This is a genomic window from Arthrobacter cheniae (assembly GCF_003602275.1).
GTDB lineage: Bacteria > Actinomycetota > Actinomycetes > Actinomycetales > Micrococcaceae > Arthrobacter_D > Arthrobacter_D cheniae.
In genome coordinates, this window is sequence record NZ_QZVT01000003.1 from 113,908 (window position 1) to 229,250 (window position 115,343).

At 68.7% G+C, this 115,343-nt stretch carries 90 protein-coding genes, 2 tRNA genes and 1 riboswitch (2 of these 93 only partly in view); of the genes, 24 read left to right on the forward strand and 68 right to left on the reverse strand.

The annotated features are described in order from the left end of the window. Positions 1-1,020, forward strand: partial view of a sodium/solute symporter gene (locus D6T63_RS06235; protein WP_120148450.1) — the 3' portion only. It extends 447 nt beyond the left edge of the window; only the last 1,020 of its 1,467 coding nucleotides appear in the window; its start codon lies off the left edge, out of view; the stop codon is at positions 1,018-1,020. Positions 1,021-1,069: 49 nt separating this feature from the next. Here the strand turns inward: D6T63_RS06235 and D6T63_RS06240 are convergent, their stop codons facing one another. The 6 genes from D6T63_RS06240 to rpsB all read right to left on the reverse strand — a co-directional run bounded on the left by D6T63_RS06240 (position 1,070) and on the right by rpsB (position 6,259). After that, the gene (locus D6T63_RS06240; RefSeq protein WP_120148155.1) at positions 1,070-1,648 is read right to left on the reverse strand and encodes a DivIVA domain-containing protein; all 579 of its coding nucleotides are present in this window, start codon (positions 1,646-1,648) and stop codon (positions 1,070-1,072) included. 79 nt (positions 1,649-1,727) lie between these two features. Further along, a complete protein-coding gene (locus tag D6T63_RS06245; protein ID WP_120148156.1) occupies positions 1,728-2,747 on the reverse strand; it encodes a phosphatidate cytidylyltransferase in 1,020 nt (339 codons plus the stop codon). Next, entirely contained in the window at positions 2,747-3,304 is a 558-nt protein-coding gene (gene frr / locus D6T63_RS06250) for a ribosome recycling factor (protein ID WP_120148157.1), read from the reverse strand. The genes D6T63_RS06245 and frr overlap by 1 nt, the downstream gene beginning before the upstream one ends. 119 nt (positions 3,305-3,423) lie before the next feature. Next, entirely contained in the window at positions 3,424-4,164 is a 741-nt protein-coding gene (pyrH, locus tag D6T63_RS06255; RefSeq protein ID WP_120148158.1) for a UMP kinase, read from the reverse strand. A 175-nt stretch (positions 4,165-4,339) separates the two neighbouring features. Continuing rightward, positions 4,340-5,176 (reverse strand): translation elongation factor Ts, encoded by an 837-nt coding sequence (gene tsf / locus D6T63_RS06260; RefSeq protein ID WP_120148159.1) that lies wholly within the window; start codon positions 5,174-5,176, stop codon positions 4,340-4,342. 135 nt (positions 5,177-5,311) lie between these two features. Next, positions 5,312-6,259: a 30S ribosomal protein S2 gene (rpsB, locus tag D6T63_RS06265; protein ID WP_120148160.1), complete on the reverse strand. Its 948-nt coding sequence runs from the start codon at positions 6,257-6,259 to the stop codon at positions 5,312-5,314. 387 nt (positions 6,260-6,646) lie between these two features. Here rpsB and D6T63_RS06270 point away from each other — a divergent pair, with 387 nt between their 5' ends. Beyond that, on the forward strand, positions 6,647-7,288 hold the full coding sequence (locus D6T63_RS06270; RefSeq protein WP_235830582.1) for a M23 family metallopeptidase: 642 nt from the start codon (positions 6,647-6,649) through the stop codon (positions 7,286-7,288). A 163-nt stretch (positions 7,289-7,451) separates the two neighbouring features. Here the strand turns inward: D6T63_RS06270 and D6T63_RS06275 are convergent, their stop codons facing one another. From D6T63_RS06275 to D6T63_RS06305, 7 genes are all read right to left on the reverse strand, one after another. Then, a complete protein-coding gene (locus tag D6T63_RS06275) occupies positions 7,452-8,642 on the reverse strand; it encodes an acyl-CoA dehydrogenase family protein (RefSeq protein WP_120148161.1) in 1,191 nt (396 codons plus the stop codon). A gap of 233 nt (positions 8,643-8,875) precedes the next feature. Continuing rightward, positions 8,876-8,949 (reverse strand) — tRNA-Ile (locus tag D6T63_RS06280). A 106-nt stretch (positions 8,950-9,055) separates the two neighbouring features. After that, a complete protein-coding gene (locus tag D6T63_RS06285) occupies positions 9,056-10,279 on the reverse strand; it encodes a glycosyltransferase (RefSeq protein WP_120148162.1) in 1,224 nt (407 codons plus the stop codon). A gap of 49 nt (positions 10,280-10,328) precedes the next feature. Next, a complete protein-coding gene (locus D6T63_RS06290; protein WP_120148163.1) occupies positions 10,329-11,204 on the reverse strand; it encodes a DMT family transporter in 876 nt (291 codons plus the stop codon). After that, on the reverse strand, positions 11,192-11,815 hold the full coding sequence (locus D6T63_RS06295) for a CDP-alcohol phosphatidyltransferase family protein (protein WP_182976897.1): 624 nt from the start codon (positions 11,813-11,815) through the stop codon (positions 11,192-11,194). Before D6T63_RS06295 ends, D6T63_RS06290 begins: the two co-directional genes overlap by 13 nt. A gap of 143 nt (positions 11,816-11,958) precedes the next feature. Then, positions 11,959-12,783, reverse strand: coding sequence for a phage holin family protein (locus tag D6T63_RS06300; RefSeq protein WP_182976898.1), 825 nt, complete (start codon positions 12,781-12,783; stop codon positions 11,959-11,961). A gap of 140 nt (positions 12,784-12,923) precedes the next feature. Next, the gene (locus D6T63_RS06305; protein ID WP_120148166.1) at positions 12,924-14,357 is read right to left on the reverse strand and encodes a sugar porter family MFS transporter; all 1,434 of its coding nucleotides are present in this window, start codon (positions 14,355-14,357) and stop codon (positions 12,924-12,926) included. Between the two features lie 297 nt (positions 14,358-14,654). On the opposite strand from D6T63_RS06305, the gene D6T63_RS06310 reads away from it, so the two are divergent. After that, a complete protein-coding gene (locus tag D6T63_RS06310; protein WP_235830583.1) occupies positions 14,655-15,884 on the forward strand; it encodes a multidrug effflux MFS transporter in 1,230 nt (409 codons plus the stop codon). Positions 15,885-15,905: 21 nt separating this feature from the next. Here the strand turns inward: D6T63_RS06310 and D6T63_RS06315 are convergent, their stop codons facing one another. From D6T63_RS06315 to D6T63_RS06340, 6 genes are all read right to left on the reverse strand, one after another. Next, the gene (locus D6T63_RS06315) at positions 15,906-17,411 is read right to left on the reverse strand and encodes an SDR family oxidoreductase (RefSeq protein ID WP_120148167.1); all 1,506 of its coding nucleotides are present in this window, start codon (positions 17,409-17,411) and stop codon (positions 15,906-15,908) included. Positions 17,412-17,604: 193 nt separating this feature from the next. Then, a tRNA-Asn gene (locus D6T63_RS06320) sits at positions 17,605-17,677 on the reverse strand. Between the two features lie 54 nt (positions 17,678-17,731). Further along, positions 17,732-19,750, reverse strand: coding sequence for a DNA primase (gene dnaG, locus D6T63_RS06325; protein WP_120148168.1), 2,019 nt, complete (start codon positions 19,748-19,750; stop codon positions 17,732-17,734). Between the two features lie 43 nt (positions 19,751-19,793). Then, positions 19,794-21,077, reverse strand: a complete 1,284-nt coding sequence (locus D6T63_RS06330; protein WP_120148169.1) for a deoxyguanosinetriphosphate triphosphohydrolase — start codon at positions 21,075-21,077, stop codon at positions 19,794-19,796. A 106-nt stretch (positions 21,078-21,183) separates the two neighbouring features. Continuing rightward, complete coding sequence (dusB, locus tag D6T63_RS06335; protein WP_235830621.1) at positions 21,184-22,314, reverse strand: tRNA dihydrouridine synthase DusB; 1,131 nt, start codon at positions 22,312-22,314, stop codon at positions 21,184-21,186. Between the two features lie 215 nt (positions 22,315-22,529). Continuing rightward, positions 22,530-23,924, reverse strand: coding sequence for a YibE/F family protein (locus D6T63_RS06340; RefSeq protein WP_235830584.1), 1,395 nt, complete (start codon positions 23,922-23,924; stop codon positions 22,530-22,532). A 236-nt stretch (positions 23,925-24,160) separates the two neighbouring features. Between D6T63_RS06340 and D6T63_RS06345 the strand changes: the two genes are divergently transcribed. Next, positions 24,161-24,895, forward strand: a complete 735-nt coding sequence (locus D6T63_RS06345; protein ID WP_235830585.1) for an alpha/beta hydrolase — start codon at positions 24,161-24,163, stop codon at positions 24,893-24,895. A gap of 211 nt (positions 24,896-25,106) precedes the next feature. Then, positions 25,107-25,922: a lysophospholipid acyltransferase family protein gene (locus D6T63_RS06350; RefSeq protein ID WP_120148171.1), complete on the forward strand. Its 816-nt coding sequence runs from the start codon at positions 25,107-25,109 to the stop codon at positions 25,920-25,922. Between the two features lie 70 nt (positions 25,923-25,992). Here D6T63_RS06350 and D6T63_RS06355 read toward each other — a convergent pair whose 3' ends face one another. The 3 genes from D6T63_RS06355 to D6T63_RS06365 form a co-directional block, all read right to left on the reverse strand. Further along, positions 25,993-26,904, reverse strand: coding sequence for a GNAT family N-acetyltransferase (locus tag D6T63_RS06355; protein WP_120148172.1), 912 nt, complete (start codon positions 26,902-26,904; stop codon positions 25,993-25,995). Then, on the reverse strand, positions 26,904-28,292 hold the full coding sequence (locus D6T63_RS06360) for a glycine--tRNA ligase (protein ID WP_120148173.1): 1,389 nt from the start codon (positions 28,290-28,292) through the stop codon (positions 26,904-26,906). Before D6T63_RS06360 ends, D6T63_RS06355 begins: the two co-directional genes overlap by 1 nt. A gap of 167 nt (positions 28,293-28,459) precedes the next feature. After that, on the reverse strand, positions 28,460-29,428 hold the full coding sequence (locus D6T63_RS06365; protein ID WP_120148174.1) for a DMT family transporter: 969 nt from the start codon (positions 29,426-29,428) through the stop codon (positions 28,460-28,462). Between the two features lie 41 nt (positions 29,429-29,469). Between D6T63_RS06365 and D6T63_RS06370 the strand changes: the two genes are divergently transcribed. Next, the gene (locus tag D6T63_RS06370; RefSeq protein ID WP_120148175.1) at positions 29,470-29,700 is read left to right on the forward strand and encodes an RNA-binding S4 domain-containing protein; all 231 of its coding nucleotides are present in this window, start codon (positions 29,470-29,472) and stop codon (positions 29,698-29,700) included. Between the two features lie 70 nt (positions 29,701-29,770). Here D6T63_RS06370 and D6T63_RS06375 read toward each other — a convergent pair whose 3' ends face one another. Then, complete coding sequence (locus tag D6T63_RS06375) at positions 29,771-30,451, reverse strand: alpha/beta hydrolase (RefSeq protein ID WP_120148176.1); 681 nt, start codon at positions 30,449-30,451, stop codon at positions 29,771-29,773. A 145-nt stretch (positions 30,452-30,596) separates the two neighbouring features. On the opposite strand from D6T63_RS06375, the gene D6T63_RS06380 reads away from it, so the two are divergent. Then, entirely contained in the window at positions 30,597-31,415 is an 819-nt protein-coding gene (locus tag D6T63_RS06380; RefSeq protein ID WP_120148455.1) for an SGNH/GDSL hydrolase family protein, read from the forward strand. Between the two features lie 33 nt (positions 31,416-31,448). Here the strand turns inward: D6T63_RS06380 and D6T63_RS06385 are convergent, their stop codons facing one another. From D6T63_RS06385 to D6T63_RS06395, 3 genes are all read right to left on the reverse strand, one after another. Then, positions 31,449-31,691, reverse strand: coding sequence for a hypothetical protein (locus D6T63_RS06385; protein WP_120148177.1), 243 nt, complete (start codon positions 31,689-31,691; stop codon positions 31,449-31,451). A gap of 126 nt (positions 31,692-31,817) precedes the next feature. Further along, positions 31,818-32,957 (reverse strand): homoserine O-acetyltransferase MetX, encoded by a 1,140-nt coding sequence (metX, locus tag D6T63_RS06390; RefSeq protein ID WP_120148178.1) that lies wholly within the window; start codon positions 32,955-32,957, stop codon positions 31,818-31,820. Positions 32,958-32,963: 6 nt separating this feature from the next. Next, positions 32,964-34,280, reverse strand: a complete 1,317-nt coding sequence (locus tag D6T63_RS06395; RefSeq protein WP_120148179.1) for a bifunctional o-acetylhomoserine/o-acetylserine sulfhydrylase — start codon at positions 34,278-34,280, stop codon at positions 32,964-32,966. A gap of 79 nt (positions 34,281-34,359) precedes the next feature. Beyond that, positions 34,360-34,476: riboswitch (SAM riboswitch) on the reverse strand. A 167-nt stretch (positions 34,477-34,643) separates the two neighbouring features. Between D6T63_RS06395 and D6T63_RS06400 the strand changes: the two genes are divergently transcribed. Further along, positions 34,644-35,285 (forward strand): VOC family protein, encoded by a 642-nt coding sequence (locus D6T63_RS06400; protein ID WP_120148180.1) that lies wholly within the window; start codon positions 34,644-34,646, stop codon positions 35,283-35,285. Between the two features lie 69 nt (positions 35,286-35,354). Here the strand turns inward: D6T63_RS06400 and D6T63_RS06405 are convergent, their stop codons facing one another. The 7 genes from D6T63_RS06405 to D6T63_RS06435 all read right to left on the reverse strand — a co-directional run bounded on the left by D6T63_RS06405 (position 35,355) and on the right by D6T63_RS06435 (position 42,934). Next, the gene (locus D6T63_RS06405) at positions 35,355-35,642 is read right to left on the reverse strand and encodes a DUF1540 domain-containing protein (RefSeq protein WP_120148181.1); all 288 of its coding nucleotides are present in this window, start codon (positions 35,640-35,642) and stop codon (positions 35,355-35,357) included. 142 nt (positions 35,643-35,784) lie between these two features. Next, positions 35,785-36,594, reverse strand: a complete 810-nt coding sequence (locus D6T63_RS06410) for a CPBP family intramembrane glutamic endopeptidase (RefSeq protein ID WP_120148182.1) — start codon at positions 36,592-36,594, stop codon at positions 35,785-35,787. Positions 36,595-36,654: 60 nt separating this feature from the next. Next, positions 36,655-37,851, reverse strand: a complete 1,197-nt coding sequence (hutI, locus tag D6T63_RS06415; RefSeq protein ID WP_120148183.1) for an imidazolonepropionase — start codon at positions 37,849-37,851, stop codon at positions 36,655-36,657. Next, on the reverse strand, positions 37,851-39,299 hold the full coding sequence (locus D6T63_RS06420) for a formimidoylglutamate deiminase (RefSeq protein WP_120148184.1): 1,449 nt from the start codon (positions 39,297-39,299) through the stop codon (positions 37,851-37,853). Before D6T63_RS06420 ends, hutI begins: the two co-directional genes overlap by 1 nt. Next, complete coding sequence (locus tag D6T63_RS06425) at positions 39,296-40,513, reverse strand: allantoate amidohydrolase (RefSeq protein WP_120148185.1); 1,218 nt, start codon at positions 40,511-40,513, stop codon at positions 39,296-39,298. The genes D6T63_RS06420 and D6T63_RS06425 overlap by 4 nt, the downstream gene beginning before the upstream one ends. A 37-nt stretch (positions 40,514-40,550) precedes the next feature. Beyond that, on the reverse strand, positions 40,551-42,212 hold the full coding sequence (gene hutU, locus D6T63_RS06430; RefSeq protein WP_120148186.1) for a urocanate hydratase: 1,662 nt from the start codon (positions 42,210-42,212) through the stop codon (positions 40,551-40,553). Next, positions 42,209-42,934 (reverse strand): IclR family transcriptional regulator, encoded by a 726-nt coding sequence (locus tag D6T63_RS06435; protein ID WP_120148187.1) that lies wholly within the window; start codon positions 42,932-42,934, stop codon positions 42,209-42,211. The genes hutU and D6T63_RS06435 overlap by 4 nt, the downstream gene beginning before the upstream one ends. 100 nt (positions 42,935-43,034) lie before the next feature. Between D6T63_RS06435 and hutH the strand changes: the two genes are divergently transcribed. After that, positions 43,035-44,654 (forward strand): histidine ammonia-lyase, encoded by a 1,620-nt coding sequence (gene hutH, locus D6T63_RS06440; RefSeq protein ID WP_235830586.1) that lies wholly within the window; start codon positions 43,035-43,037, stop codon positions 44,652-44,654. Positions 44,655-44,702: 48 nt separating this feature from the next. Then, positions 44,703-45,548, forward strand: coding sequence for a siderophore-interacting protein (locus D6T63_RS06445; protein WP_120148189.1), 846 nt, complete (start codon positions 44,703-44,705; stop codon positions 45,546-45,548). A gap of 14 nt (positions 45,549-45,562) precedes the next feature. On the opposite strand, the gene D6T63_RS06450 is transcribed toward D6T63_RS06445, so the two are convergent. From D6T63_RS06450 to D6T63_RS06525, 16 genes are all read right to left on the reverse strand, one after another. Beyond that, a complete protein-coding gene (locus tag D6T63_RS06450) occupies positions 45,563-46,756 on the reverse strand; it encodes a cation:proton antiporter (protein ID WP_120148190.1) in 1,194 nt (397 codons plus the stop codon). Positions 46,757-46,763: 7 nt separating this feature from the next. Next, entirely contained in the window at positions 46,764-47,246 is a 483-nt protein-coding gene (locus tag D6T63_RS06455; RefSeq protein WP_120148191.1) for a cation:proton antiporter regulatory subunit, read from the reverse strand. A gap of 24 nt (positions 47,247-47,270) precedes the next feature. Further along, on the reverse strand, positions 47,271-48,245 hold the full coding sequence (locus tag D6T63_RS06460; protein ID WP_120148192.1) for a cation diffusion facilitator family transporter: 975 nt from the start codon (positions 48,243-48,245) through the stop codon (positions 47,271-47,273). Between the two features lie 159 nt (positions 48,246-48,404). Next, on the reverse strand, positions 48,405-49,502 hold the full coding sequence (locus D6T63_RS06465; RefSeq protein ID WP_120148193.1) for an NAD(P)/FAD-dependent oxidoreductase: 1,098 nt from the start codon (positions 49,500-49,502) through the stop codon (positions 48,405-48,407). A 57-nt stretch (positions 49,503-49,559) separates the two neighbouring features. After that, positions 49,560-50,810: a glycine C-acetyltransferase gene (locus tag D6T63_RS06470; RefSeq protein ID WP_120148194.1), complete on the reverse strand. Its 1,251-nt coding sequence runs from the start codon at positions 50,808-50,810 to the stop codon at positions 49,560-49,562. Between the two features lie 14 nt (positions 50,811-50,824). Then, the gene (gene tdh / locus D6T63_RS06475) at positions 50,825-51,868 is read right to left on the reverse strand and encodes an L-threonine 3-dehydrogenase (RefSeq protein ID WP_120148195.1); all 1,044 of its coding nucleotides are present in this window, start codon (positions 51,866-51,868) and stop codon (positions 50,825-50,827) included. 95 nt (positions 51,869-51,963) lie between these two features. Next, the gene (locus D6T63_RS06480) at positions 51,964-52,881 is read right to left on the reverse strand and encodes an aminoglycoside phosphotransferase family protein (RefSeq protein WP_120148196.1); all 918 of its coding nucleotides are present in this window, start codon (positions 52,879-52,881) and stop codon (positions 51,964-51,966) included. A gap of 28 nt (positions 52,882-52,909) precedes the next feature. Next, on the reverse strand, positions 52,910-54,424 hold the full coding sequence (gene gatB / locus D6T63_RS06485) for an Asp-tRNA(Asn)/Glu-tRNA(Gln) amidotransferase subunit GatB (protein ID WP_120148197.1): 1,515 nt from the start codon (positions 54,422-54,424) through the stop codon (positions 52,910-52,912). Continuing rightward, positions 54,424-55,929 (reverse strand): Asp-tRNA(Asn)/Glu-tRNA(Gln) amidotransferase subunit GatA, encoded by a 1,506-nt coding sequence (gene gatA / locus D6T63_RS06490; RefSeq protein WP_120148198.1) that lies wholly within the window; start codon positions 55,927-55,929, stop codon positions 54,424-54,426. The genes gatB and gatA overlap by 1 nt, the downstream gene beginning before the upstream one ends. A 3-nt stretch (positions 55,930-55,932) precedes the next feature. Continuing rightward, positions 55,933-56,229 carry an Asp-tRNA(Asn)/Glu-tRNA(Gln) amidotransferase subunit GatC gene (gene gatC / locus D6T63_RS06495; RefSeq protein ID WP_120148199.1) on the reverse strand — a complete coding sequence of 99 codons (297 nt, stop codon included), beginning with the start codon at positions 56,227-56,229 and terminating at the stop codon, positions 55,933-55,935. A gap of 126 nt (positions 56,230-56,355) precedes the next feature. Further along, on the reverse strand, positions 56,356-56,862 hold the full coding sequence (locus D6T63_RS06500; RefSeq protein WP_120148200.1) for a GNAT family N-acetyltransferase: 507 nt from the start codon (positions 56,860-56,862) through the stop codon (positions 56,356-56,358). Positions 56,863-56,974: 112 nt separating this feature from the next. Next, the gene (locus D6T63_RS06505; RefSeq protein ID WP_120148201.1) at positions 56,975-57,442 is read right to left on the reverse strand and encodes a DUF2087 domain-containing protein; all 468 of its coding nucleotides are present in this window, start codon (positions 57,440-57,442) and stop codon (positions 56,975-56,977) included. Continuing rightward, positions 57,439-58,320, reverse strand: coding sequence for an inositol monophosphatase family protein (locus D6T63_RS06510; RefSeq protein ID WP_235830587.1), 882 nt, complete (start codon positions 58,318-58,320; stop codon positions 57,439-57,441). The genes D6T63_RS06505 and D6T63_RS06510 overlap by 4 nt, the downstream gene beginning before the upstream one ends. Beyond that, entirely contained in the window at positions 58,317-60,638 is a 2,322-nt protein-coding gene (gene ligA / locus D6T63_RS06515; RefSeq protein WP_235830588.1) for an NAD-dependent DNA ligase LigA, read from the reverse strand. Before ligA ends, D6T63_RS06510 begins: the two co-directional genes overlap by 4 nt. 132 nt (positions 60,639-60,770) lie before the next feature. Next, complete coding sequence (locus D6T63_RS06520) at positions 60,771-61,076, reverse strand: pore-forming ESAT-6 family protein (RefSeq protein WP_120148204.1); 306 nt, start codon at positions 61,074-61,076, stop codon at positions 60,771-60,773. 99 nt (positions 61,077-61,175) lie between these two features. Beyond that, entirely contained in the window at positions 61,176-61,496 is a 321-nt protein-coding gene (locus D6T63_RS06525; RefSeq protein WP_220725885.1) for a hypothetical protein, read from the reverse strand. Between the two features lie 255 nt (positions 61,497-61,751). Between D6T63_RS06525 and D6T63_RS19155 the strand changes: the two genes are divergently transcribed. Genes D6T63_RS19155 through eccCa form a run of 4 tightly spaced genes read left to right on the forward strand, consistent with a single transcriptional unit; the run spans position 61,752 to position 68,401 of the window. Beyond that, entirely contained in the window at positions 61,752-62,084 is a 333-nt protein-coding gene (locus D6T63_RS19155; RefSeq protein ID WP_182976900.1) for a hypothetical protein, read from the forward strand. 4 nt (positions 62,085-62,088) lie between these two features. Continuing rightward, positions 62,089-63,417: a type VII secretion integral membrane protein EccD gene (gene eccD / locus D6T63_RS06535; RefSeq protein ID WP_120148206.1), complete on the forward strand. Its 1,329-nt coding sequence runs from the start codon at positions 62,089-62,091 to the stop codon at positions 63,415-63,417. 5 nt (positions 63,418-63,422) lie between these two features. Beyond that, entirely contained in the window at positions 63,423-64,379 is a 957-nt protein-coding gene (locus tag D6T63_RS06540; RefSeq protein WP_147394308.1) for a nucleotide-binding protein, read from the forward strand. Next, entirely contained in the window at positions 64,376-68,401 is a 4,026-nt protein-coding gene (gene eccCa / locus D6T63_RS06545; RefSeq protein ID WP_120148208.1) for a type VII secretion protein EccCa, read from the forward strand. Before D6T63_RS06540 ends, eccCa begins: the two co-directional genes overlap by 4 nt. A gap of 183 nt (positions 68,402-68,584) precedes the next feature. Here the strand turns inward: eccCa and D6T63_RS06550 are convergent, their stop codons facing one another. From D6T63_RS06550 to D6T63_RS06615, 14 genes are all read right to left on the reverse strand, one after another. Continuing rightward, on the reverse strand, positions 68,585-69,640 hold the full coding sequence (locus tag D6T63_RS06550) for an RDD family protein (RefSeq protein ID WP_182976901.1): 1,056 nt from the start codon (positions 69,638-69,640) through the stop codon (positions 68,585-68,587). 122 nt (positions 69,641-69,762) lie between these two features. Next, complete coding sequence (locus tag D6T63_RS06555; RefSeq protein ID WP_120148210.1) at positions 69,763-70,470, reverse strand: hypothetical protein; 708 nt, start codon at positions 70,468-70,470, stop codon at positions 69,763-69,765. A gap of 16 nt (positions 70,471-70,486) precedes the next feature. Next, a complete protein-coding gene (locus D6T63_RS06560; RefSeq protein ID WP_120148211.1) occupies positions 70,487-72,139 on the reverse strand; it encodes a serine/threonine-protein kinase in 1,653 nt (550 codons plus the stop codon). Continuing rightward, positions 72,136-74,241: an FHA domain-containing protein gene (locus tag D6T63_RS06565; RefSeq protein ID WP_120148212.1), complete on the reverse strand. Its 2,106-nt coding sequence runs from the start codon at positions 74,239-74,241 to the stop codon at positions 72,136-72,138. Before D6T63_RS06565 ends, D6T63_RS06560 begins: the two co-directional genes overlap by 4 nt. Continuing rightward, entirely contained in the window at positions 74,238-75,164 is a 927-nt protein-coding gene (locus D6T63_RS06570) for a PP2C family protein-serine/threonine phosphatase (RefSeq protein WP_120148213.1), read from the reverse strand. The genes D6T63_RS06565 and D6T63_RS06570 overlap by 4 nt, the downstream gene beginning before the upstream one ends. Before the next feature lie 203 nt (positions 75,165-75,367). Next, on the reverse strand, positions 75,368-77,809 hold the full coding sequence (locus D6T63_RS06575; protein ID WP_235830589.1) for a transglutaminase family protein: 2,442 nt from the start codon (positions 77,807-77,809) through the stop codon (positions 75,368-75,370). Then, positions 77,806-79,179, reverse strand: coding sequence for a DUF58 domain-containing protein (locus D6T63_RS06580; protein ID WP_120148214.1), 1,374 nt, complete (start codon positions 79,177-79,179; stop codon positions 77,806-77,808). The genes D6T63_RS06575 and D6T63_RS06580 overlap by 4 nt, the downstream gene beginning before the upstream one ends. A 29-nt stretch (positions 79,180-79,208) precedes the next feature. Then, positions 79,209-80,180: an AAA family ATPase gene (locus tag D6T63_RS06585; protein ID WP_120148215.1), complete on the reverse strand. Its 972-nt coding sequence runs from the start codon at positions 80,178-80,180 to the stop codon at positions 79,209-79,211. An 86-nt stretch (positions 80,181-80,266) separates the two neighbouring features. Beyond that, positions 80,267-86,389: an Ig-like domain-containing protein gene (locus D6T63_RS06590; RefSeq protein WP_120148216.1), complete on the reverse strand. Its 6,123-nt coding sequence runs from the start codon at positions 86,387-86,389 to the stop codon at positions 80,267-80,269. A gap of 111 nt (positions 86,390-86,500) precedes the next feature. Further along, complete coding sequence (locus tag D6T63_RS06595) at positions 86,501-92,617, reverse strand: Ig-like domain-containing protein (RefSeq protein WP_120148217.1); 6,117 nt, start codon at positions 92,615-92,617, stop codon at positions 86,501-86,503. Positions 92,618-92,792: 175 nt separating this feature from the next. Beyond that, the gene (locus D6T63_RS06600) at positions 92,793-94,058 is read right to left on the reverse strand and encodes an adenylate/guanylate cyclase domain-containing protein (protein WP_407923712.1); all 1,266 of its coding nucleotides are present in this window, start codon (positions 94,056-94,058) and stop codon (positions 92,793-92,795) included. Continuing rightward, positions 94,055-94,678, reverse strand: coding sequence for a PH domain-containing protein (locus D6T63_RS06605; protein WP_120148218.1), 624 nt, complete (start codon positions 94,676-94,678; stop codon positions 94,055-94,057). Before D6T63_RS06605 ends, D6T63_RS06600 begins: the two co-directional genes overlap by 4 nt. Before the next feature lie 3 nt (positions 94,679-94,681). Further along, positions 94,682-95,563 carry a biotin--[acetyl-CoA-carboxylase] ligase gene (locus tag D6T63_RS06610; RefSeq protein WP_120148219.1) on the reverse strand — a complete coding sequence of 294 codons (882 nt, stop codon included), beginning with the start codon at positions 95,561-95,563 and terminating at the stop codon, positions 94,682-94,684. Between the two features lie 47 nt (positions 95,564-95,610). Further along, positions 95,611-96,492, reverse strand: coding sequence for an SDR family oxidoreductase (locus tag D6T63_RS06615; protein ID WP_120148220.1), 882 nt, complete (start codon positions 96,490-96,492; stop codon positions 95,611-95,613). Between the two features lie 247 nt (positions 96,493-96,739). On the opposite strand from D6T63_RS06615, the gene D6T63_RS06620 reads away from it, so the two are divergent. Together D6T63_RS06620 and D6T63_RS06625 are read left to right on the forward strand one after the other, a co-directional pair. Further along, the gene (locus tag D6T63_RS06620) at positions 96,740-98,323 is read left to right on the forward strand and encodes an acyl-CoA carboxylase subunit beta (RefSeq protein WP_120148458.1); all 1,584 of its coding nucleotides are present in this window, start codon (positions 96,740-96,742) and stop codon (positions 98,321-98,323) included. Beyond that, on the forward strand, positions 98,320-98,589 hold the full coding sequence (locus D6T63_RS06625; RefSeq protein ID WP_120148221.1) for an acyl-CoA carboxylase subunit epsilon: 270 nt from the start codon (positions 98,320-98,322) through the stop codon (positions 98,587-98,589). Before D6T63_RS06620 ends, D6T63_RS06625 begins: the two co-directional genes overlap by 4 nt. Positions 98,590-98,665: 76 nt before the next feature. On the opposite strand, the gene D6T63_RS06630 is transcribed toward D6T63_RS06625, so the two are convergent. After that, entirely contained in the window at positions 98,666-99,076 is a 411-nt protein-coding gene (locus D6T63_RS06630; RefSeq protein ID WP_120148222.1) for a hotdog fold thioesterase, read from the reverse strand. A 197-nt stretch (positions 99,077-99,273) separates the two neighbouring features. On the opposite strand from D6T63_RS06630, the gene D6T63_RS06635 reads away from it, so the two are divergent. The 5 genes from D6T63_RS06635 (at position 99,274) to D6T63_RS06655 (ending at position 107,025) form a co-directional block, all read left to right on the forward strand. Continuing rightward, positions 99,274-100,983, forward strand: coding sequence for a DUF885 domain-containing protein (locus tag D6T63_RS06635; protein WP_235830590.1), 1,710 nt, complete (start codon positions 99,274-99,276; stop codon positions 100,981-100,983). Positions 100,984-102,257: 1,274 nt separating this feature from the next. Then, positions 102,258-103,619: a dicarboxylate/amino acid:cation symporter gene (locus D6T63_RS06640; RefSeq protein WP_182976926.1), complete on the forward strand. Its 1,362-nt coding sequence runs from the start codon at positions 102,258-102,260 to the stop codon at positions 103,617-103,619. Between the two features lie 179 nt (positions 103,620-103,798). Further along, a complete protein-coding gene (locus D6T63_RS06645; protein ID WP_120148224.1) occupies positions 103,799-104,362 on the forward strand; it encodes an AMIN-like domain-containing (lipo)protein in 564 nt (187 codons plus the stop codon). Between the two features lie 80 nt (positions 104,363-104,442). Next, the gene (locus D6T63_RS06650; protein ID WP_120148225.1) at positions 104,443-105,075 is read left to right on the forward strand and encodes a Maf family protein; all 633 of its coding nucleotides are present in this window, start codon (positions 104,443-104,445) and stop codon (positions 105,073-105,075) included. A 108-nt stretch (positions 105,076-105,183) separates the two neighbouring features. Further along, positions 105,184-107,025 (forward strand): acetyl/propionyl/methylcrotonyl-CoA carboxylase subunit alpha, encoded by a 1,842-nt coding sequence (locus tag D6T63_RS06655; protein ID WP_120148226.1) that lies wholly within the window; start codon positions 105,184-105,186, stop codon positions 107,023-107,025. Positions 107,026-107,094: 69 nt separating this feature from the next. Here the strand turns inward: D6T63_RS06655 and D6T63_RS06660 are convergent, their stop codons facing one another. The 4 genes from D6T63_RS06660 to D6T63_RS06675 all read right to left on the reverse strand — a co-directional run bounded on the left by D6T63_RS06660 (position 107,095) and on the right by D6T63_RS06675 (position 112,416). After that, entirely contained in the window at positions 107,095-107,844 is a 750-nt protein-coding gene (locus D6T63_RS06660; protein ID WP_120148227.1) for a hypothetical protein, read from the reverse strand. Further along, positions 107,841-109,268, reverse strand: coding sequence for a serine/threonine-protein kinase (locus D6T63_RS06665; RefSeq protein ID WP_182976902.1), 1,428 nt, complete (start codon positions 109,266-109,268; stop codon positions 107,841-107,843). Before D6T63_RS06665 ends, D6T63_RS06660 begins: the two co-directional genes overlap by 4 nt. A gap of 157 nt (positions 109,269-109,425) precedes the next feature. Continuing rightward, positions 109,426-110,838, reverse strand: a complete 1,413-nt coding sequence (locus D6T63_RS06670) for an MFS transporter (protein WP_120148229.1) — start codon at positions 110,836-110,838, stop codon at positions 109,426-109,428. 177 nt (positions 110,839-111,015) lie between these two features. Beyond that, complete coding sequence (locus D6T63_RS06675; protein WP_120148230.1) at positions 111,016-112,416, reverse strand: NAD(P)H-quinone dehydrogenase; 1,401 nt, start codon at positions 112,414-112,416, stop codon at positions 111,016-111,018. A 110-nt stretch (positions 112,417-112,526) separates the two neighbouring features. On the opposite strand from D6T63_RS06675, the gene D6T63_RS06680 reads away from it, so the two are divergent. From D6T63_RS06680 to deoC, 3 genes are all read left to right on the forward strand, one after another. Continuing rightward, on the forward strand, positions 112,527-113,327 hold the full coding sequence (locus D6T63_RS06680) for a purine-nucleoside phosphorylase (RefSeq protein WP_120148231.1): 801 nt from the start codon (positions 112,527-112,529) through the stop codon (positions 113,325-113,327). Positions 113,328-113,424: 97 nt separating this feature from the next. After that, positions 113,425-115,170, forward strand: coding sequence for a phospho-sugar mutase (locus D6T63_RS06685; protein WP_120148232.1), 1,746 nt, complete (start codon positions 113,425-113,427; stop codon positions 115,168-115,170). Between the two features lie 124 nt (positions 115,171-115,294). Further along, positions 115,295-115,343 carry the start of a deoxyribose-phosphate aldolase gene (gene deoC, locus D6T63_RS06690; protein ID WP_235830591.1) on the forward strand. It continues 632 nt past the right edge of the window, so 49 of the gene's 681 nt are visible here — the first part of the coding sequence; its start codon is at positions 115,295-115,297; its stop codon lies beyond the right edge, outside the window.

The window sequence follows — 115,343 nt, forward strand, 5'->3', positions numbered from 1 at the left end:
CTGCCGTCATGGGTGGGGCCGCTCGCCGTCGTCGTCGTCGTATCCCTCAGCGTCGTCACCGGCGGGATGCGCTCGATCACCTTCGTGCAGGCCTTCCAGTACTGGCTCAAGCTGACGGCCCTCGCGGTCCCCGTGGCGTTCATCCTGTTCCGCCTTGGCGCGGACGGGCGGGAGATCACCGCAGGAGGGAGTGCCTTCACGGCGGATCTCAACACGACGGCGGACGCGTCCCTCTACGGCACCATCTCGCTCGTCATCGCACTCCTCTTCGGGACACTCGGCCTGCCGCACGTGCTCGTGCGCTTCTACACGAATCCCGATGGCGCCTCTGCGCGCCAGACCACCCTGATCGTCCTCGGCCTGCTCTCCGTCTTCTACCTGTTCCCCACCGTCTACGGGGTCCTCGGCCGCATCCACACTCCCGAACTCGCGGCGGAGGGAGCTGCGGACGCCACGGTCCTGCTGCTGCCCGGGCGCATTTTCGACGGCGCCACAGGGGACGTCCTGTCCGCGCTGGTGACGGCGGGGGCCTTCGCGGCGTTCCTCTCGACGACCAGCGGCCTCGTGGTGTCCCTGGCCGGCGTGGTGAGCCAGGAGTTCTTCCAGGGCAGCGTGACCGGCTTCCGGCGCGCGGCTCTCCTGTCCGCGCTCGTGCCGCTCATCATCGCCCTGCTGACGGACAGCCTCGCCCTGGCAGGCAGCGTCGGATCAGTGTTCGCCTTCACCGCCTCCACCATCTGCCCGCTGTTGCTGCTGGGGATCTGGTGGCGGGGACTGACGGACGCCGGCGCCGTAGCAGGGATGCTCGTCGGCGCAGTGCTGTGCGGTGGGGCGATCGCCGCCACGGCGCTGCTGGGGCCCTTGGCCGGTGACCCCTCGGTATGGCTGGCACAGCCCGCGCTCTGGACGGTCCCGGCAGCCTTCGCCACGATGGTCCTCGTGTCCCGGGCGACAGCGGGGCGGCGGCCCGCCTCGGCGTCGCGCGTCCTGGCCAGGCTCCACACGCCCGAGGCGCGCTAGGTGTGCCGGTACCCGCCGGATCACCTGCCCGGCGGGTGGAGCGGGTGCGTCAGTCGATTCCCGCCATGAGTTCGACGACGCGGTCGAGGAACACATCCACCTGGTTCTCCTCATATCCGTCGGCGCCCCGGGCCTCCCGGAACACTGCACGGCGCACGACGTCGACACTCATGGGCACGTCGTCCTCGAGGTACTGGAGGAGCTCGTCGCAGAGGCGGTCGACGTCCTCGATGGCGTAGCTGGAACTCTTCTCCTTCGCGGGGCGTCGGAAACGCTCCCCCGCCGGCCGGTGGAGACGCCGGCGAAGGACGGCAGCGGTCCTGCCGATCTGCCGCAGCCACGCGTCCTCGCCCTTGGTGCTGATGAGGAGGTCCCGCTCCCGCTGCGCGAAGACATCCTCCAGCCGGTCCAGGGCGGCGTCGACGGCCTGCGGCTCATAGCCTCCCTTGGCGGGGTCGAACGCCATCGCGCGGACCTCGTTGCTGGAGATGGCCTCGCTGTCCGGGTCCTCCGCGTTGTAGTAGCCGCGGGCCTTCGTCAGGAATCGGTCCACCTGGCGCGTGTTGTAGCCGAACTCACGGCGTCCTACGCGGGCAAAGGGAGAACTGCCCGGGCGAGCCTCGTCCATCGTGTGAAGTCCTTCTACTGAAACCCTCGTGAGACCGTGCGGGAGCCGGTGGCTCCGGAATGTGTCCGCTGACCTGCGGTTACAGCAATCCCGGTACCAATGTAGCGGACAGCAGGTATGCCATCGGGGAGGCGAAGACGATCGAATCGAGGCGGTCCATGACACCGCCGTGGCCCGGGAGGAGTGTGCCCATGTCCTTCACCCCGAGCTCGCGCTTGATCATCGATTCGGCGAGGTCCCCGGCCGTGGCCGCGGCGACGATGGCCACGGCGAGGACCAGACCGATCCAGAGCGGCTGATTGAGGAGGAAGACGGCGCAGAGCCCACCGACGATCAACGCGCCGCCGATCGAACCACCGAAGCCCTCCCAGGACTTCTTGGGGCTGATCTTCGGGGCCATGGCGTGCTTGCCGAAGAACGCACCGATCAGGTAGCCGAAGGTGTCGTTCGCGACGACGAGCAGCAGCAGCGTGGCAATGACGAGGAACCCGCCCTCCGCGCGCATGAGCAGCATCGCGAAACTCAGCATGAAGGGTACCCAGAGCACCGCGAAGGTGCCGGCCATGAGGCTCTTCGCGGCGTGCGGCGCAGGGTCCAGCGAGCGCCAGAGGAAGAGCGCCAGTACGGCGAAGACGGCTCCGACGGCCATACCCTCGGCTCCGCCGAAGTAGGCGGAGAACGGGAGCACCAGGGTCCCGGCCAGCGCAGGCACGAGCGGAACGTGGATGCGACGGATCTCGAGTGCACGGCTGATCTCCCAGACGCCGACCGCGGCGAACAGGGTGACGATGCCGACGAAGACGACCGGGAAGAACAGCAGACCCACAAGGACGGGGATCAGGAGGCCGGCGCCGACCCCGATCGCGGCCGGCAGGTTACGCCCGGCGCGCGAGGGAACGCCCGGCTCCCTGATAGGCCGTCGCCGACGGAGCAGCCCGCGACTCGACGGCCCGGCGGTGACCGTCTTCCGGGAAGCGGGTGCGGGTACGTCCTGTTGCGCCGGTGCGGTATCGGCCGCGACACCGCTGCCGTTCTCTGTCCCGACGGCGGGTCCGGGTTCTCGCCGGGGACCCGCACCGGGAGGATCGAGGTCTGCCATCAGACCTCGAGCAGCTCGGTTTCCTTGCGCTTCAGGAGTTCGTCGACGAGGTCCACGCGGGACTTCGTCAGGGCGTCGAGTTCCTTCTCGGCGCGCGAGCCCTCGTCCTCACCGGCGTCGCCGTCCTTGACGGCCTTGTCGATACCATCCTTGGCCTTGCGCCGGACGTTGCGGATGGAGATCTTGGCATCCTCCGCCTTGGTCTTCACCAGCTTCACGTATTCCTTGCGACGCTCCTGCGTCAGCTCGGGCAGGACCACCCTGATCACGTTGCCGTCGTTGGAGGGGTTGGCGCCGAGATCGGAATCGCGGAGCGCCTTCTCGATGTCGTTCAGCACACTGCGGTCGAAAGGGGTGATGAGCAGCGTGCGGGCTTCGGGGTTCTGGAAGGACGCCAGCTGCTGCAGCGGGGTGGGTGCGCCGTAGTACATCACCACCACCTTCGAGAACATCGCGGCGTTGGCACGGCCGGTGCGGACCGTCGCGAAATCGTCCTTTGCAACCTCCACGGCCTTATCCATCTTGTCGGTGGCTTCCAGCAAGGTCTCTTCGATCACAATGTCTCCTTCGCTCTGCAGTCGGCTGCCCGGCAACCGTTCCAGTGGTCAATCCTAGTTCAAGGGCGTGCGGCGGCCCGGCGGACCCGGGGCATCGTTGCCCTGCCCGTCCGAACCAGCTAGGTGGTGACGACCGTGCCCAGCTTCTCGCCGCGGATAGCCCGCGTGACATTGCCCTCGCCCTCCATGCCGAACACCACCATGGTCAGGTTGTTGTCCTTGCACATGGTCATGGCTGTCTGGTCCATCACGCGGATATCACGGCGCAGCGCCTCGTCATAGGACAGCGTCTCGAGCTTCTCCGCCGTCGGGTCCTTGTTCGGGTCCGATGTGTATACGCCGTCGACGCCGCTCTTGGCCATGAGGACCTCGTCCGCGTGTACCTCGAGCGCGCGCTGGGCGGCGACGGTGTCGGTCGAGAAGTAGGGCAGGCCCGCTCCCGCGCCGAAGATGACCACGCGCCCCTTCTCGAGGTGGCGGATGGCTCGCCGCGGGATGTAGGCCTCGGCTACCTGCCCCATGGTGATCGCGCTCTGCACACGGGTTTCGACGCCGGCCTGCTCGAGGAAGTCCTGGAGCGCGAGGCAGTTCATGACGGTGCCGAGCATGCCCATGTAGTCGGCGCGGGACCGGTCCATGCCGCTCTGCGATAGTTCGGCCCCACGGAAGAAGTTGCCGCCGCCAACGACGACCGCCACTTCGACCTCGCCGACCGTGGCAGCGATCTGCCGCGCCACGGAGCGGACGGTCTCGGGGTCGACACCCAGCTTGCCGCCGCCGAAGACCTCGCCTGAAAGCTTGAGGAGTACTCGGCGCCGGCCCTCGGTACCACCCGTCGGAGCGGTGGAAGTGGTGTCCATAAAGTGCCTCCCGGCGTAGAGCTGCGGGCCGTTCCTGGTCGGACGGCCGATGATGCGGGGGTTGGGATGTTGCCGGACCCGTTACAGGATACGGGGCGCCTCCCAGACGCAGGAAAGGGCGGCCGCCCCGATGGCGGCCGCCCTTCACCTTCGTGCTGTGGCCCTGGCCTCGGGCCTAGGCTCCGACGCGGAAGCGGGCGAAGGCAGTGGCCTTCACGTTCGCTTCGGTGAGTACCGCGGCGACGGACTTCTTCGCGTCCTTCGCGAAGGCCTGGTCGACCAGGACACCTTCCTTGAAGAACCCGGTGAGGCGTCCCTCGACGATCTTCGCGAGCGCCTGCTCGGGCTTGCCCTCGGCGCGTGCGGTCTCGTCGGCGATGCGGCGCTCGGACTCGACGAGCTCGGCGGGAACCTCGTCGCGCGTCAGGTAGGTCGGCGAGTACGCCGCGATGTGCACGGCGACGTCGTGCGCGGTCTGTACTGCTGCGTCGCCCGAACCCTCGACGGCGAAGAGCACGCCGACCTGGGCGGGGAGGTCCTTGGACGTCTTGTGCAGGTAGGCGTCGACGATCTCGCCCTCGACGCGGGCGATGCGGCGGACGTCCACCTTTTCGCCGAGCAGTGCGCCTGCCTCGATGACGTGCTCGGACACGGGCTTGCCCTCGAGCTCGAAGGCCAGCAGGGTCTCGACGTCCGTGGCACCGGACTCGATGGCGGCAGCGAGTACCTTGTTCGAGAAGTCGACGAAGGGAGCAGCCTTGGCGACGAAATCGGTCTCGCAGTTCACCTCTACCAGGACGCCGACGTTGCCGTCGACCCGAGCGGCGACGAGGCCCTCGGCGGTGGAGCGGCCTTCACGCTTCGTCGCGCCCTTGAGGCCCTTGATGCGGATCAGTTCCAGGGCCTTGTCGGCGTCGCCATCGGCTTCGTCGAGGGCCTTCTTGACGTCCATCATGCCGGCGCCGGTGCGCTCGCGCAGGGCCTTGATGTCAGCGGCAGTGAAATTTGCCATATGAACTCCTAAGTTGATGTGGATCCAGGAAGAGCTTCCGCGGGCGCTGCCCGCGGTGCAGGCGTCACGCGGTGAACACCTGCCGAACATGCGGAAAGGGGCGCGGTTTAACCCGCACCCCTTACGCAACGGGAACTACTTGGCGTCGGTAGCGGGTGCTTCCGGCACAGGAACTTCCTCGGCAGGAACCTCGGCTGCTGCAGGGGCCTCGGCGGCGAGCGCCTCTGCCTCGGCGGGAGCCTGGTCTGCAGCGGGAGACTCGGAGGTCGCCGGAGCGGAAGCCTCTGCTGCGTCCGGGGCGGCTACCTCGGCGGTGTTGCCCTCGAGGAGTTCGCGCTCCCACTCGGCCATCGGCTCGTCCGCAACCGCGGAATCGTTGTTGCCCGAGCGGTTGTGGCGGGCGATGAGGCCCTCGGCCACGGCGTCCGCGATGACGCGGGTGAGAAGATTGACGGCGCGGATGGCGTCGTCGTTACCCGGGATGGGGAAGTCGACCTCGTCGGGATCGCAGTTGGTGTCGAGGATCGCGACGACGGGGATGTTCAGCTTCTTCGCCTCGTCGATGGCGAGGTGTTCCTTCTTCGTGTCGACGACCCACACGACCGAGGGAGCCTTGGTCAGGTTGCGGATGCCACCGAGGTTGGTCTGCAGCTTGGTGAGCTCACGCTTCATGAGCAGGAGCTCTTTCTTCGTGTGGCCCGAGCCGGCGACGTCGTCGAAGTCGATCTCTTCGAGTTCCTTCATACGCTGGATGCGCTTGGAGACCGTCTGGAAGTTGGTGAGCATGCCGCCGAGCCAGCGCTGGTTCACGAAGGGCTGGCCGACGCGGTTCGCCTGATCGGCGATCGCTTCCTGTGCCTGCTTCTTCGTGCCGACGAAGAGGACGGTTCCGCCGTGGGCGACGGTGGCCTTGACGAACTCGTACGCACGGTCGATATAGCCCAGCGACTGCTGGAGATCGATGATGTAGATGCCGTTGCGCTCGGTGAAGATGAAGCGCTTCATCTTCGGGTTCCAACGGCGGGTCTGGTGACCGAAGTGGACGCCGCTGTCGAGCAGCTGGCGCATGGTTACGACTGGCATGTCATGCCTTTCTTCAGCAGGGCTCAGGCGCAGTGCGCCGCCTCTGCTTGTTGACGGTTGTCTCAGTGATGGCCGGGGTGGCCGTCACATCCTGGCACCTGGTCGTCATGGACACGCCCTCCCCTACCGGACATCGCCGGACCGCAGGGTGGGCATTCCGGGGCTCTTCGAGAGCACCGGATCGCAGGCACGCGTAGTCAGCCTCACCATTCCACGTTCCATCGAAGCCGTAGGCACGAGGAGGTGGAAGCAGCGGACTGCTTACTCAAGTGTACTACAGCGGCAGGAAGGCAGGAGGCGGACGACCCCGAGGTGAACCGCTCGAACGTTGTCCACATAGGCTCCCGGACGCGCCGTTCGTCCCAGCTGACCGGTCAGTGTTCTTCCATGACAGACCGCCGTCCTACCCTTGGCTCCGCGATTCGAACCCACCGATCCATCGCTCGATCCCGAGTCCGGACGGTGGTCGCCCTGGTCGTCATCACGGGGTCCGGGGCCGGCGCCACGGGCGAACCGGCGACGGCGGGCCAGGTCATGCCGCACGGCAGAGTCGGCCCGGACGCGAGCGACCCCCGCTCCCCGTCGGACTTCGTCCCGGAATGGTCGTGGCCGCTGCCTCCCACCCCGGCCGTCCTGCGGTTCTTCGAAAGGCCTCCGCAGAAGTGGAAGCCCGGCCACCGGGGCGTCGATCTGTCGACCGGCGGGCACGCAGTACCGATGACGAGTCCGGCGGATGGAACGGTCTCCTTCGCCGGGACGGTCGTGGATCGCGGCGTGCTCTCGATCGACCACGGTGGCGGCAGGGTCAGCAGCTTCGAGCCCGTCAGCACGGAACTGGTGAAGGGGCAGCCTGTCGTCAGGGGAGAGACCGTCGCGACGGTCGCTGTTGCCGCAGTGCGGGGTACGTCGCGGAGTCACTGCGGAGGGATCTGTCTTCACTGGGGTGTCCGTGTCGATGGCGAGTACGTGGACCCGCTCTCCTTCGTGACGGATCGCCGTCCCTCTGTGCTCCTGCCGCTCCGCCCATGATGGGTTACGGCACGGAGGCGACGGATCAGGCGGGCAGGGCACCGGACGAGGGAAGGTTCGGACGAGGAAGGACCGGACGACGATTCGTCCGGCCCTTCCTTGCCTCTGCGTGCTGGTGGAGCCTGCCAGCCTCGGTCCGCCATCGTCTGGGTCGGATCGGGTCCTAGACGAACGCGGCAATCCCGGTGATCGACCTGCCGACGACAAGCGTGTTGATCTCCTGCGTGCCCTCATAGGAGTAGATGGCCTCCGCGTCGGAAAAAATCTTAGCCATCTCGTAGTCCGTGACGATGCCGTTGCCGCCGAAGATGTTCCGTCCGGCCGCGACACTCTCGCGCATGCGGGCGGTGGTGAAGGCCTTGGCCAGGGCGGACTGCTCGTCCTTCGCCTTCCCGGCGTCCTCGAGTTGCGAGAGGCGGACCATCATGCCCATCGAGCTCATGGCGTTACCGAGGATCTGCACGAGCTGCTGCTGGACCAGCTGGAAACTCGCGATGGGACGGCCGAATTGCTCGCGCTCCACGGCGTAGCGCCGGGCGACGTCGAATGTGGCGAGCTGCTGGCCAACGGCCTGCCAGCCGACGGCCAGCCGTGTCACCTTGAGGACCTTGTTGGTGTCCCTGAAACTGTTGGCGCCCTTGAGATGGAAGTCGTCCGAGATGACGACGTTGTCCAGCACGATGTCGGCGTTCTCGACCATCCGCAGGGCGATCTTGTTCTCGATCTTCGTCGATGAGAACCCCGGCGTCCGGGTGTCGACCATGAAGCCCTTGACCTGGTTGTCCTCGACGTCGCGGGCATAGATGACGACCCAGTCGGAGAAGGTCGCGTTACCGATCCACCGCTTGGCGCCGTTCAGTGTCCAGGAGTTCCCATCCCGGCGCGCCGTCGTCCGCGTTCCGCCGGCGACGTCGGAACCGCCGAGCGGCTCCGTCAGCCCGAAAGCGCCGATCTTCTTCAGGGCATAGATGTCGGGGAGCCACTCCTCCTGCTGCTCCTTGGAAGCAAGGGCCTCGATGGAACCGGTGAACAGCCCGTCATGGACACCCAGGAAGGTTGCGAACGACGTGTCCGCCCTCGTGAACTCGGCATGGGTGATGCCGGCGAAGAGGTTGGAGTAGCCCTGGCGGTACACCGGGCTCACGGGATCCAGCTCGGCGATCTTGGGGATGAGCTGCTGGGGGAAGGAGCCCTGGTTCCACCACTCGACGGCGTTGGGCCGGATCTCGCGAGCGAGCCAGGCACGGATCTCCCCCAGGCGTGATCGCTCCTTGCTCGTCAGCAACTCCTCGAAGGCGTAGAAGTCACCGTCCGCGTAGGGCAGGTTGTTGACATCGATCGGCGTTCTGCTCATGGGAACTACCTCACTCCGGTCCTCGGCGACCGGCACTCTCACTCGACCAGGTGAACTACGCGATGGGCGCGTGATGCACCCGAATGTCATGTTACCCGTCAGTAACTTAGGGCGCCAGTGGCTCATCAGGGGTGCGGTCGATCGGAAGAAGCGGAGCTGGTGCTGTCAGGGGAAAATCGGATGCGCCACCCCGATGGAGTGACGCATCCGTACCGGTTGTTGCCGGCTGCGAGTAGGGCTGCTGGGGCTTGAACCCAGGACAAACGGATTATGAGTCCGCTGCTCTAACCAGCTGAGCTACAGCCCCGAGGAGCGAGGAGCACCTCTCGCGTCGGCGCCGGGAGCAGTATCCGGCGCTGGACGCAGGTCCTATTGTAAGCAGACGCCGATGACAGGACCGGCGAAGCTCCGTGTCAGGACGTCGACGACGCCTGCTGCACCTCATGCGGACGATCCGCGGACAACGTCCCGTAGTACAGACCCTCGAAGGTTTCGAGGGTCGTGGTGATGTCGTGCTTCATCACCATCTTCCGACTGGCGGCCCCCATCCTGAGCTGGTCCTCGCGCGACATGCCGAGAATCTGGGCGATTCGGTGACTCAGCTCGTTCGAATCACCGGGCGTGAACAGGTAGCCGTTGTCGCCGTCGGTGACGAGGTGTGGGAGCGCCATCGCGTTGGCGAGCAGCACGGGCGTCGACGCCGACATCGCCTCGAGCGTCACCAGGGACTGCAGTTCGGCCGTTCCCGGCTGGCAGAACAGGGACGCGCGGATGTAGCTCAGTCGCAGTTCGTCGTCGTCGATCAGGCCGCGGAAGGTCACGCGGTCGCTGATACCGAGGCGCGCAGCCTGGGCCTGCAGGGCGGATTTGACCTCGCCGCCCCCTACGATCTCAAGCCGCACGCGGAGGTGGTCCGGCGTCTTCGCCACGGCATCGATCAGCACATCGACGTGTTTTTCCTCGGCGAGTCGACCCACGAAGAGGACCGTCGGATCCTCGTTGGGCTCGATGGTCTCCCCCGGCTGCACCTCGTAGCCGGCCGAGTCGATACCGTTGGAGACTGCCAGTACCTCACGCAGGAAGGCGTGGTCATGCATGGCCTTGGCGGCGAGCGGCGTCGGGGTGGTGACGGCGGCCGCCTTACCCATCACCTTGCCCATGTCCTTCCAGGAGTTCTTGGCGACGACTTTTTTCAACCACGCGGGGAACGGCAGGAACGGGTTCAGGTTCTCCGGCATGAAGTGGTTGGTGGCAACCACGCGGATGCCACGCCTGACCGCTTCGTAGAGCGTGTATTCGCCCACCATGTAGTGGCACTGGATGTGGACGACGTCGGGCTGGACCTGATCGAACAGCCTGCTGATATCGCGCCGGATCTCCCACGGGTAGCAGATCCGCCAGTAGTCGTGCGTCGGCACGCTGTGCGAGCGGAGGCGGTGGACGGCCCACTCGCCGCCGGGTTCCGTGTAGCTCCTGCCGTTGGACACGCCCGGAGCGAGGACGTGCACTGAATGGCCGCGGCCCGTCATTCCCTTGGCGAGCCGGTATCCGAACTGCGCTGCACCGTTCACGTTGGGCGGATAGGTGTCCGCGGCGATCAGGATGGTCAGGGGCTTGTAATCAGCCGGGTAACTCACGCGTAAATCCCCTACGTCGGTGTGCTGGTCGGAACTGCCGGGGCTCGGCTCAGCGCTGCCGCTTCACCACGTCGGGATGATGACGGGACAGGGCAACGACCCCAACAATAGCAATGAGGGCTGCAGAGCCCATGCCCAGCGCCGTCACCGTGCGCACATCCGGCTGCAGCTCGTCCAGGATGGTGATGCCGACCGCGATGCCGATGATCGGGTCGATGACCGTGAGGCCGGCGATCACGAGATCGGGTGGCCCGGTCGCGTAGGCGCTCTGGACGAACCAGGAGCCGAGGGCCGCGGCCGCAACGAGTGCCACCAGGGTCAGCAAGGGCACATTCAGCAGGAAGCGACCGTTCGGGTCGAGAAGGTGGCCGGCCACGATCTTGGTCAGGACGGCGACGAAACCGAACAGCACGCCTGCCCCCAGGATGTAGGCGAAGGCGTTGAGTCGATGCCGTCCGAACACGGCGAGGGCTCCGAAGACGACGACGGCGGCGCCGAGCAGGAGCACGACCGATAACTCCTGCGCCGAATCGACAGCATGATTCTCGCGCGTGACATTGACGGCGAGAAGCACGAACAGGGCGCTTCCGGTCACGCAGGCGGTGATCGCCGCGACGGTAGGACGGTTGATGCGGATTCCCTGGTCGCGCGAGTTGACGATGGTGGTGATCACCAGGGCGATCGCGCCGATCGGCTGGACGACGGTCAGACTCGCGAGCGCAAGCGCGACGACGTTCAGGGCTGTCCCTGCACCCAGGAGAATGAGCCCGAAGAGCCATCGCGGGCTGGTGAGGAGCCGGGTGAGACCGGAGGAGCTCAGCGCCAGGCCGCCCGTGTTCGCCCGGACGGCACTACCCTGCCGTTGAGCTCCGAAGGCGAGGAAGACGGCGCCCAGCAGCGCCAGCCCGATGGCTAGGAGGGGCACGTCTGCTGGTCGGCCCTCTCCAGCCGGTACTTGCGATGCGCTGCGGTGAAGTAGGCGTAGAAGGCGATCAGGTGCAGGACGCAGCCTGCAGCGAGCAGGGCCTGGGCGACGATCAGGAGCCACTGCTGCCCGAACCCCTCGACGCGATGGAGCAGGAGCAGCGGCGCACCGACGAGCAGGAGCGTCGTCCGGACCTTACCTACCGTGACGACCTCCAGGTGAAGAGGGCCGCGGAAGAGGATGAGCGCGTTGATGATGATGATCGCGTCCGGGATGACGATCGTCCAGACGAGCCACGCCGGCGCTATGCCGGCGACCACGAAGGTCACCGCTACCACCATGAGGGCTGTGCGGTCGGCCACCGGGTCGAGCCATTTCCCCACCACCGAGACCTGGTTGAGCCGCCGGGCGACATACCCGTCCACCCAGTCCGTGCTTCCCATGATCACGAGGGCGATGACCGCCGCCCCGTATCGCTGCTGGGTGATGAGCCAGACGAACAGCGGGACGATGAGGAAGCGGATGACCGTGATGAGGTTGGGCAGGGTCCACGGCGTCGCGAGTTCGGCGCCCTCGCTGCCGGGCTGCGCGCCAGCCCCGATCAATTTCATCACCCGTGCCTCCCCACCCCATTATGCAGGCAGGCGGCCCGTCACCCGTGACTCCCGCTGCAGGGCGCGAGTCGATTCACGGGCGAGGGGCCGCCTCGCGGTTATGCGTCTGTGGTGCGGGTGGAACGCCGGCACAGCCGGGATTACTTGCTGAGGAGCCTGCGCAGCATGACGAGCATCGCGACGACGGAACCGGCGAGGACGCTCAGCGGCTTCCAGCGGTCAGCGAGGCTGGTGTTGTGTGGGACGTCGCGACGGACTGCGACGGCAGCAACGTTGTCGCGGCTCCTGTCTCCACTCGTCGAACCGGTCTTCGTTCCGCCCTGCTGCGAACGGTGCTTGGCGCCGTTGAGGCGGGCCTTGACGTCGACGCGTGCCCCGAGCGAATCCCTCGCGTCGGCGATGTGGGTCCGGCGTTCGCCCGAACGGCCTCGCAGTTCCTCGTACGAGGGCGTGGGTACCTTCGGCTTCGCGTCCTTGTCGTCGTCCTTGCGGTCCTTGTCGTTTTTGTCGTCCTTGGGCTTCTTGATATCGAGCGTGGCGGGATCGAAGCTGCGGCCTTCCTTGAGGACGCCGAGATCGTAGCGCAGACCCCGGATCGCGTCCTCAGGCACCAGCGGGAGTTGCTTCTTGAGCCGCGAGACTCCGATCAGAGCGAGTATGCCGCCGATGACGAGGAAGAGGACGGAGACCAGAAGTGCAGCCAACCAGGCCGGCATGATCTCGGCGAGGCCCATGACGGCGGCCACGACGAGAGCGACGGCGAAGAACAGGACGAAGATGAGGGCCACGACGAGGAACGCGGCGGCGATGCCGGCCTTGATCCCCTTCTGCTTCATCTGCTGGACCGCGATCGAGAACTCGTCGTTGATCTGCCGAGGCGTCAGCCGGGCCAGTAGCTTGATGAGCCCAAACAGCGAGACCGAGCCTGAGATCCGCTTCCCGCGCGTACTAGCCGAGCTGTTCATAGGCCCTGCCTCCATTCGTCTATATCTTGCTGGACATTCGCTGAACCAAAATTACCATCGGGCGGGCGAGCCGGTTCCGCTTGGTGGTCTTCGCTTCGAAAGACCCCGCACCCGACCTTCGATGAGGTAGTGCGCCGTCCTCACACCGAGCTGAGCTCCGCATTGTCCTCGAGGTCCTTGCCCGCGAACTCGGGGAGGTGGGAGCGGACGAAGACGAAGGACAGGACGGCGAAGATCGTGAACGCGGCGTACATGATCCACAGTCCGAGATTCTCGCTGACCCAGGGGAAGGTCAGCGTGACGATGAAGTTGAAGACCCAGTTGACCATCGTGGCGACACCCAGTGCGATCGACCGGATGCGGTTCGGGAACATCTCGCCGAGGGTGACCCACATGACCGGCCCCCAGGTGGCGGCGAAGAAGATCACGAAGAGGTTCGCCCCGACGAGGGCGATGGGTCCCCAAACACCGGGCAGCGTGAGCTCCTCGCCGGTTCCCTCCGCCTGCAGGAAGGCGAGCGTCGCGGCGAGCAGGCCGACGGACATACCGACGGAACCGATCAGGAGCAGTTTCCGACGCCCCACCCGGTCGACGAAGAAGATGGCGACGAAGGTCATCGCGACGTTGATGACCGAGGTGATGACCGACGTGGTGAACGAATCGCTCTCGCTGAATCCGACCGACTTCCACAGCGTCGTCGAGTAGTAGAAGATCGCGTTGATCCCGACCAGCTGCTGAAGCGCGGCGATGGCCATGCCGACCCACAGGATGGGCTGCAGGCCGAACGCAGGTCCCCGCAGATCGCGGTAGCCCGCCCGGTCCTCGCGCTCGAAACTGTCGCGGATCGAACGGATCTTGCCCGCGGTGTCCCGGACACCGGAGACCCTCGAGAGCACGCGTCCTGCCTCCTCATCCCTGCCGGCCCGGATCAGGAACTGCGGCGATTCGGGGATGATGAGTGCCAGCACGCCGTACACGATGGCCGGAACCACACCGACGAGAAGCATCCAGCGCCACGCCGTCAGACCCCACCAGAGCTCTTCACCGGCACCACCGGCGGCGTTTGCAAGAGAGGCGTCGGACAGCAGTGCTGCAAAGATGCCGACGGTGATCGCCAGCTGCTGCACGGAAGCCAGGGCGCCGCGCCACTTCGACGGTGCGATCTCCGCGATATAGCCGGGCACGATCACCGAGGCGATGCCGATGGCGAGCCCACCGATGAGGCGCCACGCCATGAGGTCCCACTCGGAGAAGGCATAGGCCGAGCCGGCAGAATTGACGGCGAACAGGATCGCGGCGGCGACCATGACCTTCTTGCGTCCCCAGCGGTCGGCGAGGCCACCGGCGAACCAGGCTCCCGCCGCGCATCCGAGGAGGGTGATCGCGACCGTGAAGCCGAGGACGCTCGAACTCAGTCCGAAATCGGCCTGGATCGAGTCGACTGCCCCGTTGATGACGGCGGTATCGAACCCGAACAGGAGCCCTCCGACGGCGGCGGCGACCGTGATCCCGATGACTCTCGCGAGATGCTTGGATGACTGCTCTGTTACCGGGCCGGCGTCGTGCTCGCTCATGTTTCCGTTCTTCCTGCTCGTTCGGTGTCTGCTCACCCTACGTCAATTGAAAGCATGCTTAGTGAAGGGGGGTGGCGCTACCGTCTCATCCCCGGGGCTCAGTCAGGGTTGACGCGGGTCTTAGGATGGGAGGGTTATTGATTCGCCCCAGCAACCAGTTTGCCGTCCTCCCGACGGCCGGTTGCGAGCCGCTCCGCCGTCGTCGCCGGGCCGCCGCTGCAGTCGATGCACCCCCGCTTCGCGTGTCCGTTCCATCTCCTCCCCACCGGCAGTACGACAGTTCCGTTAGGCAGCATCTTGAGCACGATCACCCACCCAGGCGACACCCTCTCCCGGCGCGAGAAGATCATCTACGTCTTCATCCTCGGGACACTGACGGCACTCGGTCCGTTCACGATCGACCTCTACCTTCCGGCCTTCCCTGCGCTGCAGTCGGATCTCGCCGTGACGGAGGCCGCGGTGCAGCTGACGCTGACGGGCACGATCATCGGCTTTGCGGGCGGTCAACTGCTCGTGGGGCCGCTCAGCGACAAGATCGGACGGCGCCTGCCACTCATCATGGCGACGACCCTGCACGTCGGCGCTTCGATCGGCGCGGCGTCGTCGGAGGACATCAACATGCTGATGCTCTTCCGGGTCCTCCAGGGCATCGGTGCAGCGGGCGGCGGCGTGGTCGCGATGGCCATGGTGCGCGATCTCTTCGGCGGCTACACGCTCGTGCGCATGCTGTCCTATATGGCGCTCGTCAACGGGATGGCACCCATCTTCGCGCCGGTGATCGGCTCGCAGCTGCTGCTGTTGTTCCCGTGGCCCGGCATCTTCTGGTTCCTCGCGTGCTACGGCGTTCTGGTGATCATCGCGGTGTCGATGTTCATCATCGAGACCCTGCCGAAGGAGAACCGCCGCCAGTCGGGGCTCACGGTGATCCAGCGGTATCGTGCAGTGCTGAGCGACCGCATCTTCATCGGCATCCTACTGGTCGGTGGCATGAACTTCTCAGGGTTGTTCTCGTACCTCTCCGCCTCGCCGTTCCTCTTCCAGGGGCCCTACGGACTCAACGAGCAGCAGTACGGCCTGCTGTTCGCGATCAACTCGCTCGGCATCGTGTCCGGCGTCCAGATCAGCTCGAGGGTCCTGAGGCGGGTCGGGCCGCAGTGGGTCATCGCGGCCGCGACAGTGGTCCAGCTCACCATGGCCCTGCTCATCTTCGCCTTCGACCAGCTGGGATTCGGGTTCTGGGGCACGGCCCTGCCGCTGTGGTTCTACATCATGGCTTCGGGTTTCATCTTCCCCTGCGTGCAGGTCCTCGCACTCATCAACAACGGGGCACAGGCCGGCACGGCAGCCTCGCTGCTCGGAGCGGTGACCTTCGGGACAGCGGGTGTCGTGTCTCCGCTGGTGGGCCTGCTCGGTGAGGGCATCGAGTCGGCGACGCCGATGGCGCTGGTGATGTCGGCGTGCATCGCCCTTGCCGTGGTGTTCATGTGGACGGTCGTCAGGCCCCGGACGGTGCCGGCCCTGCAGTAGCCGCGGCCCTGCCCTCCGGACTCAGGCGGCAGCGGACTCCGCTTCCGCGGGCAGTGCCTCCGCGGTCTTCGCGATGTTGCGCGCCATGGACTTGAAAATGAAGCCGTGGAATGGGAGTACCGCGAGCCAGTAGAGCCTTCCGGAGAGTCCCTGGGGGAAGAACACGGCGCGCTGGTAGTAGGAGCTGCCGGAGCCGTCAGGCTTCACCGAGAATTCGAGCCAGGCACGGCCGGGCACCTTCATCTCCGCGCGCAGCCTCAGGCGCTCACCGCGCACGAGTTCCTCGACGCGCCAGAAGTCGAGCGCCTCCCCCGTGAGCAGTTCCTTGGCGTCACGACGTCCGCGGCGCAGGCCCACTCCCCCGGCGAGCTTGTCCATCCAGCCACGGGCTGCCCAGCCGACCGGCCAGGAGTACCAGCCGTTCTCACCGCCGATGCCCTCGACGACGCTCCACAGCTTCTCGGTCGACGCCGTGGAGCTATAGGTCTGGACGTCCGTGAAGACCGTGTGCCCCGCCCACTGGGGATCGGATGGCAGCGGGTCGGCCTCGCTGTCGATCTGCGAGGCGCCAGCCCAGCTCGTCTCCACCTCTCCGCCGCGCATCCTGCCGAGCGCCAGGTCGACGGACCGGCGGTAACCGGTCAGCCCGCCCTCGGGCACGGCGATGTGCTGATCGATGTCATTTTCGGCCGTGACGGCGTCGTGCTGCAGGGACTCGATCAACGGCATGGCCATGGCCCTCGGGATCGGCGTGACCAGGTTCACCCAATGACCGGCGAGACGCGGGGTGAGAACCGGCAGGGCCAGGATCTTGCGCCGCGGCAGGCCGGCAGCCTCGGCGTACTGATTCATCATCTCGGCGTAGGTCAGGACCTCGCGCGAGCCGATGTCGAACGTCCGGTTCAGGGTGCCGGGGAGGTCGAGCGCGCTGACGAGGTAGTGGATGACATCGCGCACCGCGATGGGTTCGATATGGTTCAGGACCCACTTCGGCGCGGGCATCACGGGCAGGACGTCGGAGAGGTGGCGGATCATTTCGAAGGAAGCGGAACCCGAACCGATGACGACGCCGGCCTGGAAGGCGATGGTCGGTGTCCCGGACTCCAGGAGGATCTTCCCCACCTGGGTTCGGGAGCGCATGTGGGTGGACAGCTCGACCCCCTCGGGGTGAAGCCCGCCGAGGTACACGATCCGTCGGACTCCGGCGGCGGTCGCCGCTTCCGAGACGACGGTCGCGATCGAAGCTTCACGCTTGTCGAAGTCCTTGCCCGAGCCCATCGAGTGGACGAGGTAGTAGAGCGTGTCGACGCCCTGGCTGACCTTGTGCATGGTGTCGCTGTCCTGGAGATCCCCCTGCACGATATCGACCGAGCCCGCCCAGGGGACGTCCTTCAGCTTCTGCGGGGAACGGACGATCACACGGACCCTGCGGCCACCCGCTACGAGCTTCGTGACCAGTCGACCGCCGATATATCCCGTCGCTCCGGTGACCAGGATGAGCTTGCCGTCCGTGCCGTCAGTGTCCATATCCACAGCCTACGCCCGCCTTCTGACACCTTTTCCGGGTAACTCCGCCGGGCGGGCCCGTGAAGGTTCAATCTGCGCCGGGCCAGGGCCAGGTCGTCGTCCAGCGGGTGGCCGCGCCGAGGCAGGCGACTCCGGGCACCTGGGCAAAAAGAATGCCCCTGACCGGTGTTTCCACTGGTCAGGGGCATATCTGCTCCTCCGACTGGACTTGAACCAGTAACCCTTCGATTAACAGTCGAATGCTCTGCCAATTGAGCTACGGAGGAATGCGCAGGCACAACTCTACATAGGTTCCGGAGCTAAGTGAAATTGGCTGAGGCTCAGTCCTCGCGGAGCAGCCGACGCTGCATCTCCAGCTCCATCAGGTCGCGTTGGAGCTGGTTGTAGAGCGCCGGATCAGCGGCCGGATCCATGCGTTGGAGTTGCCCGAGCTTCTCCGCCTTCTGCTGCGTGATCCTCAGCTCGGTGAGGCGGTTCAGGATGTCCCTGCCGTACACCACCATCGCGTCGGCGTCCTTCGCCGGCAGTGGTCGGACGGCCAGCTCGCTGACCAGGGGACGGAGGACGTCCGGGACGCCCTCTCGCACCGACTCCACCCACCGCGACAACTCGGTGCCCGCCGCTCCGGCCGCGATCACGGCTGAGTGCAGCGCCTCGTAGACGGGGATGCTGAAGCGGGACGTCGAGAAGCTCTCCCATTGGATCGCGGTGAGGATGGTGGGCTGCTGCAGCACGACCTCGAGAGCCTCTCGCTCCATGCGCGCGATCGGATCGCGGGGATTCGGGCGCTCGTAGAACGGCTCCTCCGGTGAACCGCTGCCGGACTCCCCCTGGCCCACGGGAGTGCCTGCCTGCTGGCCCTGCTGGCTCGACGGAGCCTGCCCGCCCTGCCGACCAGAGTGACCCTGCTGGCTGGAGTGACCCTGCTGGCTGGAGTGGCTTTGCTGGCCCTGCTGGCCCTGCTGCCGGTTCCCGGAGGTCGAGGCACCCGTGTCCCGGCGGACCGCCGATGCTACGGCGCGTGCCACCTGGTCCTCCCCGACGTACTGCATGCCGAGCCAGCGGGACAGCTCGCGGGTGTAGGTGGACCGGAGCGAGACGTCCCGGATGTGGGCGACGATCGGCGCCGCGTGACGCAGTGCCTTGACCTGCCCCTCCCCCGAGGAGAGGTCGAAGTTGTCGAAGGAGGCCTTGATGGCGAACTCGAACAGCGGACGGCGGTCGGCGATGAGCGACCGGACGGCGTCGTCCCCCCGGGTCTGCCGCAGCTCGCACGGATCGGCACCGGACGCCTCCACGGCGACGTAGGTCTGCGCGTTGAAGCGCTGGTCCTCCTCGAACGCGCGGAGGGCTGCCTTCTGGCCCGCGGCATCACCGTCGAACGTGAAGATCATCTCGCCGCCAGTACCGTCATCGGACAGGAGCCTGCGCGCGATCTTGATGTGGTCGGTCCCGAACGCCGTTCCGCAGGTCGCGACGGCGGTGCCGACACCGGCCAGGTGGCACGCCATGACATCGGTGTACCCCTCGACGACGACGAGCTGGCGGTTCTTCGCGATCTCCCGCTTGGCGAGGTCAATGCCGTACAGCACCTGGGACTTCTTGTAGAGAGAGGTCTCGGGGGTGTTGAGGTATTTCGGCCCCTGGTCGTCCTCGTAGAGCTTCCGCGCCCCGAAACCCACGGTGTCTCCGGTTATGTCGCGGATCGGCCAGATGAGTCGCCCGCGGAAGCGGTCGTAGAACCGACCCGCAGTGCTGGAGGACTCGCTGAACATGCCCGTCAGCCTCAGCTCGTCGAGCGTGAACCCCCGACCCGTCAGGTGGGTCAGCAGCGTGTCCCAGCCCTGGGGCGCGTAGCCGACCCCGAAGTGCGCTGCGGCGTCCCGGTCGAAGCCACGCTCCTGCAGGAACTGTCGGGCCGTCGCGGCTCCCTGCGTGAGGAGCTGGTCGCGGAAGAACTCGGCCGCGATCTTGTGGGCGTCCAGGAGGCGCTGCCGCTTCCCCACGTCCTCGCGGCGGGGACCGGTGCCGCCGTCCTCGTAGTGCAGCTCGAAACCGATACGGGCCGCGAGCTTCTCCACGGTCTCACTGAAGGAGGTATGGTCCTGCTTCTGCACGAAGGAGATGACGTCGCCGCCTTCGCCGCACCCGAAGCAGTGGTAGGAGCCCATCTGCGGGCGCACATGGAACGATGGCGACCGTTCGTCGTGGAAAGGGCAGAGCCCCTTCCACGAACCGATTCCCGCCGACTTCAGCGTCACGTACGCCTCGACGACTTCCTTGATATCCGTTCGCTGGCGAACCTCATCGATGTCTTCGCGTTTGATGAGTCCGGCCATGGAACCCAGTTTATGCCTGCCCCACCGACACTCGGACCCGCTCCTACCAGAGTGCGGGAACGGGCCCGACGATCCGCTCGTGGAGGCTGAGCGCGGACACGTCCGTGAGTGACGCCACCTGGTCGACGACCACGCGCAGGCGGGCGTCGTCGTCCGGGGCCTCACGCCAGTCGGCGGCGAACATCGGTTCGAGGTAGCGGTCGCCGTCGGCCTGGATCTGCGCGACGAGGGAGGCGAGGATTTCACGCTGCCGCTCGTAGAGGGGCTGGCGGTGGTCCGTCGTCATCACGTATGTGGTGGCGAGTCCCTTCATGACGGCGATTTCCATGATGGTCTCCTCGGGCACCACCATCTCCGCGTTGTAGCGCGTCAGCGGGTCAGGTCCGTAGATGGAGCGCGTTGACTGCATGGCACTGAGGCAGAAACGGCCGATCAGCTGGCTCGTCATGTTCTTGAGGGCCGCCATGGACCGCCGCGTCCCGTCCGCTTCCCGGACCCACACCGGAGTCTTCTCGAGGCGGACCAGGGCGGCGTCGACGGCGGCGGGGTCGCTCCCCGGGAGGTACCACTGCTGCGTGTAGCCCACCACGCGGGCGCGGGCGTCGGCGCTGTCCATCCATTTCAGCTGCAGGTGCCCGGCGACGATCGCGTCCTCGACGTCGTGCACCGAGTACGAGATGTCATCGGCGAGGTCCATGACCTGTGCCTCGAGGCACGACCGGCCCTCCGGGGCGCCGTCGCGCAGCCAGTCGAAGACGGGGCGATCGTCGTCGTACGCGCCGAACTTCGTGGTGCGCTGGCCGCTGATGACGGGGGCCGACGCCGCGGTCCAGGGGTACTTGCACGCGGCATCGAGGCTCGCGCGGGTGAGGTTGAGGCCGGCCGGACCGCCGTCTGCTGCCAGGACCTTGGGCTCGAGCCGGGTGAGGAGGCGGAGCGTCTGGGCGTTGCCCTCGAAACCCCCGATGCCGTGCGCGATGTCGTGGAGCGCGGTTTCTCCGTTGTGGCCGAAAGGCGGGTGCCCGAGATCGTGCGCCAGGCAGGCCGTATCGACGATGTCCGGATCGCAGCCGAGGGTCCGGCCGAGCTCCCGACCCACCTGCGCCACCTCGAGCGAGTGGGTGAGGCGCGTGCGGACGAAGTCGTCCGTGTCAGGCGCTACGACCTGTGTTTTCGCACCGAGACGGCGAAGCGCGGAGGAGTGCAGCACGCGGGCGCGGTCCCGCTCGAAGTCGGTGCGGTGGGAGCTCTTCGGCGGTTCCTCGACCCATCGCTCGGTGTCCGCGGCGCTGTACCCGGTGGTGGCGGACAGTTCGGGGAAGCTCATGATGCCTTTCTAGCGGAGTGAGGCAGGTGAACCCGGCCGGTACCTACTCCTGTGGAGGAGAGCTGAAGCGGGCTGGGCAGCGCCCGGACCTGGTCCGTTGCGGTGGTCAGCCGCCGGATACGTCCACCTCGGCAGCGGCGATGTCCGCCTGCTGCGCCTCGTTGAGGACACGACCGTCCAGCCAGTGCTCGGGGAGGGCGGTCTTCTTCGGCGAGCCTGCGCGGCCACGCGGACCCTCGGCGTCCTGGCCCGGATACGGCGAGTCCTTGTCGAGTTCGTCGAGGAGGCCGCGCAGCACCTCGAGGGTCGGGACGGTGGCCAGCTTGGCGCGCAGTTCGCCACCGACGACATAGCCCTTGAAGTACCAGGCCATGTGCTTGCGGATGTCGCGCAGCCCCATCATCTCGCTGCCGAACGTCTCGACGAGGAGTTCCGCGTGCCGGTAGACCGTCTCGGCGACCTGGCCGAGGCCGGGCTGGTACCTCGTCGGGCTGCCTTCGAACGCATTCATGAGGTCGCCGAAGAGCCAGGGGCGCCCCTGGCAACCGCGGCCGATGACGACGCCGTCGACCCCCGTCTGCCGCACCATGCGCACGGCGTCCTCGGCGCTCCAGATGTCTCCGTTGCCGAGCACGGGGATGTCCGGGAGGGCCTCCCGGAGTTCGGCGATGGCGTTCCAGTCCGCCTTGCCCGAGTAGAACTGTGACGCGGTCCGCCCATGGAGCGCGACGGCGGCGACCCCGCTGTCCCGGGCGATCTTGCCGGCCTCGCGGAATGTGAGGTGGTCCTCGTCGATGCCCTTGCGCATCTTGATGGTCAGGGGAACGTTCCCCCTCGAGGCCTCGCGCACTGCGGTCTGGACGATGCCCGTGAAGAGGTCGAGCTTCCAGGGCAGGGCCGCTCCCCCACCCTTGCGGGTGACCTTGGGCACCGGGCAACCGAAGTTCAGGTCGATGTGGTCCGCGCGGTCCTCCTCGATGAGCAGGCGCACCGCGGCACCGACGGTCCTGGGGTCGACGCCGTACAGCTGTACGGAGCGGACCTTCTCGTCGCCGTCGTGCGAGATGATGCGCATCGACTCGGGGCTGCGCTCCACGAGAGCGCGGGAGGTGACCATCTCAGATACGTACAGCCCGCCGCCGTACTCACGGCACAGCCTGCGGAAGGCCTTGTTGGTGATGCCGGCCATCGGCGCCAGGATCACGGGCGTGTTCACGGTGATGTTGCCGAGCGTCAGCGGCGGGAGGTCGAGCCTGAGGGCGCTGCCCCCCTGTGCGGGCGGGGCGGCATGGGCGTCCCCGGCAGTTCCGTCGCCGGGAGCACCGATCGGGGCAGGGAGGGTCGATACTGCAGTCACCCCTCCATTGTCGCAAGAGCGAGCAAATCCGGGGGTATCGCCTGCTACCGGCCTGAGCTTCCGCTTCGCGGCCGCAGCCTTGCGCCAGGCGCTCGTCACGCGTCCTCCCCCTCGGCGCGCCGGGCACGCCGATCCCCGAGGGCGACGAGCCGCTGACCGGGTGCGAGGGTCCCCGCTCCCTCGGAGGCCAGGACAGCCGGCGTCGCTCCTTCGTCCGGCTGGTGGGCGTGCGTGGTGTCGACGTGTCCTCCACCCGTGGTCTTCGGTCCGACGGCCTTGACCACGAGTACCGCGATCAGCGTGGTGAGCGGTATGGCCAGCACGAGGCCGATCGACCCGACCAGTGTCCGCACCACCTCCTCTGCGAGCTCGCCGCTGGTGAGGGTCTCGATCAGGGCGCGGTCGTAGAGGGAGACGAGGATCAGCACCGGCAGGGCGGCTCCGGCATAGGCGAACGCGATGGTGTAGACCGTCGACGCGATGTGGTCGCGGCCGATCCTCATCGCGGACGCGAAGAGCCGCCTCCCTGATGTGTTGGGCGCGAGCTCGTACAGTTCCCAGACCGACGACGACTGCGTGATGGTCACGTCGTTGAGGACGCCGAGGCCGGAGATGATGAGGCCGCACAGGATGATCGAGGAGATGGACAGCTCGTCCGAGGCATTCACGAGCGCATAGGCATTCTCGTCCCCCACACCCGTCAGGTGCGCGGTGTCGGTCGCCCACGCCGCGAGGACCGCCGTCACGCCGAGCCCGAACACCGTTCCGAGCAGCGCCGTGGACGTCCGCGCGGAGAAGCCGTGGGCGAAGTAGAGGACGCCGTACATGATCACCACGGAACCCACGAGACCGAGGAGCAGTGGCGGTGCGCCCTCCACGAGACCGGGCAGGATGAACTGTGCCAGGATCACCAGTGCACCCACCAGGCCGATCATGGCGCGCAGACCGCGCCAGCGCGCCACGGCGATGACGACGACGGCGTACACGACCGCCAGCGCGACGATGGGGACGGACCGCACGAAGTCCACAAAGACGTACGGCGCCGCCCCGCCCTGGATGACGTTGGCGAGGTTGAGGTAGCGGATCTCGTCGCCGGGCTCGACGGCGTTCGTCGTCGCGAGTTCGGGGGTGACCTCGACGGCGATCACCTCACCACCGAGCGCAGGCTGCGTGTAGGCGATTGTGCAGGTCAGGGCCGTGCCGCCGGCGTCGACGGTGGGTTGCGAGGACGGGCAGTCGGCTTCGCCGACCTCGCGCACGGTGCCGCTATCGAAGCTGACGCCGTCCGCCGTCGCATAGGGGTTGGCGACCGCGAGGGAACTGCGGTCCCCGCTCGGCCAGAGCAGCACCATGGCGATGAGGGTCACCACGCCGAGGGGCACGAGGATGGCCGAGAGCAGGAGTGTCGCCCGGCGCCGCGTGGCAATCGCTGATGCGGACGGCCCCGAACTCCCGGTAGCGCTCGTGGCGTGCAGGTGGCTGTGGCCCAAGGATTTCCTCCGGGTGGTCGGTGTCGGCTGGTCGATGCATCATGGTTGCGCAGGGGCCGGGACGGCGTGACCGCGCTCCGGGCACCTCACGGATTCTACGCAGGACACCGGGTGGGCCCGTGTATTGAGCCATCAGGACCAAGCCCGCTCGGCGGGCACCGCACGAACCGCAACCATCATCAGGACGGAGCATCATCAGGATGAAGCAGGCCCGCCGGGGCGGAAAGGGACGATTCGTGGCAGCACAGGCAGGACTCCCCGCGAGGGATGGGGGACCCGTCATCAGCATCAGCGGGGCGACCTCCGGTGTGCGCGGCATCGCCCTCGTCCTGCATGGCGGACGGGCGACCAGCTTCGACGCCGTGCAGCCCCATCATCTGAGCCCGTTGCGCATGCGACCCTTCGCCGCACGCCTCGCCGCGGACGGCGGGAAGCACGGCCTCGCGGTCTGGACGCTCCGCAACAGGGTGCGTGGGTGGAACGGGGCGGACCAGTCCGCACTGCGGGACGCACGGTGGGCCCTCGCGCGCATCGCCGCGGAGCATCCGGGGCTCCCTGTCTATCTCCTCGGCCACTCCATGGGCGGGCGGACCGCGCTCTCCGCCGCCGGTTCCACCCAGGTCCGCGCCGTCGCGGCCCTCGCACCGTGGCTCGAGCCGTCGAGTCCGGTGGAGCCGGTCCGGGGGCGCAGCATGCTCATCATGCACGGGGACGCGGACCGATGGACCAGTCCGACGGCGTCGCTCGCCTTCGCGGGCCGTGCCCAGGGCGTCGCGCGGGACGTCCACTACGTGCGCATGCTCGGGGCGGGACACTTCATGGTCCGCACCCTGCCCGTCTGGCACGGCATGAGCACCTCCTTCCTCCTCCGCCACTTCGCTGCTGACACCGGTGCCGCCGTCGATCCCGGCGTGATCGACCGCTCGGCGTCGCTGTACCGTGCCGCCGACCCGCTCGGAGTGACAGCCTGATCCCGCGGCGCGGTGCTGGTGCACCGGAGGGCGGCGCGACGGGCGCGCACAGCAACCTCCAGGTCCGCCGTTCGGTGCCAGGCGCGTGCCAGCGGGACGGGAAACTCCTGACCGGGAGGCGTAGGTCCAGCCGCGCGGGGTACAAAGGGTATATGGAGAGCAGAAGCGGGTTCTTCCCGCTCCCACCGCAGGCCGGAAGAGAGCGTTGAGCATGGGATGGAAGCCGCGGCAGAGCGACCGCATGTACCGCTTCGTGGTGTACGCGGGCAAGGCCGTCTTCGCGGCTCTCCGCCTGCCGGTCAAGGTCACCGGCACGGAGAACCTGCCCGCGTCGGACCCGCTGAACGGCCGCTCACGACGCGCGGTGCCGGGCCACGGTGCGGTGGTCGCGATCACCCACTTCGGGTACCTCGACTTCGCGTTCGCGGAGCTGGTCCTCTGGAACCACGCGCGCATCCAGGCCAGGTACATGATCTCGAAGCGGGCGGCGGACAACCGGTTCGTCAGCCCGTTCATCTTCGGACTCGGTCACGTCGTCACGGACCGCTCGGCCGGTGCGGCGGCGTACGACGACGCCCTGGCGAAGCTGCGCGCCGGTGAGTACGTCGCGATCCTGCCGGAAGCGGGAGTGTCCCGCAGCTACACCGTCCGCACGCTCAAGACCGGGGCGGTCCGGCTGGCAGCAGAGGCCGGCGTACCGGTGATCCCGATCAGCGTCTGGGGCGCGCACCGGCTGCTGACCCGGGGCCACGGATTCTCCATCAAGCGCGCCTGGAAGGCACCGATCCGGCTCCACATCAACCCGGCGATCCACCACTCCCCCGGCCTCGATGTGACCGAGGAGACCGAAAAGCTTCGGCGGGAACTGCAGGACGGCATCGAGGTGTGCATCGCCGATTTCCCCGTGACACCGGAACCCGGCGCGTGGTGGATGCCGGCGCACTTCGGCGGCGGCGCGATGACCGACGCCGAGCGCGACGCCGCGGACGTCGCCGACAGGAACGCGGGGCGGTACAGCCGGGGCTGACAGGCCACCGGAATGCACAGGGCCGCCCGTTCCTTCCGGAAGGGGCGGCCCTGTGGGTATCCGGCGACCGTCAGTCGGTCGCGACGACGAGCGTTTCCGGTCCTGCGAGGTACGCGGCACCGGTCGCCAGCAGGGGCTCGACGACGGCGACGAGCGCCTCCATCGAGTCATCCACCTCGAGCTGGACCGGGAACTGGTGCACGAGCATCGCAATCATCGTGGCGACGGCCGCCTGCTGCTCCCGTGGTGCGAGCGAGGTGTCATAGCCCACCAGGACATCGGCCGGGTCATCGGTGCGGGCCTGCGTGTAGCTGACGGCGAAGGCTGCGATGGCACCGCCGTCGGCCTTCGGCCGGTCGCGCAGGACGATCGCCCCGCCGGCACCGCTCGCATCACCGAGGAACAGCTGCTGGGCACGTCCCAGGCTGATGTCCGCACGGTCCCAGGCATGGACGGACTCGTAGAAGGCCGCGAGCGCACGCGTCAGTTCCACGGAGCCGGTAGCGGACTCCTCGAGCTGCGGCCCCGACGCGTCGTCGAAGGCCGGCGCGGCGATGGCACCCGGCTGCACGACGACGAGCCGCGAGCGCTGAAGCACCCCGAAACCGGTGGCCTCGGCGAACGCGGCCCCCGTGGACCCGGGCGTCACTTTCGACCGCAGGGCGGTGATGCCCGACGGCGAGGCAGCGGCCTCGTGCTGGAGCATCGTGAGGAGAGTCGAACCGACGCCCGCGCGCCGATGGTCCTCCGCGACCTCGACGTAGCACCAGAGCCGGTCCGGATGGAGCGCGGCGCCGTAGACGCAGCCAGCCGCGACCGGGATGCCCTGGTCCACCACCGTGATGCAGCGGTTCCAGGGACTGTCGGACGGCATACGGAAGGATCCACGGAACTGCTCCGACGCAGCCGACTCCGGTCCACCCCAGAGCTGGATGAGCTCGAGGTCGTCACCCTCCTGCCAGGCGCGGTATTCGAGGGCCATCAGGCTCCGATCAGGCGCGCGGCGAGGTATCCCTGCACCTGGTCCAGGGATACGCGCTCCTGCGCCATGCTGTCCCGCTCGCGGATGGTCACGGCCTGGTCCTCAAGGGTGTCGAAGTCCACGGTGATGCAGAACGGGGTGCCGATCTCGTCCTGGCGGCGGTAGCGCCGACCGATGGCTCCGGCGTCGTCGAACTCGATGTTCCAGCCCGTGCGAAGCTGTGCCGCGAGGTCCTTCGCCTTCGGTGAGAGGTCCTCGTTGCGGCTCAGCGGCAGCACCGCCGCCTTGACGGGGGCGAGCCGCGGGTCGAGCTTGAGCACTGTGCGCTTGTCCACGCCACCCTTGGCGTTCGGGGCCTCGTCCTCGGTGTACGCATCGACGAGGAACGCCATGAAGGAACGGGTCAGACCGGCTGCGGGTTCGATCACGTACGGGGTGTAGCGCTCGTTGGTGGCCTGGTTGAAGTAGCCGAGGTCGGTGCCCGAGTGCTTGGAGTGCGTGCTGAGGTCGAAGTCGGTGCGGTTGGCCACGCCTTCGAGCTCGCCCCACTCCGAACCCTGGAATCCGAAGCGGTACTCGATATCCGTGGTGCCCTTGGAATAGTGGCTCAGCTTCTCGAGGGGGTGCTCGAAGAGGCGCAGGTTGTCCGGGTCGATGCCGAGGCCCGTGTACCAGGCGAAGCGCTGGTCGATCCAGTACTTGTGCCATTCCTCGTCCGTGCCGGGTTCGACGAAGAACTCCATCTCCATCTGCTCGAACTCGCGCGTGCGGAAGATGAAGTTGCCCGGCGTGATCTCGTTGCGGAAACTCTTGCCGATCTGGCCGATACCGAACGGCGGCTTCTTCCGCGCCGTCGTCAGGACGTTGTTGAAGTTCACGAAGATTCCCTGGGCGGTCTCGGGCCGCAGGTAGTGCATGCCCTCCTCCGAAGCCACCGGGCCGAGGAAGGTCTTGAGCAGTCCCGAGAACTCCTGCGGCTCGGTCCACTGGCCCTTGGTGCCGCAGTTGGCGCAGGTGACGTCCTTCAGGCCGTTCTCCGGCGCGCGGCCCTTCTTCTCCTCGTACTCCTCCTCGAGGTGGTCGGCGCGGTACCGCTTGTGGCAGGAGAGGCACTCCACCAGGGGATCGCTGAACACGTCGACGTGCCCGGAGGCCTCCCAGACCTGGCGGGGCAGGATCACGGCGGAATCGAGCCCGACGACGTCCTCGCGGCCGCGGACCATGGTCTGCCACCACTGCCGCTTGATGTTCTCCTTCAATTCGGCCCCGAGGGGTCCGTAATCCCAGGCCGAGCGGGAACCGCCGTAGATCTCCCCCGACTGGAAGACGAAGCCGCGCCGCTTGGCGAGCGAGATGATCGGGTCGAGTGCTGACTTGGCTGCTGCCATGGGATTCTTCTCCAGTTCTGTGCAGGCCGCTGGGTGCGGTCAGAAGGTGGGGGTCGCGTGGAACAGGGCCCGTCAGGACCCCCGGAGGGGCCGACGAGTACCCGGCAAGCCTACCGGGTTCGGCTGGAACGGCACCGGGGCAGGTGCTCGCCGTCCGCAGGGGCGACCTACTGCCGGGGCCGCATCTGCCGGGGCCACGGCAGGGTGGTGAGGATGATGGCGCCGAGGGTCAACAGGGTCCCGGCGACCGTCGCGAAGACCACGGTGGTACCGGGAGCCGGGACGACGAGGTCGAGCAGGAGGGAGCCGACGAGTTGGCCGCCGATCATGCAGAGCCCCGTGAGCAGCACTCCGAGGCTCCGCACGAGGAGTGCGCCGAGCGCGATGAAGATGCAGCCCATGGGTCCGCCGAGGTAGTACCACCAGTCCGACGGCAGGGGGTTGCCGGGTCCGGCGATCGCGAGCTTGATCAGCCAGGCCGCCAGCAGGACCACGGTCCCGGCGATGAAGTTCATGAGGGTCGCGGCGAGCGGCGTGCCGTAGTGCAGGGACGCCGTGCCGTTCATGGCCTGCTGGAAGCTCAGCAGGACACCTCCGGCGACGGGCAGCAGGACGGGCAGGAGCCAGGCCGATGCCTCCCCCGCGGCACCGAACCTGGGCGAGACGGCCCAGACGACGGACAGGACCGTCAGGACGACGCCGATCACCCGCATGGCGGTCACCGCGCGCTTTCCCCCCGGGCCGATGCCCGCCCGGTCCACGAGGAGCCCGCTGAGGGACTGACCCATCACGGCGGCCACCGTGAACAGGGCGACGCCGATGAGACCGATGGTCAGCGACTGCGCGAACACGAAGAACGCGCCGATCGCGCCGGCCGCCACGTAGTAGGGCGGGAAGCGGCGCTCGCGCACGGAGGGGATGATCTGGAGCGCACCGGCCCGCGCACCCGGCAACGCCAGCGTGATGGCGATCATCACGATCAGGCCCGTACTGAAGCTGATCAGGGCGGCGGCGATGCCGTCCTCGAGCACGGTACCCAGCGCGCCGTTGATCCTGCCCTGGATGGGGATGGCGAGACCTGCCCCGAGGGCAAGGGGGAAACCGACAGCTGGGGACAACGCGGGCGCATCAGACACCCGTACAGCCTAGTCCGGGCCCATCCGGCATGATGGAACGCATGACCGACGACTCCCCCATCGCAGAACTACCCATCCGGGACGACATGATCCGCCTGGGGCAGCTGCTGAAGCTCGCCTCCCTCGCCGAGGACGGCGTCGAGGCGAAGACCCTGATCGACAACGGCCTCGTGCAGGTCAACGGCGAGATCGAGGAGCGCCGCGGCCGCCAGCTCCATCCGGGTGACACCGTGAGCGTCAACGGCCAGGCGGTGCGGATCACCCGCGGCTGAAGCTTCCCGGGCCCGACCGACAGGTCAGGGTTCGGCATGCCGAACGCCCGACGCGCCCCGTCGGCGCTGCTCAGCGTGGGTTGAGCACCGTCATGGTCAGGAATTCGCGGACGTGCGAGAGTTCCTGCAGGTTGATGCTGTGGAGCATGTTCGGATAGAGGATCTTGGTGAGTCTGGTGTTCTGCGTGAGCCAGGCGTGGGTGAACCCGATCATCTCGGGGGTGATGACCTGATCCTCCTGGTCCCGCCCCCAGAAGAACCGGGCGGGTGCCGCGGCGGCGTCGTCGTCCCGGAAGAAGCTGTGGCCCTCCGACGGCACCGCGAAACCGGACAGCCCGACGACGCAGGCGAAGTCCGCGGGACGATGTCGCAGGAGCGAGGTCGCCACTGCCATGCCCTGCGAGAAACCGAGGATGCTGACGCTGGAGTGCGCCTCCCGCACCGTGTCCAGCCAAGCCGACACAGCGCTGACGCTCTCGACCACGCGCTCCACCGAGTAGTCGTCCTCGCGTGACAGGGGAAACCAGGAGAACCCCTGTCCCACCGCCAGGGGCGCGCGGACGGACACCACCGTGAACTCGGAGGGCAGGTGGTCCGTCAGGCCCATGAGGTCCTCCTCGTTGGCCATGTACCCGTGGAACAGGACCAGCAGGGGCGTGCCTGCGCGCTCGGACTCGGGCTTCGACCAGAGGACCACCGGGTCCCAGGACAGGGCGGAGGGCACAGCTGTGCCGTGGGCAGATTCAGTCATCCCCCTATCCTGTCACGGGAGAATCGGCACATGCGTGACCGGGGGTTGGCCTGCCGGCGAGGACAGCGGGGAGAATGGTGCGGTGAGCCCCCGAAATGCCGGTATGCCCTCCCCGAGCGGTGCCGAAGCTATCCTGAACGGTCCGATGATCGACCCGACCCTCAATCCCGAGCCCCATCCCTGGCACCGGTTCGTCGCCCTCGGGGACTCCTTCACCGAGGGCATCGGAGACCCGAATCCGGAGAGCATCGGCGGCAATCGCGGCTGGGCGGACAGGGTGGCGGAGGAACTGACGCGTGGCCGCGCCGACTTCGCCTATGCCAACCTGGCGGTACGCGGGCGCCTGCTGCAGCAGGTCATCGACCAGCAGGTCGAGCCTGCCCTCGCCCTGCGCCCCGACCTCGTCAGTATCTCTGCCGGCGGCAACGACCTCCTCCGTCCCGGCGGCGACCCGGATCTCCTCGCGGAGAAGCTCGACGGCGTCGTCGCGACGCTGGCAGGATCCGGCGCCACGGTGGTCCTGTTCACCGGCCCGGACGTCCGCGAGACCGTCCTCGGCAGCATCCGCTCGAAGACCGCGATCTACAACGAGAACCTGCGGACCATCGCTGCACGCCAGGAGGCGGTCATCGCCGACATGTGGGCGCTGCGGCAACTGCTGAACCCGCAGATGTGGTCCTCGGACCGGCTGCACTTCTCGCCGCTCGGACATCACACCATCGCGGCGATGGTCCTCGACACCCTCGCCGTCCGTCACACGCTCGAACCCCTGCAGCCGAAGGATCTTCCCGCGAGGACCTGGCGCGCGGCACGCGCCGAGGACCTCGTGTGGGCGCGTGACTACTTCGTCCCGTGGGTACTGCGCCGCCTGCGCCACCAGTCATCGGGCGACGGCATCACCGCAAAGCGCCTGCAGGCGGCGCCGATCTTCGGGCCGGGCATGCCACCGGGCGCAGCGGACTGACGAAACGCCGTCGAACCGGTCGGCGAGCGCGGCTCAACTCTCGAGCGAGACCTCGCCGTTGGCCACGGCATCCGCGCAGGCGCTGAGGTCCGGCCCGGGCTTGAAATCGACGAATTGCGGCTGCAGCTTCTGGAAGAGGAACTCGTAGACCTCGTCGCGGGACTTCCCGTCCATCGTCTCCACGGCTTCCTTCACGGCGCCCTGCAGCGCGCGGTCGGAGTCCAGCAGGATCTTGTCGCGTGCTTCCTGGTTCCAGCCGATGGTGCTCAGGTCCATGAACAGCTCCTCTTCGTCTTCCGTCGATGAGTCCAAGGCGATGACCTCGGACGCGCCCGCGCGAAATCGGTAAGCAGGCTTAGCTCCAGACTAGGTGCCCGCAGGACGAAACCCAACCGGTACCTGCTACGACGAGAAGAAGGCCGTCCTGAGCTGATCGTCGAGCTGGTGGATCTGGGTCAGGAACGCGTCATGACCCACGGGCGAGGTGATCAGGTGGAGGGGGACGTTCCCCGGCAGCCCTTCCGCGAGCCGACGGGACTGCACCGGGAAATACAGCCGGTCCGTGTCGACGGCGGCGATGAAGAACTCCGACGTCGCCGCTCCCAGGGCGTCGTCCAGGCTCCCCCGGTCCCGGGCGGCGTCATGGCTCATCAGCGCCTCGGTCAGGATGACATAGCTGTTGGCATCGAATCGGTCCACCAGTTTCTCGGCCTGGTGGTCGAGGTAACTCTCCACCTGGTAGCGGCCGCGGTGGGAGGGCAGGACGGCCCCGAAGGGCTGCTCGGCGTCCTGCTCCGCCCGACCGAAGCGTGCCTCGAGCTCCCGTTCGGAGCGGTAGGTGATGTGCGCGATGCGGCGGGCCAACCCGAGGCCCGCTTCCGGAAGCGGGCCGTCGTAGTAGTCGCCGCCGCGATAGGCGGGATCGAGCCGGATGGCCTGAAGCTGCGCCTGGGCGAACGCTATCTGTTCGGCCGACGAGGCGGCAGTGCAGGCGATGACGGCGCACCGCTCCACGCGGTCCGGATACATCAGGGCCCATTCGAGCGCGCGTGCGCCGCCCATCGATCCACCGAGCACCGAGTGCCAGCGCTCGATACCGAGCAGGTCGGCGAGCAGGGCCTCGGCGCGGACGGAGTCGCGGATGGTGACAAAGGGGAAACGTGATCCCCAGGGAGCGCCGTCGGGGGCGAGGCTGGCCGGCCCCGTCGAGCCGTAGCAGCCTCCCACCATATTGATGGACACCACGAAGAAGCGGTCCGTGTCCACGGTCCGTCCTGGACCGACCAGCGAGTCCCACCAGCCCTCCTCCTCCGATGCCCCCCGCGCGACGTGCGAACTGCCGGTGAGGGCATGCTGCACCAGCACGGCGTTCGAGGCATCCCGGTCCAGCTCGCCCCACGTCTCGAAGGCGAGCTGCACGTCCGGCAGCTCACCCCCGGTCTCGAGGAACAGCGGACCGATGGGGGCGACGCGCAGGAGCCCGTCCCCCGAGGGGCCGGCGTCGTTCCCCGGGTAGAGCGGAGCAGGAGGGTAGGTGGTCACGGAAGGTTAGGCTCCCTTGGCGGCGCGGAAGCCCGCGTCCAGGTCGGCGAGGATGTCGGTGATGTTCTCGAGTCCCACCGACAGCCGGACGAGGCCCGGACGCACGCCGGCGGTGAACTGCGCCTCGGCGCCGAGCTGACTGTGGGTCGTCGAGGCCGGATGGATGACGAGCGAGCGGACATCGCCCACGTTCGCCACGTGGGAGTGCAGTTCGAGGCCGTCCACGAACCGCTTGCCCGCCTCTACTCCACCGACGATGTCGAAGCTGACGATCGCGCCCGTGCCGTTCGGGCCGTACTTGCGCCCCCGCTCGTACCAGGGGCTCGAGGCGAGTCCGGCGTAGGAGACGCGTTCGACGTCGTCGTGCCCTTCGAGCCATTCGGCCACGGCCTGGGCGTTCTGCACGTGACGCTCCACCCGGAGGCTGAGCGTCTCCAGTCCCTGCGCGATCAGGAAGGCGTTGAACGGGGACACCGAGGCGCCGAGGTCGCGCAGCAGCTGCACGCGTGCCTTGAGGATGTAGGCGAGGTTGGCACCCAGGGGGCTGCCGACGCCCAGGTCGCGCGCATAGACGAGCCCGTGGTAGCTCTCGTCCGGCGTGTTCAGGCCGGGGAAGCGCTCGGGGTACTGCGCGAAGTCGAAGTTGCCCGAATCGACGATCACGCCGGCGATCGCGGTGCCGTGCCCGCCGAGGTACTTCGTGGCGGAGTGCACCACGATGTCCGCGCCCCATTCGATCGGCCGGATCAGGTACGGGGTGGACAGTGTGTTGTCCACGATCAGGGGCAGGCCGTGCTCGTGGGCGACGGCACTGATGCCCTCGAGGTCCAGGACGTCCTGCCGGGGATTGGAGACGACCTCGCCGAAGAAGAGCTTGGTGTTCGGCCGCACGGCCGCCCTCCACTGCTCGAGGTCATCCGGATCCTCCACGAACGTGGTCTCGATCCCGAACTTCTTCAGCGTGTGCTTGAAGAGGTTGTACGTGCCGCCGTACAGGCTGGGGCTGGCGACGACGTGATCGCCCGCCTCGGCGATGTTCAGGATCGCGAAGGTCTCGGCGGCCTGCCCGGAAGCGAGCAGCAGGGCGCCGACGCCACCCTCGAGGCTCGCGATCCTGGTCTCCACCGCCTCCTGGGTGGGATTGCCGATACGCGTGTAGATGGGTGCGAGCTCCGCCAGGGCGAACCTGTTGGCGGCACTCTCGGCGCTCGGGAAGACGAACGACGACGTCTGGTAGATGGGCAGCGCTCGCGCCCCCGTGGTTGCGTCCGGGACCTGGCCGGCGTGGATCTGGCGTGTCTCAAAGGACCAATCGTTGGACATGGTGCTCCCTGTTCGAAGGGGCCCCGCCTGTCCGATGCTCCGGCCGGTAACTGCTGCTCCAGGACACCGGACCCACAGGAGCCCGCGCTTGCACGGCGCCGATGCAGCGCCGAGCCTGGTCTTCACCCGGGGCACCCCACCGCGGTTGGAGGGTTGCCGGCCAGCAAGCCGGGGCTGTGCGCTGGCACTCATGACCTGTATTCATGAAAACTCATCCGGGCGGATCCGGCAACCCGTATGACACTGGATGAAGTGGCCGCACGTTCACCGCTGGAGGGTCCGGTTGACGCGCGGATGAGGGAGCGATCGGGGGTAAGGGTTGCCTAAGTCGAGAGGTGCATCACTAAGTGCCAAGATAATCGCATGCGACTGGACCATGTCTCTTATGCCTGCGAACCCGACGGACTTGCTGCGACGGCCGATCGGATCTCTGCCAAGCTCGGAATGGACCCCGTAAAAGGCGGTGTCCACCCGCGCTTCGGTACCCGCAACATGATCTTCCCGTTGACGAACGACCAGTACCTCGAGGTCGTGGAGGCCCTGAACCACCCGGCGTCGGACAAGGCTCCCTTCGGCCAGGCCGTGCGTGCCCGCTCCGAGGCCGGTGGAGGCTGGATGGGCTGGTGCGTCGCGGTCGAGGATCTCGGCCCCTTCGAAGAACGGCTCGGCCGCAGCGCCGTTCCCGGCAACCGCAAGTTTCCCGACGGCCAGGAACTGACCTGGCGGCAGATCGGCATCAAGGGCCTCATCGCGGATCCCCAGGTCCCGTACCTGCTGCGCTGGGACGAGGGCACCGAATCCCTGCACCCGTCCAAGGCCCGGCCCGCATCCGTCAAGCTCGACTGCCTGACGATCGCCGGCTCTTCCGAGCGCGTCACCGAATGGCTCGGCACGGACGTCGAGGAGACGCTCGATGGGGTCGAGGTCCAGTGGATCGCCCCCAACGGGACCCCGGGCATTATGTCCGTGACCTTCGAGACCGACGAGGGCCGTATCGAGATTTGACGGTCCGGCTACGGACACCGAACAAGGAAGGGACCGGACTGATGTCCGGTCCCTTCCTTGTTCGGTGGTTCAGGCGTGTGTGTACGTCAGGCAATCTGCCGCTTCGGCGCCCGGCCCCACCTTGACCGCCGGCGCGGTGCACAGGAGGTCGTGGTTGAAGCTGCATTCGGAGCGCTGGCATGCGCCGACGTGCGCGAGCATCTTGGGCAAGCCGCCGCTGATCGACGTATCGATGAAGGTGGCGCAGGAGGCGTGTTCTTCGCTTCCGGAGACGGTGATGGCCACGGCGGTACAGCCGTCGTGGTTGAACGAGCAGTTGTGGACACTGCATTCAGAGACACTGGTGACGACGCTCATGATTCCTCCTGGCTGGTCCGGTGGAGCCCCGGTCGGAGCCGCCGCTCTTATGCCGATGAATTCACGGTAGCACCGCAATTGACCGATAATTTAGTCATGATTATCGTGCGGAATAAACAAAGGCAAGCCTTGTCTTGGTAATTCAGCCACCAATTCCGATAGCCGGTCCGATGAGCGCGAATCCGACGAAGCCGGTGATGTCGATGAGCGCGTGGGCGATGACGAGCGGCATGACCCGGCGGGTGCGGGTATAGAACCAGCCGAAGAGCAGGCCCATCAGCACGTTGCCGACGAACGGTCCGAAGCCCTGGTACAGGTGGTAGCTTCCCCGCACGAGGGCGCTGGTGATGATGATGGCGGGGGTCGACCAACCCAGTTCCCGCAGGCGGATGAACAGGTACCCCACCACGATCACCTCCTCGAGCACCGCGTGCCTGAGCGCGGACAGGATGAGCACGGGGATGGTCCACCAGTAGGCATCGAGCGCAGCGGGCACGAGCGCCGTCGTGATCCCCAGGGCGCGGCCGCCCGCGTACACGCCGAGGGTCCCGACGCCGATGATCGCGGCGAGGCCAACGCCGAAGCCGACCGTGCGGAGCGGCTTCTCGAAGGTGAACCCGAGGCGGCGGAAGGCGGACACCCCGTGCCCACTGAGGAGGAACAGGACCAGCGCCACCGGAACGAGGGCGAAGAAGATGTTCAGGAGCTGATAGGTGAGGTCGAAGTACTGCCGCTCGTTGAGGACGGGGTTGAGGGTGGTGGTCTGCCCGGCGAGCGGCCCCCTCGTCAGTTTTTCGGCGAGGTTGACGATGGCGTAGATGCCGGACTGTCCCAGTGACAGCCCGAACACGATGAGCAGTTCCGCCGTGATGCGGCGCTTCGACGACGATTCGGCGTCGCGGCTCGCGGCGATTCCGGAGGTTGCGGCGGAGGATTTCGGCTGGGCACTCATGGCGCTATCCTCCCAGCGGTCGCTGGGGATTCCCAGTTCGGCAGCGGAGCCCCGGCGATGCTACCGGACCCGGTTCCCTGCCTTCCAGACGGCGTGCACGAGCGGCATTCCCGGACGGTAGGCGAGGTGAGTGGCCGATGGCGCGTTCAGCAGTTGCAGGTCGGCCCGGTGCCCGACGGCGAGGGATCCGACAGCACGGCGTCCCTCGACGTCGTCGCCCGTGTGCCGGCGGAGGGCGACGGCGCCGCCGTAGGTGGCCGCCCGGACCGCCTCATGGATGGTGAGCCCCATCTGCAGGACGGCCGTGGCGACGCAGAAGCCCATGGACGTCGTGTAGGACGTGCCGGGGTTGCAGTTGCTGGCGAGGGCGAGTTGCACTCCTTCATCGAGCAGGAGCCGGGCGGGCGGGAAGGGCTGGCGCGTCGACAGGTCGCAGGCGGGCAGGCAGGTGGCGACGGTGCCCGGCGTCGCACCGTCTGCCGACCAGGTTCCCGCGAGGGCATCGACGTCGTCGTCGGACAGATGGTTCACGTGGTCCACGCTGGCTGCGCCGAATTCCGCGGCGAGCGCGACGCCGGCGCCCGGGCCCAGCTGGTTGCCGTGCACACGGAGGCCGAGACCCGCGGCGGCGCAGGCCGCGAGGACGCGGCGGGACTGCTCGGCGGTGAAGGCGCCCTCCTCGCAGAAGACGTCGGCCCAGCGGACGTAGGGCAGGACGGCGTCGAGCATGGGTCCGCAGACGAGCTCCGTGTACTCGTCGGCGTCCCGGCCTGCCGGAACGAGGTGGGCGCCGAGGAACGTGACCTCGTCCACGACGCCGGCCGCGATCCGGGCGCTGCGGGCCTCCTGCGCGACGTCGAGCCCGTATCCCGTCTTCGTCTCCAGGTACGTCGTTCCGCCCGCCGCGGCTTCCGCGACACGGGCCAGCAGGAGGCGCGTGAGGTCGTAGTCGCCGGCAGCGCGGGTGGCATCGACGGTGACGGCGATACCTCCTGCGGCGTAGGACTCCCCCGCCATGCGTGCCTCGAACTCCGCCGTCCTGTCACCGGCGAACACGAGATGGGTGTGGCTGTCGACCCACCCGGGCAGGCCGGCACGGCCACCGGCGTCGTACGCCTCGTCCGCCGCCGGAGCCCGGGCGGCGGGTCCGATCCAGCTGACGCGCTCTCCCTCGAGGACCAGGGCGGCGTCCCGCAGGACGGTAGCCTCGGCATCCTGCGTCATCAGTTCACCGATGTTGGTGATGAGCATGGACATCAGGAGCCCCCCGCGGTCTGGTGATCCCGTGCGGTCTGGTGATCCCGTGCGGGCACGTCCTGGGCCTCGGTCGCTTCGTCGAGGCGGGCGATGGCGGCGACCAGCAGGTCCGCGGGATCGCCGAGGACGGTGTGGACACCGTTGCGTGCGGCCAGGACACCCGCGACGACGACGCCCGTGACGTCCTGTCCCGTGGCCGAGTAGGCCAGCTGCTCCCGGGACGATCCGGCCGTGCGTGCGCTGTGCGGATCGACGGCCATGAAGTCGGCCGCGGAGCCGGGACGGAAGCCCGCGCCGCGGCGTCCCTGGGCCGCTGCTCCTCCGAGTGCGGCGATGCCGTGCAGGGCCTCCGGGTCGAAGTGGCCTCGCCTCCCTGTCCGTAGTCGCTCACCGTGCTCGAGGGCTCTCATCTCGAGCCACGGGTCGACGACGGCGTGCTGGTCGGTTCCGAGGGCGAGCCTGGCCCCCGCCTCGCGGAAGTCACCGGCAGGGCCGATGCCGTCCGCCAGGTCCGCCTCGGTGGTCGGGCAGAGGACGACGACGGCCCCGGCGGCGGCGAGCGCGGCGATGTCGTCCTCGCGCACATGGGTGGCGTGGACGACCGACAGCCGGTTCCCGACCAGCCCGTGCCGGCGCAGCAGCCCGGTGGGGGTGAGGCCGGTGGCCCGCAGGCAGTCGTCGTTCTCGGCGGGTTGCTCCGACAGGTGGATGTGCAACGGCAGGTCGGGGGGCAGGTGCTCCGCGATGACCGCCAGCTGGTCCTCGGGCACGGCACGCACGGAATGGATGGCCGCACCGACGGACACCTGGTGTTCGGGGTACAGCGCGGAGACCGAGGCGCGGAGGGAGGCGAGCCGTTCGAGCCAGCGCTCCGCGGTGCCGTCCGAGAACCGGCGCTGCCCCTCCTCGGGGTGCTTTCCGAACCCGCCGGCGAGGTAGCACGTATCGAGCAGGGTGAGCCGGATGCCCGCCCGGACGGCTGCGCGGGCGAGGGCGAGCTCCATGGCGTGGGGGCCGGCGTCATCCGCGTCCCCCTCGCCGTAGGGTGTGCCGTCGGGGTGGTGATGGACATAGTGGAACTCTGCGACACTCGTCCAGCCCACCGTGACCATCTCGGCATAGGCCGCCGTGGCGAGCTCCTCGTAGAGCCCGGGAGTGAGGGCAGCAGCCGCCCGGTACATGGTGGAGCGCCAGGTCCAGAAGGTTCCTCCGCGGTCGTGGGTGCGGCCCCGCAGCGCGCGGTGGAACGCGTGGGAGTGGGCGTTCGCGGCTGCCGGGAATGCCACACCGTGGAGGAGCACGTCGCCGTCCTGCGCGGGCACTCCCGCAACGACGGAGTGGACGTAGCCCTCGGCGTCGACCTCGACGCGGACGGCAGCGCACACTCCCCTTCCATCCAGCAGCGCGTGTTCGCACCACACCCCCCGGGCGGCGGCCGGCACTGTCATAGCAGGTCTTCGAGCACGTCGGCGAGCGCCGTAGCCCCGGCATCGGCGTCGTCGCGCTCCACGAACTCTTCCGGTGAGTGGCTGATGCCGGTCGGGTTCCGGACGAACAGCATGGCGGTCGGGGCGATGGTGCCGAGGATCCCGGCGTCGTGCCCGGCGCCGGTGGGAAGGGTGGGAGCACCGGGGAAGGAGCGCTTGAGTGCGTTGCCGAGCGTGCGCTGCAGTGCCCCGTCGAAGTGGACCGTGCCGCTCCGGGACTCCTCGGTGAGTGTGGCCCGGCAGTCCTCGAACGCGCAGATCTTCTGCGCCCGGCCGTGGATCTTCTCGATGAGCGACGCCGTGACGGCGTCCTCCTCGTGGCGCACGTCGAGCCAGAGGTCCACGCGCGACGCGATGACGTTCGTCCCGCCCGGCACGGGCTGGAGGCGTCCCACGGTGGCGCGCGCTCCGTCCTGCTCGGCTGCGACCGTGCGGGCGGCGAGGACCACCTGCGCGGCGGCGATCATGGGATCGGCGCGGTCCGCCATGAGGGTGGTCCCGGCGTGGTTGCCCTGACCCGTGATCGACAGGCGCCAGCGGCCATGGCCGAGCATGGTGGAGCCGATGGCCACGGGAGCGTCGAGATCGATCAGGCCGCGACCCTGCTCGACATGGAGTTCCACGAAGTCGCCGATCCGCCGGATGGCGTCCTCGTCCCGACCCAGGTGGGAGACGTCGATGCCGGCGGACCGGGCCGCATCGGCGAACGTGATCCCGTCGGTGTCCTTCAGCGAGCGCACCTGGTCCGGGTCGAGGGTGCCGGTGAGGAGCCGTGAGCCGAGGCAGGACACACCGAACCGTGAGCCCTCCTCTTCGGGGAACACCGCGACGGCGAGCGACCGGTTCGGCTGGACGCCGCGTTCCCGCAGGAGGTCGACGGCGACCAGCGCCGATGCCACCCCGAGGGGACCGTCGTAGGCTCCGCCCCCGGGGACGGAGTCGAGGTGGCTGCCCGTGACGAGGGCACCGTCGCGGCTGTCCGTGGCGTCCCACCAGGCCCACAGGATCCCGTTGCGGTCCGTTTCCACGGACAGCCCCCGTGCGGCGGCCTCGGCGGAGAACCACTCGCGGAGGGATGACTCCGCGCCGGTGTAGACGCCGCGGGAGTAGCCACCCCGGGAGGCGTCACGGCCTACGTCGCTGATGGAATCGAGGACTGATGAAACGGTCTGCACGGCACGTACCTTCCGGTGGTGGGGCTGCTCTGACTACTCAGGATTGCATGGGGATGCGGACGCCACGCTCGGCGGCCACCTCCCGCGCCCGCTCGTACCCGGCGTCGACGTGGCGGATGACGCCCATGCCGGGATCATTCGTGAGGAGGCGCTCGAGCTTCTGGGCTGCGAGCTCGGTACCGTCGGCGACGGAGACCTGGCCCGCGTGGATGGACCGGCCGATCCCCACGCCGCCGCCGTGGTGGATGGATACCCAGGTGGCCCCCGACGACGTCGTCAGCAGTGCATTCAGGAGCGGCCAGTCGGCGACGGCGTCGGACCCGTCGGCCATGGCCTCCGTCTCGCGGTAAGGCGAGGCGACGGACCCCGAGTCGAGGTGGTCGCGGCCGATGACGATGGGGGCCGAGACCTTGCCCTCGGCCACGAGCCGGTTGAAGAGCAGCCCGGCCTTCGCTCGGTCCCCGTAGCCCAGCCAGCAGATGCGGGCGGGCAGGCCCTCGAACTCGACGTGCTCGGCGGCTGCCTCGAGCCAGCGGTGCAGGTGCTCGTTCTCGGGGAACAGCTCCTTGAGCGCGGCGTCGGTGACGGCGATGTCCGCCGGGTCGCCTGATAGTGCCACCCAGCGGAAGGGGCCGAGACCCTCGCAGAAGAGCGGGCGGATGTAGGCGGGGACGAACCCGGGGAAGTCGAAGGCCCGGCCGAACCCTCCCTTGCGGGCCTCGTCGCGGATGGAGTTCCCGTAGTCGAAGACCTCGGCTCCCACGTCCAGGAAGCCGACCATCGCCTCGACCTGCAGGGCCATGGAGGCCTGTGCCTTCTTGGTGAACCCGTCCGGGTCCGCCGAGGATTCGCGCTCCCACTCGTCGAGCGCCACACCCTCGGGGAGGTAGCTGAGCGGATCGTGCGCGGACGTCTGGTCGGTGACGATGTCGACGTCGAGCCCTCGTCGGAGCAATTCGGGGAACACGGTGGCGGCGTTGCCCACGACGCCGACGGAGAGGGCACGCTTCCCGCGCTTGGCGTCGAGGACCTGGGCGACGGCGTCGTCGAGCGTGTCGGCGACCGTGTCCAGGTACCGCTTGGCGACCCGGCGGCGGAGGCGCGCCTCGCTGACGTCGACGATGAGGACGGCACCGCCGTTGAGGGTGACGGCCAACGGCTGGGCGCCACCCATGCCGCCACAGCCTCCGGTGAGGGTCAGGGTGCCGGCGAGGGTGCCGGCGAAGCGCTTGCGGGCAATGGCCGCGAAGGTCTCGTACGTACCCTGCAGGATGCCCTGCGTCCCGATGTAGATCCACGAGCCGGCCGTCATCTGCCCGTACATCATGAGGCCCTCGGCCTCGAGGCGCCGGAACTCCGGCCACGTGGCCCAGTCGCCCACGAGGTTCGAGTTGGCCAGGAGCACGCGGGGCGCCCAGGGGTTGGTGCGGAAGACGCCGACGGGCTTCCCGGACTGCACGAGGAGCGTCTCGTCGTCGTCGAGGGTCTCCAGCGTGCGGACGATCGCGTCGTACGCCTCCCAGCTGCGCGCGGCCCGGCCGGTGCCGCCGTAGACCACGAGGTCCTCGGGGCGCTCGGCGACTTCCGGGTCGAGGTTGTTCATGAGCATGCGCAGGGGCGCCTCGGTCTGCCAGCTCTTCGCGGTGAGCCGGGTGCCACGGGCGGCGCGGATCGAGCGTGAGGGGTCATGGGTGGTCATGCTGTTTCTCCTGTCAGGTCCTGCTGAAGGGGGTCTGCGTCGACCGGAAGGTCCTCGGCGCTTCCGCCGGGTTCGGCGCTCCCGGTGTGCGTGAGCAGCGCGGCGGCCTCGGCCGCGACGAGCTTGCCGATACGGCGGGCCTCCGCTCCGGTGATGCGGTAGCTGGGCACCACGACGCTGATCGCCGCGACGGCCCGGCCACCGGGTGAGACGGGAGAGGCGATCGCGGTGACGTCCGCCTCGATGCCGTTCCGCACGACGACGAAACCCTCGGCCGGGTGCCCACCCCTGAGCACAGCGCCGACGGCGGTGCCCCCGAGCGGAAGGCTGCGACCGACCCAGCTCGCATGCCGGACCGAGTGCGTACCCTCGCGCATGGCGAGGTAGACGCCCTCACCGTCATGGGACGGGACACTCAGGTAGGCCGATTCACCCGTCATCTCCACGAGCCGCTCTAGGGCGGGCTCGGCGAGGGAGACGAGCGATTCGTGCCCGAGCGCCTGCGCCCCGAGCTGTACCACGCGGAGTCCCGGCCGGTAGGAGCCGAGCCCGTCGCGGCGGACGAATCCCGTGCCCTCGAGGGTGCGCAGGAGCCGGAGGGCCGTCGACGCCGACAGCTCGGTCACCCGCGCTGCGTCGGCGAGGGTGAGCGACCCGGCGTCACACACCGCGCCGAGGAGCACGAGGGCGCGCTCCACGGTGCGGGTCGATGGTTCCGGCATGGTCCCCTCCTTGCTTTCGGCCGCGACGTGTATTTCACTTATTGAAACGTCCTTTTCATCTGATGGCAATAGCGGACTTTCCGCAGGAACCGAGGCATACGTGAACCAGCACCCCGTGATCGTGGGGACCGGCCCCCTCTCCCCCGCCGACGTGGTCGCGGTGGCCCGGTACGGTGCACAGGTCGACCTGGACCCGGCCGCACTGGCGGCTATGGCGGTGTCCCGTTCCGTCATCGACTCCCTCGTCGACGACGGCACGCCGCACTACGGTGTCTCCACCGGCTTCGGCGCGCTGGCGACCAAGCACATCCCGCTGGATCAGCGCAGCCAGCTCCAGCGGAGCCTCATCCGCAGCCATGCCGCCTCCTCGGGCGCCGAGGTGGACCGCGAAGTGGTGCGCGCCCTGATGCTCAATCGCCTCTCGACCCTCGCGACGGGCCGGACCGGCGTGCGTCCCCTCGTGGGAACCACCTACGCCGCACTGCTCAATGCCGGGATTACCCCCGTCATCGGCGAGTACGGCTCGCTCGGCTGCTCCGGCGACCTCGCCCCCCTCTCGCACATCGCGCTGGCGCTCATGGGCGAGGGCACCGTGCGGACCCGCGACGGGCAGCTCGTACCTGCCGCGGAGGCCCTCGCCGCCGCAGGGATCGCACCCGTCGAGCTCCGCGAGAAAGAGGGCCTGGCGCTCATCAACGGCACGGACGGGATGCTCGGCATGCTGGTCCTCGCCTCCGCGGACCTGCACCGGCTGCTGACGATGGCCGACCTCGCCGCTGCGATGAGCGTCGAAGGCCTGCTCGGCACCGATGCCGTCTTCGCCGAGGACCTCCACGCCCTGCGTCCCCACCCGGGCCAGATCTCCTCCGCCGCCACCATCCGGGCGCTCCTCGAGGGCTCACCGCTCATCGCCGAGCAGCTGACCTCGGAAACCGGACGCCACCGTTTCACGCGCGTGCAGGACGCCTACTCGCTGCGGTGCGCGCCCCAGGTCCACGGCGCCGCCCGCGCCACCCTCGCGCACGCGGAGTCCGTCGCCGCCGTCGAACTAGGGTCGGCCATCGACAACCCGGTCATCACGCCCGACGGCCGGATCGAATCCAACGGCAACTTCCATGGCGCGCCCGTGGGATACGTGCTGGATTTCCTGGCGATCGCCGTCGCCGATGTCGCCTCGATGAGCGAGCGCCGGACGGACCGCTTTCTCGACAAGACGCGCAACCACGGGCTCAACGCCTTCCTCGCGCACGATCCCGGGGTCGATTCGGGCCACATGATCGCGCAGTACACCCAGGCCGGCATCGTTTCCGAGCTCAAGCGCCTCGCGAACCCGGCGTCGGTGGACTCCATCCCCTCCTCCGCCATGCAGGAGGACCACGTCTCCATGGGCTGGGCCGCGGGCCTCAAGCTGCGGAAGGCGATCGACGGGCTCACGCGCGTCCTCGCCATCGAGATCCTGACCGCGGCCAGGGCGCTGGACATGCGCGACGGCGGCGCTTCCCCCGGCACGCCTGCTCCGACGGGCGATGCCCCCGCTCCCTCGGGCGGCATGCGAAGCTCGGTCCCCATCAACGCCGTGCGCGCCCGGCTCCGGCAGGACGTCGAGGGGCCGGGTACCGACCGCTACCTCGCGCCGGAGATCGAGGCCGCCCGCCTCCTCGTGGATGACGGGTCCCTGCTCGCCGCAGCCCTCGGCGTGCTCCCAGCTCCTCTCCAGTAGGACTTGTTAGGGTGGGCTAACTACTTCCCGAGAAAGAAGCCCTGCCCCATGTCCTCCGCCGTGCCCGAACCGTCCCGCAAACCGCCCCGTCCGCAGGCGGTCCTCGCCGTGCTGGAGACGCATCGGCTGAGTCCGCACCTCGTGCGGGTGGTGGCGGGCGGACCGGGCTTCGAGGACCTGCAGGAATGCGACGCGACGGACAGGTATGCCAAGCTGCTCTTCGCGAAGCCCGAGCTCGGCCTGGTGCCTCCGTACGACCTGGCTGCGCTGAAGCAGGACCTGCCGTCCGGGGACCGCCCCGTGAAGCGCACCTATACGATCCGCTGGCTCGACCGCGCGGCCCGGCGGCTCGCCATCGACTTCGTGGTGCATGGCGACGCCGGGATCGCGGGTCCCTGGGCGGCGGCAGCGGTGCCGGGTGACACGATGGTCCTCATGGGCCCGTCCGGAAAATGGTCACCCGACCCCACGGCCGACTGGCACCTGTTCGTCGGGGACGAGTCCGCCCTTCCGGCGATCGCCGCGGGCATCGAAGCCCTGCACCCCGCCGCCGTGGGGCACGCCTACCTCGAGGTGGACAGCGCCGCCGGGATCATCCCTCTGGACGCTCCCCCGGGCCTCGAGCTGCACTGGCTGCACCGCGACGGGCAGGTGGCCGGGACGACGACGCTGCTCGCTGATGCCGTCGCCGCCGGTCCCTGGCCCGGCGGCCGCGTCGATGCCTTCGTCCACGGGGAACGCGGTGCCATGAAAGCCCTGCGGGACGTCCTGTTCAGGGACAAGGGCCTGGCCCGCTCGCAGGTCTCCCTGTCGGGTTATTGGGCCTATGGCCGCGAGGAAGACACGTTCCAGGCGGAGAAGCGCGAACCGATCGGCCAGATCCTCGACGACTGATCCTTCCGGTTGCGTCAGACGACCGGAACCGGTCCCGGCCGCCGCTTGGGGACCCTTTGCAGGAGGTCCATCACCGGCTCGGCGAGGCGCGCCATTACGGGACCGAGGACGGCCATGAGCAGGACGTACGTCGTCGCCAGGGCCGCGAGGTCCGGGACGACGGCGCCCGACGCCACCGCGAGTCCGGCGATGACGATCGAGAATTCTCCGCGGGCGACGAGCGCGGTCCCGGCCCGCGCCCGGCCCATGCGGCCGATCCCCTGCCTGCGGGCCGCCCACCAGCCGGTCCCGATCTTCGTCACCGAGGTGACGAGCGCGAGGAGCAGTGCGAAGCCGAGGACCGGCGGGATGGACGCCGGGTCGGTGTTCAGCCCGAACACCACGAAGAAGATCGCTGCGAAGAGGTCCCGCAGGGGTTCGAGGACCCGGGCCGCGTTCTCCGCCGTCGCCCCCGAGATGGCGATGCCGAGGAGGAACGCCCCGACGGCCGCCGATACCTGCAGGGCCGAGGCCAGTCCCGCCACGAGCAGCGCCGCGCCGATGAGGGTCAGGAGGAAGACCTCGCGATCCTTGCTGTCGACGACGGCCGAGACGACGTTGCCCCAGCGCAGGGCGACCACGAGCACGAGGGTCACCACGAGCAGCGAGATGCCGACCGTGCCGAGTCCGCCCGCGAAGCTGAGCCCAGCCAGGACAGCGGTGAGGATGGGCAGGTAGACGGCCATCGCGAGGTCCTCGAACACGAGGATCGCGAGGACGGTAGGAGTCTCCCTGTTACCCAGCCTGCCGAGGTCGCTGATGACCTTCGCGGCGATGCCGGACGAGGAGATGTAGGTGACGCCGCCCATGACGAGGGCTGCGACCGGCCCCCAGCCGAGGACGACGGCGACGAGCACGCCGGGCGTGAAGTTGAGGATGAGATCGACGACCCCGGCGAGCCAGGACTGGCGCAGTCCCGTGACGAGTTCCTTCGCCGTGTACTCGAGGCCGAGCATCAGCAGGAGCAGGACCACCCCGATCTCGCTGGCCACATGGCTGAACTCGATGACTCCCTCGAGTTGGAGGAAGCCGCCCTGCCCGAAGAACAGCCCGCCGATGAGGTACAGCGGGATGGGTGAAAGTCCGATCCGGCCCGCGAGCCGCCCGAGGATACCGAGGAACAGGAGAATGGCACCGAGTTCGATCAGGGTCAGGGCGGTCGTGTGCACAGGCGGCTCAGCCGTTTCGCAGGATGTCCGCCGCGGTGTCGAGGCCCTCGGATGTGCCCACCGCCACGAGCAGGTCGCCGGCGGCGAGGATGAAGTCGGGCGTGGGCGAAGCCTGCACCTGACCGGAGCGAAGCACCGCCACCAGGGACGCACCGGAGCGCGAGCGCATCCGGGTGTCCGCGAGCGGGCGTCCCTCGAAGGGCGAGCCGTGCTCGATCTGGAACTGCCGCGTGGAGACTCCGGGGAGGTCACGATGCTCCTCCGTCAGCTGTGCGACGAGCTGGCGTGAGCCGAGGAGGTTGCCGATGGTCGCTGCCTCATCCGGGGTCAGCGGGATCGACGCGACGCAGGCGTCGGGATCGCTGGCCTTGGAGATGATGAGGTCCAGATCGCCGTCACGCTGGGCGACGATCCCTACCCTCCGACCGGAGCCTGTGACGATCTCGCGCCGCACTCCGATGCCGGGAAGGCGTGTTTCGATGACGTTCATGCGCCCATCCTAGACCTGCGCGGACTATTCCTCGGACGGCAGGGACCGCGTGGAGCTTCCGTTCGCTGAGGGCGTCGACGCAGCCCGGGGAGAGTACAGATCCGGCTCGAGATAGATGGCCGTGGCGATCGGGACGGCTGTCCGGATGCGCTGCTCGGCGCCGTTGATGACCGCTGCGATCTGCCTGCCGTTCTCCTGGCCCTCCACCGTGATCTTGGCTGCGACGAGCAGTTCCTCGGGCCCGAGGTGGAGCGTCTTGAGGTGGATGATGCGGGTTGATCCGTCGCTCGCGATGGCCGCCTCGATCTTCGCAACATCCGACGCCTTGGCCGATTCCCCGAGCAGCAGGCTCTTGGTCTCGACGGCGAGCACGGCGGCGATACCCACCAGGAGCAGTCCGATCATTGCGGTACCAGCGGCGTCCCACATGCCGTTATCGGTGAGCAGCGTCATCGATACGCCGAACAGGGCGAAGACGAGCCCGATGAGCGCACCGAAGTCCTCGAGCAGGATGACCGGCAGTTCGGGGGCTTTCGCCGTGCGGACGAAGCGTATCCAACCCATGTCGCCGCGCGTGTGGTTGGACTCCCTGATGGCGGTCCGGAACGAGAAGGACTCGGCGATGATCGCGCCGATGAGGACCGCGAGGGGCACCCACCAGAAGCTGCCTTCGATCGGGTGCGGGTCCTGGTACTTGTGGTACGCCTCGTACAGCGCGAAGAGGCCTCCGACGCTGAAGAGGACGATCGAGACGATGAAGGCGTAGATGTAACGCTCGCGGCCGTACCCGAAGGGATGTTCGGGACTGGCCTGGCGCTTTGCGCGCTTTCCGCCGAGGAGGAGCAGGAGCTGGTTGCCGGAGTCCGCCACCGAGTGGATTCCCTCGGCGAGCATCGACGAGGAACGCGTGAGGGCGAACGCCACGAACTTGAGCGCGGCGATGGTGAGGTTGGCGGCGAGGGCCGCGACGATCGCCTTGTTGCCTCCACTTGCCGACATGATCCGCTTCCGTTCCTCCTGCCCGCGTTCCCGCGGGTATTCCGATGATTTGCAGGCACACCGCCAGGGGCCCCGGGGCTGCGTCCGGCCACTACTCTACGGAAGAGTTGGTACGACGGGGCAGGAAAGTGCACCTGGTGACAGGCCGTTGCGGACGGCTCAGGCGGGTCGGAGCGCGCTCGCCGCGGCCAGGATGCGCGAGGGGTCCGCACCCAGGTCGGCGGGATCAGCCCCCGTCAGCAGGACGGTGGCGAGTTCGGCGATGCCCGACGACGTCTGGAAGCCGTACCCGCCCTGCCCTGCGTGCCAGAAGAAACCGGGGTGGCCGACGTCGAACCCCACCACGGGGAGTCCGGACGCCCGCTCGGTCCTCAGCCCCGTCCAGGACCTCCGGACCGAGGTGATATCGAGGGTCGTGACCGACGCGAGGTGGTCGATCAGCCGCTCGACGTCACCGGGACGGGGTTGAGCGTCGCCTGCTTCGGCGGGTTCGGACTCACTCGGCGAGATCAGGACGCCCTCGGTGTCGGGCCGGTAGTAGAACGAGCCGTCGGCCGCGGCGACCATCGGGGTGCCGACCGGCGGCGCATTCCCGGCGGCGACGATCGCGGCGGTCCGCCGGAGCGGTACCAGTCCCTGCGGTGCGATGCCGCACAGCTCGGCGACGCCGTCCGCCCACGCCCCCGCCGCATCGACCACGACCTCCGCCGTGATGCTGCGGTACCCCGCCCGGACGCTCCAGCCCGTGCCGTCGTACCGGGCGGAGGTGACTGGCGCACCCGTGAGGATGAGGACGCCGTCGTCGCTCGCGCTCCGTCGGTGGTATTCGAGGAGGAGGTCCGTGTCCGTGCCGACGGAGTCGGTGTCGATGGCCGCGGCACCGAAGGCGTCCGGGCGCAGCTGCGGGCACAGCTCCAGTGCCTCGGCGTGCGGAACCCGGCGCATCGACGCACCGGCCGCAGCCTCGACGTCGGCCTCCGACCCGATGAGCAGGAAGGACCGCGGCACGGTGAGCGGGAGCCCGGTGGAGGACTGGACACCGGAGAGCAGCTCGAGCGTGCGGCGCGTCAGGTCCACCACGGGTCCTGGCCCGTAGCTCGGGATGAGCTGGCGCGCGGAGCGGGACGATGTGTGGTATCCGAGGGTGGACTCCGACTCGACGAGCACCACGCTGGAGAACGGCGCCAGGGCGGACGCCAGCGAGAGGCCGGCGATCCCGCCGCCGATGATCAGGATGTCGCACTCGAGGGAGCTCATCCCGTCATCCTAGGGCGGCCCTCCCCCAACGAGACGGGCTGATCGGTACAGGTGTGCTCAGGCACCGCCCACGTGCGTACCGGGCGCCCCGCCGTCGCCAGCCGGCTCCTGCCCGGCCGCTACATCGGCTCGCGCGGCGACGAACGCGCGGACGCAGGCTTCGATGTCCTCATCGGTGTGTGCGGCGGAGAGCTGCACGCGGATGCGGGCCGCTCCCCTGGGAACCACCGGGTAGCTGAACGCCGTCACGAAGACGCCGTGCGTGAGCATGGCGTCGGCGGTGCGTGCGGCGAGCGCGGCGTCGCCGAACATGACCGGGATGATGGCGTGTTCTCCGTGGAGCAGGTCGAACCCCTCCTCCGTCATGCGACGGCGGAAGAGCGCCGCGTTGGCGAAGAGGACCGACCGCAGGTCGGCGCTGTTCTGCACCAGGTCCAGTGCGGTGAGCGTGGCGGCGACGATCGACGGCGCGAGCGAGTTGGAGAACAGGTAGGGCCGCGCACGCTGCCGCAGCAGGGCGACGATCTCGGCACGCGCCGAGACGTAGCCGCCCGAGGCTCCCCCGAGCGCCTTGCCGAACGTGCCCGTGAAGATGTCGATGCGGCTCGCGACCCCGGCGTGTTCCGGCGTACCCGCGCCGGTGGCTCCCATGAACCCGACGGCGTGCGAATCGTCGACCATGACCATCGCGTCGTAGCGCTCGGCGAGGTCGCAGACGGCCTCGAGCGGGGCGAGGTAGCCGTCCATGGAGAAGACGCCGTCGGTCACGATCAGGCGGCGCCTTGCACCGGAGGCCTCCTGGAGCTTCGCCTCGAGGTCTGCCATGTCACGATTCGCGTAGCGGAACCGCTGCGCCTTCGAGAGCCGGATGCCGTCGATGATCGAGGCGTGGTTGAGCGCGTCGGAGATGACCGCATCCTCTGCCCCGAGAAGTGATTCGAAGACGCCGCCGTTCGCGTCGAAGCAGGAGGAGAAGAGGATGGTGTCCTCCGTGCCGAGGAACTCCGAGACGCGCTGCTCGAGCGCGAGGTGCAGGTCCTGCGTCCCGCAGATGAAACGCACCGAGGCCATGCCGAAGCCGCGTTCGTCGAGGGCGGTCTTCGCCGAGGCGATGATCTCCGGGTGGTCGGCGAGGCCCAGGTAGTTGTTGGCGCAGAAGTTGAGGACCTTTGCGTCCTCCGCCCCGAGCGCCCCGGCCGTGATGTGGCTGGACTGCGGGGAGGAGATGCGGCGCTCGTGCTTGAAGAGGCCTGCGCTGCGGATGTCGTCGAGTTCACCGGCGAGCTGGTCGCGGACTGCTGAATACATGGTGTTCCTGCCTTCTAGAAGGTGGTCCAGTCGAGGACCACTTTGCCGCTCGCGCCGTCGCGCGCTGTTGTGAAGCCCTGTTGCCACTCCGTGGCCGGCAGGCAGTCGGTGACCACGGACGAGACAGCCTCGCGCAGCGTCCGGTCGGACTGCAGCATGGCACTCATCGCGTACCAGGTCTCGAACATCTCGCGCCCGTAGATCCCCTTGAGCGTGAGCATGTGGGTGACCACCTTGCCCCAGTCGATGGAGATGGGAGCGGCGGGCAGCCCGAGCAGGGCGATGCGCCCGCCGTGGTTCATGTTGTCGATCATCTCGGGCAGCGCTGTGGCGTGGCCGGACATCTCCATCCCGACGTCGAACCCCTCCTTCATGCCGAGCTCGCGCTGCGCGTCCGCGATGCGCCTGCGGCTGACGTCGATGGCGATATCGGCTCCGATGCCGCGCGCCAGGTCCAGCCGGGGGGCCGAGACGTCGGTGATGGCGATCTTGCGGGCTCCTGCATGGCGGGCGACGGCGACCGCCATGAGTCCGATGGGCCCGGCTCCGGTGATCAGCACGTCCTCCCCGACGAGCGGGAAGCTCAGCGCGGTGTGGACGGCGTTGCCGAAGGGGTCGAAGACGGCTCCGAGCTCGGGCGTGATGGTCGCGTCGTGCACCCAGACGTTGGTCTCGGGGACGACGACGAACTGGGCGAACGCGCCGTCGCGCTGGACCCCGACGCTGGAGGTACGGATACACATCTGGCGACGGCCGGCGCGGCAGTTGCGGCAGGTCCCGCAGACGATGTGGCCTTCGCCCGAGACGCGGTCCCCGATCCGGATGTCGTGGATGCCCTCGCCGAGCGCCACGACCTCGCCGTAGAACTCGTGGCCCGGGATGAGCGGGGCCTTGATCATGCCCTGCGCCCAAGCGTCCCAGCTCTCGATGTGGAGGTCGGTGCCGCAGATGCCCGTGGTGATGACCCTGATCTTGACCTCGCCCCACCCTGCCTCGGGTTCGGGTCGGTCGATGAGTTCGAAACCGGGGTGGGCCCCGGATTTGTACAGCGCCTTCACTGGACAGTTCCTTCCATGCCGCCGGCGGCAGCCGGCGGGATAGGCCGGGCCGATGCGGTACGAGTGCCGGGCGGGATGTGCCCGCAGCCACAGTATCAGCGCGCGACGGCGGGGGCGCCGGACTCCTCTTCGAGCACTGCGGCCAGTACCTCGAGCCCGAGCGAGAGGAACGCCGGGGCGTCGTCCGAGGACGCCGCCAGGGCGCTGCCCATGCTCACCGCCCAGCCCCGGGCGCGGTCCCAGGTGGCGGGGTCGGTCGGGCGACGGGCCTCCAGCGCCGCGCGGAAGGCGGAACGGCCCGCCGCGTCGAAGTGCAGCCATGCTGCCGCGAGGTCGGTCGCCGGATCACCGGAGCACAGGTCACCGAAGTCGACGACGCCGGCCAGGACGCCGCCGGCCGTCAGTACCGTGTTGGCGGGATGCAGGTCCCCGTGCAGCCAGAGGGGCGTCCCGGCCCAGGCCGGGACGGCGAGCGCCCGGTCCCAGATGTCCATCAGCGAGCCGGTCGGTACTCCCGGCAGGGACGCGAGGCGCGCACGGACGACGTCGTCGCGCGCCGCCAGCGGACCACCGCGCCCCACCGGACTCCTGGGGGCTCCGGGCGGCGCCGGGCGCTGGAACTCGGCGAGGAAGTGCGCGAGCGGGACGGCCGCCGGTGCGCGACGGGCCCGAGGCACGGTGATGCCACCGGCACCGGGGATCCAGCGGCAGACGGACCAGTGCCAGGGATAGCCGGAGCCCGGCGACCCGGCACGAAGCGGCGCGGAGGTCGGCAGGGACAGGTGCCGGGTCAGGCCCGGCAGCCACTGCTGCTCCGCGACCATCAGCGCGTTGGCGACCTCCCGACGGGGAAGCCGCACCACCAGGTCCGCTCCGAGCCTGAAGAGGAAGTTGTCCCACCCGTGACCGACGAAGCGGACCGGCAGATCGGCCAGGTCCGGATGCTGGTCGGTCAGCAGGGACGTGACGAGGGATGGCGCGACGTCGATCTCTGCCCTCGGCAGAACCGCCATCGCGCCCTCCCTGCTGAGCTGAGCAGCCCTAGCCCTCGACGCCGAGGCGCTGCAGGATGAGTTCGCGCACGCGCCCGGCGTCGGCCTGGCCGCGGGTCGCCTTCATGACCCCGCCCACGATCGCGCCGACGGCCTGAACCTTGCCCCCGCGGATCTTCGCGGCGACATCCGGCTGGGCCGCGAGGGCGCCGTCGATCGCTTCGAGCAGCGGGCCGTCGTCGGACACCACCGCGAGGCCTCGCTTCTCCACGACCTCGGCAGGGGTGCCTTCACCGGCGAGGACGCCGTCGAGCACGTCGCGCGAGAGCTTGTCGTTGATCTTGCCACTCTCGATGAGCACGTTGAGCTCCACGATCAGTTCGGGTGTCACGCCCAGTTCGGCGGGCTCGAGGTCCGCGAGCTTGGCGCGGCGCGAGATCTCGCCCATCCACCATTTGCGGGCGACGGCGGCGCTGACGCCGGCAGCGATGGTGTCCTCGATCGAGGACATGACGCCGGCGTTGACGACGTCGCGGAACTCGGCGTCGGAGTAGCCCCAGTCAGCCTGCAGCCGCTTGCGCCGCTCGGCGGGCGGCTCGGGCAGTTCGGCACGCAGCTTCTCGATCCAGGCGTGGTTCGTCACGACGGGCACGAGGTCGGGCTCCGGGAAGTAGCGGTAGTCGTCGGCGTCGGACTTGGGGCGGCCCGACGTCGTCGACCGCGTGTCCTCGTGCCAGTGGCGCGTCTCCTGCTGGATGGGCGTGCCGGAATCGAGGACCGCCGCGTGGCGCTGGATCTCGTACCGGACAGCGTGCTCGACGGCGCGCAGCGAGTTGACGTTCTTCGTCTCTGTACGCGTGCCGAACTTCTCCTGCCCGTAGGGGCGCAGCGATACGTTGGCATCGCAGCGCACGTTGCCGCGTTCCATGCGCGCGTCGGACACGCCGAGGTTCTTGACGATCTCGCGGATGGCCGCGACATAGGCCTTGGCGAGCTCGGGGGCGCGGGAACCGACACCCTCGATGGGCTTCGTGACGATCTCGATGAGGGGAACGCCGGCACGGTTGTAGTCGACGAGGGAGAAATCGGCGCCCTGGATCCGGCCGGTCGCGCCGCCCATGTGCGTCAGTTTCCCGGCATCCTCCTCCATGTGCGCGCGCTCGATCTCGACCGTGAACACGGTGCCGTCCGCGAGTTCGATGTCGATGGACCCGTCATAGGCGATGGGGTCCTCGAACTGGGAGGTCTGGAAGTTCTTCGGGGTGTCCGGGTAGAAGTAGTTCTTCCGCGCGAAGTAGCACTTCTCGGCGATCTTGCAGTTCAGCGCGAGCCCGATCTTGATCGCCGACTCCACGGCCACGCCGTTGACGACGGGCAGGACGCCGGGCAGGCCGAGGTCCACGGGTGTCACATTGGTGTTCGGCACGTCCCCGAAGGCGTTCGGCGCGGACGAGAACATCTTGGTTCTCGTGTTGAGCTCCACGTGGACCTCGAAGCCGAGCACGGGATCGTACTTTTCCATCGCCTCTTCGAAGGACAGGATCTCGTCGGTTGCAGCAGTCATTACTTCCTCCCTGCGATCTCGGGGGCCTTGGCCAGCAGCGGCCCGCCCCACGTCTCTTCGAGCAGTGCTTCGAGGACGGCGCCCACGCGGTAGAGGCGCGCGTCCTTGCGGGCGGGTGCGAGGAGCTGGATGCCGACCGGCAGTCCGTCCTCGTCCGCGAGGCCGCCCGGCAGGGACAGTCCGGGGATGCCGGCCATGTTCGCCGGGATCGTCGCGACGTCGTTGAGGTACATGGCCAGCGGGTCGTCGATCTTCTCCCCCAGCTTGAAGGCGGTGGTGGGGGCGGTCGGCGAGATGAGCACGTCGGCCTGCTCGAACGCGGCCGCGAAGTCGCGCTGGATGAGCGTGCGGACCTTCTGTGCCGAACCGTAGTAGGCGTCGTAGTAGCCGGCGCTCAGCGCGTACGTGCCGAGGATGATGCGGCGCTTGACCTCGTCACCGAAGCCGGCGGCGCGGGTGGCCCCCATGACCCGTTCGATCGTCGGGGTGCCCTCGGGCACGACGCGCAGGCCGAAGCGCACGCCGTCGTACTTCGCGAGGTTGCTGGAAGCTTCCGACGGCATGATCAGGTAGTAGGCGCCGAGCGCGTACCGGAAGTTGGGGCAGGAGACCTCGACGACCTCCGCGCCCGCCGACCGCAGCAATTCGAGCGACTCGGAGAAGCGCGTGAGGACGCCGGCCTGGTAGCCCTCGCCCTGCAGTTCCTTGATGACGCCGATGCGCATTCCTTCGACCTGGCCCATGCGGGCGGCCTCGACGAGGGCACCGACGGGGTCGGTCAGGGACGTCGAGTCGTGGGGGTCGTGGCCACCGATGACCTCGTGCAGCAGCGCGCTGTCGAGGACGGTCCGGGAGACGGGACCGATCTGGTCGAGGGAGGACGCCATGGCAATGGCGCCGTAGCGGGAGACGCCGCCGTAGGTGGGCTTCACGCCGACCGTCCCGGTGACGGCGCCGGGCTGGCGGATGGAGCCACCGGTGTCGGTACCGAGGGCCAGCGGCGCCTCGAAGGCGGCGACGGCGGCAGCGGACCCGCCACCGGATCCGCCGGGGATGCGGTCGAGGTCCCACGGGTTGCGGGTGGGCCCGTACGCGGAGTGCTCGGTGGAGGAGCCCATCGCGAATTCGTCGAGGTTGGTCTTGCCGAGGATAGGCATCTTCGCGGCGCGGAGCTTCTTCACCACGGTGGCGTCGTAGGGGCTCTGCCAGCCTTCGAGGATCTTCGACCCGGCCGTGGTGGGCTGGCCCTTCGTGACGATGAGGTCCTTCACGGCGATGGGGACGCCGGCGAGCGGGTGCAGGGTATCGCCGTCGGACCGGGCCTTGTCGACCTCGGCGGCGACGAGCAGCGCCTCGTCGGTGTTGACGTGCAGGAAGGCGTTGATCGCGCCGTCGACGGCGTCGATGCGGTCCAGGTAGGCCTGCGTCGCCTCGACGGCGGAGACCTCCTTCGACGCGAGCTTCTGCGCCAGGGAGTGGGCGGAGAGGTGGATCAGGTCGGTCATGGGTTACTCCCCGTCCAGGATTGCCGGGACCCGGAAGCGGCCGTCGGCGTTGTCGGGTGCGCCCATGAGCGCCTCCTCGTTGCTGAGGGTGTCCCCGACGACGTCATCGCGGAAGACGTTGCTCAGCGGGATCGGGTGGCTCGTCGCGGGGACGTCGTCTCCCGCCACCTCGCTCACGGTCCGGATGGAATCGACGATCACGGCGAGTTCTCCGGCCATGCGGTCGAGCTCGTCGTCGTTCATGTCGATGTGGGCGAGCCGCGCAAGGTGCGCGACGTCGTCCCGGTTGATCTCAGCCATGGATCTCCCCTGGAAGGTGGACGTGGGTTTCTGCGTCCAGTCTAGTGCTGACGCGCCGGGCCCCCGGCATCGCGCGGTGCGGTCCACGCGTCCGACGACGACGGCTGGATTCGAGCCGCCTCCGCGTCACAGGGAGAGGCGGAAGACCCAGAGGAGGATGTCCTCGTTGGGGACCTCCCAGTCGCGCTCGGGGACGCGGACGAAGCCCATCGACTCGTAGAGTCGGTGCGCGCGGACCATGTCCGAACCGCTCGTCAGGCTGACGGCCTCGATACCGGGCAGCGTCCGCGCGTGGTCGATGATGCGTTCGACCATCGCCCTGCCGACGCCGCCGCGCTGCACCGCGGGGTCGACGGCAAGCATGCGGAACTCGAGTTCGCCCTCGACCGCGATGTCCGTGTACCGCTGGCCCGCGAACGTGAGCGCCACCGACCCGACGACGATGCCGTCGCGCTCCGCCACCCACACCTCGGCGTGCTGCGCCCGGTGCTCGATGTCCGAGAGGACGGCGACGTACGGGTGCGCCTCGTCGGTGAAGTAGCCGGCCTCGAGGTACGCGCCGCGCGTGATGCGCCGGACATCCTCGAAGTCCTGCGTGCGGATGGGCCGGATGGTGATGCCGGTATCGGTCATGGAATTCTGGGACGGTGCTGTGGTCACCGGCCTATTTTGCCACGCAGCGGACCCCGCCGTGTCGCCGGTCGGTCGGCGCGCGCGGAGCGGGAACGCGCGGCCTCGGTGGCTCTCAGGACCCCCCGGTCGCCCGACGGTAGCCGGTCCCGTCCGGATGGCGTTCCAGGTAGCCGTGGTCGACGAGCGCACGGCGGAGGGTCGGGATGTCGTGTGTCACGGTAGCGAGCAGGCGGTTGACCTCGGGCTCGGTGAGCTCCTCGTCGGCCGGCAGGAGCCGCTCGGCGAGATGGGACAGCAGATCGGCGCGGTCCTGCCCGGCGCGCGGCAGGCCGTCGATCCGCCCGTCCCGGAAGAACCTGTCGACACCCTTCGGGGTACCAGGGGCAGCGGCCGCGAGGACCACCTTGAACAGCTCACCGTCGACGTCGTTACCGTCCGTCAGGAGGCCGGCGTCGCGTAGTCGCTGCACCTCCTTCGGCGTCGCATCGAGCGGTTGCCCGAGCACGGCCCGGGCATACAGTTCGCGGGAGCGCTCACCGGCGAGGGTGGAGAGGATCTTCTGCCAGGACGGCTTGGTCATGAGGCCCTTTCGTCGGTCCGTACCGGTACGCCCGTAACAGCTGCGACGAAATCCGCGGACCCCGCCACCGTCACGGCGGCGAGGCGCTCGGCCTCGCTCGGGCCGCCGTCGAGCATGGGCCTGAGTGGGGGCCGGTGCACCGTCACCCCCGCTTCCTCCGCGATCAGGGCGCCCGCCGCGAGGTCATGCTCGTTCAGGCCGCGCTCCACGAAGGCGTCGAGCGAGCCATCGGCCACCATGCAGAGATCAAGGGCGGCGGAGCCCAGCCGCCGGAGATCGCCGAACCCGTCGAGGAGCCCGCGTAGTTCGCCCACCTGGTCCGCGCGCGTCGCAGGCTCGTAGGAGAATCCGGTGGCGAGCAGGCGGCCCCGGCCGGCGGTCGGACCGGTCAGGCGCCGCACTGTCCCGTGGTCGCTCAGCCAGGCTCCGCCGCCCCGGCACGCCCAGTAGACGCGGCCGAGGGCCGGAGCATGCACGACGCCGGCGAGCCAGGTGCCGTCCGCGGCGGCAGCCGCGACGGAGGTGCCGTAGTAGACGATGCCGCGGATGAAGTTCGTGGTGCCGTCGAGCGGGTCGATGGACCAGCGGATGCGGTCGGCGTCGTCCGGAGTCCCGGCCGGGACGGTCGTGCCGAGCTCCTCGCCGGTGATGATGTCGTGCGGCCGGGAGTCGGCGATGACTCCGCGTACCGCCTGCTCGGCGGCGACGTCGAACGCGGTCACCCAGTCGCTGTCCGAGCTCTTGGTAGTGGCGGCGAGCGCGGCCGGATCGCGCCGGGCGAGAACACCGGCGCCCGCCGCCGCGGCCTGGCGGGCAAGATGCAGGAGGGCCTGGGTCGACGCGGGCGCAGCATCGGCCGCACCGGATCGCGCCATCATGTGCGGACCCCGGCCTTGCTGTCCAAATCCGCGCCTGCCCCGCGATCCAGTTCCTCGGCGACTTCCGTGTCCTCACTCTTCTCGCTGGTGTCGCCATCGGCGGCACCGCCGTCGACCTCCGCCACGGGCACCGGCCCGTGTTCGAGGAGCGCGATGAAGCCCTCCTCGTCGAGCACGGGTACTCCCAGCACCTCGGCCTTCTCGAGCTTGGTGCCCGCGTTCTCGCCGGCCACCACATAGCTCGTGTTCTTCGACACCGAGCCGGCGGCCTTGCCCCCGCGCGTGATGATGGCTTCCTTCGCCTCGTCGCGGTTGAACCGCTCCAGGGAACCGGTCACGACGACGGTGAGACCCTCGAGCGTGCGCGGTGTGCTCTCATCGACCTCGTCCTCCATCCGCACGCCGGCTGCTGCCCACCGGTCCACGATCTCGCGGTGCCAGTCCTCGGCGAACCACTCCTCGAGGGCGGCGGCGATGGTCGGGCCGACGCCGTCGACATTGGCGAGTTCCTCCTCGCTGGAAGAGCGGATGCGCTCCATCGATCCGAAGGCGGTGGCGAGGGCGCGCGACGCCGTCGGGCCAACGTGCCGGATGGACAGCGCGACGAGCACCCGCCAGAGCGGCTGCGCCTTCGCCTTCTCCAGCTCCGTGAAGAGCTTGCGGGTGGTGGCGCTCGGCTCGGAGGGTTTCTTCGCCGTGCCTTTCGAGTAGAAGTAGGGCACGAGCTCACGGCCCGTGACCACGCCCTTGACCTTCTTGTCCCGCTCTATCCGCACGTCGGCGAGCTTCTCCGGCGTGAGGTCGAAGATGTCGGCTTCCGTGGTGATCGGAGGCACCTCGGGCTCGGCGGGCTGCGTGAGGGCGATCGCCGCCTCCCACCCCAGGGCCTCGATGTCGAAGGCGCCGCGGCCCGCGAGGTGGAAGACACGCTCCCGCAACTGTGACGGGCAGGACCGGGCGTTGGGGCAGCGGATGTCGACGTCGCCCTCCTTGGCCGGCTGCAGCGCGGTACCGCAGGACGGGCACTCCGTGGGCATGACGAACTCGCGCACCCTGTCGGGGTCACGGAGGGCCATGACCGGACCCACGATCTCGGGGATGACGTCGCCGGCCTTCCGCAGGACCACGATGTCCCCGATCATGACGCCCTTGGCCTTCACGACCTCCTGGTTGTGCAGGGTGGCCATGCCGACCGTGGACCCGGCGACCTTGACCGGTTCCATGAGCCCGAAGGGCGTGACGCGGCCCGTCCGTCCGACGTTCACGAGGATGTCGAGCAGCCTCGTGTTCACCTCCTCGGGCGGGTACTTGTAGGCCACGGACCAGCGCGGCACGCGGGAGGTGTGGCCGAGGGCGCGCTGCAGCGCGAAGCTGTCCACCTTCACCACGATGCCGTCGATTTCGTGGAGGAGGTCGTGGCGGTGCTCGCCGTAGTGCTCGATGAAGTCGATGACCTCGCCCTGGTCCGCGAGCACCCTGTAGTACGGCGAGGTGGGGAGTCCCCACTCCTTCAGGAGGTCGTACGTCTGGGACTGGGTCTCGGCCGCGAGGCCCGTACGGGCACCGATCCCGTGCACGTACATGTCCAGCGGCCTCTCCGCCGTCATCGCGGGGTCCTTCTGGCGCAGGGACCCGGCGGCGGCGTTCCGGGGGTTGGCGAAGGGAGCCTTCCCGGCGGCGACCATGCGCTCATTGAGCTGCGCGAACTCCTTGGTGGGGAAGAAGACCTCGCCGCGGATCTCCACCTCCTCCGGGTGGCCGCTGCCCGCGAGGTGCCTCGGGATCGACGCGATGGTCAGCACGTTGTGCGTGATGTCCTCGCCGGTGACGCCGTCGCCGCGGGTCGCCGCCCGGACCAGCTCGCCGTTGCGGTACAGCAGGTTCACGGCGAGGCCGTCGATCTTGAGTTCGGTCAGCCACTCGATGGCAGCTCCGGGGTTGCGCTGCTCGACCCCGGCGCAGGCGCGATCCAGCCACACCTTGAGCTCGTCGAGGGAGAAGACGTCCTCGAGGCTGTACATCCGGGCGAGGTGATCGACGGGCGTGAACGCCGAGGAGACCTCCCCGCCCACCTCCTGCGTCGGCGAGTCGTTGGACACGAGTTCGGGGTGGAGGGCCTCCAACTCCTCGAGGCGCCGGAACAGGGTGTCGAATTCGGCATCCGAGATGGTGGGGGCTGCATCCTGGTAGTAGGCGATGCGGTGCGCCCGAACCTCTTCGGCGAGGCGCGCGTACTCCTCCCTGAGCTCGCTGCTGGGAGGACCCGGCTGCTCCGAGGGGGTGGCGTCTACCGATGCGCTGTCAGGTTCTGGGGTCACTTTCCCATCTTGCCCTAACGCCCCGGAGCGGGCCAGCGATGCACCGGGCACACGGGCTGCCGTGGCCGGCCCGTGTGCCACCCCGCCCGGAGCATCCTGCATGCGGGTCCCGTCATGGTCCGTGGTGTTGCGTCAGCCGATGTTCTGGACCGCTGAGCGGGCGCGCGATCCGGCGCCCGTCGCCGTCTGGTCGTTGAGTCCGAGGGTTTCCTTGACCAGCGAGATGATGTTGCGGGTCTCGTTGGCAGCGTTCTTGAAGCGCACCTCGACCGCCTGGTACTCCTCCGAGACGCCATCGGCCTGGAAGTCGGACATGGCCGTGCTGACAGCCTTCTCCCGCTCGCCGATCAGGGCCTCGAGGCGCCCGACGATCGACTGGATGTCCCCCTGCACGGCCGACGATGTATCGGTATCGAAGCTGACGCGATCCTGTGACATGGTGTGTCCTTCCGCACCGGCTGACCGGTGCCTTTCTCGAAGTGGTTGGGTCCCCTGCTCGGGGTGGAGCCGCTGGAAGCGGTTCGAGGAGGACGGTGCTCAGCGGCCGCCGAAGCGCGCGGCATCGAATGCTGCCGAACCCTGCTGCTGCGTGGCGTTGTCGGCTGATTCCTGGTCGCCCGTCTGGAAGGCGGTGTCCATCTCGGACTGCCCCTGCAGGATGATTCCCAGCGACGTGTTCAATTCGTTCGCGACGATATCGGTGCGCTGCTTGAATTCGTCGAAGCGAACCCGGCCCTGGCCGTTGAACTTCCCTTCGAGGGGAGCGACCGCATCCACGAGGCTGCGGACGAGCTGCCCGAGATCCTCGTTCGACGTACCGGTCTGCTGCGTCAGTGTGGACAGTGTCTGCGAACCCATGTCGAACTTCACGAATTACCCCCTCGACGCCTGATGGCGCCTCTTGATCCTTCTCGTCGAACCCTGGTCAGGGAAACACTGCCGGGCCGCATGCTCAGCGGAGGTGTTGTCACCCGCGAGCCCTGCAGTGTCCATCTCAGCTCCCCTCACGGCTCCGGTCAAGGACGGCTCATGGGTAGTTCTCCCCATACGGCCATGGGAACGCGGGAAGGACCGGCAAAAGGTGCGAGTATATGAACGGTTTCAGGAACATTCATGGGGGGATCCTTGCCGAACGACTACGACAGCCAGCTCATCGAGTCCGTCACCGTCCGCAGGAACCGTCTCACGAACGCCCTCCTGTTCGGCGGCAATCCGCATCAGCGACGGTGGATGGATTCGGTCAAGCTGTTCCTCTTCAGCATCGCCCTCTCCGCCGTCGTCGCCGCCGTCTGCGTCGGGGTGTCCTTCGTGGGCAACCTCCTCCAGGAGCAGCGTGAACGCCAGGAGCAGCAGAACACGGGTGCAGGCGCCGTCGTCCCTCATTCCGGCTGGAACCTCCACCTCCAGGCAGCGTCGCAGCCTGCCTACCTACCCGCAGGAGACTGACCGGATGGCCCACGCCTTCACGCGGGTGACGCTCATCGGCACACGGCGTCACCTCGACCTCCTCCTGCCGTCCGACCGGCCGGTCGGCGCGCTGATGCCACAGGTCCTTGACCTGCTGCACGACGAGCCGAGCGACGACGTCGCCGCGAAGCTGCTCGTGACGCCGGACGGGATGCCGCTCAGTGCCGGACGTACCCTCGACGACGCCGGGATCGCCGACGGGTCCTCCCTCCTGCTGTGCAATGCGGCCGAGGCTCCACCGGCCGCCGTCGTCTATGACGTCACCGACCTCGTGGTCGACCGGACGGCGGACCTGCGGGGGCGCTGGACGACGACCTTCACGACGGCGACCGCGATCGTCCTCACTGCGCTCGGCCTGTGGGCGGGTGCCGAGCTCCTCCTTCGCGAGTACCTGCCCGGCAGCGCCTGGTGGATCCTGTGTTCCCTGGGCGGCATCCTCCTGGCCGGTGGAACCGTCGCCGGCGTCGTCGCCCGGTTCCGCGAGATGGGCATCGCATTACTCGTCGCCGGCTGGATCACCGCCTTCGCCGGCATCCTGCACCGGGGTGACAGCCTGCCGGTCGTCGCCCTCCTCACCTCCGCACTGACGGTCGTCCTCCTCCTGGCCGTCGGGATCATCGCCGACCGGAGGAAGGCGATGGCGAGTGCGGCCCTGACCCTCGGCGCCCTCACCCTCGTGTGGGTCGCCGCGACCTTCATCGCACCCGACCCGCCGAAAGCGGCCGCCCTCGCCGCGCTCGCCGGCCTCCTCGTCCTCGGCCTGATGCCGAAGGTCGCGCTGTCGGCCTCCGGCCTGGCCACGCTCGACGACCAGCGCGCGAAGGGCGGGACGATCGCCCGGACCGATGCCCTCGATGCCGTCGCCGCAGCGCACGCGAGCCTCAGCTTCGGATCGGTCATCACGGCAGGCTCGATCGGAGCGGGCCTGTGGATCATCGGTACCGATACCGATACCCAGGAGTGGACGCTGCCGTTGCTGGCCGCGCTGACCCTGGCCACGGCGCTGCGTGCCAGGGCATTCCCCCTCGCAGCAGAGCGGATCGCGCTCAATGCCGCCTCCGCCGTCGGGCTCACCGCCCTGGCTCTCGGAGCGCTCCGGTTCCTGCCCCAGCAGCCATGGCTGGTCGCCGTCGTCGTGCTCCTGATTGCGGTGGCGAGCGCACTCTCGCTGGCCGTCGAGCCGGCGGACCATGTCGCCGCGCGGGGCCGCCAGCAGGCGAAACGCCTCGAGACGGTCGCCATCCTCGCGTCCATCCCCCTCACCGTCGGGATGTTCGGCATCTTCGTACAACTCCTCGAAAGCTTCCGGTGAGCGCCATGACCACGTCGACCGAACGGCGGACCACCCGCACGGACCCCTTCGAGACCCCGGAGGAGCGGCTCCGCCGTGTCCTTCGGACCCGCCCGGCGGACGGGGCCCTGCGCACCCTGGCGCACAACGTCACCGATCTCTTCCGCAGTGACGCCTACGTCGAGGAACTGACCAGGGCTGCAGCCGGCACGCAGGTGCCGGTCACCACGGGCCGACGCATCGCGGTCGTCGGCTCCCGCGGTGGCGCCGGGAAGACGACGACGGCCGCACTGCTGGCCCGCGTGTTCGCCGCCCTGCGCTCCGACACCATCGCCGCCGTGGACGCCGGAACGGGTCTCGGCACACTGAGCCTCCGGCTGGGGCTCGATTCCGCCCCCACGGCCGCTGACCTCGCCGCCGCCGAACCAGCGACCACCGTGGAGGAACTCTCCCGCACCATGGGCAGGGCGCAGGAAAACCTCCTGATCGCGGGCAGCGGGGCGGGCCGCACCGCGGAACCACCCCTGACCGGGACCGACAACGAGCGTGCGAGCCGCCTGGCGCGCACCATATCCCGGTTCTGCCCCGTCACCGTCTACGACTGCGGGACAGGAATGCACTTCGCTCCCGCCCTCTGGTCCCTGGACCAGGCGCATGCCGCGCTCTTCGTGACACCGGCGACGGTCGCGGGTGTCGAGGACGCCCTCGCGGTGGCATACCGCCGGCCCGAAGCAGGCGAACCCGGGCACGTGCCCATGCTCGTCGTCGTCGTGAGTGTCGATGACAACGCCGCCCTCGACGCCGGCCGCCAGGCGAAGCGGCTCAGCGACGCCGGCATCCCCGCGGTGCACATCGACTACGACCGGCACCTCGCCGCAGGGGTCGAACTCGACCTCGGTCTACTCGCCCGGAAGACCCGCCTCCAGGTCAGCGCACTCGCCTCCCGGGCCCTCGCGCTGGCGATCGACGGCCGCGCAGGATGAGCGTTCGGATCGTGCACCGGCCCGCACGGACCACGGCCCCCGCTCGGGACCTGCCGCCCTTCAGCCTCGACGCGCCTCCTGCAGTGGAGTCCGGAGGCGGCGGGATGAACATGATGTCCCTCGTGCCGCTCCTGGGGGCCGGACTCTCGATGACCATCATGATGCTGTTCCGCGGATCCTCCCTGGCCGCCGTCGGAGCCCTCATGATGATCGTGACCGTCCTCGCGTCGGTGGTCATGATGGTCAGCCAGCGGGGCAAGCAGGGCAGGCAGCGCCGTGAGCTGCGCGAGAACTACCTCGAATACCTGGAACGCGCCAGGACGCAGCTGCGGTCGGAGGAGCAGGTCGCCGAACGCGTGGCCCGGGTGAGCAGCCCTCCCCCCGATGCCCTTTTCGACATCATCCGGAACCCACAGCGACTGTGGGAACGACGACGCTCCAACGAGGACTTCCTGCGCGTCCGCCTCGGGACGGGCCCCCGTCGCAACCGCGATATCCTCGTCGCACACTCGGGATCGGCCCTGCAGCAGACCGACACCTTCATGACGACGGAGCTCGAGCTGCTCAAGCAGCGCTACGAGTCCAGTCCGGACCTGCCGATCACCCTTCCCTTGGATTGCGCCGGCAACGTGAGCGTGATCGGCTCGCGCGACTTCGTGCTCCACGTCAGCAGGCTGCTGATCGCCGAGGCCGCGTCCTTCCACTCCCCCGAGGACCTCCTCCTCGCGATCGCCTGCGACGAATCCGCCCGGACCGACTGGGAGTGGGCGACGTGGCTCCCGCACCTCGCCGACCAGCACACGACGCACCGCACCGGCCCCGTCCGACGGCTCGCGCCGTCGATGGACCTGTTGTCCGACCTGCTGCGCGGAGACCTCCTCGAGCGCTCGAGCCTCGCCGCCGAGTCCCGCAAGAACTTCCTCCGCGGGGGAGTCGGTGTCGCCCTGCCACGCCTTCTCGTGATCGCCGACGCCTACGGGCATCTGCCGGTGGAGCTCCACATCCCGGATACCCACGCCGCCCCCGGCCAGCTCGGCGTCACCACGATCCACCTGGTGTCCGACCGCCTGCAGGAGCCCGGAGAAGTGGCACTGCGCATCAGCGAGACGGCGACCGGATTCACGGTGGAGAACTACCGCGTGGACGGCGTCGACCCGCTCATCGACCACGGCACCCTCGACGAGCTGCCCCTACCCACCGCCGAAGCCGTGGCGCGCGACCTCGCCCCGCTCCGCCTCTCACCGGACTCGCTGGAGCACGACTCCACGGAGAGCTCGGTCGGCTTCCTCGAGATGCTCGGCCTCACCCCTGAACTCAGTACGGCCGACATCCGCCGGCTGTGGCAGCCCCGCAGCGACGTCGATTTCCTCCGCATACCCCTCGGCGCCGATGAGCGCGGCCGCCCCACCCTCCTGGACCTGAAGGAAGCGGCCCAGTTCGGCCAGGGCCCCCACGGACTCTGCATCGGCGCCACGGGTTCGGGCAAGAGCGAGATGCTCAGGAGCCTCGTCGTCGGGCTGCTCGCCACCCACCCGCCCGAGACACTCGCGATGGTGCTCGTCGACTACAAGGGCGGCGCCACCTTCGCCCCCTTCGAACGTGCACCCCAGGTCACCGGTGTCATCACGAACCTGTCGGACGACCTCAGCCTGATCGAGCGGGTCTACGCCAGCCTCTCCGGGGAGATCCAGCGGCGCCAGGAAGTGCTGAAATCCGCCGGGAACCTGGCGAACATCACGGACTACCAGCTCCATCGGCAGGAGCGGAAGGCGCACGGCGAGGAGCTGGCCCCACTGCCGCACCTGGTCGTGATCATCGACGAGTTCGGCGAACTGCTGACGGCCCGCCCCGACTTCATCGACCTGTTCCTGTCCATCGGGCGTATCGGCCGGTCCATCGGTGTCCACCTCCTGCTCTCCAGCCAGCGCATCGAGGCCGGGAAGCTGAGGGGACTGGACACCTACCTCTCCTACCGGATCGGGCTCCGCACGCTCTCCGAAGCCGAGAGCAGGACCGTCCTGGAGACACCTGACGCCTTCCACCTGCCACCCGTCCCCGGCTTCGGCTACCTCAAGGTGGACACCACCACCTACACGAGGTTCAAGGCGGGCTACGTCTCCGGGCCACTCGAGGCCCTGCTCGAGGAGCAGGAGCAGGACGACGACGGAGGCGAACAGGACGAGGTGCTCGAGGTCCCGAAGTACGCGGCGTCCCTGCTGTCCGGCACTCCGGCCGGCAGGGACGATCCCGCACCCCAGGCGACGACGGGGTCCAGGCGTACCACCGGCCCCACCGTCCTCTCCACCCTGATGGACACCCTGTCCACCTTCCCGCGGGCGGTCGACCCCATCTGGCTGCCGCCCCTGCCGGGCGGCATCTCCCTCGACGCGGCAGCGGGAGGCATCCAGACCACGAGCCAGGGGCTGCGCCTCGGGCACGCCATGGCGCAGGCCGCTCCCCTACGCATCGGGGTAGGCCTCCTCGACGACCCCGCCCGGCAATGGCAGGGCGTCTGGGAGCTCGACCTCGCAGCCAACGGCGGCAACCTCGCCATCATCGGCGGTCCCCAGACCGGCAAGAGCACGGCGCTCCGGACGATCGTCGCGAGCCTCGCGCTCACCCACAGTCCCGCCGAGGTGGGCATCTACGGGATCGATCTGCTGGGCAGTGGGCTCATGGCACTCGAGGGCCTACCGCACGTGGGAGGTATAGCCGTGCGCAGCAATCGCGAGGTCATCCGCCGCACGATGGACGAGCTGCTGACCATGCTCGGCGAACGGGAGCGCCTCTTCGAGCGCTATCGGATCGACTCCCTTCCGACGCTTCGACGCATGTGCGCCCAGGGCCGCGTCCCCGAACTCACGAGCGCGGACATCGTGCTGGTCCTCGACGGCTACGGCCAGCTCAACGACGAGTTCGAGGACGTGGAGAAGCAGGTGCACTCGCTCATCGCCCGTGGTGGCGGCTACGGGCTGCACGTCGTCACGACGTCGTCACGCATGAACGAGATCCGCATCTCCCAGCAGAGCTTCTTCGGCAACCGGATAGAACTGCGCCTCGCTGATCCCGGTGAATCCGCCCACGGACGAAAGGTCGGCGAGGCGGTCAGCCTCGGACGGCCAGGGCGGGGACTAGCGGCGAACAAGCTGCAGGGACACTTCGCCCTCCCCCGGATCGACGGCGTCTCCGACGAGGACACTGCGGTCCAGGGCACGCGCGAGCTCGTTGCAGCCGTCGCGTCCTCCACCGACCAGCGGGCCATGCGCGTGCGCGTGCTGCCCGAGACGGTGCCCGCGTCGACGGTGCCGGTGCCGGAACGGCAGGCCCTGGTTCCGCTGGGCCTTCGGGAGGCGGACCTCGGGGTCGAGTACCTCGACCTGGAGCTGCGCGAGCGGCACCTCATGGTGCTCGGTGACGAGGGCTCGGGCAAGACGAACGTCCTTCGGACCATCATCCGCAGCATGGTCGCCCAGCACACTCCCGACGACGTCGTCCTGGCCGTCTTCGATCCACGGCGCACCCTCAGCGAACAGGTGCCCGACTCCTACCTCGGTGGCTATGCGACCAGCGCGGCCCTGGCCGAGCAGCTGGCCGCCGCCGTCGCCACCGAACTGGACAAGCGCACCGGAGCCACACGGGCCGAGGTGTCCCTGATGCCCCGCGTCGTGCTCGTGATCGACGACTACGACATCCTGACCGCGGGCGGGTCGGCTCCCCTCGCACGGCTGGCGCCCTACCTGCCGCTCGCGAACGAGATCGGCCTGCATGCCGTGCTGACCAGGCGGGTCCGGGGATCGTCGAGGGGGCTGTACGAATCCTTCTCGAGCTCCCTCCGTGACTCGGGCACTGCTGCCCTCGTCCTGTCCGGTGACCGCGCCGAGGGTCCGCTGGTCAGCGGCGTCCGCGCCCGCGCCCTGCCGCCCGGCCGCGGCCAGCTCGTGCAGGCCGGACAACCGGTGCAGACCGTGCAGCTGCTGTGGAACGAGCCGGCGTCCGTATCGGTATCGGCGGCCGGGAAGTAGGTCTGCAGCAATGTCGTCGTGCTGCTTGTCGTCGCGGTAGTCCGCTTAAGGTCGCGGTGGTTCGCTGAGCGTCGCTGTGGTTCGTGCCCCGCCCGGCTCAGCGGATGTCGGTACAGCCGGGGCGGCTTTGGCCGGTTGGCGCAGCGGCGGCTGCCCTCGTCGGCCTATGAAGCGGTGGCGGCCCTAGCGAATGGTGAAGCGGCGGTCCCCGAAGCGGACGCTGGAGCCTCCGGGCAGCAACATCGCGACCTCCGGGTGCAGGGGCTGCTCCGAGCCGGTCTGATCGATGAGAAAGCTGCCATTCGTGGAGCCGCGGTCGGTGACCCACACCGCGCCCTGATCGAAGCCCAGATGGACGTGCGTCTTGGAGACCGAGCGATTGAGGTCGGCGAAGTTGATGAGGTAGTTGACGGCCTCGTTCGGTCGGGGCTCGGGATTGCGGCCGATGAGGGCCTGCCCGGCAATCTCCACCTCCGTGCCGTCGTCGAATACCAGCACCCACTGACCGTCGACAGCTGCCCCCGAGCCGGACCCGGATGAAGACGCGGCCGATGCCTCCGCGGGTACCGGGGAAAGCTCCACATCCATGCCGGGCGTGCTCGGAGCCCAGCCGCTCGAAGGAGCAATCGGAGCAAATGGAGCAGGCGGGCCCGGCGCCGTGGACCCCGAAAGGGCGGGAACTTCCGTTCGCGGAGGAGTGCCGGCTGCCGCGAACGCGTGGTCCTGCCGGCTGCCAGAAGCGACAGCGGCCCCTGTCGCTTCGTTCTCCGGATTCGACGGAACCGTTTCGCCTGCGAGTCCGCCGGTGCGCAGCGGATCGCGGCCGGCACGGACGTCGAGGACATACGTACCCACGAGCTTGTCGTGCCAGCCCCGGCGCTGTCCGTCCCGGTCCCACGTGTTGGAGATGAGCAGCGCGAGCGGCCCGATGACGGGAACGATCGAGGATACGCCGAGCGCCAGCGCCCTCACGAGTGCAGCCACGAATCCGGGCGGAGTGCCTGCTGCGCTGACCGTCACGAGACCGAGGGCGAGGTTGCCCGGCGTCCGTCCCGTGGTCGATTCCCAGGCCAGGACGGCAATCCAGTACAGGAGCACGACGACCCCTGCCGACAGCAGGGCCGCCGTACCACCGTCGAGCAGGTAGGCGACGAGGACCGCGAGGGCGGGCACCAGGGTGTCGACCACCTTGGCCAGCACCCGCTGGCGGGCCAGGGCGTTGACGAGCTTTGTTGCCATGCGGCGGGTCCTGTCTTCCTGTCCGATGCCGTGCAGGGCCATCCCCTTCACCGTGCGGCACCGATCGTTCTGATTCTAGGGCGCCTGCGGCACCCTTCCTGTTCCGGCTCGGGCTCCGGGCGTCAGTCCTCCTCGCTACGACCCTTCATCGTCTCGAGCAGCCCGAGATCGTCCTGTGTGACCAGGTGCGAGGTGATGGCGTGTTCCACGAGGCGGGCCCGACGATTGGTCGCCACCTTGCCCCCGCCCCCACGGAGCCCCACCACTCCGACCCGATCGAGCTTGTCGCACACGTTGTCCAACTTGCGGTTGAACCGGGTTAGCGCCCAGCCGAGCCGCTCGGCTGCCTGGGCGGAGGACGGAATGGCACTGAAACCGGTACCCTCGCGCCGCAGCATGGGCTCGGCGAGCGCGACGATGATCGCCTTCTGCGCGTCGGTGAAATGCACAGGACCGATTGTGGAATCACCCGCACTGTCCTCCGCCCTGGCCTGCTGCCGGAACGCGGGCGTCTGGAGGTGGATGTCGAATTCGTAGGTCGTCGGCCCTGCTGTGAAGACCACCCGGGTCTGGCCGAAGACGATGGGGATGCGCGCACCCGGAGACACCCACGCCTGCATCCCGCCGGTGGTGTCCGCTACGGTGGCCGAGATCATGCTGCCGACGTTCGACAGCCACCACATGCCGTTCTGGCGCGCCAGCTCGAGGAACTGTCGGTGCAGGTACGGATTGTCGTCGACCTCGAGGTCACCTTCGCGGCCGATGCTGAACACGGCGTCATCCGCAGGCTCATGCCACTCACCGCAGAAATCCAGCGCGAGCTCCCCCATCGTGATCCTTTCTGTACTACTCGGGCCAGCAGGCGGCGGTGGGTTCCGAACCCTGGCCGTTGCTGCGGGCTGTCTGGACTTCGATGCACGTGGTGCCGGACGCATCCGCCGGAACGGACGCCGTCAGCTGCAGCGTCCGGGTCCAATCCGACGTCTCACGGACGGTGACCGTCCGGAAGCGGTACACATCGCCGTCCTGCGGGTCCGGGTTGGTCCAGCTGAAGCTGACAGCAGCTCCTGCCGCACTCCCGGCCAAAGCCTCCGGAGGGGGAACGTTGCCCTCCACGCCCGCCAGCGGATCGGCAGGCGGCTGCGTGAATCCCGGCGGCGGAGCGGCGTCCTCCTGCGAGCCGCCGAGGGCTACTGCGGCAAGAGCGACGCCGGCCACCAGGACGGCGCCCGCGACGGCCAACAGGGCCGGCACGCGCCTGGACCTACGGGCCTGATGGTTCCCGGTCCGGTCCGACGTCGCGCCTGCCTGGTCGGGGCGGAGTGTCGACGAGGTGGTCCGGCCCGTCGTGCTGCCCGACGTCATCGCTGCCGCCGCGTCCGCCGTCGTCGGGTCGAGGGCTGGGGCACCATCGCTCCCCCGCAGGACGGTGCGTCCTGCCTCCGTGACGTCGAAGGAGGGATCCTGGTGTGCACCGGGCGCCGCGAACCGCGGCACCTCGGTCCGGGTGGTCGGTGAATCGGGGAAGGTCGGCGAGGACGTGTTCGCATCGGGGTCGATCGACACGACCCGCCGGACGCGCGTTGCATCTTCGTCGGCGTCGACCTCCACGGTGTACCGGGCATCGTCGAGGACCTCGAAACCCGTGACCGAGTAACCCAGCTCCGTCTGGATCCGCTGCAGGGTGAGGCCGAAGGAGTAGGCGGATGCAAAGCGCGAGGACGGCTGCTTGGACATCGCTGTGGCGAGTGCGAGCTCGAGGGACGCAGGAACGTCCTCCCGGTGCGTGCGCTTCAGCGGCACGGAGCTGATGCGGTCCATCAGGGCGAGCTGCGAGTTGTCCATCCCCGGCTGCACGAACGGCGAGTGACCGGCAAGGAGCGTGTACACGGTGGCTCCCAATGACCACACGTCGGCGAGGACGCCATCCACCGCTTCGTCCCCGAAGGCCTCCGGCGGGGACCACGGGACGGACATGCCCTGGTCCTGGGCGGACCCGTCGGCGTCCGTGGTGCCGGAGATGCCGAAGTCCGTCAGCGCCGGTCGGTTGTAGTCCGTGACGAGGATGTTCGCCGGCTTGATGTCGCGATGAACGATGCCGGCACGGTGTGCGGACTCCACCGCGGATGCGACCTGGATGCCGATGGTCAGCGCCTCCGCGACGGACAGCCGCCCGCTGCGGTAGCGCACGTCGAGGCTCGGGCGGGAGCAGTACTCCATGGCGAGATAGGAGTGGCCATCCGCCGTCGTATTCGCCTCGAAGATGTTCACGATGTACGGGTGTGATGACAGCTGGGCCATCAGGTTCGCCTCCGCCTCGAACGCGCGGCGCGCCCCCTCCGTCCTCAGGTCCGAGATCAGGACCTTGACGGCTACCCGGCGGCGCGGACGGTCCTGCTCGTACAGGTAGACATCGGCGAAGCCACCGGAACCGAGCAGGCTCACGTACCGGTAGCCGGGCAGCGAGGGAGGCGGGGCAGGGAGGCGCTTCGGGCTCACGGGAGGCCTTCGAACTGCAGCGAGACGTCCTCGCCCAGCTGTGCGATGTCGCCGTCGAGCAGGAAGGCACGCTCGCCCTCACCGAGGCGGCGCTGCGGTTGCCCGGCGCGGATCAGCACGGTGCCGTTGGTCGCGCGGAGATCGCACAGCAACACGTGCCAGCCGTCGAGTCGGACCTCCACATGGGAACGCGAGATGTCCCCGGCGTTGCTGCGCACCTGCACGAGCCGGGGCATCTCCCTGCCTGCGACCCGGGAGACGGAGGGCTGACGGCCGAAGATCAGCGAGCGATCCAACGTGATCACCTCACCCGAGCTCACCCGCACCTGCCCCAGACTCGGACGCCTGACCTGTTCCGTGTCCTCCTTGAGCGCAGCGGAGCATTCGGCGCACTCGCTTCGCGTGGGTGCATTCGCGTGGCCCTGCAGGCACAGGCGTGCAACGATCATCGGACCGGTGGCGGGTCCCGACGGCGGTCGTGGCGCTCTCGGCGCCGAGCCGGCCTCGCCTCCGGGGGGACGGACCACGGTATCGGCGGCATCGGCGTCCGAGCTGTTGACGGCGGTGGGCAGGGTCGACGGCCCCGCCGGGTCCTTCGGCAGGCCCAGGGCGGCCGGAGCGGCCGGTGCACCTTCGGTGACAGGTGCGGCCGGTGCGCCTTCCGTGACCGGAGTGGCGGGTGCGCCTTCGGTGACCGGCGCGGCTGGTGCACCTTCGGTGACCGGCTGGGTCGGTTCGGTCGCGGTGACCGGCCGGGCCGACTCACTCCCGAGCAGCGCACCCATGTCCGCGGGCGGGTTCCGGGTGGGTGTCGGCTTCATGATGGTGTCGCCGTCGTGATCGGAGGGGACGCCTGCTGGTGAGGCGTCAGTCGTGCTCGTTGGCGTGACCGTAATAACGACTGAGGCTGCGGTCGACGTCGGGGTCGGGGTGGGTGTCGCACCTGCGGCTTGGGCTCCGGCAGTGGGTGCGACGCCGCCGCCGTGTGTTCCTGACACGCCGGCTTCGTCACGCTGCCACGTGTCGGAGGAGGGAAACCGCCGCTGGATGGTCTGTTCGGCGTCGCCGGACACCATCTGGGGGGCGTTCACCAGGGAGGACATCGAGGGGAGTTCCAGCTCCTCCGCCGGCTCGGATGCTGTCGCGGTTGTCCTGGGCAAGAGCCAGGGGATGGAGTCGATGAGCTCCCTCGCAGCCGGTGCGGTGCGCTGCCCGGGAGCCGAGGTCGCCACCGGCGCGGCGGTGATGGTGACGCGTGTCGGTACCTGCAGGTCGGTGTCCGTGTCCGTGTCGGTGTCAGTACCCGTGTCCGGGCGGGCCGCGGCAGCATCGCCTTGGGGATGGGCAGCATCATCTCGGCTGTGCGAAGCGTCATCGGGCGCGTAGAGCAACGGGTTGATGGTTGCGGAGTCGTCCCCGGCATGGACCGGCCTCCCGCCGATCGGGACGCCGGTCGAGCGACTTCCCGTCACGGAACCGTCGGAGGGTGACGTCGACGCAGGGGTGTGGCCGTCCTTCTCTGCGAAGGTCGCCGCTTGAGCGACGGCAGGCGGAACCGCAGCTGCACGTACCGGAACCGGCACCGCGGCGCGCACGGTTGCTCGCCGGATGATCGCGGACGCGAGCACCATGCCGGCCTCCAGCGGGTACGGCCCGCCTGAGAAGGGAACACCAACGCGGGACACACCAGCGGCGGGAACACCGACGTCGGGAGCATCAGCGTCGGGAACACCATCCAGACCGAGGTGGAAGTCCTCGCCATCGCCGCCCTCGATGACCCGCTCGGTCCACGTGGTGATGCGTCCGCCCCCGATCACCTGCTCGCCCCCGGTTCCCACCGACAGGAGGAACGGCCCGCGGAGCATGACATGGAGATCCTCGTTGCACGAGAGGAGCGCGAAGGGTGGCACGGCGCTCACGTCCGAGCCGAAGCCTCGGGCCGCAATCGGCAGCAGGTCACCGAGGGTGGCCCCTGGGCGCATGGCGTGCCAGAGGCGATCACGGTCGTCCGCCTCCGTCGAGCGGGGTACGACGGCCACGAATCCGTGCCGCACGAGGCAGAGCCACTCACCGGGCTCATAGGCGAGCACGCCGCCCGTCATGCGGGGCCCTCCGGAAGAACACCGTTGCCGTCGGCGGCGAAGAGGCCGCCGGGTGGGACCGTGGTGCGCTCGGCGTCCCGGTCGCCGAGGTCGGTGGCATCGATGACGATGACGGTGACGTTGTCACGGGCGCCGGACCGGAGGGTGGCGGCGATCAGTTCGTCGCAGGCCTCCTGCGGATCGTGCACGTCGCTGAGGATGGTGCAGATACCCTCGTCCGTGATCTCTCCGCTCAGTCCGTCCGAGCAGAGCAGGATGCGGTCGCCCTCCTCGACGGGCATCAGCCAGAAGTCGGCCTCCGCGTCGTCGCCCGTCCCCAGTGCCCGGGTGACCACGTGCCGGCGCGGATGCGTGCGCGCCTGCTCCTCCGTGATGCGCCCGATATCCACGAGTTCCTGGACCTCGGAGTGATCCACGGAGACCTGCCCGAAGGTGCCGTTGCTCAGTCGGTATGTGCGGGAGTCCCCGACGTTGAAGAACAGCCAGTACGGCGCCCCGGACTCCTCCACCAGCAGGACGCCGGTCAGCGTGGTGCCGGCGTGTCCGCCCGCTTCGCTGCGGATCCGCTGGTCCGCCTCGCGGATGAGTTCCTCGAGGTCTCCCGCGCTGAACTGGGGGGTCCTGCTGCCGATGATGCTGCTTGCCCCGAGCGTCCGCACGCAGATGCTGCTGGCCACCTCCCCGGCCTCGTGCCCGCCCATGCCATCGGCGACGGCGAACACAGGTTCGACGGCGATGAAGGAGTCCTCGTTCAGCTCACGGCGGAGACCGCGGTCCGTCCCGAAGCCGTAGGTGAGCCGCACACCGAGTCCTGGAGAAGGCCGTGGTCCGGTGTTCGTGGGTGCCTCGGTGCCTGTTCCGGGATCTGCGGGATCGGCTCCGATGTCGATCGCGTGCGATCCGTGTGCCTGCGGGTCACTCATGACGGCCTCCGGCGGCAGAGCCGGGGACTGCTACGGCTGTCTCGGTTGGGCAGGCTCGCTGGTCTGTCATGTCCCCATTCTGCCCTCTGGCCGTTCGGGCGCCGGGAGCGACGCCGCCCAGACACCGGAGGCGACGCCCTCCGGAGACCGGAAGCGACGCCGCCCAGACGCCGGAGGACTGTCCCACGGTAATCATCAGCGGCTCAGCCTCTCGACGACTTCTTGAGGGAGCTTCGTCGGAGACGCCGCTCCCTGAGTAGCGAGCGCGGCGAGTAGCGGGCGCGCTGCCGTTTCCAGTACCCCACGGAACCACTCAGGTCCCCGAGCGAGGTGTCGACGGAACGCCAGTAGTCCTCCACCTCGTCCGCGGAGGGCTGCCCGGAACCGAAGATTCCCGCATCTGCCCTGCGTGCAAGGAGTGCGGTGCTGGACTTCCCGGAGGGGAACGCTTCCCCGAGGGCAGCAGCACTCTCCCGCCGCGTCGACCTCGGGTCCGGTTCGGCACCGAGGTCGGTCACCAGGCTCACGACCTCGTTCCACCCTCCCCCGATCTGGTGGGCAGGTTCGCCCGAGAATCGCCGTCTCTTCCGGCGTCGCGCCTTGAGCGCCGCGACGATGACCAGTGGCAGCGCGAGCAACACCAGGGGAATCGCGGCCAGCCCGATCAGGGTCAGGACGGGGCCGATCTCGTCGAGCAGGTCCTTCTCGCGTTCCTCGGCGTCCTGAGGCTCCGGCGCGGAGTCCGGCGGCAATTCAGCGGGCTCCTGTGGCGGTGGCGGGGGCTGCAGGACCTGCGGCTTCGGGGAGGATTTCGGCTGCTGCTGCGGCGGCACCGGTTCGTTGTCCTCCGGCGGCGTCGGGTCGAACGGGACCCAGCCGACGTTGTCGAAGGCGATCTCCACCCACGCATGGACATCCTCGCCCGTGATCTCCACCGGCGCCGACGCATCATCGATCTCGTCCCAGTCCGGGTAGAAACCCATGACCACCCGGGCGGGCATGTTGGCCTTTCGTGCCATCAGGGCCATGGCGACGGCGTACTGCTCGTCGTCGCCCACCATCTGGTCGGCGTCCAGCAGTGACAGCATGCGGGCTGCGCCGTGACCGGGAAGTGACCGCGCCTCGTCGTCCTTGCCGTTGCTGAAGTAGCCCTGGGCGCTGAGCACCTGCTCGAGGCGGCGGGCGCGTTCGAGCGGCTCCGACGCGGATCCGATGTATTCGCTCGACGTCGCCGCGATCACCGGTGGATCGTTGAGCACGCGGGGCAGCGAGAGCTGCGCGAAACCGTACTGGGCCAGTTGCTCGTCCCGCAGCTTCTCGGGGAAGACTGCATTGACCTCATAGGTGTCGCCCTGCTGGACGCCGATGGTCGAGAGCGTGGTCCGCGCGTCGTCGTTGTAGTACAGCGACCGCCCCATGTCCTCTGCACGCGGTCCGTCGAGCCGCACGCCCTCGACGTCGCCGCCCGCAGGGAGCCAGACGCCGGTGTAGTCGCCGATCGTGAATTTCAGCTGGGCGCGGGTGCCGGCCGGGTCGTCGTCGTCCGTGCCCAACTGCTGCGCATCTCCGACGCGCGAGAAGTTACCTGCTGCCTGCGGATTCACGTTGTAGACGACGCCGTCGTAGGTGTCCAGGGCTGCGAGACGGATGCGTTCGCCCTCGGGCAGGCCCTCGACGGTGAAGAGCACCTCGTCGGTGCTGTCCTTGACGTACTTCCGGAAACTCGTGAGGGGACTGGGGTAGGCGTACAGGTCCACGGGCGGTTCGACGGCGTCCCGCAGTACCTGCCGGTCGGACCCGCCGGTGACGAGCGGTGTGACCGCGAGGGTCAGCAGGGTGGCGACGGCGAGCATACCCGCGCCCAGCGCGAGCCGCCGGTTCCGTCCTACTGCAGCGCCGGCGGGATCCACGGGCGTCGCCACGGGAGCACGGCGCAGGGAGCCGGCGCGGCTGACGTCGCGACGGTACGCGAGCCAGGCCATGGCCACCAGGATCAGCAGCGTCCCGCGGACCGACGGAAGTGGAGCTCGGTCGGTACCGAGGGCGATCGTGGTGGTGAACAGGACGAGGACCGGAACGAGCGTCCAGGCGAAGGCTCGGATGCGCCACGCAAGGGTGCCCGCGACGACCGAGCACACGAGCACGGAGAGGAACGGCACCACGAGCATGCCGCTCCCTGTTCCCACGGGCGCGGCCACGGTGAGGAGATCCTTCCATGACAGGACCACCCCGAGGACGATCACCCGCAGTGACTGCAGGGTGGGCAGGACACCGCCGAGGGCTTCCTGGGGAGCCGCGAGCGCACTCCCTGCCAGGAGGTAGGTCAGTGCCACCGCATTGACCATGTGCCATGTGCGCCACCCCCGACGCGCTCCCTCCCATGCAAGGCCCAGGCCGAGGGCTATGGCCCCGAAGCCGGCGACGGCGTAGCGCGGGTTGCCGCCGAAGGTCGGTCCGAAGGCGAGCACGCCCAGACCCAGCAGCACCACGAGGGCGATCGCATCCGTGACCCCCTGGCGGACGGGCACGGGCAGCGGGCGGCGACCCGGGGGCGTCGGCGCGTCGGGGGAACCCTTGCCCGCATCGATGCGGACGCCCCGGGACGTGATCGGACCCGCGGTGGAGGGAGATTGTGCGGCGCTCATGCCGCCGCCTTCCGCAGGACCAGCGCGAGGTCGCCGAGATTGCCGAGGGTCAGCACCGTCAGGTCGCCGATCGATGCGCGGGAGGCCTGCGCTCCGTCGATGCACCGGACGGCGAGGCAGCGGATGCCGGGCGGTATGGACGCGGCCGAGGACCTCAGCTGAGAGGGTGTGACCGACGCTCCGACGATGAGGAAGACCACCGAGGCATTGGGGACGGCGTCGGCCGTGGTGCGTGCGAGGTCCACCGCCGTCGCGCGCAGGACCCGACCCTCGATCCGCGTGGCGGAGTCGAGCAGGTTCCGTCCGGTGTCCGAGCGGAGGGGGCCCGCCTGGGTGAGGACGCTCAGGTTCCGCTGCTCACGGATGGCCTGGAGGCCGATCGACGACGCCACGGAAACCGCCAGCTCGAAGCCCGGCTCGCCGTCGTACTCCGCGGTGTTGGTGGACAGCGCCACCGCAAGGTGCGAGCGCCGGGTCTCCTCGAACTGGCGCACCATCAACGTGTTGGTCCGGGCGGTGGTCTTCCAGTGGATGTGGCGGCGGTCGTCGCCCGGCACGTAGTCGCGCAGCGCGTGGAAGGAGACGTCTGCACTCGAGAGTTCCTTGGTGGGAAGGCCCTCGAGGTCCTTGATGAAGCCGGCCGCCGATCCGACGAGCGGCGTTGTCTGCGGATGCACGTAGAGGTCCGTCGGGTCGGTCCACGTCATTTGGCGCCGCAGCAGACCGAGCGGGTCCTGGCGGACCGAGCGGACGGGTCCGACGACGATCACCGCACGTCGCTGGGTGGGAATGCTGAACAGGTCCTCGTGCTGCTGGTCCGGGCGCAGGCGGGGCAGGTGGAACAGCGCCGTGGCTGATCCGACCGGCAGCTCGAGTGACGCCGGCAGCAGGGTGCGGTCCGAGGCGTTCGACACCGTGACACCGCCGATGGCCCGATCCCCCACGGCGACGCGCGTCCGTGCGAGGTCGAGCTCGACGGCGTATGCCGACCGTCCGAGGATGAAGGCGACGGACAGCGCGAGCAGCAGGATCCCGAGCACCGCCGCGATCCGCGCCTCGTCCCACCCGAATGCGAGCCCGAGGGTGCCGAGGACCACGACGACGGCGAGGAGGAACCACCCGAGAGGGCTCACGACGTCGGTGACCGGCGCGAGGATTCGCCTGGCGCCGGCACTGATGCGGGCCGTGAGGGGGCCGAGCAGCGAGCCCGCCGCTCGCGCGGGTCGCGTAAGGAGCAGGTCCCGGACACGGGTGGGAGTGCCGGGACGAGGTTGCCCCGTGCCTCGTGACGTCGGAGTACCGCGCAAGGTCGGAGCAGAGGGCGCACCGCCGCGCGAGCGGGACCGTTTCTCGGTGGTGGAAGTAGTCATGTGCCTGTCCGGGGGAAGAAGCGGTGCCGTCAGGCGGAGACGCGCTGCTGCGGAGCGGCGACCTCGGCAAGCACGCGCCGGAGGACCGCCTCGGCCGTTGCACCGGCGAACTCCGCCTCGGGATCCATGACGAAGCGGTGGGTCCAGACGAAGGGCGCCAGCTCCTTCACGTCGTCGGGCAGGACGTAGTGGCGGCCCTGTCCGGCGGCCCACACCTTGGCGGCCCGCACCATCGCGAGCGCACCGCGGACGCTGACGCCGAGGCGGGTCTCGGGAGCGGTCCGCGTCTCTTCGGTGAGGCGGGAGATGTATTCGAGGACAGCAGCGTCGACGTGTGTCTCGGCAGCGAGGTTCGCCATGTCGACGACGGCGGCGGTGGTGATGATCGGCGTGAGCGCGAGTGAGCGGTCGCGCGTGGCCGCACCGCTGAGGAGCCTGACGGTCGAGGCGTGGTCCGGATACCCGATCTCGGTCTTGATCAGGAAGCGGTCGAGCTGTGCCTCCGGCAGGCGGTAGGTCCCGGCCTGCTCGATCGGGTTCTGGGTCGCGACGACCATGAAGGGTCGCTCGTTGGTGTAGCTCACGCCGTCGACCGTGACCCGGGATTCCTCCATGACCTCGAGCAGGGCTGACTGCGTCTTCGGTGAGGCGCGGTTGATCTCGTCGGCGAGCACGATATTCGCGAAGATCGGGCCCTTGTGGTACTCGAAGTTCTGCGTCTTCTGGTCGTAGATGGTCACGCCGGTAACATCCGACGGCAGGAGGTCCGGCGTGAACTGGATCCGCGAATGGCTGCCCTGGACGGTGGCGGCCAGCGAACGGGCCAGCATCGTCTTGCCGGTGCCCGGCGCATCCTCGAGGAGCACGTGGCCTTCCGCCAGCATCGCCGTCAGCACGAGCCGCACCACCCGGGACTTGCCCAGCACGGCCTCTCCGACGTTGTCGACGAGCTTGTCGAAGGTTGCGGCGAACCAGGTGGCCTGTTCGGCTGTCATTGTCATGCTATGCGTCCTTTGGTGTGAGTCCTGCAAGAGTGCTGGAGTGCCATATCGTCGTGAAAATCGTGATGCCGTCGTGGACCAGGCTGTCAGCAGGAGCCCTCGGGTCGTCCGTCGGGGAACTCCAGGGCCGTGATCTTGAACCAGCCGCCGTTGTTCCTGCCGACCCATTCGGTGTTGGACCCCGTCCGGGTCACACCACCGCCGGCCTGCTGCTCGTAGACCGGGTAGGAACCGCCCTGCCGGATGCACCTGGCTTCGAACTGGAAGCCGTTCCTCTGCCAGGTCCCACCGGCAGCCCGGCAGCTCGCCTCCGAATCAGCGGTGGGCCCGGAGGGCGATGGATATTCGCACCCGCCGGAGATATAGGTATCGTTCAGCACCGTCCTGCGGGTGGGCGGCGGCGGCGTGGGCCCGGTCCTACCGGTGTGCGACGTCGTCGAGGTCTGCCCTTCGGAGTCCGTCACCGTCACGGTGATGGACACGTCCTGGTCGTAGCCCGAGCCTCCGGTGGCGGAACCGCCACCGGAGGGGACCTTGCCGGACTGTCCGGTACTCGTGGTCCACGCGACGGAGGAGATCGGGCGGCCGTTCGTGGGGGTGCCACCGATGGCGAAAGTGACCCGCTGCTCAGCAGGGCTGCTCGTGATGCCCGGGGTGTTGGGCCTACCGAACGGAACCGCCTCGTTGGATTGCGAGGCAGGCCCGGGGAAGCTGCTACCCGACGCCGCATTCACGGCACGGATGCCCACACGATAGGCGCTTCCGTTGGCGAGTCCACGGATCGTCCTGTCCGCGGGCAACGCCGAGAAGGCGCCGCCGTTGAGCTGATACTCATAGCGTGTCTGGTCCGCCGTCGCCCCGTTGGCCGGGGCGGCACCGTTGGTGACGGTCAGCTGCCGGTCACCCGGCGTTGCGCTGACGCCGGGCACCGCTCCGGGCGCTCCGACGGCCTGCCGCGGTTCGGACGGAGCACTGGCCGGACCGGCCCCTGCCTTGTTGCGGGCCGAGACCGTGAAGGTGTACGGGCTCGCGGAGTTCTCCACGGAGACCGAGGCGGAGAACTCCGAGCCGGAGAACTCCTGCGTGCTGGTCACCTGCCCGCCGCGGAGGGTGGTCAGGGTGTAGGCATCGATCTCGGCACCGTTCTTGCCCGCGGCAGTGGGCTGCGGCCAGGAGACGGACAGGATGGAGTTCGATGCCCCGCCCTGGCTCGAGACCTGTGCAGCCGGCTGCGGGACGGCGCCGGGCGGCCCTGCCGGGATCTCGGCAGCCGAGTACGCCCCCCAGTCCGAGGGGTCTGGAGCCTGGTTGAACGCCCGCACGCGCACCTGGTAGGGGATGCCGTTCTCGAGGCCCGTCCACTCGGTCGTCGTCCCCGTGAGACCCGTCTTCTGGAAGCTGCCGGCGGGCGGAGCCGGTGAGATCTCGAGGTCGTAGCGTTCCACGGGTGAACCTTCCGTGGTCGGCACGACCCAGCGCACCTGGAGCGACCTGTCGCCGAATACGAGGGTCGGTGCCTGGGGGGCATCCGGCTTCTCGTCAGGACGGGCGGGCGCCGACGCTACGGACGGCGAGGACTCGCCCACCTCGTTCTCGGCGGTCACGGTGAAGGAGTATTCGACGTTGTTGGTCAGGCCGTTGAGCGTGCAGGTGGTGGTCGGGCACTGCTGCGCGAATCCCCCGGTTCCGGTCACCGTGTAGCCGGTGATGGCGGCGCCGTTGTTCGCAGGCGGGTCCCAGGACAGCACGACGGTGCGGCTGCGTACCTCGTCGACGACCGGCAGCGACGGCGCGTCCGGTGCTCCGCGCACCGTCAACCGCACCCGGCCTTCGACCTCGCGCTCGGCGTCCTGCGTCCGGTCACCCACGCGGTAGCGGACCACGAGTGTGCCCACGAAGTCCTCGGCGGGTGTCACGACGACGGCATCACCCTCGACGGTGGCACTGCCGGACCCCGTCTCGGTGTCCGCGCGGATCAGCCGCAGCGGGGAGTCGGGGAAGGGATTCGAGTCGTTCGCGAGGACGGGGATGCTCTCGGTGCGGCCCTGCTCGGCGTCGGCGATGACGTCGTCGTTCGCGACTGCGAGGGGGCGATCCGACGCTGTGACCGTGACCTCCACCGTGGCCTGCACCGGATCGGAGCGTCCATCCGAGACGGCGAACGACACGGGGTAGGGACCGCCGCGGGCGGCGGAACCGACCGAGACCGTGAGCGTGGACCCGTCGAGTGCCGGTGAGAGGCCCGAGGGGGCGTCCCCCACCAGTGCGTAGTTCAGCGAATCGAGGTCCTGCTCATCCTTCTCCGTCACGAGCCTGGCCAGATCGAGCTCGGCGGATTCTTCCTGGGCTACCCGCAGCTGGGTGGACCGGACCTCCGGGACGTGGTTCCGGTCCGGATCGGGAAGCACACGGATGCTGAGCGTCAGTACCGATGACAGACCGTCGGAATCTTCGAGGGATGAACCGTCGGTGACCTCGAAGCTCACGGACGCGGCACCGGAGTAGTCCTCCGCCGAGGTGAATGCCAGGGTCGTCGCGTCCCGCACCAGCGGCGCGTTGTCGGAGGCGACGGCGGTGACCTTCGCGTCATCGGTGATCGAGGGCGACCTGCCCTCCCGCACCACCACCAGTTCGTCGAGATCCAGGACGAGTTCCTGGCCGCTGACCACCTCGAGCTGCTCGGTGTTCGCGAGGGCGGGAGGCTGGTTGGCCAGCCCGGGCACGTGGATGAAGGCCGTGGCCGTCAGGCCGTCCTCGTCCGTCACCGTGTACGGGAAGATCTGCGGTTCGGGGAGCAGCGCCACGGTGACCATCCGGACGACGGTGCCGTCCTCCTGCGCCACGTCGGCCGTGCTGGCCGTCTCCGTCCCGAGCGGGAAGGTGATGGCCAGTTCGCTCGGTGAGCCGTCCTCGTCGATGTCGTTGCGCAGCACGGGAATGTCCACCGCGTCGCGCCCGAGAGTGTCGGCGAATGCCACGCGGTCGTCGAACGCCACGGGTGCAAGACTCGGGGCGTCCGGCCGGGTCTGCACGCGGACCGTGCCGATGGCCGCTCCCGCGCGCGGATCCTCCACGCGGTACCTCACGGCGGTGTTTCCGGGCGTACCGGGCGAGGTGAAGGTGATCTTCCGGTCGACGACGGCGGCACCGAGCCCTGGGTCCGCTTCCACTCCGTCCGCCGGCAGGGAAAGCGCGTCGCCATCGGGATCGGAGTCGTTGGCCAGGACGTCGACGGTGATCAGCCGACCCGGCCGGACATCGACGGCGTCGTCGAGCGGGACGGGGTTCTGGTTGACCGTCGTCGGGAGCGCGACGCCGACCAGCACGGTGCCGACGGATCGGGCGCCCAGTCGGTCCTGCACGACGTAGCTGAAGGAGTCCTGGCCCGACGTGCCGGCTGCGGCCGTGTATTCGACGAAGGTCGAGCCGACCTTCACGGTGCCCTTACTGGGCGCCGTGTCGATGCCGATCAGTGCCACCGAATCGCCATCGGGGTCGATGCCGATGAGTGGGATCGGTATGCGTGCGGTGGTGCCCGCGATCGCGCGCGCCCTGATCGTCCGGGGCAGTGGGCGGGCGTTGTCCTCACTCAGGGCCTTGACCCTCAGGGTCACCTGCGCCGAGTCCTCCTGCCCGTCCGGACCGCGTACGGCATAGACAGCATGGTAGGTCCCCGCCGTGTCACCCGCCTGGAAGCGGAGGGTGTTCCCGGATACCGCGAGGAGACCCTGACCGGCGCCGACGGTCTCGGTGAGCACCGGATTGAGCATCAGGTCCTCACCGTCCGGGTGGGTGTCGTTGGCGAGGACATCGATCGTCGTCACGTCCCCCGCACGAACGGTCACCTCGTCCTCCACGGCGCGTGGAGGCTGGAGCTTCTCCGGAGCCGGAACGGGTACGACGGACACTTCGCCCCTCGCGGAGGCAGCACCGTTGGACACCGAGTACGTGAAGGTCAGCCGCTCGCGCAGGCCCTGTGTGTCGCTGATGCGCAGGATGTTGTGATCGAGGATCGCCACGGTGACGGGCGCACCGGCGGGCAGGTCCACCGACTGCACCACGAGGACTCCCCCGCCCGGATCGGCGTCGTTCGCCAGGACGTCGACGAGGGCCTGGCCACCCGCCGGCAGCAGCGAGGTGTCCTTGACCGCAACGGGCATCCCGGCATCCCCTGCGTCCAGGACGACGTCGACCCGGATCAGCCCGGGGGCACTGGCCGGTCCGTTGGCGACGACGTAGTCGAGGTACACCGCTCCTGGGACCTCCGACGAGAACGTGAAGGTGCCGACCTCGTAGTTGGGAGTGATGGTGGCACCCTCACCACCGCTCACGCGGGTCAAACGCAGGCCGCGGCCGGAAGGGTCGAGGTCGTTGTCGAGCGGCGCCACGAGGAGCTCCTCGCCCACGGCGACCGTCACATGGTCCGGGGTCGCTACCGGCGGCACGTTCCCCGCAGGCTGCACGTCGATGATGACGACGCCGTCGCTGGTGGAGCGCCCGTCCGAGACCGCGACGTCGACCTTCTTCTCGCCGAGGTCGGTGCCGTTGTCGCGGAACGTGAGAAGACCGTCCTCGCGGAACTGCAGCCCGTCCGTCCCTCCGGCGGTCGATGCCCCGGCGAGGTAGAGATCGTCGCCATCGGCATCGGTCCAGTCGGAGAGGATGCTCTGCTCGATGCTTTGGCCCTGCTCGACCGTCAGCCGTGTCTTCCGTTTCTGGTTCGGGGCCTCGTTGCCGTCCAGGCTCTTGATGTTGAGGGTGACCTGCGCCGTATCGGTGCCGCCACGGCCGTCGTCCACCTCGTAATCGAACACCTGCCGCCCCGGCAGGGCGTCCTGGCTGACGACCACCTGCAGGCCGGTTGCATCGTAGACCTGCTGCAGTGTGCCTGCATCGCCCAAGTCGCCGCGTGCCACCACCGTGAGGAGGTCGCCGTCGGGGTCGGCGTCGTTGTCGAGCAGCGGCAGGATCGTCGTCGAGCCCACGCGCGCACCCAGTTCGTCGTCCTCCGCCACCGGAGGCTTGTTCTCCTGGGTTCGGTCGGGAAGCGTCGTGACGGGATCCTCGTCCGCAGACTCGTCCTCCTCCTGGTCGGACTCGTCCGGCGGCGGGATGATGTCGTCCCAGTTCTGCACGAGCTGCATGTTGTCCTGGACCAGCCACGTGTCACCCGCGAGGACATCATTGAGCACGACCACGTCCCGGTTGGTACGGAAAACGAGCTGCGAGGTGGCACCGACGGACGGTATGTCCACGGACGTATCAGCGGCGTCGTCCACGCAGTTCCTGGCATACCGACCCGAACCGTTCCATGCGGCGTGGATGCATCCATCGAGCTGGACCGGGGCGACGGGCGAGCCGGCCGCGACGTCCGTCGTCTCCGGGTCGGATCCATCGAGCGGCACGGCGACGAGGCTGCGTGCCGTCGCCAGTGCGACGATGTCGCTGTCCGGCCCGCTCTGCTGGAGCTGCGCGTCCTCGGACCCGGCGATCGGTACCGTTCTTCCACCGGGCAGGAACAGCTCGCCTGCTACCGGGGCGAAGGCGACGGGCTGATCACCGACGAGCGCCACCTGGAGCTCCTCGGCGCCGAGCAGCTCCTCGACCTTCCGCGTCTCCGATTCGGCGAAGATGCCGTCGCCGGAGGGAACGTAGGTGGTGACGGTACCCGCGGTGGGATCGGCCACGACGATCGTGTCGTCCGGACCGATCGCCGCCGCGAGTCCCGGTTTCCCTTCGACAAGTGGTTCCGCGTCCGTCTCGGCGAAGAGCGCGGGAGCGACGGCCGGAGCCGTGCGCACGGTTCCGTCGGTGCTGTTGACAAGCATCAGGTGAGCGGAGCCGAAGGAGAGCTCCCCCGAGGACGGGAGCGCGACCTCCTCGCCAAGCGTCACCGTGATGGTGCTGACCGGAGCCACACCCGCCTGGTCGAGATTGCTCGTGAACACCGAGCTCTCGTGCTGCAGCACCTCGAAGGAATTGCTCGGCGCGAGCAGGCCCCCGTCGAGCGTACGGGACGGGTAGTTGAGGTGCCCGATCTTGCCCTGCGCGAGGTTCGTGACCCAGACGCCGCCGTCGTTCAGGTCGACGTCGGCAGTGCGGACGCCCGGATGAACAACGGCGCCGGTGATGGCGAGCGCCCCCAATACCGCTAGGGACACGGCGCTGACGGACTTGCGTCCGCGCGCGTCGAAACTGGCTGACTTCACGCTGAATTCCCCCGGAGACCTGAAGCACGCATCAGAGGCGTGCCTGCATCAGTGTAACGGCGCACCTGGCGCCCCCCACGGGCAGGACTCGCCGTGAGTCCCGCTGCCGCCTCAGCACGGGCCGGGGCTCGCCTTGCTCGGCTGCCCGAGGACGGTGTGCCCGGCATCGACGTAACGGCCGTTGTTGCGTGAACTGACGATCCTGTACCAGTTGCCGGTGGTCCCGTAGCCGTCCCGGTGGGTGATGTAGCACCCGACCGTGAAGTTCTGTCCGGCATAGAACCACGGCTCACGATCGGCGCTGATTCCGTCGCAGGTGAATTTCTTCGGGTCGTAGCTCGCTGCATTCGCCGTGTCCGTGCAGCTCCGCTCCATCTTCCCGTGGAGCGTCGTCGGCACCTGGTCGGGTCGCTTCTCCGCACCGGCCCGGGCGGTGGCAGCGGCTTCCGGACCCGCCGTACCGCGCGAGTTGACCGCACGGACACGGATGGTGTGGTCCTGCTCGTAGCCGCCGTTCACACTCCGTGCCCCGCTGTCCGGTACTGCTTCCCAACCACCACCATCGATACGGATCTCAATCCGGGCAACATCGTGGTTGGCCTTGTTCGGTGGACCCCAGCCGAGGTCGACGCTCGCATCGCCTTCCGGAGCGTCCCGCCCGGAGGCCGTCGCCGCGCCCGGCGACCCGAAGGGCTTCACGGCAGCCGACGGCGCACCCGGATCGCTGGTGTAACTCGCGCCGTCGCTGGTCACGAGGGCGCGGATGGTCGCAGCGACGTCCTGGCCGTTCGGGAAGCCGCCCACGGTCTGGTTCTGGCTGACTGGCTGCCACCCACCGCCGTTGAAGCTGGCCTGGTAGGAGACCTCGTTCTCCCGGGCGCCGTTGCGTTGCGCCGGTGACAGGGGGCTGTAGGTGATCGTGACGGCGCGTCCCGCACCACCGGTATTGGCTTCGACCAGCTGCGGTGGGGCGGGCGGCGCCGGGCTTCCGACGGCACGCCTCGGTGCCGACTGTGCACCGTACCCGGACCAGCCCGCCCTGTTGAACGAGCGCACCGCATAGGAGTAATCCGCTTCCGCATTGTCCACGGTGATGGTCTGCGAGGAAGCGGGCAATTCGGGCAGCGTCCGCACGAGGGCTCCCCCGCGGTACTCCTGCACCTGGTACTTGGTGACGGGGGCGCCGTTGGGGTCGGCGTCGTTCCAGTCGACGGCCAGTTGGCTCTGCGCGCCTACGGACTGTGCGCGCGTCGTCGTCGGGGCCTGGGGCACGCCGGGAAGTCCCGCCGGGGTCTCGGCAGCCGAATAGTCGCTCCAGTCCGAGGGGTCCGGGGCAGCATTGCGCGCCTGGACGCGCACCTTGTACGCCGTGCCGTTCTCCAGTCCCTCCCAGGTCACAGGACCGCCTGCGGCCGATCGCTGGACGGCGCCGTTCGGCGGCGCGGGCGAGATCTGTAGCTCGTAGCCCTCGATCGGCGAGCCCTCGTTGCCGGGCGGTGTGAAGTTCACCGTCAGCGCCCTGTCGCCGAAGACGAGGGTGGGAGGCGCCGGCTGGTCGGGCTTGGTGTCGGGCCGTGCGGGGGCACTGGCCGGTGACGGATCGGAGGTGCCGTTGGCGTTGGTCGCCGTGACCTGGAAGACGTACTCCACGTTGTTGGTCAGTCCCGTGATGGTGCAGGTCGTCGTGGGGCAGTCCTGGCTGACGCCGTTCGCACTCGTCACCGTGTAGTTGGTGATGGGCGAGCCGTTGCTCGCAGGCGGATCCCAGGACATCACGACGGTCCTGCTACGCGTCGACTCGACCGTCGGAGTGCCCGGCACCCCGGGTTTGCCTTCGACCGTCAGCTGGATCTGCCCCGTGACGAAACGGTTGCTCTCCTCGGTTCTGTCCCCGACGGTGTACTGCACGGTCATGCTCCCCACGAAGGACGCAGCGGGGGTCACCACCACCGTGTCCCCCTGCTGGGTTGCGCTGCCGTTGCCGTCGGCGATGACGTCCACGATGGTCAGCGGGGCGTCGTCGAAGGGGTTCGCATCGTTCTCGAAGACGGGCACCGTCACGGGCTCGCCCTGGATCGCCTTCGCGACGACGTCGGTGTTCGCGACGGCGAGCGGGCGGCTGGAGGCGAGGACCGTGAGCGACACGGTGTTGATGGCCGTCTCCTCCCCGTCCGTGACCGAGATGCCGAGCTGTCCCACCGTCCCGATACGTGCTGAATCTGCCGCACCGACCTCGAGCATCGAGCCGTCGAGCCGGGCCTCGAAACCCGGGGGGATCCCGCCCTCGAGGGCGAACGCAAGCGTGTCGGCGTCTTCGGGGTTTGCGTCGAAGGCCAGTTGCCGGAGGTCCAGTGCGACGGCGGGCTCCGCCATCGCGGGTTCGAGCGAGCCCGATGTCAGGGTCGGCGGGATGTTCCGGTCCACGGCCGGGAGGACATTGGTCAGGATGGTGAGCGTGCTCCTGAGCCCCTCCGGGTCATCCGGCCCCGAACCGTCCGTCACTTCGAAGGTGATGGAGCCGCGGCCGGCGTAGTCGATGTCCGCACCGTAGACGAGGGTGGCGGGATCCCTGATGACCTCGGCCTGGTTGTCGACACCGATGGCGACGACCTTCTCCGCCACGGTGACGCGGGGGGTGCGTCCCTCTCGTACCTCGACCAGTTCACCGAGATCGAGGACGAGGTCCTCGCCCGCGGTGACCTCGATCGGCGCTTCGGAGACGAGGGTGGGGTACTGCTCGCCGAGGCTCGGCACCCAGATGACGGCGCGCGCCACTCCCCCGTCGATGTCCTCGACCTCGTAGGGGATGAGCTGGTCCTCCGGGGTCAGGTTCACCCGGACGACGTCGTCGCCGGTGACGGTCACGCCGGTGAACGCGGGGTCGACGGTGACCTCGAGGTCCTCACGGACGCCGTCGGGATCCTCGTCGTTGTCCAGGACCGGGACGTCGACGGCGGTCTCGCCGCGCGTCTCGGAGGGTTCCACCCGATCGTCACGCGCGATCGGCAGGAGCAGTTCGGCGTTCTGGTCCACGGTCACGGTGATGTTGCCGTCCGCCGTGCCTCCCCGGCCGTCGGTCACCTGGTAGCGGACGTTGAAGGTTCCCTGCTGTTCGGGCGCCGTGAAGAGAATTCGGCCGTCCCTGATCTCCGGGGCCATCTCCGCGGGAGCCGCCGACAGGGCCTCGGGGACGAGCTGGACGGGGTCGCCGTCGGGATCGGAATCGTTGCGGAGGGCCTCCACGGCGATCGCTCTGCCCGGCCGGAGGATGACGCCGTCGTTCACGGCCACGGGCTGCTGGTTGGACTCGGCAGCGGGGGCGATACCCACCTGGACCGTACCGGTGTTCTCCAGGCCGAAACGGTCGCGCACCTTGTACGTGAAGGAGTCCGTGCCCGCACCCGTGGCTGATGCGGTGAAGTCGATGTAGTTCGTACCGGGCACGGCCGCACCCTGTCGCGGTGCGCTGTCGATCCCGACCAGGAAGACGGAGTCACCGTCCGCGTCGATGCCGTCGAGCGGGACCGGGATCCGGATGGTCGACCCGGCGATGGCGCGTCCCTCGAGGTTCTTCGGCACGGGCTGCGCGTTCTTGGCGTCGTCGCGCGCCTTGATGGTGATCCGCACCTCTGCGGAGTCCACCTGCCCGGTGCTGTCCTTGACGTTGTAGATCGCGTAGACCGTCTTGGCGGTCGGCCCGGCGACGAAGCGCAGCACGTTCTCGGAGGCGAAGATGCGGCCGTCCGCGACGTCCACGGACTGTGCCAGCACCGGATCGAGAGTCAGGATGTCGCCGTTGGGGTGCGTGTCGTTGTCGAGCACCGGGATGTTGACGACGTCGCCCACGCGCACCGTCGCGGCGTCGGGCGTCGCCTGCGGCGGCAGGAGGGTCTCCGGACCCGCGACGGAGAGCACACTGACCTCGCCGGTCGCCGAAGCGGTGCCGTTCGAGACGGTGTAGGTGAGGGTGGTCTGCTCGGTGAGGCTGCGGACGTCATGGATCCGCAGGATGTTGTGGTCGAGGAGCGCGACGTCGAGCGGTGAACCGTCCGGGGCGGTCACGGACTGCACCACCATCACGCCGCCGGTCGGATCGGTGTCATTGGCGAGCACGTCCACCAGGACGTCGCCGTTCCGGGGAAGGAGCGCCACGTCCCGCACCGCCACCGGTGCACCTTCGATGCCGCTGGTCCTGGCATCGACCCTGATGAGCCCACTCGCCGTCTGCGGGCCGTTCGTCACGAGGTACTCCACGTACACGGTGCCGGCCGCGGACGGCGTGAAGGCGATGGTCCCGGTGTCGTAGTCGGGCGTGATCGGCGCGTCCCCGCCGGTGGTATCGGCCTTCGCCAGGCTGAGCTGCCCGCCGGCAGGATCGAGATCGTTCTTCAGCGGGGAGAGCTGCACCTCCTGGCCCACGACCGCCGTGAAGTGGTCGAAGTTGGCGACCGGAGGCAGGACGCCGTTGGCGCGGACGTCGAACACGATCGTGCCCTCGACCTGCTCGACCCCGTCGGAGACGATGACCTCGACCTCCTTCAACCCCTGGCTCTTGCCGACGTCGCGGAAGGTGAGCAGCCCGTCGGAGCGGGTGCGGACCTGGTCGCCGTCGGGCGTGGGGGAAGCACTCACGAGGAACAGGTCGTCGCCGTCGGGATCCTGCCAGGTGTTGAGGATGTTCTGGCTGACGCTGCGGCCCTGCTCCACGAGGATCGTCGTGGGCCGCTTGGCACGCGGCGCCTCGTTGGTGTCGGCTCCGCGGACGTCGACGGTCACCGACGCACTGGCCGAGCCGCCGCGCCCGTCCTCGATCTCGTAGCGGAAGGTACTACGTCCCACCGGCGCGTCGGCGGGCACCACGATCTGCATGCCCGCACCGTCGTAGATGCTCTGGACCGTACCCGACGGCGGCTGCCCGCCGGCCGGCGTGGCCGTCAGCAGGTCACCGTCCGGGTCGGTGTCGTTGTCGAGCACGTTCAGGATGGTCGTGCGCCCGGCCCTCGCACCGAAACTGTCATCGGCGGCGACCGGAGGGCGGTTCTCGCCCGAGCGGTCGGGCAGGGTGTTGACCGGATTCTCGCTGGCCGACTCCTCGTCCTCCTCGTCGGACTCGTCCTTGGGCGGGATGATGTCCCCCCAGTTGTCGACGAGTTCGAGGTTCTGCTGCACCAGCCAGACGTCCCCTGCGGCGACGTCGTTGAGCACCACCACGTCGCGGTTGACGCGGAAGACGAGGCTGGACTCGGCACCGAGGTTGGGGATGTCCGCCTGCTGGTCGTCGGCTTCGTCCAGGCAGTCCCGGATGTAGGTCGCCGCATCGGCCCACGCCGTGTGCAGGCACGTGCCCTGGCGGACGGGCGCTGCGGGCCGGCCGTTGCCGATGGCCGTCACGACCGCGTCCCCGCCGTCGAGTGGCTGCTGGATGAGCGAGGTCTCGGTGGCGATGGCCACGTGGTCGGCGGCGGGCCCGCTCTGTTGGAGTTTCGCGCGTTCGGTGTCCTCGAAGGTCAGCGTCGTGCCGTCCGGAAGGATCACGAGGCCGGAAGCGGGATCGAACACGACCGCATCCTGTCCCACGACGGCGATCTGGAGGTCACCCGTGTCCGAGAGCTCCGGTGCCTCGCGGATCTCGGGCTCGTCATACGTCCCGTCCCGGCCGACGTCGTAGGTGGTGATGGTCCCGGCATCAGGATTCGCGACGACGACACGCCCCGTGGGCGAGACCGCTGCGACCGATCCCGGCCCCGAGGACACCGGGTCCTCCTCCTGGTCGTTGAAGGCGCCGAGCTGGGCGGTCGTGGTGATCCACACCGTTCCTGAGGTCTCGTCCGTGACGGTCACGGTGGTTCCGCCCATACCGAGGACGGCGGCCCCCGGCAGCTGTACCTCGGTGCCGCGCACCACGTTGGCGATGTCCACGGGACTGACCTTCGACTGGTCCGAGTTGATGTTGAACACCGTCGAGGCGTCCTGCCGGAGGTCGAAGGCGTCGCTGTTGGCCGCGTAGCCGCCGTCGAGCAGGCGGGACTGGTAGTTGAGGTGCCCCACCATCCCGAGGTTCTCGTTGGTGACCCACACGCCGCCGTCGTTCAGGTCGACGTCGGCCGTCGCGAAGCCGGGGTAGAGCAGGGCACCGGCGACGACGGCGCCCGTGACGGCCGTGCCGACGGCAGTGGAGAGGGCGCGCCGATGCTTCGCCTGCGCACGCCTGAGACCTTCGAACTTCACTCTTCTTGCCCCATTTTGATCGGTCCTGCGGCCACCGATGAGACCTGGCGACGCCCCGGAAGGAGGACGGGAGAAGGATGGTGGTTGCTAGCAGTGTTGCACGGCCCCGACGCTGTGCCAACGCGGAGTGGATGGGGAGTCCTCCCCATCCACTCCGGTCGCGGATGAACCGCTGTCAGTCGAGGATGATCCCGGTACCGGTGCCCCGCGCCAGGGTCACCGGCAGCACCTCGCCGAAGCCGCGTACTTGCCGGGGTTCGTGCGGCGTCAGCACGAATTTCTCGTTCTGGTCGAGGGTGGCCGCCGTCGCGCCGTCGACGAGCACCTCCCCGGGTTCGGCGAGCGCCGTCAGGCGGGCCGCCAGGTTCACGGTGGGGCCGTAGATGTCGCCCAGGCGCGAGAGCACCCTGCCCCAGACGAGGGAACAGCGTGCGGACGGCAGGAATTCGTCCTCCGTGAAGGCCTTTGCGAGCGCCAGCGAGATCTCGGCCCCGGCCTCGGGTGATTCGGCGATGTAGAGGACCTCGTCGCCGATGGTCTTCACGAGGCGACCGCCACCCACGGAGATGATTTCCGCACTCTTGTTCTCGAACCGCTGCACGAGCTGCGCCAGCGTGCGCTCGTTCATCTGCCGCGAGAGGCTCGTGTAGGAGACGAGATCGGCGAAACCGACCGCGCGGGCGAGCGGCAGCGGCGCGTCCTGCTCGTCGCCATCGCGCCCGGCCTCACTGGAGGCCAGACCCGATTCCGCGCGTAGCGCCAACCGCTGCACGGCAGCGTTCATCTGCCGGCGCCAGGCATAGACGAGGGTCTTCTCGAGGGGTTCGATCAGGTCGGGCAGCTCCGACACGAGGGTTTTCCTCGCATCCGCGTCCGTGAGGCCACGCTGCGCGACCATCTCCTCGACGATCGCCTCGATCTGCCAGACGACCATGCGGTCCGTCATCTGGCCGACGGCACGGGTGATGGAGATGGCCGCATCCTCGGTGAGCTGCTCCTGGCGGACCATGTCGATGATGGTGGTGAGGGCGCTGAGGTCCTTCTCGGTGAACGCGATGTCGTCGTCGCCGATGTTCGGGAAGCCCATCGCGCGCCACAGCTTGCGGGCGGACAGGAGGGAGACGCCCGCACCGGCCGCGATGTCGCGGCGCTTGAGCGTACGTTCGGCGCCGAGCAGCTCACGCTCGAGGCGGCGGATGGTTTCCCGATCGAGCTCGATCGGCCCCGCCGACCCGGTGGCCGGCGCGTCGTCGGACCCGGCCGTCGCCATATCGGGATGGAGCTGCCACACGGCCTTCGACGCCGTCGACGCAGCCGCGTCCGGGGCGTCGTCGAACTGCCCCGCATCCAGCAGGGCGCCGTGAGGTTCTCCGGCTCCCTCGGCTCCCCCTGCTGCGGACGGTGCCGTCTGCCCGGACTCGTGGCGGTCCTCGACTGTCATGATTGCCCGCCCCTCCATTCCTGCTGTGCCCATTCCTGCCGCGCCCATTCCTGCTGTGCCCGCACCATGCTGCCGCGGGCGTACTGCGGATCGATTTCCATGTCTACACCATCGAACATGCGGGTCAGGGGAAGGTCGCTGATCGCCTGCACCACATACTCCTTGAACGTTGCAATCTGCGGAACGTCCCTGTAGGCATGCGCCCTGTCGAATCCGAGGTCTGCGATCAGCGTCCCGCTGCCGACCAGGCGCTGCAGCAATCCCTGCTCCGTCTGCAGCTGGGAGATCGCCGACAGGTTGATCTGGTGCTCCGAGCGCCGGGCCGCTCCCCGCCGATGGATGAGCCGCATGCTCGTCAGCACGTACCGGTTGCTGGACCACCGGACCAGCGGACGGACGACGACGCGCAGGAGCAGGAGCACGACGACGCCGAGGGCTGCGGCGAACAGGACGAACCGCCAGTCTCCGAGCCCCAGGACGTCCCGGCCGGCCAGGAATCCCAGGCTGAAGCCGCCGACGGCGAGGAGGAGGAAGCCCGCGATCACCGGTCCGACCAGCGGCAGCGGGGTGGGCCGGGTGCGCACGAGGACACGCTCACCGGGCAGCAGCTTGATGCGCACGGCCTACACCTGGGGGCGCAGGTGCACGACGTCGCCCGCCGAGATGGTGTGCCGCTCGCCGTCGTCGTCGCGCACCACGAGCGCGCCCTGCCCGTCGAGGCTCAGCGCGCGGCCGCTCAGGAAGCCGCCTCCCGGCAGCTCGGCCCGCACGTCCTGGCCGAGCGTGGTCATGCGTTCTCCTACGCGGGCCAGCAGGGACGGCCCGCTGTCCCAGGCCGCGCCGGCGTCACCGTCGACGTCGCAGAAGGCCCTGTAGTGATCGGCGAACGTCCGCAGGAAGGACTTCAGCAGGATGTTCCGATCGGTTGTTCCGGAGTACTCGAGGAGCAGGCTCGTGGCCGTCGGGACCGGAAGTTCGTCATCGGTGAGGCTGACGTTGAGCCCCACCCCGACGACGACCGCGGGAGGCTCGGCGCCCGAGCCCGGGACGAACTGCGCCAGCACTCCGGCCAGTTTCCGGCCGTCGACCGTGACGTCGTTGGGCCACTTGAGCTGCGGGGCGATCTCCGTGCGGTCCTCGACACTCTCGGCGAGCGCAAGCGCTCCGAGGAGGGAGAACCACGAGTAGGCGGAGGTGGGGACGGGCCGTCCCTGCCGGTTGAACGGCCGCAGGAGCACGCTCACGAAGAGCGACGAGCGCTCGGGTGCCACCCAGCTGCGGTCGAGCCGTCCGCGGCCGGCGGTCTGCACCTCGGCTCCGAGGACGCTGAGATCGGGCCAGCCCGCCGTCTCCCGCCGGGCGTGTTCCACCAGATCGGTGTTCGTGGAGCCGGTCCTGTCCACGATGTCGAGCCGCGAGAAGGGACCCGCCGGCATGCACAGCGCCGACCTCAGCGCGCCCAGGTCGAGGCCTGGTCGCTCGAGGTTGGAATAGCGGGAGGACATGGCATCGATCTTATCCGGAGAGGGGCCTTCCCCTCCGAGCCGGGCTGTCAGAGGAAGATGTCCGGGACGAGTTGAGCCTCGGGAGCCCCCAGGCTGTAGCCGGTGAGGTCGGTCAGACCCTCCTCACGCAGCACCTCCTCGTCCGTGTAGAAGTTCCCGGTGCAGCTGCGGGCATCCCGGATGAGCAGAGCGTAGGCCGCGTCGGCGACGATCCTGGGGCTTCTGGCGGCCTGCACCATGCGGCTCCCGCCCGGCATGTTCCGGATGGCGGCGGTGTCGATCAGGGTGGCGGGCCACAGCGAGTTCACGGCGATGCCGTCATCCTTGAGCTCCTCCGCGAGGCCGAGGGTGGTCAGGCTCATCCCGTATTTCGCCATGGTGTAGGCGAGGTGCATGCCCGCCCACCTGGGCGCGAGGTTCAGGGGCGGTGAGAGGGTGAGGATGTGCGGGTTCACCGATCGCTTCAGTGCCTCGAGGGAGAACTTGCTGAGCATGAACGTGCCGCGGACGTTGATGTCGGCCATGAGGTCGTAGCGCTTCATGTCGACGTCGGGCGTCTTCGACAGGTCGATCGCGGACGCGTTGTTCACCACGATGTCGATCCCGCCGAAGGTGCTGACCGCGGCATCGACGGCCGCCTGCACGTCGTCGTCGTTCCGCACGTCCCCCACGATCGGCAGGGCCCGCCCTCCTGCCGCCTCGATCTGCTCGGCAGCGGTATGGACGGTGCCCTCGAGCTTGGGATGGGGCTCGCCGGTCTTGGCCATGAGGGCGATGTTCGCGCCGTCCCGTGCAGCGCGGAGGGCGATGGCAAGGCCGATGCCGCGGCTCCCACCCGACATGATGATGGTGCGTCCCGCGAGCGGGGGAACGCCGTCGGTCCCCGCGCTCACCGCGTGCGGTTCCTGGGCTTCGTTGCGTGCAGTCATGGCTCCACCATAAGCAATCCGGGGCGCCTGGACAGCCTGCGACGCGTCGATGTTACTGACCGGTAACTACGGCGGTCCGGCTAACCGATGACGGCGGAAACTGTAGGCGTCCTACAACGGCGCGCCTCCGGAACCTCACTAGACTGGGGTGATTGCGCTGCTCGTTGTCGGAAACCTCCAGTTCCGGCCGGGACCTACGCGGCGCCGCCCCATCCACCCGCCGACCGGAGTATCAATGCACCAGGACCTGCAGCCCGACCTCACCACGACGGCCGGGAAGCTCGCCGACTTCCGGAGGCGCACGGCGCTATCGGAGCAGCCCTCCGGTCCCGAGGCGATCGAGAAGCAGCACGCGCGCGGCAAGAACACGGCTCGCGAGCGCATCGAGCTGCTGGTCGACGAGGGCTCGTTCGTCGAGTTCGACGCACTCGCGGTCCATCGCTCCACAGCCTTCGGCATGGAGCGGAAGAAACCCCTGGGCGACGGCGTCGTGTCCGGGTACGCGACGGTGGATGGACGCCAGGTCGCCATCTACAGCCAGGACTTCACCGTCTACGGGGGCTCGCTCAGCCAGGTCAACGGCGAGAAGATCGTGAAGGTGCAGGAATTCGCCCTTCGCAACGGTTGCCCGGTCATCGGCATCAACGACGGCGGCGGGGCGCGCATCCAGGAGGGCGTCGCCTCGCTGGCGATGTTCGCGGACATCTTCCGCAACAACGTCCATGCCTCCGGCGTGGTCCCGCAGATCTCCCTGATCATGGGGCCCTGCGCCGGTGGAGCGGCCTACTCCCCCGCGCTGACCGACTTCGTGGTGATGGTCGACAAGACCTCCCACATGTTCATCACGGGCCCCGATGTCATCAAGACGGTGACCGGCGAGGACGTCGACATGGAGACGCTCGGCGGCGCACGGCAGCACAACACGACGACGGGAACATCCGCCTACCTCGCGACCGATGAGGCGGACGCCATCGGCTTCGTCCGCGAGCTCCTCGACTTCCTGCCGTCGAACAACCTCGCCGAAGCACCGTTGACGGCGTTCGTCGACGAACCCGAGGTGACCGACGAGGATCTTGCCCTCGACCTGCTCATCCCCGACGCCGCGAACCAGCCGTACGACATGCACGCGGTGATCAGCGCGATCGTGGATGACAGCCACTTCCTCGAGATGCAGGCGCTGTACGCGCCGAACGTCGTCACCGGTTACGCCCGGGTGGAAGGCCACACCATCGGCATCGTCGCCAACCAGCCCCTGCAGTTCGCCGGAACCCTCGACATCAACGCCTCGGAAAAGGCTGCCCGCTTCGTCCGGCACTGCGACGCCTTCAACATCCCGATCCTGACCCTCGTGGACGTGCCCGGTTTCCTGCCCGGCAAGGACCAGGAGTTCCAGGGCATCATCCGCCGCGGCGCCAAGCTGCTCTACGCCTACGCCGAGGCCACCGTGCCGAAGCTGACCGTGATCACGCGGAAGGCGTACGGCGGGGCCTACATCGTGATGGGTTCGAAGAAGCTCGGAGCGGATCTCAACCTCGCCTGGCCCACCGCGCAGATCGGCGTCATGGGCGCGCAGGGTGCCGTCAACATCCTGTACCGCGGTCAGCTGAAGGCAGTGGCCGACGCCGGAGGCGACGTCGAGGCCGCACGCGCCGACGTCGTGCAGCAGTACGAGGAAGAACTGCTGAACCCGTACCAGGCTGCGGGGCTCGGCTACGTCGACGCCGTCATCGCGCCCTCGGAGACCCGCCTGCACATCGTCCGCGGGCTGCGCGCGCTGAGGGACAAGCGGGCGTCCAACCCCGCCAAGAAGCATGGGAACATCCCGCTGTGACGGGCAGGAAGGCGAGGCCCGAGGACGATCCCCGGTCCTCCGCGCCCGCGCGTCCTGATCCCGTCGAGGACGCTCCGCTCCTCACCGTCGTGTCCGGCAACCCCTCCGATGAGGAGCTCGTCGCGCTCACCGCCGTCGTCGTCGCCCTGCAGGGTGCGGAGGAGGCAACGGACGCTCCCGATCAGGGGCGGTCCTGGGTCCGTAGGGCCCTGCTCCGGCTCGGTCCGACGCCCGGGCCCGGCTCATGGCGGCGTAGCGTCCGCTGAGCGCGGCGCTGCTCCTCGGGCCGCGGCAACTCCTGGGAACCTGTGGTGGCCGGACCGGCGTCGAGCAGGGATCACGTCAGATTTGTGGTGCGGCTACGGTGCGGCTGCGCCCTCGGAACTCAGCGATCAGGGTGTCGCCCGAGGTGACGTGGACGTCGTACAGCCCGCTTCGCCCGGTCCGGGTGAGGACTGTGCCGACGGCGGTGAGGGTCTGGCCCTCGAGGGCGGACGCCACGAAGGAGATGTCGGCGCCGGAAGCGACCGTGATGGTCGAGGAGTCGCCGGCAGGGTCATTGCAGGCAAGGGCGAAACACGTGTCGGCGAAAGCGAAGATGATCCCGCCGTGGGCTATGCCGAAGCCGTTCACCATCTCCCTCCGGATGACCATCCGGATCTGCACGTCGCCGAAATCCGCCCGGTCCACGTCGATACCCAACCATTCGGAGGTACGGTCGTTCTCGAGGATGGGGTGTGCTGGCGTCGTCATGGATCTCAGTCCTCCTGTGGTGGGATGGCGGCCCGAGATCGGTCGACTCGACTGCACCCTGGAGAGTCCACCAGCTTTTTCGGAGGGGCGCCACCAGGCACTGCGCCTTTCAAGGTCGCTCGCAGGGGAGGCAATGCACCGGTCCTGCTCGCCCGGAGACGGTAGCCTCCGGCAACTGCCCGGGCTAGGCTCAGGGCGTGACCCACAACACTCCAGCCCCAGCCCCCGGCGCGCAGCCCGCACGCCAGTCCACCGCCATCGATGCCGTGGCGACGTCGTACTACGAGACACTCCTCGACCTGATGCCCAACTTCGCCACCGAACTGGGCCTGGCCGGACACGAGACCGAATACCAGGACTACTCACCGGCCGGGATCAAGGCCCTCGCCGAAGCCGCCCGTGATGCCCTGCGCCGATTGGAGAACCTCCAGCCCGCCGACGACGTCGATGTCGTCACGCTCGACGCCATGCGCGAGCGTCTCGGCCTCGATCTCGAGATCCACGAGGCAGGGCTCGACTACTCGGAGCTCAACAACATCGCTTGCCCGGCCCAGAACATCCGCGCGATCTTCGATCTCATGCCGACCGCTACAGCGGAACACTGGACCCACATCGCCGGGCGCATGGCCAACATCCCGGCCGCCCTCGACGGGTACATCGCCTCCCTCCGCGAAGGCCGTGAGCGAGGCTTGGTCGCCGCCCGTCGCCAGGTCGCCATCGTGATCGAGCAGTCGGCCAAATATGCGGAGGACGGCGGGTTCTTCGATTCCCTGGGCGCCACCGTCAGCGCGGACGACGGCGACCTGCCGGAATCACTGCGGGAGCAGCTGAGATCCGGTGCGGAAGCTGCACGCGGCGCCTATAGCGGCCTCGCGGCCTTCCTGCAGGACGATCTCCTTCCCACCGCGCCGGAGAAGGACGCCGTCGGCCGGGAGCACTACGCCCTGATGTCCCGCCGGTTCCTCGGGTCCGCCGTCGATCTCGAGGAGACGTATCAGTGGGGGGTCGAGGAGCTCGACCGCGTCATCGCCGAGCAGGAGGCGGTCGCCGACGAGATCAGCAAGGGTGCGTCGATCAGCGAGGCCATGCGCATCCTCGACGAGGACCCGGCCCGCCAGCTGCAGGGCACGGATGCGCTCCAGGCCTGGATGCAGGAGCTGTCGGACAAGGCCGTGGACGCGATGGCCGGCGTGCACTTCGACGTCCCGGACGTGATGCGGCGCCTCGAGTGCCGGATCGCCCCCACTAATGAGGGCGGCATCTACTACACCGGCCCGAGCGACGATTTCTCCCGTCCGGGCCGCATGTGGTGGTCGGTGCCCGAGGGCGAGGACTCGTTCACCACCTGGAAGGAGACGACCACCGTCTACCACGAAGGCATCCCCGGCCATCACCTGCAGGTAGCGACGGCGACCTACCAGCGCGCGCTGCTCAATCCCTGGCGTCGCAACGCCATCTGGGTCTCAGGGCAAGGGGAGGGCTGGGCGCTGTATGCGGAACGCCTCATGCAGGAGCTCGGATTCCTCTCCGATCCCGGCGACCGCCTCGGCATGCTCGATGCCCAGCGCATGCGCGCAGCCCGCGTCGTCTTCGACATCGGCGTGCACCTCGAGCTGGAGGTGCCTGAGCGCTGGGGTCAGGGCACATGGACGCCGGACAAGGGCTACGACTTCCTGAAGGAGAACATCGCCATCAGCGAGGGCCAGCTCAGCTTCGAATACACGCGGTACCTCGGCTGGCCGGGCCAGGCTCCGTCGTACAAGATCGGCCAGCGCCTCTGGGAGCAGGTCCGTGACGAGGTGCGGGCAGGCGAGGGAGAGGCTTTCGACCTCCGCGCCTTCCACACCAGGGCCCTCAACCTCGGGTCCGTCGGTCTGGACACGCTACGCCGGGCGCTGGTGTCCTGACCCGCCCGGCGCTGGTGTCCTGACCCGCCTGGCACTGGTGTCCTGACCCGCCCGGCGCTGGTGTCCTGACCCGCCTGGCACTGGTGTCCTGACCCGCCCGCCGCTGGTGTCCTGACCCGCCTGGCACTGGTGTCCTGACCCGCCCGCCGCTGGTGTCCTGACCCGCCTGGCACTGGTGTCCTGACCCGCCCGCCGCTGGTGTCCTGACCCGCCTGGCACTGGTGTCCTGACCCGCCCGCCGCTGGTGTCCTGACCCGCCTGGCACTGGTGTCCTGACCCGCCCGCCGCTGGTGTCCTGACCCGCCTGGCACTGGTGTCCTGACCCGCCCGCCGCTGGTGTCCTGACCCGCCTGGCACTGGTGTCCTGACCCGCCCGCCGCTGGTGTCCTGACCCGCCTGGCACTGGTGTCCTGACCCGCCCGCCGCTGGTGTCCTGACCCGCCTGGCACTGGTGTCCTGACCCGCCCGCCGCTGGTGTCCTGACCCGCCTGGCACTGGTGTCCTGACCCGCCCGCCGCTGGTGTCCTGACCCGCCTGGCACTGGTGTCCTGACCCGCCCGCCGCTGGTGTCCTGACCCGCCTGGCACTGGTGTCCTGACCCGCCCGCCGCTGGTGTCCTGACCCGCCTGGCACTGGTGTCCTGACCCGCCCGCCGCTGGTCTGACCCTCCCGCCGTCGTTCCTGGTTATCGCTGCGGATTGCCGCAATTGGCCGCGTGTCTCGCCGCGACACCCGTTCCGGCGGGTGAAAACCAGGAACGACGGCGGCTGCACGCGGCAGCGAGCGCCACCACCTGGCGCAGCGTCCCCGGCATCCCCCCGCTGACGGCGATTGCACGCGGCGGGAGCGCCATCACCTGCCGCAGCGTCCCCGCCCGCCGTCGTTCGTGGTTATTGCTGTGGATTGCTGCACCAGACGGCGTGTTGTGCCGCGACACCCACTCCGGTGGGCGAAAACCATGAACGACGACGGTTGCACGCGGCAGCGAGCGCCACCACCTGGCGCAGCGTCCCCGCCCGCTGTCGTTCCTGGTTATTGCTGCGGATTGCCGCAATAGGCCGCGTGTCTCGCCGCGACACCCGTTCCGGGGGGTGAAAACCAGGAACGACGGCGGTTGCACGCGGCAGGAGCGCCGGCTGCATCCCCCTACGGGCGCTCCGGCCGCGTAACATTTCGCAACTCCCGCTTCGCTTGGGTATAAGGACCGCCCTAGTGTTTCGGTCGTGTCTACCAAACTGAACTCCCTGCCTTCCCGGCGCGGGTTACCCCGCTGGATGACGTCCTTCGGGCCGCAGATCATCGCCGCGCTCGTCGTGGGCCTCGCCCTCGGGCTCCTCGCCAAATACTCGGGTCACACCCAGGAGACGCCCACCGGGCTCGGCACCACGCTCGCCACTCTCGGCTCGAGCTACGTGGCCCTGCTGCGCGCCGCCGTCGTGCCCCTGATCTTCACGGCCGTCGTCAGTTCGATCGCGAATCTCCGTGCAGTCAACAACGCGGCCCGGCTCGCCGGCCAGACCCTGCTGTGGTTCGCCATCACCGCCTTGATCTCGGTCGTCATCGGTATCGCGCTCGGCGTGGTCTTCCAGCCCGGCGCCGGCACGGACGCCACACAGCCCGCCGAGTACACGGGCAGCACCGGCAGCTGGTGGGCGTTCCTGACCGGGCTGATCCCCGCCAACTTCCTCGGTCTTCAGGCCTCGTCCAGCGTCGCCGAGACCGGAGCGGTCACCACGGCGCTGAACTTCAACGTCCTGCAGGTGCTCGTCGTCGCCATCGCCGTCGGCATCGCGGCCCTCAAGGTGGGCAAGCAGGCCGAGCCGTTCCTCACCTTCAACGCCTCCGCGCTGGCCGTCATCCAGAAAGTCCTCTGGTGGATCATCCGCATCGCACCGCTCGGTACCGTCGGTCTCATCGGCAACGCGGTGGCGGTCTACGGGTGGGACACCATCGGCTCACTCGGCAAGTTCACCATCGCCGTCTACGTCGGACTCGCACTCGTGCTGTTCGCCGTCTACCCCGTCCTGATCAAGGCGCACGGACTGTCGGTCAAGCAGTACTTCTCCGGCGCCTGGCCCGCCATCCAGCTCGCCTTCGTCTCACGATCCTCGGTGGGCACACTCCCCCTCACGCAACGCGTCACGGAGCGGAACCTGGGCGTTCCCCGCGGCTACGCCTCCTTCGCAGTCCCCCTTGGAGCAACGACGAAGATGGACGGTTGCGCCGCCATCTACCCCGCGATCGCCGCGATCTTCGTCGCCCAGTTCTTCGGCATCGACCTGTCACTGACGCAGTACCTGCTGATCGCGCTCGTGTCGGTACTCGGCTCCGCAGCGACTGCGGGGACCACCGGCGCCGTCGTCATGCTGACCCTCACGCTCTCGACGCTGGGACTCCCCCTGGCCGGCGTCGGTCTGCTGCTCGCCGTCGATCCGATCCTCGACATGGGCCGCACCGCCGTGAACGTGGCGGGCCAGGCACTCATCCCGACGATCGTCGCCAGGCGTGAGGGGCTGCTCGACCTCGAGCTCTACAACGCCCAGCGCACGGGAGACCCCTTCGCGGATGACAGCGTCCTCGAGGACATCGATCCCACCGCAGCCAATGACGGGATCTCGGCCTCGATCACCCGGTAACCACCTGCAGCACCATCCGACGGCTCGCCCCAACAGATCAGGGGCGGGCCGTTCGGCGTTTAAGCTAACGTTTCGGTGTACTTCTAACGATTCGGTGCCGTTCCTCTTGACGGCGGCGCTTTTCCCCGTGGTCGGGAGCACCATGAAGGCACCTATCCAGCACGACAAGGTGGTGCGCTATGAACAAATCGCGCCTGACGGAGAAACTTTCCGCCACACTCGCCGCCCTCGCCCTTACCGCAGGCCTCGGCCTCGCAGGGGCACCGCCGGCATCCGCCGCCTACTGCGGCATCACATGGGGTTCGACGGCGAAAACTGCCTACACCCCCACCTACTCCGCTCCCATCACCAACGTCCGTTCCGGCCAGCACGGCTGCTTCGATCGCCTCGTCATTGATGTCAGCGGCCCCGTCTCCGGATACTCAGCCCGGTACGTCACCCAGTTCACAGGCATAGGGTCAGGCCTGCCGATTCCGCTCCGGGGTGGCGCACGCCTCTCCGTGACAGTCATCGCTCCCTCCTACGACGGGAACTACAAGCCGACCTACCGACCCGCTAACCGGAGGGAGCTCGTGAACGTCGCGGGCTACTCGACCTTCCGCCAGGTCGCGACGGGCGGAAGCTACGAAGGCCACACCAGCTTCGGAGTCGGGGTCCGGGCCAAGCTTCCCGTCCGCGTCTTCGTGGTACCCGGTCCCGGTGCCGGTTCGAGGGTGGTGGTCGACGTCGCGCACTACTGGTGAGGATCCTGCCGGTCCCGTCGAAACGTCGGAACGGGACCGGCACCCACCAATCCCTTAGGGCGGGCCCCTAGGCTTGGAGCATGACCGTCCGACTGATTCTCGCGTCCAAGTCCCCTGCCCGCACCAAACTTCTCGCCGAAGCCGGTATCGATCACTCGATCCTCGTGTCCGACGTCGATGAAGCCGCCGTCGTCGCTTCGTACGGTGACCTCGATGCGCACGACACCTCCCTGCTGCTCGCGCGCGCCAAGGCCGAAGCGGTCGCCTCGCTGCAGGTCGCCGAGGACGCCCTGGTGATCGGCTGTGACTCCGTCTTCGAGTTCGACGGTGAGGCGCATGGCAAGCCCTACGAGTCCGCCGTCGCGATCGAGCGGATCAGCCGCATGCGTGGGCGCTTCGGCGTGCTCCACACCGGGCATTGGCTCGTGGACACGCGCGACGGCGGATCCGGCGCCACGATCGGCAGGGTCTCCTCCGCGACCGTGCACTTCGGTGCCATGTCCGACGCCGAGGTCCGGGACTACGTAGCGAGCGGCGAACCACTTCAGTGCGCGGGAGCCTTCACGATCGACGGTCTCGGGGGTGCCTTCATCGACCGCGTGGACGGCGACCCGCACGCCGTCGTCGGGCTCAGCATCTCCACGCTCCGCTCCCTCCTGCACTCCGCAGGGGTGCCCATCACCGCCCTGTGGGACAAGTCCTCCTCCTTGTAGGTTCCCTACAAAGGATCGCTGTACAACACTCGCGATCAGCACGATCCATGGGCGGAAGCCACCAAAGCGGGTTAGGCTCCGATCTGAGAAGAAGGAGTCCACCGCGCCATGAATCAGCCCCGTCTCGCCCCGTCGGAACACACCAGTATCAGCAGCAACACCGACACCAACGCCGGTCAACAGCATCACAGGGTGACGAAGGTCCTGGTGGCGAACCGGGGGGAAATCGCGGTCCGCATCATCCGGGCGGCTCGGGACGAGGGCATCACCTCGGTCGCCGTCTACGCCGAACCCGATCGCGAAGCGCTCCACGTACGGATGGCCGATGAGGCTTTTGCGCTCGGCGGCGAGACCGCAGCCGAGTCCTACCTCGTCATGGACCGGATCCTGGCCGCAGCGCAGCGCAGCGGGGCCGACGCCATCCACCCCGGCTACGGCTTCCTTTCCGAGAACGCGGAGTTCGCACAGCGCGTGATCGACGCCGGCATCACGTGGATCGGTCCCTCACCGGACTCCATCTCGCAACTCGGGGACAAGGTCCAGGCGCGCCACATCGCCGAGCGCGTCGGAGCCCCCCTGGTCCCCGGTACCAGGGACCCTGTCGGGTCGGTGCAGGAAGTCATCGACTTCGCGCTGGAATTCGGTCTGCCCATCGCCATCAAAGCAGCCTTCGGCGGTGGTGGACGCGGAATCAAGGTGGTCCGCAGCCATGAGGAGATCCCTGAACTCTTCGATTCGGCGGTCCGCGAGGCGACGGCGGCCTTCGGCAGGGGCGAGTGCTTCGTCGAGCGGTTCCTCGACGCGCCACGCCACGTCGAGACCCAGTGCCTCGCCGACGCACACGGGAACGTGGTGGTGGTCTCCACTCGCGACTGCTCCCTGCAGCGACGCAACCAGAAGCTCGTCGAGGAAGCACCCGCTCCCTTCCTGTCCGACGAGCAGAACGCCCGGCTCTACGAGGCGTCCAAGGCCATTCTCAAGGCAGCCCGCTACCAGGGTGCCGGTACCTGCGAATTCCTGGTGGGACGGGACGGCGTCATCTCCTTCCTCGAGGTGAACACGCGGCTCCAGGTGGAGCACCCCGTCTCGGAGGAGGTCACGGGCATCGACCTCGTCCGCGAGCAGTTCCGCATCGCGCGGGGCGAGGCTCTCGGGTACGGCGACCCGGAGGTGCGCGGGCACTCCTTCGAGTTCCGCATCAATGGCGAGGATGCAGGCCGCGGCTTCCTGCCTGCTCCGGGCACCGTGCAGACGTTCAAGCTCCCCACCGGTCCCGGTATCCGCGTCGATTCCGGCATCGAGGCCGGTGAAGTCATCGGCGGGAACTTTGACTCGATGCTCGCCAAGCTGATCGTCAGCGGTGCCAGCCGGGAGCAGGCTCTCCAGCGGGCACGTCGCGCGATCGGCGAGATGGTGATCGAAGGGATGCCTACCGTGCTCCCCTTCCATGCCGCCGTCGTCGCTGATCCCGCCTTCGCCCCCGCCGACGGACCGTTCTCGATCCACACCCGATGGATCGAGACCGAATTCAACAACACCATCGAACCGTGGAAGGGCCCGGCCGAGCCCACCGCCGAGGAGGATTCCCGCCAACGCGTGACCGTCGAGGTCGGCGGGCGCCGCCTCGAGGTGGTCCTTCCCTCCGGGCTCGGCGCTCCGTCGAACGGCAAGGCAGGCACTCCGGCCAAGTCCAAGAAGTCCTCCCGTGCGCGGGCGGGCAAGGCTGCGGTCAGTGGCGACGAGCTGACGTCCCCCATGCAGGGCACCATCGTGAAGGTGGCGGCAGCCGACGGTGACGTCGTCGACGAGGGCGACCTCATCGTGGTGCTCGAAGCCATGAAGATGGAACAGCCCCTGACGGCCCACAAGTCAGGGACCCTCTCGGGCCTCTCGGCAGCTACCGGCGACACGGTCTCCGCAGGCTCTGTGATCGCCACCATCAGCGGCTGATCCGCCGGTACGGACAGCAGCGCCTGATCCGCCGGTACGGACAGCAGCGGCGGAAGCAGCTGCCGTACCCTACTTCCCGTCGGCGCCCTTGCCCTCTTTCCGCTCTTTCTCCGCGGCTTTCTCCGCCGCCTTGCGCTGCTCGGTAGCCTGGTCGGCGGCGGAGTCGCCGCTGTTGCCGGGAGCCACGGGCTCGGTCCCCGAGCCTGTGCCCCCATCGCCACTGTTGTCGGCGTCACTGCCGCCGTCGTTCCCGGCATCATCACCGCCGTCGTTCCCGGCATCGTTCCCGCCGTCGTTCCCGGCATCGTTCCCGCCGTCGTTCCCACCGTCGTTCCCGCCGTCATTCCCGCCGTCAGTACCGTCCGAGCCGGATCCGGATGGTGGAGCCGGGACGGAGCTGGGCGCGGGTTCAGCCGGGGCCGTTCCGGTCGGCGCGGGCTCGGGTTGGACCGGAGAAGTCCCGGGGGCCGGCTCGGCGGGTGGAGCTACGGGCGTCCCCGTGGAACCCGCCGCTTCGTCAGCGATCGCCTGTGCCGCCTCGAGCGAGGCGATGGCAGTGTCGATCCTCACGCCGATCAGGGTGGCGCGGTCCTCCGTCACCGTCCCCGCCGTCCGTGCGCTGTCCACCTTCTCCTTCAGGTTCTGCGCCAGGAGGATCGCCCCCGCGGTGTCTCCTGCAGCGGCGGTCGACGCGATCGTCCGCACCTCTGCCTGGAAGGCACTGGCCGTCGCGGCATCGATGGGCTCCGCGCCGCAGCCCGTCAGCAGGAGCGCCGCACCGACCAGAAGCGGGAGCCTGATCCTGGAGCCGAAGGTCATCGCTGCACGCTTTCGTAGAGTTCCTGCAGTTTCTCGCCGGGCTCGCCGGACACGGCCGGCAGCGGCTCGACGTCGGGCGGAGAGCCGGATCCAGCCAGCATGCTGAAGACCCAGAGGCCGGCCACCACGAGGAGGATCCCGAGCACGACGACGAGCCACCTGAGCGCGGCGGGACGGCGGCTGCGCGCGGGGCGAGCAGACGACTGTCGAGGATCATCAGCATCGGGGACGTACCGCGCAGGCTCATCATCGGATCCCCAGCCGGGTCCCGCCTTTTCATCGCTCCGTGACGGGCTACCGATCATCACGCCCGCACGTTCTGCAGAAACGCGCGGGCGTTCCGCAGGCCCGCCAGTGCGTCCCTGGTCCACTTTCCCGACCGCAAGCGCTCCCGCTCCCGCAGGCACTCCCGCATCCGCAGGCGCTACCGCTCCCGTCGATTCCGCTGCGCCCGCTCCGACTCCTGGGTGCCCGATGATCCGTGTCGGTGCGGGAGTTGCGTCGAGGCGTGCCGTGTCGGTTGCGTGACCAGCGCCGCTGGCGGCTCCGTCGTTCGCCTGCTGCGGACCCATGACCGTGAGGGCTCGCACCACTCCTTCGGCGTCGGGCCTGGCTGCCGGATCGTCGAGCGTCATCGACATCAGCAGGTCCGACAGGGCCGGACCAGCGGCGTGCGGAATCGACGGACTCCGGGAGAGGCGGGCCAGAGCGCTCTCGATGCCCGTCCCGGGGAACGCCCGCTCACCGGTCAGCGCCTCGATCATCACGAGGCCGAGCGAGTAGATGTCCGTCGGCTGCCCCACGCCGTCGCCCCGAGCCTGCTCGGGACTGAAGTAGGCAGCACTGCCGATGACCTGACCTGTCGCCGTCATCCGGCCGCCGTCGAAGAAACGGGCTATCCCGAAATCGGTGAGCAGGTAGCGGAAGAGGCCGCTGTGCGGGTCGACGTCACGCGTCAGGATGTTCGAGGGCTTGATGTCGCGGTGCACGATCCCGCGGCCGTGGATGTACTGCAGCGTGCGCGCGAGGTCGAGTCCCATGAGCCTCACCGCCTCGCAACCCATGGGCCCGCCGGACCGCAGGAGTGCATTGAGATCCGGCCCGTCGACGAGCTCCATGACGAGGTAGGCGGCGTCACCCGAGTCCTCGCCGTTGTCCATGTCGAGGACGCGCACCAGCCCTGGATGTTCGAGCCGCGCGAGCATCTTCGCTTCCGCCGAACCGCGCTGGATGCCGTCGGCGGTTCCGGGCCTGAAGAGCTTGACTGCCACGTTCCGTTCGAGGCGGGTATCCCGGGCCGTGAAGACATCAGCCATTCCGCCGACACCGACACGCTCCCCCAACGCATACCGCCCGGCCAGGGCGTGCTTCTCCATGTCACCCGCTTCCGCTACCCCGTTGACCGGCCCCGGGCGCGCAGTCATGACGCTTCCAGGCATGTGCTAAGCCGGCTGAGCTTCCAGTCTAGGGGTGGCTTCAGGGCGGCGCGAGCGCCGATTTCATCAACCCCCGACGAGGCAGTGGAACGACGACGGCGCCGCACCCGGGTGGATGCGGCGCCGTCATCGGTGCGAGGAAGACCTAGGCGACGTTGTTCTCGTAGTCGTGGTCACGGGTCTCGCGGGAGACGAACAGTGCGATGAAGGTTGCCACTGCCGCGACGCTGAGGTACGCGCCGACGAGAACCGTGCTGCCGCCGGCAGCCTGCCACAGTGCCACTGCAATGAAGGACGCCGGTGCGGCACCGATCATGCTCGACACGTTGTAGGCCACGGCCGAGCCGGTGTAGCGCACGTTCGCCGGGAACAGTTCCGGCAGGACTGCGGCCATCGGTCCGAAGGTGAGCCCCATAAGGGTGAAGCCGAGGATCAGCAGCACCATGGCCCCGACGGTACCCGCCCCGAAGAGCGGCGCCCAGAGCAATCCGAAGATGCCGATTCCCACCGTCGTCGCAAGGAGCATCTTTCGGCGGCCGAAGCGCTCGGCGAGCGGACCGGACACGATCGTGAAGATCCCGAAGAAGACGACGCCGATGATCAGCATCCACAGGAAGTCGGGGCGGTCCATGCCCAGGCCGGGCACGAAGGAATCGATCTGTGCCTGCGTGAGCGTCTTGCCCGTCGCTTCTGCACGTGTCTGGGCCTGCTCGAGGGACGAGGGGGCGGTGCCGTACGTCAGGGTGAAGGCCGTCATGAAGTAGAAGAGCACGTAGGTGGCGAACATGATGAACGTGCCGAGGAGAAGCGGACGCCAGTGGGCGCGGAAGACGGTGCCGAGCGGCAGCTTGACGACCTTGCCCTCGCTCTGGACCTTCTGGAACGAGGCGCTCTCGATCAGCTTGAGGCGGACGTACAGGCCGATGATGACCATGACGGCGCTCAGCAGGAACGGCACACGCCAGCCCCAGGACATGAACTCCTCCGGCGAGAGGGTGGTGCTGAGGAGCACGAAGAGCAGGTTCGCGAGGATGAACCCGATCGGAGCGCCGAGCTGTGGGAAGGTGCCGAAGATCGCACGCTTGCCCTCAGGGGCGTTCTCCGTGGCCAGCAGCGCAGCGCCGCTCCACTCACCACCCAGTGCGAGGCCCTGCAGGAAGCGCAGCACCACGAGCAGGAACGGGGCCCAGAAGATCCAGCCGGCGCCTTCGGCCGTCGGCAGCACGCCGATGAGGAAGGTCGCGACACCCATGGTGAGCAGGGACGCGACGAGCGTCGCCTTGCGGCCGATCTTGTCCCCGAAGTGACCGAACAGGATCGATCCGAGGGGCCGGGCGACGAAGGCGACGCCGAACACCGCGAAGGAGCTCAACAGCTGGTTGGCCGAGGTCTGGTTCGGGAAGAACAGTGCCGGGAACACGAGCACTGCGGCTGTCGCATAGATGTAGAAGTCGTAGAACTCGATCGTGGTCCCGATGAGGCTGGCGAAGATCACCCTCCCCCGCGAGTTGAGGGGTTTAGTGGTTCCGCTGGTACCCGCGGAGGTGGAGGAGGTCATGGCGTCGGCTTTCTCGGGCTAGGCGCCGGACCGCAAACCCTCTCGGGGCAGCGCAGCCCGGACTCCGTGCTTCAGTGATATCCCGATATCAGACCACCAGTGTCCATCAGGTGGATAAGCCTGTCCACGCTGTGGACAGGCGGAACTACTGAAAGACATCCCGCATCGGCTCAGGTCCTACGTGTGGACGTGCAGGCGCCGCGCGGCTTCGGAGATCGATCCGGTGAGCGAGGGGTAGACGGTGAAGGTGTTGGCGACGTCGTCCACGTGCAGTTTCTTGGTCACGGCGAGCGCCAGCGGGAAGATCAGCTCGGACGCCCTGGGCCCGACGACGACCCCGCCGATGACGGTTCCGGAGCCCTTCCTCGAGATCACCTTCACGAAGCCGTCCTTGACGTTCATCATCTTCGCCCGGGCATTGGTATGCAGGGACAGCTTCACGATGTCGCCCTGGTACTGCCCGGATGCGATGTCCTCCTCCGTCACGCCGACCGTGGCGATCTCCGGCGAGGTGAAGATGTTCGAGGCGACCTGCTTCAGCTTGATCGGGCTGACGGAATCACCCATCAGGTGCGCGATGGCGATCCTCCCCTGCATCGCGGCCACCGAGGCGAGCGCGAACACTCCCGTGCAGTCCCCCGCGGCGTAGACGTTGGATGCGGTGGTGCGGGAGACACCGTCGACCTGGATATGGCCCGACTCACTGACGGCGACGCCGGCATCCTCGAGCCCGATGCCCACCGTGTTCGGGACGGCACCGACTGCGACGAGGCAGTGGCTGCCCTCGACGGTGCGGCCGTCCGCGAGGCGGACGATCACGCCGTCGTCGGTCCGGTCCACGGCGTCGGCGCGTGATCGCGACAGGACCGTCATGCCGCGGTCCTTGAAGACGCCCTCGAGCACCTCGGCGGCATCGGCGTCCTCACCGGGCAGCACGCGGTCACGGCTGGAGATCAGCGTGACCTTGGAACCGAGGCCGTTGTAGGCGCTCGCGAATTCGGCGCCCGTGACGCCGGAACCGACGACGATCAGGTGATCCGGGATCTGGCGGAGGTTGTACAGCTGCGTCCAGTTGAAGATGCGTTCGCCGTCGGGCATGGCGCTCGGGAGCTCACGCGGCGTCGATCCGACGGCCAGGAGGACGGCGTCGGCTTCGATGATGCTCGTCTCGCCGTCGGACACGACCTCCAGCCGGTGGTTGTCGAGCAGCTTGCCGGTCCCGATGATGACCCGGACGCCGAGGCGTTCGAGCGTCGCGCGGATGTCGGACGACTGTTCGACGGCGAGCTTCAGCAGCCGCTGGTTGACCTTGTCCAGATCCGCGTACACCTTGCTGTCGGCGGAGAAGTGGACGCCGAGCCCGCTCGCGTCGGTGAAGCGCGTCATGGTGTCCGCCGTGGCGATGAGGGTCTTGGACGGGACGACGTCGGTGAGCACCGCGGAGCCGCCGAGGCCCTGCCGCTCGACGATGGTGACGTTGGCCCCGAGCGAGGCGGCGACGAGCGCCGCTTCGTACCCGCCGGGCCCGCCGCCGAGAACGGCCAGGCGCAATGAGCTGAAATCGAGTTGGTTGGTCACGGATTGATTATTGCCCATGCCACTGACACCCCTGAAATGGGGCGGAGGCGGCCGGGACCGGAGGACCCGCACGGTGGTCGGGTTCTTTCCCCAAAGGGTAAGTTGTAGCGGTGACTTCTGATCCCTTTGACCTGGCCCGCGACGCTGCTGGCCATATTGCCCGTGCCACCGGTGTAGACCGGCATGACACCGCCCTCGTCCTCGGTTCCGGCTGGGGTGAGGCCGCCGAGCTGATCGGCGAGACCACGCACACCCTCGACGCCGCCGACATCCCCGGTTTCTCGGCCCCAGCCGTCGTCGGCCACACCGGCACCATCCGCTCCATCCTCACGGCGAACGGCAAACGCGCCCTGGTGCTCGGGGCACGCACCCACTTCTACGAGGGCAAGGGCGTCCGCGCCGTCGTGCACGGCGTCCGCACCGCCGCGGCTGCGGGCGCGACGACGATGATCCTGACCAACGGCTGCGGCGGCCTGCAGGAGCAGTGGCAGCCGGGCACGCCGGTGCTCATCAGCGACCACATCAACCTGACGGCGTCCTCGCCGCTGGAGGGCGCGACGTTCGTGGATCTCACCGACCTCTACTCCTCGAGGCTCCGGGACCTGGCCCGCCAGGTCGATCCGACGCTCGAGGAGGGCGTCTACGCGCAGTTCACGGGCCCGCACTACGAGACCCCGGCGGAGGTGCAGTACGCGAAGCGCATCGGCGCCGACCTGGTGGGCATGTCCACCGCCCTCGAGGCGATCGCGGCCCGGCATGCCGGCATGGAGGTCTTCGGCATCTCCCTGGTCACCAATCTCGCGGCAGGCATCAGCCCCGTCCCCCTCAGCCACACCGAGGTCCTCGAAGCAGGCCACGCGGCGGGGCCGCGCATCTCCCGCCTCCTGGCCGACATCGTCGCGACCATCTAGCCGTCCCCCGGTCCCGTCCGCATCCCGCAGCCGGACCCAGCACAGCACCACCGGCGCCCGTCGGGCCGCCGTCGACGATCCACCCTTAGGGATTCGCATGACCACCTCGGAACTGGACACCCTCCTCGCAACCGCCGACGCCTGGGCCGCAGCCGACCCGGATCCGCACACGGCGGAGGAACTCCGCGCGCTCACCCGTCACGTGCGGGACGGCGACGCCTCGGCGGCCGTCTCGGAGCAGGACCTGCGGGACCGCTTCTCCGGTCCGCTGGCGTTCGGCACGGCCGGGCTCCGCGCAGCCCTCGGCGCCGGCCCGAACCGCATGAACCGCGTCGTGGTCCGCCGGGCAGCGGCAGGCGTCGCAGCCCATGCAATCGCGCTCGCGGCCGGAGCATACGCACCTCGCGCCGTCGTCGGATTCGACGCCCGCCACAACTCGCGCATCTTCGCCGAGGAGACGGCCGCCATCTTCACCGCCGCCGGTATCGAGACATTCCTCATGCCGCGTGAACTACCCACGCCCCTGCTCGCCTACGCAGTCCGCGCGCTGGACTGCGAGGTCGGCATCATGGTCACCGCGAGCCACAACCCGCCGCAGGACAACGGCTATAAGGTGTACCTCGGCGGACGGGCCGTCGAGGAGGACGCGCGCGGCGTCCAGATCGTGGCACCGCACGACGCCGGGATTGCCGCCCACATCGCCGCCGTCGGTACCATCGACCTCGCACCCGACGGCTGGACGATCCTCCCGGAAACCATCGAGTCCGATTATGTGGATGCGGTCTCTGCCCTCGCCGATCCCGCCGGAACGGCCCGCGACCTCCGTATCGTCCTCACTCCCCTGCACGGGGTGGGAGGGCGCACGGCCCTCGCGGTGTTCTCGGCCGCAGGGTTCGGCGACGTCACGATCGTCGAGCGCCAGGCGGAGCCGGACCCCGATTTTCCCACCGTCGCCTTCCCCAACCCGGAGGAACCGGGCGCACTGGACCTCGCGCTCGAGACCGCGGCGGAAATCGGCGCCGACCTCGTGATCGCCAATGATCCCGACGCCGATCGGGTGGCACTGGCTGCGCGCGAGCCCTCGTCCGGCGAGTGGCGCATGCTGCGTGGCGACGAGGTGGGCACGCTGCTCGGCCTCCACCTCGCGACCCGCCTCGGTTCGGCGGACAGGAAGGGAGCGGCCGACGGCGTCGCAGCCGGCCGCGACGTCTTCGCCAACTCGATCGTGTCCTCGCGTCTCCTCGGCCGCATCGCCGCCGTTTCGGGTATCGACCACACCCAGACGCTCACCGGCTTCAAGTGGATCGCCCGGGTCCATGACCTCTCCTTCGGCTACGAGGAGGCCCTTGGATACTGCGTCGCGCCCGGGCTCGTGCGTGACAAGGACGGTATCTCCGCCGGGCTCCTGCTGGCCGAACTCGCAGCCGCCACCAAGGCCGGCGGACGCACGCTCTTCGACCTGCTCGACGACGCTTTCCTCGTCCACGGCCTGCACGCGTCGGACCAACTGTCCGTGCGCGTCGGCAGCCTCGGGCTGCTCGGCGCGATGATGAACAGGCTCCGCGAGAACCCGCCGTCGTCCTTCGCAGGCTCCCCCGTGAGCGTCGCCGAGGACCTCGCGGAGGGCTCGGCGCACCTGCCCCCCACTGACGGGCTCCTCTATCTGACCCACGACGAGACACGCGTGATCATCCGCCCGAGCGGTACCGAGCCGAAGCTCAAGTGCTACCTCGAAGTCGTGGAACCCGTCGGGTCCGCTGCAGAGCTCGGTGACGCCAAGGACGCGGCGAGAGCCCGCCTCGAAGCCGTGAGGCGCGACGTCGGCGAGGCACTCGGGCTCTGACCCTCCGCAGGAGCCGCGCCGACGTGGAAGGGAGCCGCGGCGACGTGGAAGGGAGCCGTGCCGACGTGGAAGGGAGCCGTGCCGACGTGGAAGGGAGCCGTGCCGACGTGTAAGGATGGACGGCATGTCTACCGACGTCTCCCTCGCCTCCTTCATCGACCACACACTCCTCA

Excerpts from the sequence above, each read along its gene's own strand:
- D6T63_RS06240 (WP_120148155.1), bottom strand. The coding sequence starts at position 1,648 with ATGGACGAGGCTCGCCCGGGCAGTTCTCCCTTTGCCCGCGTAGGACGC.
- D6T63_RS06245 (WP_120148156.1), bottom strand. The coding sequence starts at position 2,747 with ATGGCAGACCTCGATCCTCCCGGTGCGGGTCCCCGGCGAGAACCCGGA.
- pyrH (WP_120148158.1), bottom strand. The coding sequence starts at position 4,164 with ATGGACACCACTTCCACCGCTCCGACGGGTGGTACCGAGGGCCGGCGC.
- tsf (WP_120148159.1), bottom strand. The coding sequence starts at position 5,176 with ATGGCAAATTTCACTGCCGCTGACATCAAGGCCCTGCGCGAGCGCACC.
- rpsB (WP_120148160.1), bottom strand. The coding sequence starts at position 6,259 with ATGCCAGTCGTAACCATGCGCCAGCTGCTCGACAGCGGCGTCCACTTC.
- D6T63_RS06270 (WP_235830582.1), top strand. The coding sequence starts at position 6,647 with ATGACAGACCGCCGTCCTACCCTTGGCTCCGCGATTCGAACCCACCGA.
- D6T63_RS06275 (WP_120148161.1), bottom strand. The coding sequence starts at position 8,642 with ATGAGCAGAACGCCGATCGATGTCAACAACCTGCCCTACGCGGACGGT.
- D6T63_RS06295 (WP_182976897.1), bottom strand. The coding sequence starts at position 11,815 with ATGAAATTGATCGGGGCTGGCGCGCAGCCCGGCAGCGAGGGCGCCGAA.
- D6T63_RS06300 (WP_182976898.1), bottom strand. The coding sequence starts at position 12,783 with ATGAACAGCTCGGCTAGTACGCGCGGGAAGCGGATCTCAGGCTCGGTC.
- D6T63_RS06305 (WP_120148166.1), bottom strand. The coding sequence starts at position 14,357 with ATGAGCGAGCACGACGCCGGCCCGGTAACAGAGCAGTCATCCAAGCAT.
- D6T63_RS06315 (WP_120148167.1), bottom strand. The coding sequence starts at position 17,411 with ATGGACACTGACGGCACGGACGGCAAGCTCATCCTGGTCACCGGAGCG.
- dnaG (WP_120148168.1), bottom strand. The coding sequence starts at position 19,750 with ATGGCCGGACTCATCAAACGCGAAGACATCGATGAGGTTCGCCAGCGA.
- D6T63_RS06330 (WP_120148169.1), bottom strand. The coding sequence starts at position 21,077 with ATGAGCTTCCCCGAACTGTCCGCCACCACCGGGTACAGCGCCGCGGAC.
- D6T63_RS06350 (WP_120148171.1), top strand. The coding sequence starts at position 25,107 with ATGGGATGGAAGCCGCGGCAGAGCGACCGCATGTACCGCTTCGTGGTG.
- D6T63_RS06355 (WP_120148172.1), bottom strand. The coding sequence starts at position 26,904 with ATGGCCCTCGAATACCGCGCCTGGCAGGAGGGTGACGACCTCGAGCTC.
- D6T63_RS06360 (WP_120148173.1), bottom strand. The coding sequence starts at position 28,292 with ATGGCAGCAGCCAAGTCAGCACTCGACCCGATCATCTCGCTCGCCAAG.
- D6T63_RS06370 (WP_120148175.1), top strand. The coding sequence starts at position 29,470 with ATGACCGACGACTCCCCCATCGCAGAACTACCCATCCGGGACGACATG.
- D6T63_RS06375 (WP_120148176.1), bottom strand. The coding sequence starts at position 30,451 with ATGACTGAATCTGCCCACGGCACAGCTGTGCCCTCCGCCCTGTCCTGG.
- D6T63_RS06380 (WP_120148455.1), top strand. The coding sequence starts at position 30,597 with ATGATCGACCCGACCCTCAATCCCGAGCCCCATCCCTGGCACCGGTTC.
- D6T63_RS06385 (WP_120148177.1), bottom strand. The coding sequence starts at position 31,691 with ATGGACCTGAGCACCATCGGCTGGAACCAGGAAGCACGCGACAAGATC.
- D6T63_RS06395 (WP_120148179.1), bottom strand. The coding sequence starts at position 34,280 with ATGTCCAACGATTGGTCCTTTGAGACACGCCAGATCCACGCCGGCCAG.
- D6T63_RS06400 (WP_120148180.1), top strand. The coding sequence starts at position 34,644 with ATGCGACTGGACCATGTCTCTTATGCCTGCGAACCCGACGGACTTGCT.
- D6T63_RS06405 (WP_120148181.1), bottom strand. The coding sequence starts at position 35,642 with ATGAGCGTCGTCACCAGTGTCTCTGAATGCAGTGTCCACAACTGCTCG.
- D6T63_RS06410 (WP_120148182.1), bottom strand. The coding sequence starts at position 36,594 with ATGAGTGCCCAGCCGAAATCCTCCGCCGCAACCTCCGGAATCGCCGCG.
- hutI (WP_120148183.1), bottom strand. The coding sequence starts at position 37,851 with ATGTCCATGCTCATCACCAACATCGGTGAACTGATGACGCAGGATGCC.
- D6T63_RS06420 (WP_120148184.1), bottom strand. The coding sequence starts at position 39,299 with ATGACAGTGCCGGCCGCCGCCCGGGGGGTGTGGTGCGAACACGCGCTG.
- hutU (WP_120148186.1), bottom strand. The coding sequence starts at position 42,212 with ATGACCACCCATGACCCCTCACGCTCGATCCGCGCCGCCCGTGGCACC.
- D6T63_RS06435 (WP_120148187.1), bottom strand. The coding sequence starts at position 42,934 with ATGCCGGAACCATCGACCCGCACCGTGGAGCGCGCCCTCGTGCTCCTC.
- D6T63_RS06445 (WP_120148189.1), top strand. The coding sequence starts at position 44,703 with ATGTCCTCCGCCGTGCCCGAACCGTCCCGCAAACCGCCCCGTCCGCAG.
- D6T63_RS06455 (WP_120148191.1), bottom strand. The coding sequence starts at position 47,246 with ATGAACGTCATCGAAACACGCCTTCCCGGCATCGGAGTGCGGCGCGAG.
- D6T63_RS06460 (WP_120148192.1), bottom strand. The coding sequence starts at position 48,245 with ATGTCGGCAAGTGGAGGCAACAAGGCGATCGTCGCGGCCCTCGCCGCC.
- D6T63_RS06465 (WP_120148193.1), bottom strand. The coding sequence starts at position 49,502 with ATGAGCTCCCTCGAGTGCGACATCCTGATCATCGGCGGCGGGATCGCC.
- D6T63_RS06470 (WP_120148194.1), bottom strand. The coding sequence starts at position 50,810 with ATGTATTCAGCAGTCCGCGACCAGCTCGCCGGTGAACTCGACGACATC.
- D6T63_RS06480 (WP_120148196.1), bottom strand. The coding sequence starts at position 52,881 with ATGGCGGTTCTGCCGAGGGCAGAGATCGACGTCGCGCCATCCCTCGTC.
- gatB (WP_120148197.1), bottom strand. The coding sequence starts at position 54,424 with ATGACTGCTGCAACCGACGAGATCCTGTCCTTCGAAGAGGCGATGGAA.
- gatA (WP_120148198.1), bottom strand. The coding sequence starts at position 55,929 with ATGACCGACCTGATCCACCTCTCCGCCCACTCCCTGGCGCAGAAGCTC.
- gatC (WP_120148199.1), bottom strand. The coding sequence starts at position 56,229 with ATGGCTGAGATCAACCGGGACGACGTCGCGCACCTTGCGCGGCTCGCC.
- D6T63_RS06500 (WP_120148200.1), bottom strand. The coding sequence starts at position 56,862 with ATGACCGATACCGGCATCACCATCCGGCCCATCCGCACGCAGGACTTC.
- D6T63_RS06505 (WP_120148201.1), bottom strand. The coding sequence starts at position 57,442 with ATGACCAAGCCGTCCTGGCAGAAGATCCTCTCCACCCTCGCCGGTGAG.
- D6T63_RS06510 (WP_235830587.1), bottom strand. The coding sequence starts at position 58,320 with ATGATGGCGCGATCCGGTGCGGCCGATGCTGCGCCCGCGTCGACCCAG.
- D6T63_RS06520 (WP_120148204.1), bottom strand. The coding sequence starts at position 61,076 with ATGTCACAGGATCGCGTCAGCTTCGATACCGATACATCGTCGGCCGTG.
- D6T63_RS06525 (WP_220725885.1), bottom strand. The coding sequence starts at position 61,496 with ATGGGTTCGCAGACACTGTCCACACTGACGCAGCAGACCGGTACGTCG.
- D6T63_RS19155 (WP_182976900.1), top strand. The coding sequence starts at position 61,752 with ATGGGGGGATCCTTGCCGAACGACTACGACAGCCAGCTCATCGAGTCC.
- eccD (WP_120148206.1), top strand. The coding sequence starts at position 62,089 with ATGGCCCACGCCTTCACGCGGGTGACGCTCATCGGCACACGGCGTCAC.
- D6T63_RS06540 (WP_147394308.1), top strand. The coding sequence starts at position 63,423 with ATGACCACGTCGACCGAACGGCGGACCACCCGCACGGACCCCTTCGAG.
- eccCa (WP_120148208.1), top strand. The coding sequence starts at position 64,376 with ATGAGCGTTCGGATCGTGCACCGGCCCGCACGGACCACGGCCCCCGCT.
- D6T63_RS06550 (WP_182976901.1), bottom strand. The coding sequence starts at position 69,640 with ATGGCAACAAAGCTCGTCAACGCCCTGGCCCGCCAGCGGGTGCTGGCC.
- D6T63_RS06555 (WP_120148210.1), bottom strand. The coding sequence starts at position 70,470 with ATGGGGGAGCTCGCGCTGGATTTCTGCGGTGAGTGGCATGAGCCTGCG.
- D6T63_RS06565 (WP_120148212.1), bottom strand. The coding sequence starts at position 74,241 with ATGACGGGCGGCGTGCTCGCCTATGAGCCCGGTGAGTGGCTCTGCCTC.
- D6T63_RS06570 (WP_120148213.1), bottom strand. The coding sequence starts at position 75,164 with ATGAGTGACCCGCAGGCACACGGATCGCACGCGATCGACATCGGAGCC.
- D6T63_RS06575 (WP_235830589.1), bottom strand. The coding sequence starts at position 77,809 with ATGAGCGCCGCACAATCTCCCTCCACCGCGGGTCCGATCACGTCCCGG.
- D6T63_RS06580 (WP_120148214.1), bottom strand. The coding sequence starts at position 79,179 with ATGACTACTTCCACCACCGAGAAACGGTCCCGCTCGCGCGGCGGTGCG.
- D6T63_RS06585 (WP_120148215.1), bottom strand. The coding sequence starts at position 80,180 with ATGACAATGACAGCCGAACAGGCCACCTGGTTCGCCGCAACCTTCGAC.
- D6T63_RS06600 (WP_407923712.1), bottom strand. The coding sequence starts at position 94,058 with ATGACAGTCGAGGACCGCCACGAGTCCGGGCAGACGGCACCGTCCGCA.
- D6T63_RS06610 (WP_120148219.1), bottom strand. The coding sequence starts at position 95,563 with ATGTCCTCCCGCTATTCCAACCTCGAGCGACCAGGCCTCGACCTGGGC.
- D6T63_RS06615 (WP_120148220.1), bottom strand. The coding sequence starts at position 96,492 with ATGACTGCACGCAACGAAGCCCAGGAACCGCACGCGGTGAGCGCGGGG.
- D6T63_RS06630 (WP_120148222.1), bottom strand. The coding sequence starts at position 99,076 with ATGACGACGCCAGCACACCCCATCCTCGAGAACGACCGTACCTCCGAA.
- D6T63_RS06640 (WP_182976926.1), top strand. The coding sequence starts at position 102,258 with ATGACGTCCTTCGGGCCGCAGATCATCGCCGCGCTCGTCGTGGGCCTC.
- D6T63_RS06645 (WP_120148224.1), top strand. The coding sequence starts at position 103,799 with ATGAACAAATCGCGCCTGACGGAGAAACTTTCCGCCACACTCGCCGCC.
- D6T63_RS06650 (WP_120148225.1), top strand. The coding sequence starts at position 104,443 with ATGACCGTCCGACTGATTCTCGCGTCCAAGTCCCCTGCCCGCACCAAA.
- D6T63_RS06655 (WP_120148226.1), top strand. The coding sequence starts at position 105,184 with ATGAATCAGCCCCGTCTCGCCCCGTCGGAACACACCAGTATCAGCAGC.
- D6T63_RS06660 (WP_120148227.1), bottom strand. The coding sequence starts at position 107,844 with ATGACCTTCGGCTCCAGGATCAGGCTCCCGCTTCTGGTCGGTGCGGCG.
- D6T63_RS06665 (WP_182976902.1), bottom strand. The coding sequence starts at position 109,268 with ATGACTGCGCGCCCGGGGCCGGTCAACGGGGTAGCGGAAGCGGGTGAC.
- D6T63_RS06670 (WP_120148229.1), bottom strand. The coding sequence starts at position 110,838 with ATGACCTCCTCCACCTCCGCGGGTACCAGCGGAACCACTAAACCCCTC.
- D6T63_RS06685 (WP_120148232.1), top strand. The coding sequence starts at position 113,425 with ATGACCACCTCGGAACTGGACACCCTCCTCGCAACCGCCGACGCCTGG.